At 56.6% G+C, this 115,343-nt stretch carries 107 protein-coding genes and 1 other RNA gene (2 of these 108 cut by a window edge); 52 read left to right on the forward strand and 56 right to left on the reverse strand.

Features of this window, described 5'->3' with window-relative positions:
• Positions 1-443: the 5' portion of a DUF3047 domain-containing protein gene (locus ACVBEJ_RS03440; protein WP_447128201.1), read on the reverse strand. 202 nt of this gene lie to the left of the window's left edge; 443 of the gene's 645 nt are visible here — the first part of the coding sequence; it begins with the start codon at positions 441-443; its stop codon lies beyond the left edge, outside the window.
• Between the two features lie 81 nt (positions 444-524).
• Here ACVBEJ_RS03440 and prmA point away from each other — a divergent pair, with 81 nt between their 5' ends.
• The 7 genes from prmA (at position 525) to ACVBEJ_RS03475 (ending at position 7,396) form a co-directional block, all read left to right on the forward strand.
• Complete coding sequence (gene prmA / locus ACVBEJ_RS03445) at positions 525-1,403, forward strand: 50S ribosomal protein L11 methyltransferase (protein WP_447128202.1); 879 nt, start codon at positions 525-527, stop codon at positions 1,401-1,403.
• Positions 1,404-1,412: 9 nt separating this feature from the next.
• Positions 1,413-2,444, forward strand: a complete 1,032-nt coding sequence (locus tag ACVBEJ_RS03450; protein ID WP_447128203.1) for a DUF3426 domain-containing protein — start codon at positions 1,413-1,415, stop codon at positions 2,442-2,444.
• A 166-nt stretch (positions 2,445-2,610) separates the two neighbouring features.
• Entirely contained in the window at positions 2,611-3,624 is a 1,014-nt protein-coding gene (gene dusB, locus ACVBEJ_RS03455) for a tRNA dihydrouridine synthase DusB (RefSeq protein WP_447128204.1), read from the forward strand.
• Complete coding sequence (gene fis / locus ACVBEJ_RS03460) at positions 3,621-3,917, forward strand: DNA-binding transcriptional regulator Fis (RefSeq protein ID WP_447128205.1); 297 nt, start codon at positions 3,621-3,623, stop codon at positions 3,915-3,917. Before dusB ends, fis begins: the two co-directional genes overlap by 4 nt.
• A gap of 146 nt (positions 3,918-4,063) precedes the next feature.
• Positions 4,064-5,638: a bifunctional phosphoribosylaminoimidazolecarboxamide formyltransferase/IMP cyclohydrolase gene (purH, locus tag ACVBEJ_RS03465; protein WP_447128206.1), complete on the forward strand. Its 1,575-nt coding sequence runs from the start codon at positions 4,064-4,066 to the stop codon at positions 5,636-5,638.
• Positions 5,639-5,808: 170 nt separating this feature from the next.
• Positions 5,809-7,092 carry a phosphoribosylamine--glycine ligase gene (gene purD / locus ACVBEJ_RS03470; RefSeq protein ID WP_447128207.1) on the forward strand — a complete coding sequence of 428 codons (1,284 nt, stop codon included), beginning with the start codon at positions 5,809-5,811 and terminating at the stop codon, positions 7,090-7,092.
• Positions 7,093-7,240: 148 nt separating this feature from the next.
• Positions 7,241-7,396 (forward strand): hypothetical protein, encoded by a 156-nt coding sequence (locus ACVBEJ_RS03475; protein ID WP_447128208.1) that lies wholly within the window; start codon positions 7,241-7,243, stop codon positions 7,394-7,396.
• Between the two features lie 74 nt (positions 7,397-7,470).
• Here the strand turns inward: ACVBEJ_RS03475 and ACVBEJ_RS03480 are convergent, their stop codons facing one another.
• From ACVBEJ_RS03480 to ACVBEJ_RS03490, 3 genes are all read right to left on the reverse strand, one after another.
• Entirely contained in the window at positions 7,471-8,664 is a 1,194-nt protein-coding gene (locus ACVBEJ_RS03480) for an amino acid aminotransferase (protein ID WP_447128209.1), read from the reverse strand.
• Between the two features lie 137 nt (positions 8,665-8,801).
• Positions 8,802-9,731: a phenylacetic acid degradation operon negative regulatory protein PaaX gene (gene paaX / locus ACVBEJ_RS03485; protein WP_447128210.1), complete on the reverse strand. Its 930-nt coding sequence runs from the start codon at positions 9,729-9,731 to the stop codon at positions 8,802-8,804.
• Positions 9,732-9,759: 28 nt separating this feature from the next.
• On the reverse strand, positions 9,760-10,221 hold the full coding sequence (locus tag ACVBEJ_RS03490; RefSeq protein ID WP_447128211.1) for an Lrp/AsnC family transcriptional regulator: 462 nt from the start codon (positions 10,219-10,221) through the stop codon (positions 9,760-9,762).
• A 215-nt stretch (positions 10,222-10,436) separates the two neighbouring features.
• Here ACVBEJ_RS03490 and ACVBEJ_RS03495 point away from each other — a divergent pair, with 215 nt between their 5' ends.
• The 13 genes from ACVBEJ_RS03495 (at position 10,437) to paaE (ending at position 26,213) form a co-directional block, all read left to right on the forward strand.
• Positions 10,437-12,533: an alpha-ketoacid dehydrogenase subunit alpha/beta gene (locus ACVBEJ_RS03495; RefSeq protein ID WP_447128212.1), complete on the forward strand. Its 2,097-nt coding sequence runs from the start codon at positions 10,437-10,439 to the stop codon at positions 12,531-12,533.
• A gap of 92 nt (positions 12,534-12,625) precedes the next feature.
• The gene (locus tag ACVBEJ_RS03500; protein ID WP_447128213.1) at positions 12,626-13,879 is read left to right on the forward strand and encodes a dihydrolipoamide acetyltransferase family protein; all 1,254 of its coding nucleotides are present in this window, start codon (positions 12,626-12,628) and stop codon (positions 13,877-13,879) included.
• A 223-nt stretch (positions 13,880-14,102) separates the two neighbouring features.
• Positions 14,103-16,148 carry a phenylacetic acid degradation bifunctional protein PaaZ gene (gene paaZ / locus ACVBEJ_RS03505; RefSeq protein WP_447128214.1) on the forward strand — a complete coding sequence of 682 codons (2,046 nt, stop codon included), beginning with the start codon at positions 14,103-14,105 and terminating at the stop codon, positions 16,146-16,148.
• 195 nt (positions 16,149-16,343) lie between these two features.
• Complete coding sequence (paaF, locus tag ACVBEJ_RS03510) at positions 16,344-17,123, forward strand: 2,3-dehydroadipyl-CoA hydratase PaaF (protein WP_447128215.1); 780 nt, start codon at positions 16,344-16,346, stop codon at positions 17,121-17,123.
• A 233-nt stretch (positions 17,124-17,356) separates the two neighbouring features.
• Positions 17,357-18,139, forward strand: coding sequence for a 2-(1,2-epoxy-1,2-dihydrophenyl)acetyl-CoA isomerase PaaG (gene paaG / locus ACVBEJ_RS03515; protein ID WP_447128216.1), 783 nt, complete (start codon positions 17,357-17,359; stop codon positions 18,137-18,139).
• Between the two features lie 239 nt (positions 18,140-18,378).
• Positions 18,379-19,905, forward strand: coding sequence for a 3-hydroxyacyl-CoA dehydrogenase PaaH (gene paaH / locus ACVBEJ_RS03520; protein ID WP_447128217.1), 1,527 nt, complete (start codon positions 18,379-18,381; stop codon positions 19,903-19,905).
• 188 nt (positions 19,906-20,093) lie between these two features.
• Complete coding sequence (gene paaI / locus ACVBEJ_RS03525) at positions 20,094-20,540, forward strand: hydroxyphenylacetyl-CoA thioesterase PaaI (protein ID WP_447128218.1); 447 nt, start codon at positions 20,094-20,096, stop codon at positions 20,538-20,540.
• A gap of 120 nt (positions 20,541-20,660) precedes the next feature.
• Positions 20,661-21,866 (forward strand): 3-oxoadipyl-CoA thiolase, encoded by a 1,206-nt coding sequence (gene pcaF / locus ACVBEJ_RS03530; RefSeq protein WP_447128219.1) that lies wholly within the window; start codon positions 20,661-20,663, stop codon positions 21,864-21,866.
• 161 nt (positions 21,867-22,027) lie between these two features.
• Positions 22,028-22,987, forward strand: a complete 960-nt coding sequence (paaA, locus tag ACVBEJ_RS03535; protein ID WP_447128220.1) for a 1,2-phenylacetyl-CoA epoxidase subunit PaaA — start codon at positions 22,028-22,030, stop codon at positions 22,985-22,987.
• Between the two features lie 231 nt (positions 22,988-23,218).
• Positions 23,219-23,491 (forward strand): 1,2-phenylacetyl-CoA epoxidase subunit PaaB, encoded by a 273-nt coding sequence (paaB, locus tag ACVBEJ_RS03540; protein WP_447128221.1) that lies wholly within the window; start codon positions 23,219-23,221, stop codon positions 23,489-23,491.
• Positions 23,492-23,583: 92 nt separating this feature from the next.
• Entirely contained in the window at positions 23,584-24,348 is a 765-nt protein-coding gene (gene paaC, locus ACVBEJ_RS03545) for a 1,2-phenylacetyl-CoA epoxidase subunit PaaC (RefSeq protein ID WP_447128222.1), read from the forward strand.
• A 122-nt stretch (positions 24,349-24,470) separates the two neighbouring features.
• Positions 24,471-25,016, forward strand: a complete 546-nt coding sequence (gene paaD, locus ACVBEJ_RS03550) for a 1,2-phenylacetyl-CoA epoxidase subunit PaaD (RefSeq protein ID WP_447128223.1) — start codon at positions 24,471-24,473, stop codon at positions 25,014-25,016.
• A gap of 102 nt (positions 25,017-25,118) precedes the next feature.
• Complete coding sequence (gene paaE, locus ACVBEJ_RS03555) at positions 25,119-26,213, forward strand: 1,2-phenylacetyl-CoA epoxidase subunit PaaE (RefSeq protein ID WP_447128224.1); 1,095 nt, start codon at positions 25,119-25,121, stop codon at positions 26,211-26,213.
• A gap of 239 nt (positions 26,214-26,452) precedes the next feature.
• Here paaE and ACVBEJ_RS03560 read toward each other — a convergent pair whose 3' ends face one another.
• The gene (locus ACVBEJ_RS03560; RefSeq protein ID WP_447128225.1) at positions 26,453-27,148 is read right to left on the reverse strand and encodes an SDR family oxidoreductase; all 696 of its coding nucleotides are present in this window, start codon (positions 27,146-27,148) and stop codon (positions 26,453-26,455) included.
• 121 nt (positions 27,149-27,269) lie between these two features.
• On the opposite strand from ACVBEJ_RS03560, the gene pyk reads away from it, so the two are divergent.
• Positions 27,270-28,703 carry a pyruvate kinase gene (gene pyk, locus ACVBEJ_RS03565; RefSeq protein ID WP_447128226.1) on the forward strand — a complete coding sequence of 478 codons (1,434 nt, stop codon included), beginning with the start codon at positions 27,270-27,272 and terminating at the stop codon, positions 28,701-28,703.
• A gap of 105 nt (positions 28,704-28,808) precedes the next feature.
• On the opposite strand, the gene paaY is transcribed toward pyk, so the two are convergent.
• From paaY to ACVBEJ_RS03585, 4 genes are all read right to left on the reverse strand, one after another.
• Entirely contained in the window at positions 28,809-29,420 is a 612-nt protein-coding gene (paaY, locus tag ACVBEJ_RS03570; protein WP_447128227.1) for a phenylacetic acid degradation protein PaaY, read from the reverse strand.
• A gap of 331 nt (positions 29,421-29,751) precedes the next feature.
• Positions 29,752-30,348 carry a protein-export chaperone SecB gene (secB, locus tag ACVBEJ_RS03575; protein WP_447128228.1) on the reverse strand — a complete coding sequence of 199 codons (597 nt, stop codon included), beginning with the start codon at positions 30,346-30,348 and terminating at the stop codon, positions 29,752-29,754.
• Between the two features lie 84 nt (positions 30,349-30,432).
• A complete protein-coding gene (gene grxC, locus ACVBEJ_RS03580; RefSeq protein ID WP_447128229.1) occupies positions 30,433-30,690 on the reverse strand; it encodes a glutaredoxin 3 in 258 nt (85 codons plus the stop codon).
• Positions 30,683-31,168, reverse strand: coding sequence for a rhodanese-like domain-containing protein (locus tag ACVBEJ_RS03585; protein ID WP_447128230.1), 486 nt, complete (start codon positions 31,166-31,168; stop codon positions 30,683-30,685). Before ACVBEJ_RS03585 ends, grxC begins: the two co-directional genes overlap by 8 nt.
• A 256-nt stretch (positions 31,169-31,424) precedes the next feature.
• Between ACVBEJ_RS03585 and gpmI the strand changes: the two genes are divergently transcribed.
• The 4 genes from gpmI (at position 31,425) to ACVBEJ_RS03605 (ending at position 35,938) form a co-directional block, all read left to right on the forward strand.
• Positions 31,425-32,957 carry a 2,3-bisphosphoglycerate-independent phosphoglycerate mutase gene (gene gpmI / locus ACVBEJ_RS03590; protein WP_447128231.1) on the forward strand — a complete coding sequence of 511 codons (1,533 nt, stop codon included), beginning with the start codon at positions 31,425-31,427 and terminating at the stop codon, positions 32,955-32,957.
• 12 nt (positions 32,958-32,969) lie between these two features.
• A complete protein-coding gene (locus ACVBEJ_RS03595) occupies positions 32,970-34,115 on the forward strand; it encodes a murein hydrolase activator EnvC family protein (protein ID WP_447128232.1) in 1,146 nt (381 codons plus the stop codon).
• 84 nt (positions 34,116-34,199) lie between these two features.
• The gene (locus ACVBEJ_RS03600; RefSeq protein WP_447128233.1) at positions 34,200-35,492 is read left to right on the forward strand and encodes a S41 family peptidase; all 1,293 of its coding nucleotides are present in this window, start codon (positions 34,200-34,202) and stop codon (positions 35,490-35,492) included.
• A 212-nt stretch (positions 35,493-35,704) separates the two neighbouring features.
• Positions 35,705-35,938, forward strand: a complete 234-nt coding sequence (locus tag ACVBEJ_RS03605; protein WP_447128234.1) for a DUF6316 family protein — start codon at positions 35,705-35,707, stop codon at positions 35,936-35,938.
• Positions 35,939-36,017: 79 nt separating this feature from the next.
• On the opposite strand, the gene ribA is transcribed toward ACVBEJ_RS03605, so the two are convergent.
• The 10 genes from ribA to glyA all read right to left on the reverse strand — a co-directional run bounded on the left by ribA (position 36,018) and on the right by glyA (position 44,271).
• On the reverse strand, positions 36,018-36,605 hold the full coding sequence (gene ribA / locus ACVBEJ_RS03610) for a GTP cyclohydrolase II (protein WP_447128235.1): 588 nt from the start codon (positions 36,603-36,605) through the stop codon (positions 36,018-36,020).
• A 303-nt stretch (positions 36,606-36,908) separates the two neighbouring features.
• Positions 36,909-37,382, reverse strand: a complete 474-nt coding sequence (locus ACVBEJ_RS03615; RefSeq protein WP_447128236.1) for a phosphatidylglycerophosphatase A family protein — start codon at positions 37,380-37,382, stop codon at positions 36,909-36,911.
• Positions 37,383-37,508: 126 nt separating this feature from the next.
• A complete protein-coding gene (thiL, locus tag ACVBEJ_RS03620; protein WP_447128237.1) occupies positions 37,509-38,465 on the reverse strand; it encodes a thiamine-phosphate kinase in 957 nt (318 codons plus the stop codon).
• Positions 38,466-38,474: 9 nt separating this feature from the next.
• Positions 38,475-38,912, reverse strand: coding sequence for a transcription antitermination factor NusB (gene nusB / locus ACVBEJ_RS03625; RefSeq protein ID WP_447128238.1), 438 nt, complete (start codon positions 38,910-38,912; stop codon positions 38,475-38,477).
• Positions 38,913-39,014: 102 nt separating this feature from the next.
• Positions 39,015-39,485, reverse strand: a complete 471-nt coding sequence (ribH, locus tag ACVBEJ_RS03630; protein WP_447128239.1) for a 6,7-dimethyl-8-ribityllumazine synthase — start codon at positions 39,483-39,485, stop codon at positions 39,015-39,017.
• 13 nt (positions 39,486-39,498) lie between these two features.
• Positions 39,499-40,614, reverse strand: coding sequence for a bifunctional 3,4-dihydroxy-2-butanone-4-phosphate synthase/GTP cyclohydrolase II (gene ribBA, locus ACVBEJ_RS03635; RefSeq protein ID WP_447128240.1), 1,116 nt, complete (start codon positions 40,612-40,614; stop codon positions 39,499-39,501).
• Between the two features lie 49 nt (positions 40,615-40,663).
• Positions 40,664-41,278: a riboflavin synthase gene (locus ACVBEJ_RS03640; protein WP_447128241.1), complete on the reverse strand. Its 615-nt coding sequence runs from the start codon at positions 41,276-41,278 to the stop codon at positions 40,664-40,666.
• 51 nt (positions 41,279-41,329) lie between these two features.
• Positions 41,330-42,412: a bifunctional diaminohydroxyphosphoribosylaminopyrimidine deaminase/5-amino-6-(5-phosphoribosylamino)uracil reductase RibD gene (gene ribD, locus ACVBEJ_RS03645; RefSeq protein ID WP_447128242.1), complete on the reverse strand. Its 1,083-nt coding sequence runs from the start codon at positions 42,410-42,412 to the stop codon at positions 41,330-41,332.
• Between the two features lie 5 nt (positions 42,413-42,417).
• On the reverse strand, positions 42,418-42,882 hold the full coding sequence (nrdR, locus tag ACVBEJ_RS03650; protein WP_447128243.1) for a transcriptional regulator NrdR: 465 nt from the start codon (positions 42,880-42,882) through the stop codon (positions 42,418-42,420).
• Positions 42,883-43,011: 129 nt separating this feature from the next.
• Positions 43,012-44,271 (reverse strand): serine hydroxymethyltransferase, encoded by a 1,260-nt coding sequence (gene glyA / locus ACVBEJ_RS03655; protein ID WP_447128244.1) that lies wholly within the window; start codon positions 44,269-44,271, stop codon positions 43,012-43,014.
• 158 nt (positions 44,272-44,429) lie between these two features.
• Between glyA and ACVBEJ_RS03660 the strand changes: the two genes are divergently transcribed.
• Positions 44,430-45,389, forward strand: coding sequence for a DUF3179 domain-containing (seleno)protein (locus ACVBEJ_RS03660; protein ID WP_447128245.1), 960 nt, complete (start codon positions 44,430-44,432; stop codon positions 45,387-45,389).
• Between the two features lie 47 nt (positions 45,390-45,436).
• Positions 45,437-46,468, forward strand: coding sequence for a nucleoid-associated protein (locus tag ACVBEJ_RS03665; RefSeq protein WP_447128246.1), 1,032 nt, complete (start codon positions 45,437-45,439; stop codon positions 46,466-46,468).
• 223 nt (positions 46,469-46,691) lie between these two features.
• On the opposite strand, the gene ACVBEJ_RS03670 is transcribed toward ACVBEJ_RS03665, so the two are convergent.
• The 9 genes from ACVBEJ_RS03670 to pilG form a co-directional block, all read right to left on the reverse strand.
• A complete protein-coding gene (locus ACVBEJ_RS03670) occupies positions 46,692-47,288 on the reverse strand; it encodes a nucleotidyltransferase family protein (RefSeq protein WP_447128247.1) in 597 nt (198 codons plus the stop codon).
• 102 nt (positions 47,289-47,390) lie between these two features.
• Positions 47,391-48,800, reverse strand: a complete 1,410-nt coding sequence (locus ACVBEJ_RS03675) for an L-serine ammonia-lyase (protein ID WP_447128248.1) — start codon at positions 48,798-48,800, stop codon at positions 47,391-47,393.
• 208 nt (positions 48,801-49,008) lie between these two features.
• On the reverse strand, positions 49,009-49,485 hold the full coding sequence (locus ACVBEJ_RS03680; RefSeq protein WP_447128249.1) for a chemotaxis protein CheW: 477 nt from the start codon (positions 49,483-49,485) through the stop codon (positions 49,009-49,011).
• Between the two features lie 39 nt (positions 49,486-49,524).
• Positions 49,525-55,614 carry an Hpt domain-containing protein gene (locus tag ACVBEJ_RS03685; protein WP_447128250.1) on the reverse strand — a complete coding sequence of 2,030 codons (6,090 nt, stop codon included), beginning with the start codon at positions 55,612-55,614 and terminating at the stop codon, positions 49,525-49,527.
• Positions 55,614-56,555: a CheR family methyltransferase gene (locus ACVBEJ_RS03690; RefSeq protein ID WP_447128251.1), complete on the reverse strand. Its 942-nt coding sequence runs from the start codon at positions 56,553-56,555 to the stop codon at positions 55,614-55,616. Before ACVBEJ_RS03690 ends, ACVBEJ_RS03685 begins: the two co-directional genes overlap by 1 nt.
• A 64-nt stretch (positions 56,556-56,619) precedes the next feature.
• Positions 56,620-59,055: a methyl-accepting chemotaxis protein gene (locus ACVBEJ_RS03695; RefSeq protein ID WP_447128252.1), complete on the reverse strand. Its 2,436-nt coding sequence runs from the start codon at positions 59,053-59,055 to the stop codon at positions 56,620-56,622.
• A gap of 111 nt (positions 59,056-59,166) precedes the next feature.
• Positions 59,167-59,706, reverse strand: a complete 540-nt coding sequence (locus tag ACVBEJ_RS03700; RefSeq protein ID WP_447128253.1) for a chemotaxis protein CheW — start codon at positions 59,704-59,706, stop codon at positions 59,167-59,169.
• Positions 59,707-59,708: 2 nt separating this feature from the next.
• Positions 59,709-60,071, reverse strand: coding sequence for a twitching motility response regulator PilH (pilH, locus tag ACVBEJ_RS03705; protein ID WP_447128254.1), 363 nt, complete (start codon positions 60,069-60,071; stop codon positions 59,709-59,711).
• Between the two features lie 55 nt (positions 60,072-60,126).
• Positions 60,127-60,519, reverse strand: coding sequence for a twitching motility response regulator PilG (gene pilG, locus ACVBEJ_RS03710; RefSeq protein WP_447128255.1), 393 nt, complete (start codon positions 60,517-60,519; stop codon positions 60,127-60,129).
• 352 nt (positions 60,520-60,871) lie between these two features.
• On the opposite strand from pilG, the gene gshB reads away from it, so the two are divergent.
• The 4 genes from gshB (at position 60,872) to ruvX (ending at position 63,987) form a co-directional block, all read left to right on the forward strand.
• Positions 60,872-61,828, forward strand: coding sequence for a glutathione synthase (gene gshB / locus ACVBEJ_RS03715; protein WP_447128256.1), 957 nt, complete (start codon positions 60,872-60,874; stop codon positions 61,826-61,828).
• A complete protein-coding gene (locus ACVBEJ_RS03720) occupies positions 61,825-62,733 on the forward strand; it encodes an energy transducer TonB (protein WP_447128257.1) in 909 nt (302 codons plus the stop codon). The genes gshB and ACVBEJ_RS03720 overlap by 4 nt, the downstream gene beginning before the upstream one ends.
• Before the next feature lie 108 nt (positions 62,734-62,841).
• Positions 62,842-63,447 (forward strand): YqgE/AlgH family protein, encoded by a 606-nt coding sequence (locus ACVBEJ_RS03725; protein ID WP_447128258.1) that lies wholly within the window; start codon positions 62,842-62,844, stop codon positions 63,445-63,447.
• 108 nt (positions 63,448-63,555) lie between these two features.
• Complete coding sequence (gene ruvX, locus ACVBEJ_RS03730; RefSeq protein WP_447128259.1) at positions 63,556-63,987, forward strand: Holliday junction resolvase RuvX; 432 nt, start codon at positions 63,556-63,558, stop codon at positions 63,985-63,987.
• Between the two features lie 133 nt (positions 63,988-64,120).
• Here the strand turns inward: ruvX and ACVBEJ_RS03735 are convergent, their stop codons facing one another.
• Positions 64,121-65,266 (reverse strand): PilT/PilU family type 4a pilus ATPase, encoded by a 1,146-nt coding sequence (locus ACVBEJ_RS03735; RefSeq protein WP_447128260.1) that lies wholly within the window; start codon positions 65,264-65,266, stop codon positions 64,121-64,123.
• 127 nt (positions 65,267-65,393) lie between these two features.
• Complete coding sequence (locus tag ACVBEJ_RS03740) at positions 65,394-66,428, reverse strand: type IV pilus twitching motility protein PilT (RefSeq protein ID WP_289154977.1); 1,035 nt, start codon at positions 66,426-66,428, stop codon at positions 65,394-65,396.
• Between the two features lie 251 nt (positions 66,429-66,679).
• On the opposite strand from ACVBEJ_RS03740, the gene ACVBEJ_RS03745 reads away from it, so the two are divergent.
• The 9 genes from ACVBEJ_RS03745 to ACVBEJ_RS03785 all read left to right on the forward strand — a co-directional run bounded on the left by ACVBEJ_RS03745 (position 66,680) and on the right by ACVBEJ_RS03785 (position 73,295).
• Positions 66,680-67,396 (forward strand): YggS family pyridoxal phosphate-dependent enzyme, encoded by a 717-nt coding sequence (locus tag ACVBEJ_RS03745; protein WP_447128261.1) that lies wholly within the window; start codon positions 66,680-66,682, stop codon positions 67,394-67,396.
• Entirely contained in the window at positions 67,393-68,226 is an 834-nt protein-coding gene (gene proC / locus ACVBEJ_RS03750; protein ID WP_447128262.1) for a pyrroline-5-carboxylate reductase, read from the forward strand. The genes ACVBEJ_RS03745 and proC overlap by 4 nt, the downstream gene beginning before the upstream one ends.
• Positions 68,227-68,301: 75 nt before the next feature.
• On the forward strand, positions 68,302-68,850 hold the full coding sequence (locus ACVBEJ_RS03755; RefSeq protein ID WP_447128263.1) for a YggT family protein: 549 nt from the start codon (positions 68,302-68,304) through the stop codon (positions 68,848-68,850).
• A 17-nt stretch (positions 68,851-68,867) separates the two neighbouring features.
• Positions 68,868-70,034 (forward strand): homoserine O-succinyltransferase MetX, encoded by a 1,167-nt coding sequence (metX, locus tag ACVBEJ_RS03760; RefSeq protein WP_447128264.1) that lies wholly within the window; start codon positions 68,868-68,870, stop codon positions 70,032-70,034.
• Position 70,035: 1 nt separating this feature from the next.
• A complete protein-coding gene (metW, locus tag ACVBEJ_RS03765) occupies positions 70,036-70,626 on the forward strand; it encodes a methionine biosynthesis protein MetW (RefSeq protein WP_447128265.1) in 591 nt (196 codons plus the stop codon).
• Positions 70,627-70,642: 16 nt separating this feature from the next.
• Positions 70,643-71,077 (forward strand): DUF4426 domain-containing protein, encoded by a 435-nt coding sequence (locus ACVBEJ_RS03770; protein WP_447128266.1) that lies wholly within the window; start codon positions 70,643-70,645, stop codon positions 71,075-71,077.
• Positions 71,078-71,082: 5 nt separating this feature from the next.
• Positions 71,083-71,688, forward strand: a complete 606-nt coding sequence (gene rdgB, locus ACVBEJ_RS03775) for an RdgB/HAM1 family non-canonical purine NTP pyrophosphatase (protein ID WP_447128267.1) — start codon at positions 71,083-71,085, stop codon at positions 71,686-71,688.
• Between the two features lie 93 nt (positions 71,689-71,781).
• On the forward strand, positions 71,782-72,921 hold the full coding sequence (gene hemW / locus ACVBEJ_RS03780) for a radical SAM family heme chaperone HemW (RefSeq protein ID WP_447128268.1): 1,140 nt from the start codon (positions 71,782-71,784) through the stop codon (positions 72,919-72,921).
• Positions 72,918-73,295 carry a YbaN family protein gene (locus tag ACVBEJ_RS03785; RefSeq protein WP_447128269.1) on the forward strand — a complete coding sequence of 126 codons (378 nt, stop codon included), beginning with the start codon at positions 72,918-72,920 and terminating at the stop codon, positions 73,293-73,295. Before hemW ends, ACVBEJ_RS03785 begins: the two co-directional genes overlap by 4 nt.
• Before the next feature lie 54 nt (positions 73,296-73,349).
• Here ACVBEJ_RS03785 and ACVBEJ_RS03790 read toward each other — a convergent pair whose 3' ends face one another.
• Genes ACVBEJ_RS03790 through ACVBEJ_RS03800 form a run of 3 tightly spaced genes read right to left on the reverse strand, consistent with a single transcriptional unit; the run spans position 73,350 to position 76,606 of the window.
• Positions 73,350-74,711, reverse strand: a complete 1,362-nt coding sequence (locus ACVBEJ_RS03790; protein WP_447128270.1) for a leucyl aminopeptidase family protein — start codon at positions 74,709-74,711, stop codon at positions 73,350-73,352.
• Between the two features lie 12 nt (positions 74,712-74,723).
• Positions 74,724-76,052, reverse strand: coding sequence for a Xaa-Pro aminopeptidase (gene pepP, locus ACVBEJ_RS03795; protein WP_447128271.1), 1,329 nt, complete (start codon positions 76,050-76,052; stop codon positions 74,724-74,726).
• On the reverse strand, positions 76,052-76,606 hold the full coding sequence (locus tag ACVBEJ_RS03800; RefSeq protein ID WP_447128272.1) for a UPF0149 family protein: 555 nt from the start codon (positions 76,604-76,606) through the stop codon (positions 76,052-76,054). The genes pepP and ACVBEJ_RS03800 overlap by 1 nt, the downstream gene beginning before the upstream one ends.
• A gap of 219 nt (positions 76,607-76,825) precedes the next feature.
• Between ACVBEJ_RS03800 and ACVBEJ_RS03805 the strand changes: the two genes are divergently transcribed.
• The 7 genes from ACVBEJ_RS03805 to ACVBEJ_RS03835 all read left to right on the forward strand — a co-directional run bounded on the left by ACVBEJ_RS03805 (position 76,826) and on the right by ACVBEJ_RS03835 (position 80,912).
• Positions 76,826-77,035: a TIGR02449 family protein gene (locus tag ACVBEJ_RS03805; RefSeq protein ID WP_447128273.1), complete on the forward strand. Its 210-nt coding sequence runs from the start codon at positions 76,826-76,828 to the stop codon at positions 77,033-77,035.
• A gap of 16 nt (positions 77,036-77,051) precedes the next feature.
• Positions 77,052-77,357, forward strand: a complete 306-nt coding sequence (locus ACVBEJ_RS03810; RefSeq protein WP_447128274.1) for a cell division protein ZapA — start codon at positions 77,052-77,054, stop codon at positions 77,355-77,357.
• A 25-nt stretch (positions 77,358-77,382) separates the two neighbouring features.
• A non-coding RNA gene (gene ssrS / locus ACVBEJ_RS03815) (6S RNA) lies at positions 77,383-77,561 on the forward strand.
• A 101-nt stretch (positions 77,562-77,662) separates the two neighbouring features.
• Positions 77,663-78,244 carry a 5-formyltetrahydrofolate cyclo-ligase gene (locus ACVBEJ_RS03820; RefSeq protein WP_447128275.1) on the forward strand — a complete coding sequence of 194 codons (582 nt, stop codon included), beginning with the start codon at positions 77,663-77,665 and terminating at the stop codon, positions 78,242-78,244.
• Positions 78,245-78,285: 41 nt separating this feature from the next.
• Entirely contained in the window at positions 78,286-78,957 is a 672-nt protein-coding gene (rpiA, locus tag ACVBEJ_RS03825; RefSeq protein ID WP_447128276.1) for a ribose-5-phosphate isomerase RpiA, read from the forward strand.
• 77 nt (positions 78,958-79,034) lie between these two features.
• Positions 79,035-79,757 carry an SIMPL domain-containing protein gene (locus tag ACVBEJ_RS03830; protein ID WP_447128277.1) on the forward strand — a complete coding sequence of 241 codons (723 nt, stop codon included), beginning with the start codon at positions 79,035-79,037 and terminating at the stop codon, positions 79,755-79,757.
• A gap of 45 nt (positions 79,758-79,802) precedes the next feature.
• On the forward strand, positions 79,803-80,912 hold the full coding sequence (locus ACVBEJ_RS03835) for a trypsin-like peptidase domain-containing protein (protein ID WP_447128278.1): 1,110 nt from the start codon (positions 79,803-79,805) through the stop codon (positions 80,910-80,912).
• A gap of 118 nt (positions 80,913-81,030) precedes the next feature.
• On the opposite strand, the gene ACVBEJ_RS03840 is transcribed toward ACVBEJ_RS03835, so the two are convergent.
• The 3 genes from ACVBEJ_RS03840 to ACVBEJ_RS03850 form a co-directional block, all read right to left on the reverse strand.
• Positions 81,031-82,434: a hypothetical protein gene (locus ACVBEJ_RS03840; protein WP_447128279.1), complete on the reverse strand. Its 1,404-nt coding sequence runs from the start codon at positions 82,432-82,434 to the stop codon at positions 81,031-81,033.
• 98 nt (positions 82,435-82,532) lie between these two features.
• Entirely contained in the window at positions 82,533-83,891 is a 1,359-nt protein-coding gene (locus ACVBEJ_RS03845; RefSeq protein ID WP_447128280.1) for an APC family permease, read from the reverse strand.
• 282 nt (positions 83,892-84,173) lie between these two features.
• Entirely contained in the window at positions 84,174-85,655 is a 1,482-nt protein-coding gene (locus tag ACVBEJ_RS03850; protein WP_447128281.1) for an AAA family ATPase, read from the reverse strand.
• A 118-nt stretch (positions 85,656-85,773) separates the two neighbouring features.
• Between ACVBEJ_RS03850 and coq7 the strand changes: the two genes are divergently transcribed.
• Entirely contained in the window at positions 85,774-86,418 is a 645-nt protein-coding gene (coq7, locus tag ACVBEJ_RS03855) for a 2-polyprenyl-3-methyl-6-methoxy-1,4-benzoquinone monooxygenase (protein ID WP_447128282.1), read from the forward strand.
• Positions 86,419-86,537: 119 nt separating this feature from the next.
• On the opposite strand, the gene ACVBEJ_RS03860 is transcribed toward coq7, so the two are convergent.
• From ACVBEJ_RS03860 to ACVBEJ_RS03870, 3 genes are all read right to left on the reverse strand, one after another.
• The gene (locus tag ACVBEJ_RS03860; protein WP_447128283.1) at positions 86,538-87,515 is read right to left on the reverse strand and encodes a LysR substrate-binding domain-containing protein; all 978 of its coding nucleotides are present in this window, start codon (positions 87,513-87,515) and stop codon (positions 86,538-86,540) included.
• A 998-nt stretch (positions 87,516-88,513) separates the two neighbouring features.
• Positions 88,514-89,593 (reverse strand): hypothetical protein, encoded by a 1,080-nt coding sequence (locus tag ACVBEJ_RS03865; RefSeq protein ID WP_447128284.1) that lies wholly within the window; start codon positions 89,591-89,593, stop codon positions 88,514-88,516.
• A 24-nt stretch (positions 89,594-89,617) separates the two neighbouring features.
• Positions 89,618-90,037 (reverse strand): OsmC family protein, encoded by a 420-nt coding sequence (locus ACVBEJ_RS03870; RefSeq protein WP_447128285.1) that lies wholly within the window; start codon positions 90,035-90,037, stop codon positions 89,618-89,620.
• A 190-nt stretch (positions 90,038-90,227) separates the two neighbouring features.
• On the opposite strand from ACVBEJ_RS03870, the gene crp reads away from it, so the two are divergent.
• Positions 90,228-90,914, forward strand: a complete 687-nt coding sequence (crp, locus tag ACVBEJ_RS03875) for a cAMP-activated global transcriptional regulator CRP (protein WP_447128286.1) — start codon at positions 90,228-90,230, stop codon at positions 90,912-90,914.
• 189 nt (positions 90,915-91,103) lie between these two features.
• Here crp and trpC read toward each other — a convergent pair whose 3' ends face one another.
• The 6 genes from trpC to rpe all read right to left on the reverse strand — a co-directional run bounded on the left by trpC (position 91,104) and on the right by rpe (position 97,066).
• Positions 91,104-91,907, reverse strand: coding sequence for an indole-3-glycerol phosphate synthase TrpC (gene trpC / locus ACVBEJ_RS03880; protein WP_447128287.1), 804 nt, complete (start codon positions 91,905-91,907; stop codon positions 91,104-91,106).
• A gap of 72 nt (positions 91,908-91,979) precedes the next feature.
• On the reverse strand, positions 91,980-92,996 hold the full coding sequence (trpD, locus tag ACVBEJ_RS03885) for an anthranilate phosphoribosyltransferase (RefSeq protein ID WP_447128288.1): 1,017 nt from the start codon (positions 92,994-92,996) through the stop codon (positions 91,980-91,982).
• 106 nt (positions 92,997-93,102) lie between these two features.
• Positions 93,103-93,681 carry an aminodeoxychorismate/anthranilate synthase component II gene (locus ACVBEJ_RS03890; protein WP_447128289.1) on the reverse strand — a complete coding sequence of 193 codons (579 nt, stop codon included), beginning with the start codon at positions 93,679-93,681 and terminating at the stop codon, positions 93,103-93,105.
• Positions 93,662-94,522 (reverse strand): ion transporter, encoded by an 861-nt coding sequence (locus ACVBEJ_RS03895; RefSeq protein ID WP_447128290.1) that lies wholly within the window; start codon positions 94,520-94,522, stop codon positions 93,662-93,664. The genes ACVBEJ_RS03890 and ACVBEJ_RS03895 overlap by 20 nt, the downstream gene beginning before the upstream one ends.
• Before the next feature lie 112 nt (positions 94,523-94,634).
• Positions 94,635-96,104, reverse strand: a complete 1,470-nt coding sequence (trpE, locus tag ACVBEJ_RS03900; protein ID WP_447128291.1) for an anthranilate synthase component I — start codon at positions 96,102-96,104, stop codon at positions 94,635-94,637.
• 278 nt (positions 96,105-96,382) lie between these two features.
• Positions 96,383-97,066, reverse strand: a complete 684-nt coding sequence (rpe, locus tag ACVBEJ_RS03905) for a ribulose-phosphate 3-epimerase (RefSeq protein ID WP_447128292.1) — start codon at positions 97,064-97,066, stop codon at positions 96,383-96,385.
• Positions 97,067-97,216: 150 nt separating this feature from the next.
• On the opposite strand from rpe, the gene hpf reads away from it, so the two are divergent.
• Positions 97,217-97,543 (forward strand): ribosome hibernation-promoting factor, HPF/YfiA family, encoded by a 327-nt coding sequence (gene hpf / locus ACVBEJ_RS03910; RefSeq protein WP_447128293.1) that lies wholly within the window; start codon positions 97,217-97,219, stop codon positions 97,541-97,543.
• Between the two features lie 78 nt (positions 97,544-97,621).
• Here hpf and rimK read toward each other — a convergent pair whose 3' ends face one another.
• From rimK to ACVBEJ_RS03935, 5 genes are all read right to left on the reverse strand, one after another.
• Positions 97,622-99,007, reverse strand: a complete 1,386-nt coding sequence (rimK, locus tag ACVBEJ_RS03915) for a 30S ribosomal protein S6--L-glutamate ligase (protein ID WP_447128294.1) — start codon at positions 99,005-99,007, stop codon at positions 97,622-97,624.
• A gap of 166 nt (positions 99,008-99,173) precedes the next feature.
• Positions 99,174-100,550: an aldehyde dehydrogenase family protein gene (locus ACVBEJ_RS03920; protein ID WP_447128295.1), complete on the reverse strand. Its 1,377-nt coding sequence runs from the start codon at positions 100,548-100,550 to the stop codon at positions 99,174-99,176.
• A 48-nt stretch (positions 100,551-100,598) separates the two neighbouring features.
• Positions 100,599-101,927: a 4-aminobutyrate--2-oxoglutarate transaminase gene (gene gabT, locus ACVBEJ_RS03925; RefSeq protein ID WP_447128296.1), complete on the reverse strand. Its 1,329-nt coding sequence runs from the start codon at positions 101,925-101,927 to the stop codon at positions 100,599-100,601.
• Positions 101,928-102,127: 200 nt separating this feature from the next.
• Entirely contained in the window at positions 102,128-103,591 is a 1,464-nt protein-coding gene (locus ACVBEJ_RS03930; RefSeq protein WP_447128297.1) for an NAD-dependent succinate-semialdehyde dehydrogenase, read from the reverse strand.
• Positions 103,592-103,779: 188 nt separating this feature from the next.
• A complete protein-coding gene (locus tag ACVBEJ_RS03935) occupies positions 103,780-105,408 on the reverse strand; it encodes a long-chain fatty acid--CoA ligase (protein WP_447128298.1) in 1,629 nt (542 codons plus the stop codon).
• A 210-nt stretch (positions 105,409-105,618) separates the two neighbouring features.
• On the opposite strand from ACVBEJ_RS03935, the gene speB reads away from it, so the two are divergent.
• Positions 105,619-106,578 (forward strand): agmatinase, encoded by a 960-nt coding sequence (gene speB / locus ACVBEJ_RS03940; protein WP_447128299.1) that lies wholly within the window; start codon positions 105,619-105,621, stop codon positions 106,576-106,578.
• Positions 106,579-106,882: 304 nt separating this feature from the next.
• Positions 106,883-107,713, forward strand: a complete 831-nt coding sequence (locus tag ACVBEJ_RS03945) for a patatin-like phospholipase family protein (protein WP_447128300.1) — start codon at positions 106,883-106,885, stop codon at positions 107,711-107,713.
• A gap of 130 nt (positions 107,714-107,843) precedes the next feature.
• On the opposite strand, the gene ACVBEJ_RS03950 is transcribed toward ACVBEJ_RS03945, so the two are convergent.
• The 6 genes from ACVBEJ_RS03950 to nrdA form a co-directional block, all read right to left on the reverse strand.
• Positions 107,844-109,169, reverse strand: a complete 1,326-nt coding sequence (locus tag ACVBEJ_RS03950) for a hypothetical protein (RefSeq protein ID WP_447128301.1) — start codon at positions 109,167-109,169, stop codon at positions 107,844-107,846.
• Complete coding sequence (locus tag ACVBEJ_RS03955) at positions 109,169-110,638, reverse strand: glycosyltransferase (RefSeq protein ID WP_447128302.1); 1,470 nt, start codon at positions 110,636-110,638, stop codon at positions 109,169-109,171. The genes ACVBEJ_RS03950 and ACVBEJ_RS03955 overlap by 1 nt, the downstream gene beginning before the upstream one ends.
• A gap of 25 nt (positions 110,639-110,663) precedes the next feature.
• A complete protein-coding gene (locus ACVBEJ_RS03960) occupies positions 110,664-111,503 on the reverse strand; it encodes a hypothetical protein (protein WP_447128303.1) in 840 nt (279 codons plus the stop codon).
• 140 nt (positions 111,504-111,643) lie between these two features.
• Positions 111,644-112,135: a class I ribonucleotide reductase maintenance protein YfaE gene (gene yfaE, locus ACVBEJ_RS03965; RefSeq protein WP_447128304.1), complete on the reverse strand. Its 492-nt coding sequence runs from the start codon at positions 112,133-112,135 to the stop codon at positions 111,644-111,646.
• Positions 112,136-112,246: 111 nt separating this feature from the next.
• Positions 112,247-113,377 carry a class Ia ribonucleoside-diphosphate reductase subunit beta gene (gene nrdB, locus ACVBEJ_RS03970; protein WP_447128305.1) on the reverse strand — a complete coding sequence of 377 codons (1,131 nt, stop codon included), beginning with the start codon at positions 113,375-113,377 and terminating at the stop codon, positions 112,247-112,249.
• 150 nt (positions 113,378-113,527) lie between these two features.
• Positions 113,528-115,343, reverse strand: the 3' portion of a protein-coding gene (gene nrdA / locus ACVBEJ_RS03975; RefSeq protein WP_447128306.1) for a class 1a ribonucleoside-diphosphate reductase subunit alpha. Its footprint extends 458 nt past the window's final position; only the last 1,816 of its 2,274 coding nucleotides appear in the window; the start codon falls outside the window, past its right edge; its stop codon occupies positions 113,528-113,530.

Consider the following 115,343-nt stretch of genomic DNA (forward strand, 5'->3'; position numbering starts at 1 on the left):
TTAGTGAACGGACTTTGCCAGGAATCCAGTTCCGTGGGTTTATTGCACCACACATAATTCAAAGCCTTGGTATCCCACGGGAATGGGCTTAACTTGACCACCACATACACCCGCGCCGGATAATCGTCGCCGACTTTTTGATGGGGGTTGTCGATGTCGTAAACATTGTCCACCCGCCATTGCCAGTTCAGATACGGGGTGTCATTCAGGTCGATCTCCCGCTCCCGAAACAGGGCCGATGCACTGCCCGATGTACTGGCCTGCAAAACCCGGCGGCCATCCAGCTCAACCACCTTGTAATCCGTCTGCCCCTGAAAAGACTGGCGCTGCCATTGGGACAGATCCCCCCAAAAACCCGCTGTATCGTCACCGGGCTGACGGCTGGCGCAAGCCGCCAGCAAAACCAACACCGCCATCGCCACAAAAACTCTGATGCACGTCACTCACTAATCTCCCATAATGCGAGTCAGACATTTCTGACCCTGAACCGGCAGCGCCGTTCCACCCTCCAACATTGAGAAACCATGAGCTGGCTACAACTGAAACTGGACACCCACCGCAACGCCGTGGAAGCCCTTGAAGACGCACTGCTGGACGCTGGTGCCGTATCGGTGACCCTGCAAGACCTGGAAGACAACCCCATCCTGGAACCCGGCGTGGGCGAAACGCCACTGTGGGACAATATTCGGCTGATGGGATTATTCAACGCCGACACCGACACCGCCCTGGCAACAGTGCAAGCCACTGCCCACTATGGCACCGACCTGCCCAAACACCGCTGGGAAATTCTCGAAGACAAAGACTGGGAACGCACCTGGATGGACAACTACCAACCCATCCAGTGCGGCCAGCGCCTGTGGATATGCCCAAGCTGGCTACAGCCACCGCAGCAAAGCGCCGTTAACCTGATGCTCGACCCCGGGCTGGCATTTGGCACCGGCACCCACCCCACCACCTACCTGTGCCTGAAGTGGCTGGACGGCCTCGACCTGGCGGGTAAAACCGTTGTGGATTACGGCTGTGGCTCCGGCATTCTCGGTATTGCTGCGCTGCTGTTGGGTGCTGAAAAGGTGATCGCCATCGACAACGACCCCCAGGCACTACTGGCCACCGCCGACAACGGCCAGCGCAACGGCATCGACCCCGCGCGACTGATTACTGCCCTGCCCGGCGAACAGCCGCAACTGCAAGCGGATGTGGTGGTAGCCAATATTCTCGCCGCCCCGCTGATTGAACTGGCCGAGATTATTTCCGGGCATACCCGCAGTGGCGGCCTGCTGTGCATGGCCGGGCTGATCGACAGCCAGCAACAGCAAGTGATGAACGCCTACGTGGACCAGTTCGACTTCCAACCCGGCGAAAGCCAGGATGAATGGGTTCGCCTCAGCGCCACAAAGGAATAGAATCGCCCCATGGATTACATCACCCGCTGCCCCGCCTGCGCCATCGCCTTTCAGGTGTGCGACGACCAACTGCAACTGGCAGCGGGCAAGGTGCGCTGCGGCGCCTGCCTGACCATCTTCGACGCCCGCAGCTATTTTGAGCTGCCCCTGGCAACGCCAGAATCCACCCCTGCCACAGAAGACGACCTGCTGATTCACGATCAGATGGACACGTCACTGCTTGATCTGGAGACAGACAGTACAAGCAAACCCGAACCCGAACAGCCTGCGGCAGAAGGCCCACAAATACCAGAACAACAACCGCCCCTGTCGCTGCCCCCCGCCGAGGAGCGCCCCAAACTCACCCACCAGCCCCAAGAGCAGCCAGAACAAGCGCCACAAGCCATTACCCCCCTGGGCTGCGACAGCGATGGCTCTGTGATTGAAATGGGTTGCGACCAGCAGGAGCCGGAACAGGAATATCAGGGCGAAATCAGCGAGCAGGCCAGTGACGAACCCGACCTCGCCACAGAGTCCATTCATACAGAATCCCTTGACGACTCCCCCTTCGGCACGCCAACCTCAAAACCCAAACGCAACCCGCTGTGGGCCATTGCCTGCCTGCTGGCCATAACACTGTTGCCACTGCAATACGCCCACTTCAACACCAACAGTCTGGCCAAAAACCCGCAATACCGGCCCTGGCTGGAAACCCTGTGCCAGATAACCGGCTGCAAGGTACCGGCGCAAACAGACCTCAGCAAAATCAAGCCCAGTCACCTGATGGTTAGCAGCCACCCCTCCCAAACCAATGCTCTGCTGGTGGAAGCGGTGATCGAAAATCACGCCGACTTCCCCCAGCCACTGCCACAGCTGCTGCTGACCTTCAGCAACCTCAACGGTCAGACCATGGCCCAGCGCCAGTTCAGGCCCGAGGAATACCTGCACGGGGAGATGCAATCCCGCACGTTGTTCCCCCCCAGGCGGCCAGTACGCATCCGCCTGGAACTGGCCGACCCCGGACCGGACGCCACCAGCTACCAACTGTTGGTCACCAAATAATTTCAACATCCTGTCATTCTGAGCGCAGCGAAGAATCCCGAACCTCAAGCATGCAGCGGTCGTCTAAAAAACAACCAATTTCCCTTTATTCCCGCCGACCATTGCGAGTATCATTACCGCCCCCTCCCGGGGCTGCTCAATAATTAAACAATTGACGCCAAACAACGTGCTCCAAATCGGCCCATACACAATTCCCAACCCCACCGTACTCGCGCCCATGGCGGGAGTGACCGACCTGCCATTCCGACAACTGTGTCGCGAACTCGGGGCGGGCCTGGTAGTGGCGGAAATGGTGACTTCCGACATCAGCCTGTGGAACAGCCGCAAGTCACAGCAGCGCTTGATTCACCGCCACGAACCAGAACCCCGCGCGGTGCAAATTGCCGGTGCGGAACCGAGCATGATGGCCGCAGCCGCCAAAGCCAACGTAGAGTTGGGTGCTCAAATCGTCGACATCAATATGGGCTGCCCGGCCAAAAAAGTGTGTAAAAAAGCCGCCGGCTCCGCGCTTTTGCAAGACCAACCCCTGGTGGAAGAAATACTCCGCGCGGTGGTTGCTGCCGTGAACGTGCCGGTGACCCTGAAAATCCGTACCGGCACCAACCCGCAACAGCGCAACGGCGTCGCCATTGCCCGGCTTGCAGAGCAGTGCGGCGTTGCCGCGCTGACAGTACACGGCCGCACTCGCGCCTGCCGATTTTTGGGCAACGCGGAATACGACACCATCGCCAGTATTGTCGATGCAGTGACTATTCCGGTCATTGCCAACGGCGATATCGACTCGCCCCAAAAGGCGCGCCAGGTGCTCGATCACACCGGTGCAGCCGCCGTGATGATTGGCCGCAGCGCTCAGGGGCGGCCGTGGATATTCCGCGAGATAAACCACTTCCTCGCCACCGGCCGCGAACTGGCAGGGCCACAGCCACAGGAAGTAAAAGACATTTTGTTGCGGCACATCAACGGCCTGTACGACCACTATGGCGACTATATGGGTGTGCGAATTGCGCGCAAACACCTGGGCTGGTATCTGGCCTCAAGCCAGTACGCCTCCGATCTGCAAAAATCGTTGCGCGCCCGCTTTAACGGGCTCACCGAAAGCCGACAACAGCTGGACTTTTTAAACCAACTCTTTATTCAACCGCTCTCTCCAATGGAACCGATGCAGGAACAAGTTGCATGACCCCCGACACCTTCACCATACAGGCCGACAGCGAAGCGGCCACCGATGGCCATCAGCCACACGAACACGAATCGCTGCGCTATTGCACGGAATATGCCCTGCAACATTTTTTTGAATGTCTTGACGGCCAGATGACCACCGGCCTGTACGACCTGGTGATCAGCGAGGTAGAGCAACCATTGCTGGAAACCGTGATGGCCTACACCCGCAACAATCAGAGCAAAGCGGCACAGATTTTGGGGCTGAATCGCGGCACTCTGCGCAAAAAACTCAAACAACACGATTTGTTGTAACAGCACCCCGTCATCGCGAGCGCAGCGCGGCGATCTCCGGAACTCGGAGTACCAGGCCTGAGATCGCCGCAGTCGCTACGCTCCTTCGCGATAACGGAAAATAAACACACAAATCTCCGCATACGCCTCTACAGGACCACCACCCAATGACCGACCTAACCACCATAAAACGCGCCCTGATCAGCGTTTCCGACAAAACCGGTATTGTTGAATTTGCCCAGGCGTTGACCGCCCAAGGGGTTGAAATACTGTCCACCGGCGGCACCTTTCGCCTGCTCACCGAAAACGGTGTAGCCGCCATCGAAGTATCGGACTACACCGACTTCCCGGAGATGATGGATGGCCGGGTAAAAACCCTGCACCCGAAGGTGCACGGCGGCATTCTCGGTCGTCGCGGCAAAGACGATGGCGTGATGGCCGAGCACGGCATTCAGCCAATCGACATGGTGGTAGTCAACCTGTACCCGTTCAAAGCAACCGTAGCCGACCCCAACTGCGACCTGCCCACCGCCATTGAAAACATCGACATTGGCGGCCCCACCATGGTGCGCTCCGCCGCCAAAAACCACAAAGACGTGGCCATCGTGGTCAACGCCAGCGACTACGCTTCCGTACTGGCGGAGATGCAAGAAAACCACGGCGCACTGGGCTACGAAACCCGCTATGGCCTGATGGTAAAAGCCTTTGAACACACCGCCATGTACGACGGCATGATCGCCAACCACTTTGGTGCTCGCAACACACAAAACCAAAAGCGCGACTTCCCCGACACCTACAACGTGCAATACCTGAAAGCCCAGGACATGCGCTACGGCGAAAACCCTCACCAGAAAGCCGCCTTCTTTAAAGAGGCAGAACCCGCCGAAGCCTCGGTATCCACCGCCACCCAGCTGCAAGGCAAAGAACTGTCGTTCAACAACGTGGCCGACACCGATGCCGCCCTGGAAACCGTCAAGCTGTTTGACGAACCCGCCTGTGTCATCGTCAAACACGCCAACCCCTGCGGCGTGGCCGTATCCGGCGACATCAAAACCGCCTACCAACTGGCCTTTGCCACCGACCCGGAATCCGCCTTTGGCGGCATTATCGCTTTTAACCGCGAACTGGATGCAGACACCGCAGCGGCCATTGTCGACAAACAATTTGTGGAAGTAATTATCGCACCGTCCGTTTCAGAAGGCGCCGTTGCAGCAGTCGCCGCCAAAAAGAATGTACGCCTGCTGGCCTGTGGAGAATGGCAGGGAGCCCGCCCAATCGCTTACGACTACAAACGCGTCAATGGCGGCCTGCTGATCCAGGAAAAAGACAACGGCATGGTGAGCAAAGACGATCTGAACGTGGTGACCAAAGTGGCCCCCACTGACGAGCAAATGGACGACCTGCTGTTCGCCTGGAAAGTGGCCAAAATGGTGAAATCCAACGCCATTATCTACGGCAAAGACGGCCAGACCATCGGCGTGGGTGCCGGCCAGATGAGCCGCGTCAACTCCGCCCGCATCGCCGCCATCAAAGCCGAACACGCGGGCCTGGAAGTAAAAGGCGCAGTGATGGCCTCCGACGCCTTCTTCCCGTTTCGCGACGGCATCGACAACGCCGCCAAGGTGGGCATCAGCGCGGTGATTCAACCGGGCGGCTCCATGCGCGATGACGAAGTAATTGCCGCAGCGGACGAACACGGCATGGCGATGGTGTTTACAGGAATGCGGCACTTTCGCCATTAATAAAGTAGGCATTAACCACCCCCGTCATCCTGAGGAGGCGCAGCCGACGTGAGGATCTCACAACTATCAACCTATGAGACCCTCACGTCGCTACGCTCCTCAGGGTGACAGTTGGGCCGTCATCCCCACGCAGCGGGATCCATATTGAACAAAGAGCAAAAGTTAAAACGATGAACATACTCGTAATCGGCAGCGGTGGCCGTGAACACGCCCTGGCGTGGAAAGCCGCACAATCAGCAGGCGTAGAAACCGTTTACGTGGCCCCTGGCAACGCCGGAACTGCGCTGGAAGCAAAGCTGGAAAACGTCGCTATCGACGTAATGGACTTTGACGCGCTGGCGCAATTTGCCGAAAGCAACAACTGTGGCCTGACCATTGTTGGCCCGGAAGCGCCTCTGGTGGATGGCATTGTGAATTTCTTCGCCGAGAAAAACCTGCGCTGTTTTGGCCCATCACAGGGCGCCGCCCAGCTGGAAGGCTCCAAGGCGTTCACCAAAGACTTTCTCGCTCGCCACAATATTCCCACCGCCGCTTACGGCAATTTCACCGACATGGACGAAGCCATCGCCTACCTGCACACAATGGGCGCGCCCATTGTGGTGAAAGCCGATGGTCTGGCCGCCGGCAAGGGCGTGATCGTTGCCGAAACTCTGGAACAAGCCGAAGAAGCAGTGCGCGACATGTTGTCCGGCAACGCCTTTGGCGATGCCGGTTGCCGGGTGGTGATTGAGGAATTTCTGGACGGCGAAGAAGCCAGCTTTATTGTTATGGTGGACGGCAACAACGTGCTGCCCATGGCCACCAGCCAGGATCACAAGCGCGCCTACAACGGCGACAAAGGCCCCAACACCGGCGGTATGGGCGCCTACTCACCAGCCCCGGTGGTAACTCCGGAAATTGACCAGCGTATTATGGACCAGGTCATCCTGCCCACCGTGCGCGGCATGGCGGCAGAGGGCAACAGCTACACCGGTTTTCTGTACGCCGGCCTGATGATCAATCCCCAGGGCCAACCCAAAGTGATCGAGTACAACTGTCGCTTTGGCGACCCGGAAACCCAGCCCATTATGATGCGCCTGCAATCGGACCTGGTGGAGCTGTGTCAGGCCGCTATCGACGGCCAGCTAAACAGTAAAACCACCCAATGGGACAGCCGCGCCGCCGTGGGTGTGGTACTGGCCGCAGGCGGTTACCCGGGCAGCTACGCCAAAGGCGACATCATCACCGGCCTGCCCGCTGAAAATACCGCAGACAGCAAAGTATTCCACGCCGGCACCAAAATGGACGGCGACAACGTGGTTACCAGCGGCGGTCGGGTACTTTGCGCCACTGCCCTCGGCAACAGTGTTTCCGACGCGCAGGCCAACGCCTACAACCTCACCAAACAAATCAATTGGAACGGCGTTGAATACCGCACCGATATTGCCTACCGCGCCATCGCCCGGGAACAATAGCACCGCAAACACGGCAAATGCACAACAGAGCCCTATGCACCTGGCGCATGGGGTTCTTTTATTTTTTCAGTAAAGAAATGCAAAAAAAGACCGCAAAATAGTGGGTGTAGCGTTTTCAGCAGTAACGCTGAAAAAACCAGAGATAGCCATGAGCATTTTCGAACTGACCGCCATTCTCGAACAATACAAAATCCCCCACCGCCTGGACCACGGCAAAGTCATGGCGAAAGACAAAAACAGCCACTGGATCGACGTAACCGACTGGGGTCGACTGCAGATGGCGAAGTGGCTGCAAGCGGCATAAATTCGGAAAACACCCAACCAAAAAAACCGCACTGCAAGCAGCGCGGCTTTTACCTGTAATCTGTCACCTGCCGACTACAAAACTTTGGAAACCGACTCCGCAAAATAATCCATATTGGCATCATTCAGCCCGGCCACGTTAATACGGCTGGAACCCACCATGTAAATGCTGAATTCGTCTTTCAGGCGCGCCACCTGCTCCGGTGTAATACCCAGGAACGAGAACATACCGAATTCTTTTTCGATAAAACCGAAGTCGGCGCCATTGCTGGCGGCGTTGAGTTTGGCCACCGCCTGGGCGCGCAGGCCGTTGATGCGGTTGCGCATTTCTGCCACTTCGCCCTGCCATTGTTGGGTCAGTTCAGTGGACGACAGAATGGCAGCCACGATAGCGGCGCCGTGTGCGGGCGGCATGGACCAGATGCCACGGGCAATGTTTATCAATTGGCTGCCTGCTGCTTCTGCGGCATGGGCAGTTTCGCCAATTACCAGCAGCATGCCGATACGCTCCCGGTACAGACCAAAGTTTTTCGAGCAGGATACCGACAGGAACATTTCCTTGACCCGCTCGCCCATCAGACGCAGGCCAGCGGCGTCTTCATCCAGGCCCACGCCGAAGCCCTGGTAAGCCATATCGACAAAGGGAATCAGCCCTTTTTCCACACACAGGTCGGCCACTTGTGCCCACTGCTCCAGATTCAGGTCGGCACCGCAGGGATTGTGGCAGCAGGCGTGCAGCAGCAATACATCACCGGGTTGGGCATCGCGCTCCAGGGTGGCAATCATGTCGGCGAACGCCACTGAGCAGGTGCTGCGGTCGTAATAGGGATATTCTTTGATGTTCAGGCCCGCCTCGCCAAACAGGGGCACATGATTGGCCCAGGTGGGGTTGCTCATCCAGATATTGGCACCGGGTCTGGCGCGGTTGATCAGTTCGCCACCCAAACGCAATGAACCGCAGCCGCCGGGAGCCTGAATGGAAGCCACGCGATTGGCCAGCAGCGCCGGGTGGCCTTCACCCAGTGCCAGCTTGCGCATTTCGCTATTGAATACCGCATCGCCTGGGCCACCGATATAGGATTTGGTGGTTTCACTTTGCAGGCGAATTTTTTCCGCCGCTTTGACGGAATCGAGAATCGGGGTTTGCCCCTGGGGGGTTTTATACACACCCACGCCCAAATCAACTTTGTTGGGGTTGTCGTCTTTCAGGAATTGACCCATCAGTCCGAGAATGGGGTCTTGGGGAAGTATTTGCAGTGCTTCAAACATGGTTGTGTCCAGGGTATGTACGGCGAATGCCAAAAAGTCAAAGAAACCGGAAACATATTGTAGTCGGGAATTTCAGCCGTGCAATGAGAAACCGCAACAGATTTTCACCGCCAGACGTATCCCTTTGATGACAGGGGTCACGGCGACCGGCAAAACCTCGCAAAGTAGTCGCTACTGGCGGAAGGCAGGGGGCCATCGGTGGTTTCCAGCTCTGCCACCACATAGCGTTCTGAGCCCCGTTGAATATGGCGATAAAGGTCTGCCACCAGGCTGTGCACCTGGCGCCCCACCCAGTTTTCTGGCAACAGGGATTCCGGCAACTCGGCGTCTTTTAACAACAGCCGCCGGTAATCGTGAATCAGCAGAGTACGTAGCTGAAATGCCGCTTCTGACAACAGGTTGTCGCCGTTTTCCAGGCGTTTCAACAGCGGAGAAAAAGCGTCATAGATGGCGCGATACTGCTGTTCCAACTGTTCCAGATTCCAACAGGCGTACACCCGGCTTTTCAACTGTTCAGCGGATGCCCCATCGTCGGGCTGGCTGCGCATTACCACCACCTGTTGCTGCAAGCCCAGTTCAGCCAGGGTTTCGTCCAGCGATAACCGGTCGGCGCCGGGCTTGGCCATCACACCGGGGAACAGGTTGCCAAAACCCAGCCAGTGCAGTTCTTTGCGTAACAAGTCACGCTGTTTTTCTGGCAGGTTATTGTGGTGAACAAACAACCAGTCACCGTGCTGGCTGTTGTGTTCGGGGGCATAGATGCGGCGCGCGGCTTTCTGGTAGTGGCGCAAACCGGATTCGGTAAAACGGTAAAAACTTTTGCGCCCCACCTGAACAGAGCACAGCCAGTCGTCCTGCACCAGCCGATACACCGCGGTGCGCACCAGGCGCTGGTTGAGACCAAAAGGCTCCAGCGCCCTGATTACACTGCCCAGCCACACGCTGTTGCCGTGCTGGGAAACGGTGTCGCCAAACAGAGTGACAATCAGCGAGCCCGCCCGCAAGGGGCGGCGCTGGCGAAAATCGCTCAGCAGGCGATTGAGTTGCGTGGCCGCGTTTGTGGTCATGGCGCTATTCCGTCCAGCTTCATCAGCATCAAACCTCGCCAACCGGCAATTCACTGGTGAGTTTATTCTGGCGCATGGAAATCAGTGTATTTACCGAGCGAATACCCTGCACCACCAACAGCCGCGACGACATAAACTGTTCGTAGGCCTCCATATCCCGGGCGACGATTTTCAGCAAATAGTCGCACTGCCCGGTGACCGAATGACACTCCAGAATTTCCTTGTTGCCACTGACCTGCTGCAAAAACTGCTCGATGGTTTCCGGGTGGTGATTTTCCAGCACCACTTCCGCAAAGGCGATAATTTGCAGCCCCAGTTTGCGGTGGTTAATACGGGCACTGTAGCTCTCGATATAACCTTCGTCCTGCAGTCGCTTGACCCGCCGCCAACAGGGTGCCGGCGACAGGGCAATACGCTCCGCCAGGTCACGGTTGGACAGCCTGCCATCCACCTGCAATTCGTGCAGTATTTGCGCGTCGTACTTATCCATAAACAATAGCCAAAGAAATAACTTTTCTCAAAAATTAATTTACAAGAAAGGTTATTGCCTATTGGTACTTTATTCAAGCAATAAGGAAAAACAATTTCCCGTTCGAATCGATACAGTAGCCACACTGGAATTAAAAAGACAAAGACACTGGATCGCCACGCTACGCTCGCGATGACGGTTGCAACACCACACCAAATAGAGATTGCCCGATACCCATGGTAGAGCTACCCGACACAAACGCCATCACCGCCTACGACTGGCAGCGCATCGCTTACTTGATCCTTGCTTCCCGCGCCATGGACGACGTGGAAGAACAAGAACTGGTACCGCAAAAACTGGTATTCAATCAGTTTTCCGCCCGCGGCCACGATATGGCCCAGGTGATGCTGGGCTCGCTGCTTACCCATCCCCACGACGGCGCCACCGGCTACTATCGCTCGCGCCCGTTTGTGCTCTCTTTGGGGGAAGATTTTGAAGCAGCCCTGGCGGGCCCCCTGGCCCGCAGTGGCGGCTACTCCGATGGCCGCGACATCGGCGTGGTGTGCAACTACCCCAACGAGAAGCGCACCGGTGCCATGCTGTTTCCCATGTGCGGCGGCGTGGGCTCCCAGTATTCACCCATTTCCGGCTGGGCCCAGTCCATCGTTTACAACCAGAATGAACTGAAAGACGATGCCTACCGCGGAGCGTTAGGCGTTTCCATGGGCGGCGATTCCTCCATGTCCACCAGCGGCTTTTGGGCGGCGCTGAATATCTCCACCACCAACAATCTGCCCCACCTGTTTTATATCGAAGACAACGGCTACGGCATCTCCGTACCGCAAGAAGTGCAAACCCCCGGCGGCGACCAGGTAGCCAATCTTGCCGCTTACAAGCAATTGAAAATTATTGACGGCGACGGCTCCGATCCACTGCAAGCGGCCACCAGAATTAAAGAAGCGGTTGATCACGTGCGCTCCGGCCAGGGCACCTGCCTGCTGCGCCTGAAAGTGCCGCGCTTGTGCGGCCACACCTTCCAGGACACCCAGACCTACAAACCGGAAGAATGTATCGCCCACGAACAGGCCAACGACCCGCTGCCCAAGCTAAAAGCTTTTATGCTGAGCCAGAACCTGATCGACGAAGACCAATGGAGCGCTCTGGAAACAAGAGCCACCGCCGAGGTAAAAGCGGCCGTAGAGAAGGCCCTGGAACGCCCTGAACCAGACACCGACAACCTCACCCGCTACGTGTACGAAGAAACAGACGCCAACGGCAATCCGGAACTGCAACTGCGCGGTGGCCTGGCCGCCAGCGGCCACCAACTCCCTGCAACCTCTGAAATAGCCGTACCAGAAGGCGCGCGCCTGAATATGCTCACCGCCATTCGCAAAACCCTGGATTACGAACTGGCCAGCAACCCCAAAGTGCTCGTATTCGGTGAAGACGTTGGCCCCAAAGGTGGTGTGCATGCCGCCACTTTGGGGCTGAATGACAAGTACGGTGACAACAGGGTATTTGACACCAGCCTGTCGGAGGAAGGCATTATCGGCCGCTCCGTGGGCATGGCCCTGTCCGGCCTGATGCCGGTTCCGGAAATTCAGTTCCGCAAATACGCCGAGCCCGCCGCCGAACAACTCACCGACACCGGCATTATGCGCTGGCGCACCGCCAACCAATTTGCCGCGCCTATGGTAGTGCGCGTACCCGGCGGCTTTGCCCGCCGCGGCGACCCCTGGCACAGCATGTGTGACGAAGTGGAATGGGCGCACAAAGTGGGCTGGCAGCTGGCCATGCCCAGCAACGCCGAAGACGCCGTGGGGCTGTTGCGTTCTGCGCTGAGGAGCAACAACCCCACCATTTTCTTTGAACACCGCAACCTGCTGGACGACAGCTGGGCGCGCCGCCCCTATCCCGGCGACAAGTTTGTGATTCCATTTGGCAAAGCCAAAACCCTACTGGCGGGTGACAAACTCACCGTGGTGACCTGGGGGGCCATGGTGCAGCGTTGCGAAGCCGCCGCCAGGCAATTCGACGGCAAAGTCGAGGTGATCGACCTGCGTTCTATCCAGCCATGGGACAAAGACTGCATTCTCGAATCAGTGAAAAAGACCGCTCGCTGCCTGATCGTCCACGAAGATAACAAAACCGCCGGCTTCGGCGCTGAAATTGCGGCTACCCTTACCGATGAACTGTTCTTCGACCTGGACGCCCCGGTGCGCCGTCTGACCATGCCCGACATTCCCAACCCGCACAATATTCACCTGCTGAACGCGGCGGTGCCGAGTGTGAAGAAGATTGCGGCGGGGATGAGCGAGCTGTTGGAGATTTAATTTTGGGTCGCACGTCTGACGTGCGACGTGCGGCCACTCACTAAATACTCAGAAGTAACGCCGCACCACCGAACACAAACTACGGAACACTCATGACAGACAAAATAAACATCACCCTCCCCGCCGAACAATTGGAAGGCACCGAGGCCACTCTCAGCCAGTGGTTGGTGGCGGTGGGCGACAGCGTGACCAAAGATCAACCGGTGGCGGAGCTGGAAACGGACAAGGTATCCATCGAAATTGTCGCTCCCACAGATGGTACCATGGCGGAATTGATTGCCACTGTGGGCGACAATATAGAGCCGGATGCGCTGATGGCGACCCTTGTCAGCGGCCAGCCATCAGCCATTGCCACTGAGGTCGTGGCAGCAACAGCGGCTGACCCGGCGTTGCAAGCTGTCGCCGAAACACCGGCACCAGCGCTAGAAAACGGCTCCTCGCGCCATTTAATCGGCCCGGCGGTACGCAAACTGGTGGCGCAGCACCAACTCAACTTTGACAGCGTTCCCGGTACCGGTCGCGGCGGCCGGGTAACCCGCGACGATGTAGTGCGCTACCTGGCCAGCGGCAAAGCAGAGCAAGACGGCAAAACCGCTGCCCCGGCAGCGTCTGCTCACCCTGCACCCAAACCCGGCAGCCAGGGCATACCAAGCCGCCTGGTGCCCCACAGCCAGATGCGTAAATCCATCGCCAACCACATGGTAGAAAGCCTGCTGCACAAAGCACCCCATGTGACCTCCGTGTTCGAGATGGATATGAGCAATATCATCGAACACCGCAAGTGGCACAAAAAGGAATACGCCGACAAAGGCGTCAAACTCACCTTTACCGCCTACTTCCTGGCCGCCTGTGTGGAGGCCATGAATGCGGTGCCAGATATGAACGCCCAATTCCACGACGATGCCCTGGAAATTTTTGACGATATCAATATCGGCGTTGGCACCGCCCTGGGCGAAGCTGGCCTGGTGGTTCCCGTAGTCAAACGGGTTCAAAATATGGATCTGTTTGAAATCGCTCGCGCCCTGGACGATCAAACCCAACGCGCCCGCAGCGGTAAACTGACCCCGGCGGATATGAAAGGCGGTACCTTTACCATTTCCAACCACGGCGTCAGCGGCAGCCTGTTTGCCGCACCCATTATTATCAACCAGCCCCAGGTGGCCATTCTCGGCATCGGCAAACTGGAAAAGCGCGTGGAAGTGGTGGATGTCAACGGTAACGATGACATCCGCATTCGCCCGAAATGTTATGTTTCCCTGAGCATCGACCACCGGGCAGTGGACGCCTTCCAGACCAATGCTTGGTTGGCAAAGTTTGTGGAAGTGGTTGTGAATTGGGGGCAGTAAGAGCCGCGTAGCAGCTCTGGTCGCACGCTAAAACCAACGTAATATTGTCATCCTGAGCACAGCGAAGGATCTCGAACTCCGAACTGCCAAAAAGATTCTTCGCTACGCTCAGAATGACGGGCTGTTGCTTTTAGCGTGCGACGTCAGACGTGCGACGTGCGACCCCACAAAAAGAACTCCGATATTAGAATTTGGCAACTCTCTGCCTTATGGGAAGCAACTTATGAAATACCAAAGCTACATCTGCGGCAACTGGCACACCGGCACCGAACCGGGCCAGGAAGTATTTAACGCCATCAGCGGCGAATCCCTGGGTCATGTTTCCAGTTCCGGTATCGACTTTAAAGCGGTGGCAGAATACGCCCGCAACGTGGGCGGCCCGGCGTTGCGGGCGATGACCACCCACCAGCGCGCTACGGCCATGAAAAAACTCGGCCTGCACCTACTGGGTATCAAAAGGAAGTTCTACGAAGTGTCTGCCGCCACCGGCGCCACCAAAGCCGACAGCTGGATCGATATCGAAGGCGGCATTGGCACCATGTTGAGCATCAGCTCTATCGTGCGCCGGGAAATGCCCAACGAAACCTTTGCGGTGGAAGGGGACACCGAACGCCTGTCTGCCAATGGCTCCTTTGTGGGCCGCCATATTCTGGTGCCCAAGGAAGGCCTGTCCCTGCACATCAACGCCTTTAACTTTCCCATCTGGGGCATGCTGGAAAAAATCGCGCCGTCACTGGCCGCCGGTGTTCCGGTCATCGTCAAACCGGCCACCGTGTCCGCCTACCTGACCGAATTTATGGTGCGGGAGATTATTGATACCGGCCTCTTGCCAGAGGGCTCCATTCAATTGATTTGCGGCTCCACCGGTGACCTGCTGGATCACCTCAACGAGCAGGACAGCGTTACCTTCACCGGCTCTGCCAAGACCGGCAAGATGCTCAAAACCCACCCCAACATTATCGATAATTCCATTCCCTTTAATATGGAAGCGGATTCGCTGAACTGCACCATCCTCGGTGAAACGGTTGCACAAGACAGCGACGAATTTACGCTATTTATCAAGGAAGTGGTGCGCGAGATGACCACCAAAGCGGGGCAAAAATGCACTGCCATCCGCCGTATTCTGGTACCGCGCAACATGGTTGATGCGGTTGCCGCTGCCCTGAAAAATCGCCTGGCCAAAAACCTGATCGGCGACCCATCCAGCGAAGGCGTGCGTATGGGCGCACTGGTGGGTCGGGACCAGGTCAACGACACCTGGGAAGCGGTGAAAACCCTGCAAAAAAGTTGCGACACCTTATTCGGCGGCGACGACAATTTCCACGTAACCGCTGCCGACAAAACCAAAGGGGCGTTTTTCCCCACCACCCTGCTCTACTGCGACCAACCATTGACCACCCCCACCCCTCACGAAGTGGAAGCCTTTGGCCCGGTGAGCACACTGATGCCCTACGACAACCTGAAGCAAGCCATTCAGATTTCCAAGCTGGGCAAGGGCTCGCTGGTAAGCTCCATTTTTACCCACGACAACAAAGAAGCCTGCGAAGCGGTATTGGGCACCGCCGCCTACCACGGCCGCATGGTGATCATTAACCGCGACTGCGCCGGCGAATCTACCGGCCACGGCTCGCCGCTGGCGCAACTGGTTCACGGCGGCCCGGGCCGCGCCGGTGGCGGCGAAGAACTGGGCGGCATTCGCTCGGTAAAACACTATATGCAGCGTACCGCCCTGCAAGGCTCGCCCACCACCCTGGCGGCCATCACCAACGAATATATACCCGGCGCAAAAATCAATCTGACCGAAGCCCACCCGTTCACCAAATACTTCGAAGAAATTCAGCCCGGTGACAGCCTGATCACCCACCGTCGCACCGTCACCGAAGCGGACATCGTCAACTTCGGCTGTCTGTCCGGCGACCATTTTTACGCCCACTTCGACGAAACCGCCGCTGCCGACTCCCTGTTCGGCAAACGGGTGGCCCACGGCTACTTTGTGCTGTCCGCCGCCGCCGGCTTGTTTGTCTATCCAGGGGTGGGCCCGGTACTGGCCAACTACGGCTTGAACAACCTGCGCTTTATCGAGCCGGTGGGCATCGGCGACACCATCCAGGCGCGACTCACCTGCAAGCAGAAAATCAAAAAAGACAAGCGCCCTGATGATGTAAAAGCCACCGGCGTTGTAGAGTGGGACGTTGAAGTGACTAACCAGGAAGGCGTGGCCGTTGCCATCTACAGCATTCTCACTTTGGTTGAACAGAAAGACGCGTAATTGACTGGTCGCACGCTTCACGTCGCACGTCGCACGCTAAAAACACCAACACCGTCATTCTGAGCGAAGCGAAGAATCTCTTTGTCTTTTCGAAGTTCAAGACCCTTCGCTACGCTCAGGATGACAAACAAGGTGCTTGGCCTTAGCGTGCGACATCAGACGTGCGACGTGCGGCCTCCACAAAGAGTCCACGATATGCCCAATTACGATTACATAATTGCGGAACCCCAAGACAACGGCGTTCTACTCATCAAACTCAACCGCCCGGAAGCCCGCAACGCGCTTACCACCGCCCTGCTCACCGAGCTGGCAACGGAGTTGGAAGCGGCGCAGGACAATGAGCAAATTCGCGCCGTGGTACTTTATGGCAACGACACGGTATTTGCCGCCGGAGCGGATTTAAAAGAAATGGCCAAGCTGGATGCAGTGGGAGTTTTGCAGGATGTGCGACCAAAAATCTGGAAGCGCATCTACGATTTTAAAAAACCCCTTATCGCCGCTGTTAACGGCTATTGTCTGGGCGGCGGCTGTGAACTGGCCATGCACGCGGATATTATAATCGCAGGCGAAAGCGCCGAGTTCGGTCAGCCCGAAATCAACCTGGGCATTATCCCCGGTGCCGGCGGCACCCAGCGCTTGATTCGCACCGTGGGCAAATCCCTGGCCATGAAAATGTGCCTGTCCGGTGAGTTTATCGGCGCCGACATAGCGGTTGCCAGCGGCCTTGCCGCGGAAAAAACCGCCGACGATCAAACCCTGGCCCGCGCCCTGAAACTGGCTGGTCGCATTACCAAACAAGCACCCTTGGCGGTTCAGCAAGCTAAAGAGGTACTATTGAAAGCCTTCGAAACCGATCTGGAAGCGGGCCTGCACTACGAGCGCAAAGCGTTCACCGTATTGGCCGCTACCGAAGATCGCAACGAAGGGATTACGGCGTTTTTAGAGAAACGCAAGCCGGAGTACAAGGGGCGCTGAACGCGCCCGCTTGTGGTCGCACGTCTGACGTCGCACGCTAAAACCAAGCACGCTGTTTGTCATCCTGAGCGAAGCGAAGGATCTCGAACTTCGAACAAGCAAAGAGATTCTTCGCTGCGCTCAGAATGACGCGGTACCGATGGTTTTAGCGTGCGACATACGACGTCAGACGTGCGACCGCCCGAACAGAGCTATTGACTAGCAAAACGCAACGACAGCGAAAAGGAAACAACATGACCTTCACCACCATCACCTACACCGCTGAAGACGGCGTTGCAGTTATCACTCTCAACCGTCCCGACCGCCTCAACAGTTTTAATCAGGATATGCACAGCGAATTGCGCGAGGCATTGAAGTGTGCGGAAAACGACCCACTTGTGCGCTGCCTGGTGTTGACCGGCGCCGGGCGCGGTTTTTGCGCCGGGCAGGATTTGAGTGACCGCAACGATACTGAAATGCTCGACCTTGGTGACTCCATCGACAAAAACTACAACCCGTTGATTCGCAAACTGCTGGGCATGCCCAAGCCGGTGGTCTGCGCAGTGAACGGTGTGGCTGCCGGCGCCGGTGCCAGTCTCGCTCTGGCCTGCGATATCGTGGTAGCCGCCGAAAGTGCTTACTTTGTACAGGCATTTTGCAATATCGGTCTGATCCCCGATTCCGGCAGCACCTGGCACCTGCCCCGCGCCGTGGGGCTGCCCCGCGCCAAAGGTTTGGCTCTGCTGGGAGAAAAACTCCCGGCCCCGCAAGCGGAGCAATGGGGCATGATCTGGAAATGCGTGGCAGACGACAACCTGATGGACGACGTGATGGCCATGGCCCGCAACCTGGCCACCAAACCCACCAAAGCCCTGGCCATGATCAAATCCGCCCTGCACCAATCCACCGCCAACAGCCATCACTTGCAACTGGAAGTGGAAAAGGAATATATGCGCAAGGCGGGCCAAACCAAAGATTTTCGCGAGGGTGTGGCGGCGTTTATGGAGAAGCGCAAGCCTTCGTTTAAGGGGGAATAGTGAATTTAAAGCACATTACTTTGTAGAGAGTGGTCGCACGTCTGACGTCGCACGCTAAAACCAAGCACGTTGTTTGTCATTCTGAGCGCAGCGAAGAATCTCGAATTTCGAACTGGTCAAGAGATTCTTCGCTACGCTCAGAATGACGGACTTGGCATTTTTCGCGTGCGACCTCAGACGTGCGGCCCTCAAAAAACATCGAATTAGCAAGATCACACCAAACTGGAACAGAACAAAGCATGACCGCACTACCCACCACCTCCATCATCGCCGTAATCGGCGCCGGCACCATGGGCGCTGGCATTGCCCAGGTCGCCGCCGCAGCGGGGCACCCGGTTTTGCTGTTTGACGCCGCCGAGGGCGCTGCCCAGGCGGGCATTGAGAAAACCCGCGCGGGCCTGGAGCGCGTTATCGCCAAGGGCAAAATAACCGCCGAACAAGCGGATGAACTCACTGGCCGCATAACCGCCTGCGGCTCCCTGCAGGAACTGGACGCCGCCAAACTGGTGGTAGAAGCCATTGTCGAAAAGCTGGATGTCAAACAGAGCGTATTCAGCCAACTGGAAGATATTTGCGGCGACGATGCCATTTTCGCCACCAACACCTCATCCATTTCCGTTACCGCCATCGCCGCCGGCTTGAAGCGCCCGGAGCGCTTGGCAGGCATGCACTTCTTTAACCCCGCCCCGGTGATGCAACTGGTGGAAGTGATCAGCGGCCTGGCGACCGACAGCCATGTCGCGCAAACCCTGTACAGCACCGCCGCCAACTGGGGCAAGCACCCGGTAATGGCCAAATCCACCCCCGGTTTTATCGTCAACCGTGTGGCCCGGCCTTTCTATGCCGAGGCACTGCGGGTATTGCAGGAAGGGGGCAGCGATGTGGCCACCATCGACGCGGTAATGCGTGAAGCCGGCGGTTTTCGCATGGGGCCATTCCAGCTGATGGACTTGATCGGTCAGGATGTCAACTACGCGGTTACCAACTCCGTCTACAACGCCTACTTTCAGGATCAGCGCTTCCTGCCATCGCTGGTGCAACAGGAGCTGGTGCAGGCCGGGCGCCTGGGCCGTAAAGCTGGCCGAGGCTTCTACAATTATGCCGAAGGCGCAGAGCAGCCCGCTCCACATACTGCTGAACAAGGCCCAAAACCTGAGCGCGTTATTATCGGCGGTCATTTGGGAGTCGCTGAGTCGCTAATTGAACAACTCCAGAATGCCGGAATTGCGGTGGAGCGCAGCGAACAGTCAGACCATAACTTTCTTTGGGTCGATGGCATTGAACTGCGCCTCACCGAAGGCACCATGGCCACCGAATTGGCCGCCGAAGAAGAACTCAACGAACTGGTGCTGTTCGACCTGACACTGGACTACAACAACGCCACCCGCATCGCCATCACCAAAGCAGATCAAGCCAGCGACGAAGCCCTGCAAAAAGCAGCCGGGTTGTTTCAGGCCATAGGCAAACAGGTGTCCGTAATCGATGACATCCCCGGCATGATTGTGATGCGCACCGTCTGCATGCTGGCCAACGAAGGTGCCGATGCGGTCAACCAGGGCGTGTGCACTGCGAAAGCGGTAGACCTCGCCATGAAAGGCGGCGTCAACTACCCGCAGGGGCCGCTGGCCTGGGCTGACCAACTGGGCGTACCGATAGTGGCCACCGTACTGGAAAACCTGGCTCTGCTGTACGGCGAAAACCGCTACCGCATCTCGCCGCTGATACGGCGCAAGTGTTTTGCGGAGCAGAGTTTTTTCAGCAACTAACTATTACGTCATCCCGATACAGTTCACCGTCATCCTGAGCACTGTACTCCCGCATCCTGAGCGCAGCGAAGACAAATTGACAGGAAAGTCAATTTGGGCGCCATAGGCGGCCGAAGGCCGAGTGCCATGGAAGGCACGAGTCAATCTCGACCACCTTCGCTACACTCAGAATGACAGCAGAGAAAACAATGGCATTAACCGACCAACAACTCGCCGAAGCCTGCGTTGCGGAGCTCTACAACCGAGACCCAGCCAGCAAAACACTGGGCATGACCGTAGCCGAGGTAAAGCCGGACTTTGCCAAAGTCACCATGACCGTGCGCGGAGATATGCTTAACGGCCACGCCACCTGCCACGGCGGTTTTGTGTTTGCCCTGGCGGACTCCGCATTTGCCTTTGCCTGCAACAGCACCAACCAGGCGACCGTTGCCTCTGGCTGCTCCATTGAATACGTAGCGCCGGCACGGGAAGAGGATGTACTCACCGCCACCGCCGAGAAAAAACACCGGGCGGGGCGACTGGGCGTCTATGACATCACCGTAACCAACCAGAACAACGATGTAGTCGCGTATTTTCGCGGCAAGTCGTATCAGATTAAACAGAATGTATTACCTGAAACTACTTCAGTACTCTGATTTAAACTGTTAAACATGATTTGAGAAGTCGCACGTCGCATGTCTGACGTCGCACGCTAACTGCACCAAGCCCGTCATTCCCGCGTAGGCGGGGATGACGACACGTTAAGGAGACTGAAAATGGCTGACGCCTATATCTGCGACGCAATCCGCACCCCCATTGGCCGCTACGGTGGCAGCCTGTCACCGGTGCGCGCCGACGACCTGGGCGCAGTGCCTATGAAGGCGCTGATGGAGCGCAACCCCTCCGTGGACTGGACGCAGGTGGACGACATCTTTTATGGCTGCGCCAACCAAGCCGGCGAGGATAACCGCAACGTGGCCAAGATGAGCGCACTGCTGGCCGGTGTACCCATCGACGTACCGGCCAGCACCACCAACCGCCTGTGCGGTTCCGGCATGGATGCGGTGGGCATGGCCGCCCGCGCCATCAAATCCGGCGAAGCCGACCTGATCATCGCTGGCGGTGTCGAGCAAATGTCTCGCGCACCTTTTGTTATGGGCAAAGCCAACAGCGCCTTTGGCCGCGACCAGAAAATGTACGACACCACCATGGGCTGGCGCTTTGTCAACAAACTGATGAAAAGCCAGTTCGGTGCAGACTCCATGCCGGAGACTGCAGAAAACGTGGCGGCAGACTTTACTGTGTCGCGGGCAGACCAAGACGCCTTTGCCCTGCGCAGCCAACAGCGCACCGCCGCTGCCCAGACCAATGGAATTTTTAAAGACGAGATTGTGCCGGTTACCATTCCTCGTCGTAAGCAAGACGATTTGATCTTCGACAGCGACGAACACCCCCGCGCCAACACCACCGCCGAGGCGCTGGCAAAACTGCCAACCCCGTTTCGCGATGGCGGCACGGTAACCGCCGGTAACGCATCGGGCATTAACGACGGTGCCTGCGCGCTGTTGATTGCCTCCAAAGAAGCGGTGCACAAATACAACCTGACCCCCAAAGCCAAAATCGTCGCCATGGCCACCGCCGGTGTGGAACCGCGCATTATGGGTATCGGCCCGGTGCCCGCCACCCGCAAAGTGCTGGCCAAAGCCGGGCTGACTCTGGATCAAATGGACGTCATCGAACTCAACGAAGCCTTCGCCGCCCAGGGGCTGGCCTGCATGCGCGAACTGGGCCTGGCGGACAATGCCGAACACGTCAACCGCAACGGCGGCGCCATCGCCCTGGGCCACCCACTGGGCATGAGCGGCGCGCGGCTGGTAACCACTGCCATGTACCAGCTACAGCGGGACGGTGGGCAATATGCGCTCTGCACCATGTGTATTGGGGTTGGGCAGGGGATTGCACTGGTGATTGAAAGAATTTAACGAATTGTCATCCTCAGCGTAACGAAAGATCTCGGACTCCGAATTGGTAAAGAGATTCTTCGCTACGCTCAGAATGACAGCACCAAAAACGATACATAATTTTATATTTCCAAAATATTTATGTATCATTAATTGCTTAAGCCATCTCCTCGGAGCAAGCCATGACCGCAGAACAAAAGAGCATCGAGCAATTGGAAGCCGATTTCCAGGCCCGCATCGACGCCGAAGAGCGCATCGAGCCGAAGGACTGGATGCCGGAAAAATACCGCAAGACCGTATTACGCCAGATGTCTCAGCACGCCCACTCTGAAGTCATCGGCATGCAACCGGAGGGCAACTGGATTACCCGCGCCCCCAGCCTGCACCGCAAGATCGTACTGCTGGCCAAGGTACAGGACGAAGCGGGTCACGGCCTGTATCTGTACAGCGCCGCCGAAACGCTCGGCGCCACGCGGGAGGAGTTGGTGCAACTGATGCATGAAGGCAAGGCCAAGTACTCCTCCATTTTTAATTACCCTACACTTACCTGGGCAGATATCGGCGCCATTGGCTGGCTGGTGGACGGCGCCGCCATCGTCAATCAGGTGGCGCTGCAGCGCACCTCTTACGGTCCCTACTCCCGCTCCATGATCCGCATTTGTAAGGAGGAGAGCTTTCATCAGCGCCAGGGCTACGAAATTATGCTGAAGTTGGCCAACGGCTCACCGGAGCAGAAGGCCATGGCGCAGGATGCATTGAACCGCTTTTGGGAACCATCGCTGATGATGTTCGGCCCCACCGATGCGGATTCCCCCAACTCCGCCCAATCCATGAAGTGGAAGATCAAACGCAAATCCAACGACGAACTGCGCCAGGCGTTTGTGGACCAGACCATCAAGCAAATTGAAGTGCTGGGCCTGGAACTGCCCGGTAAAGACATTAAATGGAACGAGCAACGTGGCCACTACGATTTTGGCGAGCTGAACTGGGACGAATTTTTTGCCGTGATCAAAGGCAACGGCCCCTGTAACCGCCAGCGCCTGGCGCACCACAAAAAAGCCCACGACGAAGGCCAGTGGGTACGGGAAGCGACGCGGGCGTATGAAGCCAAGCAGAAGGCTCGGAAAGCACGGGCTGCGTAGCGAACGGTCGCACGACGCACGTCTGACGTCGCACGCCAAATGCAAAAAGCCCGTCATTCTGAGCGCAGCGAAGAATCCCTAGACCAGTTCGAAGTTCGAGATTCTTCGCTACGCTCAGAATGACAAGCAACGTGCTTGGTTTTAGCGTGCGATGTACATCGTCAGACGTGAAGCCGCCAGAAAAGAACGCCAGACTCGAACCAAGAGAGATTCCAGCTTATGAAAAACAACATGCCCCTATTCGAAGTATTCGTGCGCTCCAAGCGCGGCCTTGACCACACCCACTGCGGCAGCCTGCACGCGGAGAGCGCGGAGCAGGCGTTGGAATACGCCCGCGATGTGTACACTCGCCGCTCCGAAGGCGTCAGTATTTGGGTGGTTAAAGCCAGTGATGTGACCGCTTCGCAAGAAAGCGACCGGGACAGTTTCTACGACCCGATGGACGACAAACCTTACCGGCACGCCACCCATTATCAGCTGCCGGAAGAAGTGAACAATATGTGACGTCGCCATCCTGAGCACAGCGAAGGATCTCTTTGCTTGATTGAACAATGAGATCCTTCGCTGTGCTCAGAATGACAGTGTGGAGTGAAAAAATGACTGAAGCCAACAACCAAGCTATCGTCGACTACGCCATCCGCCTGGCGGACGACTCACTGACCCTGGGCCATCGCCTTTCCGAGTGGTGCAGCAATGGTCCGTTTCTGGAAGAAGACATCGCCCTGATCAACGTATCACTGGATTACGTGGGCCGCGCCAAGATGTTTTACGAGTACGCAGGCAAAGCCGAAGGCAAGGGCCGCAGCGAAGACGATATTTGCTACCTGCGGGACGCCCGCGAATACCGCAACCTGCTGATCAACGAGCTACCCAAAGGCGATTTCGCCTTTACCATCGTGCGCCAGTTTTTTGTGGACGTCTTTAACCTGCTGTTTTACACAGAACTGCAAAAAAGCACCGACAGCACTCTGGCCGCCATCGCTGGCAAATCGATCAAGGAAACCACATACCACCTGCGCCGCAGCAAAGACTGGATGGTGCGCCTGGGTGACGGCAGTGAAGACAGCCACAACCGCTGCCAGACTGCCATCGACGAGCTCTGGGACTACGTGACCGAAATGTTCGATATGGACGAACTGGAAACCGCGCTGGTTGCTCAGGGCGTGGCCGTGAACCGCACACAACTGCGCGAGCAGTGGCAGCAAATGATTCAGGACGTGACCAACGAAGCCACCCTGACCCTGCCGGATCACGACATCGCCATTCGCGGCGGTCGCACCGGTATTCACACCGAACACCTGGGTTATCTGCTGGCGGAATTGCAGTATGTGCAACGGGCGTATCCGGGGAATAGTTGGTAAACACATCATCATTGCCGCCACTGTCATCCTGAGCATAGCGAAGGATCTCAATGGTAGAGCTAACCTGCGAGATCCTTCGCTATGCTCAGGATGACAAGTGGGGATGATGAAAAGAGACAAACATGGTCACACTAATCCCAATCGTCAGCGCCGAACAGGTTGAACGTAATCAGCACCGCGCCAACCCGGACACCGCCGCCATCTGGGATTTACTGGATACCGTCCACGACCCGGAAGTGCCCGTGCTGTCACTGTGGGACCTGGGCGTATTGCGCAATGTGGAAAAGCAGGGTGACAAAATTACCATTACCCTCACCCCCACCTACAGCGGCTGCCCCGCCATTAATACCATGGCGGAGGATGTGGAAGTGGCACTGAAAAATGCCGGTTACAGCAACGTTGACATTCGCAGCCAACTGGCACCGGCCTGGACCACCGACTGGCTCAGCCCGGAAGGTCGGCGCAAACTGAAAGACTACGGCATTGCACCGCCGCAGGAAACCTCCACAAACAAAGAAAGCCTGTTTGGAGAGGAGCCACAAATCCCCTGCCCCCAGTGCGATTCAGTGAACACGGTAAAAGTGAGCGAATTCGGTTCCACCGCTTGCAAGGCGCTGTACAAATGCCAGGACTGCCACGAGCCGTTTGATTATTTCAAGTGCCTGTGAATACGACCCCGTCATCCTGAGCGCAGCGAAGGATCTCATACTGCGCTGTAACATAGAGATCCGTCACTGCGCTCAGGATGACAATTGGACAGAGTAAAGAATATGAACGATACCAACTTCTACAGCCTCAACGTCGCCGCTGTTGCTGCCGAGACCGACTCCGCCGTGCAGGTGACTTTTGACGTTCCTGCGGAATTAAAAGAAAAATACCAGTTTATCCAGGGCCAGTACCTGACCCTGAAGGCCGATATCAACGGCGAAGTTGTGCGCCGTTCCTACTCCATCTGCTCCGCCGTTGGCGATGAGCAACTGCGGGTGGGTATTAAAAAAATCGACGGCGGGGTATTTTCCACTTTTGCCAACGAGCAATTGAAAGCCGGCGACTGTCTGGAAGTGATGCCCCCCCAGGGCAAGTTCTACACCGAACTGAATCCCGCCAACACAAAAAACTATATGTGCATTGCCGCCGGTTCCGGCATTACCCCCATGCTGTCGATCATCAAAACCGTACTGGCCACTGAACCGGGCAGCGCAGTTACCCTGATTTATGGCAACCAACGCACCAAAAGCGTGATGTTCCGTGAAGAATTATCAGACGTTAAAAACGCCCATATGGAGCGCTTTCAATGGATCAATATTCTCAGCCGGGAAGAACACGAAGCCGAGGTGCTGCACGGCCGTATCAACAACCGCAAAGGCGCCGAGTTGCAAGCCAAAAAGCTGATCAAGATTAATGCCTTTGACGAAGTGTTTCTGTGCGGCCCGGAATCGATGATCTCCGAAGTCTCCCGCGGCCTGCGCAGCGAGGGCATTGCAGAAGCCAACATTCACTACGAACTGTTTGGCTCATCGGCCGAAGCCGCTGCCGAAGCGGTGCAGAAACACCACGAGCGGGCAGAAAAATACGGCGAACTGGTGAGTAACGTCACCCTGATGTCCGGTGGCCGCCGTATCAACTTCGACCTCAGCGCCGATGGCGAAAACCTGCTGGACGCGGGCATCGACAATGGCGTCGACCTGCCTTTCTCCTGCAAGGGCGGCGTGTGCGCCACCTGCAAAGCCAAACTGATCGAAGGCGAAGTGGAAATGGACCGCACCCACGGCCTGGAGCAGTACGAAATCGACAAAGGCTTTATTCTCACCTGCCAGGCGCACCCGGTGAGTGAAAAAGTGGTGGTGGATTTTGATCAGCATTAATGTGAGAAATGTGAGACGAGAGATGGAAGACAGGGCGCACTGAACGAGCCGTCTTAGGTCTTCGTCATTCTGAGCGCAGCGAAGAATCCAGTGTCTTTCAAGGTATTGATCGACAATTAAAGCCTCTGGATCGCCGCGCTGCGGTGACTCGCAACATCCGTGTTGCTTGGTCTGCGACCGCCTACTGCGCCCAAATCGGCTCTCCTGCCGATTTGTCGCGATGACGAAAGGAAGCAGACTTACCACGGAATCTCACTACCATCGTAGTTAAAAAACCGCCCGGACTTTTCCGGCGTCAAATTATCCAATACCACCTTTAACCCTGTTGCGCTTTCTTCGGTAGTGATCAACGCATTGGGGCCGCCCATATCCGTTTGCACCCAGCCGGGGTGCAACACCACCGATGTGACCCCCAAATACCCAGTATCGATAGACAGGCTTTTCATGGCCTGATTCAAGGCGGTTTTTGACGAGCGATACATATAATTACTGCCGCCGCGATTGTCGGCAATACTCCCCACTTTGCTGCTTATCGAGGCAATGGTTTTTCTCTCGCTGGCGGCTACGTTGTCGAGAAATACCTGCGCCATCAGCAGCGGAGCGACAGTGTTGACACGCATCACCTGCAACCACTCGTCCACGTCCAGGCTGCCGAGGCGGTTGCCCGCCCCGCCATACACTCCGGCGTTGTTCAGCAACAGATCAATGGGCTCGCTGCCCAAAGCGCTTTTCAGCCGCGCAATGCTGCACTCACTGGATACATCCAGTTCATGCACCACCACTGAATCCGGGTAACGGTCCGCAAGGCACTGCAACTCGGCGGCTTGCTGTGGCTGGCGGCAACAGGCATGAACCCGCCAACCGCTGTTCAGATATTGGCGCGTCAGTTCCAGGCCGATTCCGCGGTTGCTTCCGGTAATCAACAGGGTTTTCATAATTTTCTCCACAACTTGTCATAATTTATTCATTAAAATTGACGGCCGTAAGCTCAAGCATCTGATTTTTACGCCGAATTATCATACAATTCTGCCACCCCACCCCATAGCGGCCTTTATTATGTACAAACGCACCAAAATTATCGCCACCCTCGGCCCCGCCAGCTCCGATGCGGAAACCATCAGCGGACTGATTCAGGCCGGAGCCAACGTCTTCCGCATTAACTTTTCCCATGGCGAACCACAAGAGCACATGGAGCGCGCCCGCCTGGTGCGCCAGGAAGCGGACAAACTGTCCGCCAATGTCGCCCTGCTGGGGGATTTGCAGGGCCCGAAAATCCGCATCGCCGGCTTTCGCACTGGCAGCGCGCAACTGGCAGAAGGCGCCAGCTTTGCTCTTGATACCCAACACCCGGCCGATGAAGGCGACGAACAAGTCGTGGGTTGCAGCTACCAATCCCTGTCGACGGATTGCCAACCCGGGCAAACCCTGCTGCTGGACGATGGTCGCCTGCAACTGCAAATCGACAGTATCGACGGCACCCGCATCAACACCACAGTGATTGTTGGCGGCGTACTCTACCCCAAGAAAGGCATCAACCTGCTGGGTGGCGGTCTGTCGGCCCCGGCATTGACGGAAAAAGACCTGGAAGATTTAAAAGTCGCCACCGAAATGGAAATCGACTACCTGGCGATATCCTTTCCGCGTACCGCCGAAGATATGCACTACGCTCGCGAATGCGCCCAAAAAGCCGGCTGCAAAGCTCGCCTGGTATCGAAAATCGAGCGCGCCGAAACCGTGGCCGACGACAAAACCCTGGACGACATGATCATCGCCTCTGACGCGGTGATGGTAGCCCGCGGTGACCTGGGTGTGGAAATTGGTGACGCCGGCCTGATTGGTGTGCAAAAGAAAATCATTCTCCGCGCCCGCCAGTTAAACCGGGCAGTGATCACCGCCACCCAGATGATGGAAACCATGATCGACAACGCCATCCCCACCCGCGCGGAAGTGTTCGACGTGGCCAACGCGGTACTGGACGGCACCGACGCGGTGATGCTGTCGGCAGAAACCGCCACCGGCAAACACCCCATTACCGTGGTGGAAGCCATGAGCCGCATCGCTCTGGGGGCGGAAAAGCAACGCAGCACCCAAATATCCGGCCACCGCATGGATCGTCAATTTCAGCAAACCGAAGACGCCATCGCCATGGCCGCCATGTACGCCGCTAACCATATGCCCGATGTGAAAGCGATTATCTGCCTCACAGAATCCGGTAACACGCCACTACTGATGTCGCGCATCCGCTCCGGCATCCCGGTATTCGCCATGTCCGAACACCAGAGCACCCTCAATCGCATGGCCCTGTTCCGCGGCGTTATCCCCCGCTACTACAACATCTCCGGCAACAACCGCAACAGCCTGCTGAGTGACGCAGTGGAAAAACTCAAAAGCAACGGCTTTCTCAACAAAGGCGATATGGTGCTCGGCACCCGCGGCGATCAGGTGGGCGAAGGGGGAATGACGAATACGTTGAAGATTTTTGAGGTTTAGATTCGGCTGCGGGTTGCGGGCTACGAGCCCCGGGCAGCCCGGAGGAAAATCGCTATCAAATCTGTCATTGCGAGGAGCGAAGCGACATGGCAATCTCGTCATCATTCAACATTCATCTTCGCACCCCTGCTCAAACAACGGCTTGATCTCCCCCGCTGTCAGTCGGCGGCGATCCGGCTCTGCTTCTGCCAGAGGTTCCACCAAGTGCAATGATTGTTGGCAGCGCACCGTCAGTTGCTGGTACTCCGCTGTGCCCCGGGTTTTCCATTGAATCTGTTCGTCGCTCACTTGCTTGATCACTTTCGCCGGGCTGCCCACTACCATGCTGCGGGGGGCGCATTTGAAGGCCGCTTTTACAAAAGCACCGGCGGCAACGATGGATTCTTCACCAATGTCGGCACCATCCATGACCACTGCATTCATGCCCACTAATGCATTGCGACCGATGCGGCAGCCGTGCAGCACCGCGCCGTGGCCGATGTGCCCATTTTGTTCCACCACGGAATCTTTATCGGGAAAGCTGTGCATCACACAGGTGTCCTGCACATTGGCGCCCTGCTCGACGATGATGCGACCAAAGTCACCGCGCAGGCAGGCACAGGGGCCGATGTAGCAATGAGGGCCGATAATGACATCACCGATCAGTTCGGCAGAAGGGTGGACAAATGCGGTGGGGTGAACAACGGGAGTCAGGCCGTCGATGGAATAGCAGGGCATGGCTGGCTCCGTTTGACGTTTGACGTTTGACGTTTGACGTTTGACGTTTGACGTTTGACGTTTGACGTTTGACGTTTGACGTTTGACGTTTGACGTTTGACGTTGATTTTGTAGGTCGGCCTTCAGGCTGTCAACGTATTTGCTACGTAGCGCCAACTTTGTCGGCCTGAAGGCCAACCTACAGAGCTAAGAGCCCACATCGTCCAACGTCGAACTCCAAACGTCAAACAACACAGGCGCAAAAAAGCCCACCTTTATTCTATAGATAAAGGCGGGCTTTGGTACCGTCATTCCCGCGTAGGCGGGAATGACGATGTATTTTGTTAGGCACTCAGTGAGTGGTTTCGCCAGCGCCTTCCTGCTGCTGTTCCGCTTGGGCCTTGGCTTGTGCCAGGGCCTGAACAAACAGGGCATCGAAGTTGATGGGGGGCAGCATCAGGGCCGGGAAGGAGCCTTTGGTCACCACGTTATCAATCACTTCACGGGCGTAGGGGAACAGCATATTGGGGCAAGCGGTGTTGAGCACTTGCGCCAGTTGCTGACCTTCCAGGCCGGTTACGGTAAACAGGCCTGCCTGCTGCACCTCTACCAGGTAGAGGGCTTCTTCTTCGCTCTTTACGGTGATGGTAAGCTGCAGGGTGACTTCGTACAGGCCATCTTCCACCTTTTTGGTTTTGGTGGTCATTTCCTGATTGACGTTGGGCTTCCACTGTTTGCGGAACGCTTCGACACCTTGTGGGGTTTCAAAAGACAGGTCTTTCAGGTACATGCGCTGCATAGCGAATTGAACCTGGGGCTGTTGCTGTTCCTGACCGGCGGCTGCGGCTTCTGCGCCTTCGGCACCACCTTCGGTTTCTGTGGTTTGCTCGGCTTCGGTTGTTTCAGCTGTAGTTTCTTCAGTGTTTTCGTTGCTGGTTTCGTCAGTCATGGAACTCGCCTTATACTTTTAACATGTTTGCTTTGGTATTTGAAAATTCAGGTTTTCATCTATATGGAGACAGCTGACGGCTTTTCAAGCACCGGCCAGCAATTTATCCAGTTTGCCGTTGCTTTCCAACCGCTGCAGGTCGTCAAAGCCTCCCACATGGGTGCTGCCCACCCATATCTGCGGCACCGTGCGCTGACCGCTGCGCTGCATAACTTCGGTGCGGAGCTTGCGGTTGCTGTCTACGGAAATATCCTTGAAGTCAACGCCTTTGCGCTTTAGCAAACGCCGGGCGGCAATGCAGTAAGGGCAGAAACGGGTGCCGTACAGTACTACGTCAGACATTGGCCTTGCCCTTCTGGTTCTTGGTTTTCTTTTTGCTCTTGCCCTTTTCCTTGTCTTTGATTTTTTCTCTGCCTTTCACCAGTGGCAGGTTCTGGTTCTGCCACTCGGCAACACCGCCGCGGATACGGCGCACCTCAAAACCCTGTTTGCGCAGGACTTTGCCAGCAGCTCCCGCATGTTGGCCCATCTTGTCGGCCACCACCAAGGTTTTTCCCTTGTAGTTGTCCAGTTCTGACAGGCGCGCTGCCAGCTTGTCGTGAGGAATGTTCAGCGCATCGGTAATGTGGCCAACATCGAATTCTTTGTGGGGGCGCACATCCACCAACACGCCATTGCCGCTGTTCAGCAGTACCACCACCTCACTGGTAGACAACAGCTTGCCACCCTTATTGCCCTCGGTAATGGCCAGCAGGTAGATCAACACCAGGCCAATGCTCACCAGCAGCCACTGCTCGCTGATAAATACGAAAAAATCCACGGTTCAGTTCCCGTCCGGTTACATCAAAGGGCGGGAGTATAAACGAGCTGCGGGCGACTAGCTACGGGGAGGGGCGGGAACACCACAGCTTGTCATCCTGAGCGCAGCGAAGGATCTCGTACTTCGGCCACACATGGAGACCCTTCGCTACGCTCAGGATGACATATTGGCCTGATCTGCTCGCGGCCCGTAGCAGTTCCGTTCGCCTCATCAAACCGTTACTATCTGCACTACTTTTACACACCTACGCATTCCCATGACAAAGAAACCCTTGGTACTTTTGATCCTCGACGGCTGGGGCCACAGCGACTCCAGCGAACACAACGCCATCTTCAGCGCCAACACCCCGGTGTGGGACAAACTCTGGGCGCAGGCACCACGCACCCTGATTCAAACGTCGGGCATGGCGGTGGGACTGCCGAAAGGCCAAATGGGTAACAGCGAAGTGGGCCATATGACCCTGGGAGCTGGCCGGGTGGTATACCAGAATTTCACCCGCATCAACAAAGCCATTGAAGACGGCGACTTTTTTAACAATGCCACTTACCTGGCGGCCATCGACAAAGCCGTTAACGCAGACAAGGCCGTGCATGTGCTCGGTCTACTGTCACCTGGGGGCGTGCACAGCCACCAAGACCATATCCTCGCCGCCTGCGAGCTGGCGGCCCAACGCGGCGCCAGCAAAGTGTATGTTCACGCCTTTCTGGATGGCCGCGACTGCCCACCGCGCAGCGCCCTGTCATCGCTGGAAAAAACCGCTGCCAAACTGACCGCGCTGGGCGTTGGCCAAATTGCCAGCCTGTGCGGACGCTACTATGCCATGGACCGCGACTCCCGCTGGGACCGAGTACAAACCGCCTATGATCTGCTCACCCAGGGCAAAGCGGAATTCAGCGCCGACAGTGCCACCGCCGGGCTGCAAGCCGCTTACCAGCGGGAAGAAAACGACGAATTTGTTCAGGCCACCGCCATTGACGGTGGTGCCGCCATAGGCGATGGCGATGCGGTGCTGTTTATGAACTTCCGCCCGGATCGCGCCCGCCAGATCACCCGCGCCTTTGTGGATGCGGACTTCAGCGGCTTTGAGCGCGCCGCCACCCCAGCGCTGGCAGCTTTTGTGATGACCACCGAATACGCCGCCGACATCCACACACCCTGTGCCTTCCCGCCGGAAAAACTGGTGAACTCCATGGGCGAGTACCTGGCTGGGCTGGGCAAAACCCAGTTGCGCATTGCCGAAACGGAAAAATACGCCCACGTGACCTTTTTTTATTCCGGCGGACGAGAAGAACTGTACGAGGGCGAAGACCGCATTCTGGTGCCCAGCCCCCAGGTGGCCACCTACGACCTGCAGCCGGAAATGAGCGCTGAAGAAGTTACCGACAAACTGGTTGCCGCCATCGAATCCGGCAAATACGACGCAATTATCTGCAACTACGCCAACGGCGACATGGTGGGCCACACCGGAGTATTCGACGCAGCGGTGCAGGCCGCCGAATTTGTCGACCAGTGCGTGCAGCGCATTACCGACGCGGTACAGGTGGCAGGCGGCGAATGCCTGATCACCGCCGACCACGGCAACCTGGAAGAAATGTTCGACTCCGAATCCGGCCAGATCAGCACTCAGCACAGCACCCTGCCAGTGCCCTTTGTGTATGTGGGCGAACGCAACCTGGCATTGGTGGATGGCGGCTCGCTGGCGGATGTAGCCCCCACCATGCTGGCACTGATGGGCCTGCAACAACCTGCCGAAATGGGCGGCCGCTCGCTGGCGGTTTTACAGGGCTAGACTGCTTTGGCAGTGGGCAACAGCACCCTGTTTCGCACCGCCTGCCTGCTGGCGGGCCTGTTACTGTGGGCCCCGCTGCAGGCAGACAAAGCCAGCGAGCAAAAAAAGCTCGACGCCCTGAAAAGCCGCATTGCCAACCTGCAAAAAAACCTGCAAGCCAGTACCCGGGATCACGACCAGCAAAACACTGCGCTGCGCAAGACAGAGGTGGCAGAAGGCAAGCTGCGCCGGCAAATTGCCGACAGCCAGGCCGCCCTGCAACAACTCAAAGTCGAACTCACCCGGCTGGATCGCGAACGCCAGCAATTGCTCAGTGCCCGCAAGCAGCAACAACAGTTGATTGTGCAACACATCAACGCCGCCTACCGCATGGGCCGCGAGGAACATATCAAACTGTTGCTCAACGAGCAGGATCCGGCGCGCTTCAATCGCCTGCTTAAATATCACGACTACTTCCTGCAAGCGCGCAACGACAAGATCCAAGGCTACCTGAATACCATCGCCAGGCTCGAACAGGTACAGAGCGACATCACCGAAAAACAACAACAACAACTGGCCCAACAGCAACAGCTGAAGCAACAGCGAATGGGCCTGCAAGAGCGCATTGCCGAGCGCAAAGTGGCGTTGCTGGCGCTGGCCAAAACCATCGACAGCGACAAAAAACAGCTGAACAAATTGCAGCGCGAACGCGCGGCCCTGGAACAAGTACTTGCCGAACTGGAACTGGCCATTGCCGAACTGGACCTGCCGGGCAACAGCGAACCCTTTGCCAAACGCCAGGGCAAGTTGCAGTGGCCGGTGAAAGGCCAGCTGCGCAAGCGTTTTGGCAACCGCCGCCAGGCGGATATTCGCTGGAACGGCTGGCTACTCGGCGCCAGCGCCGGAACGCCGGTGAGTGCCATCCATCACGGTCGGGTGGTATTTTCCGACTACCTGAGAGGCCACGGCCTGCTGATTATTATCGACCATGGCGACGGCTATATGAGCCTGTACGCCCACAACCAGGTACTGCTGAAAGAGACCGGCGAGTGGGTACAAAGTGGCGAAGCCATTTCCCGGGTAGGCAGCTCCGGCGGCCTGGACAGCAGCGCCCTGTACTTTGAAATTCGCAAAAACAGTCAGCCGCGCAACCCGGCCAAGTGGTTGACAAGGGGCTAAAAACGCCCTCCGGCAAGAAACTCTTTTCCTTTTCCGTCCTCCAAACCTACACTATCCAAACCGATACCCGAATAAGGCAACCCCATGCACTGCATCCGCCATTTTCGCCAACTGGCACTGCCCCTAGCCCTCCTGCTGGGCGGTTCGCTGAATGCGGCCGAAAGCCAGCCCGAACCCGCGCCCAAGGCACAATTGCCCCTTGAGGAATTGCGCGCTTTTACCCAGATTTTCGACCATATACGCAAGTCCTACGTGGAAGAAGTGGACGACCGCATTCTGCTGCAAAACGCCATTAACGGTTTGCTGGGCAATCTCGACCCCCACTCCACCTATCTGGATGAAGACGCCTTTACCCAACTGCAGAAAAGCAGCAATGGCGAGGAATTCAGCGGCATCGGCATTGAAGTGGATATGGAAGACAACGCGGTACTGGTGGTTGCCCCCATCGACGACTCACCGGCCACCAAAGCCGGCATACGCGCCGGTGACCGCATTATCAAGATCGGCGACAAATTGGTAAAAGGGCTCAACCAGGACGAGGCCATCGCCCTGATGCGCGGTCCCAGCGGCACCCCGGTATCCCTGACCATTGTTCGTAAAGGCCAGGGGCGGCCCATCACGCTGGAAGTCATCCGCGATACCATCAAATCCCTGAGTGTGCGCAGCCGTATTCTGGAACCGGGCTACGGCTACATTCGCATCGCCCAATTCCAGGTGGAAACCGGCGAGCAGTTTCGCAACAGCCTGCTCAAATTGATGGGTTCAGAAAGCCCTTTTAAGGGTTTGATTCTCGACCTGCGCAACAACCCCGGTGGCGTACTGCCCGCGGCAGTGGAAGTGGCCGACACCTTATTGGATGGCGGCATGGTGACCTATACCAAAGGCCGCCTGCCCAGCTCCAACACCGAGTACGAGGCCGGTTCCGACGACATTACCGGCAATATCCCGGTGGTGGTACTGATTGACGGCGGCTCTGCGTCTGCCTCTGAAATCGTCGCCGGTGCGTTACAGGATCACCGCCGCGCCATCGTGGTGGGCACCCGCAGTTTCGGTAAAGGTTCGGTGCAAAGCGTGGTGCAGATTTCCGAAACCGAAGGGGTCAAACTTACCACCGCGCGCTACTTCACCCCCAGTGGGCGCTCCATCCAGGCCACAGGCATACAACCGGATATTGTCATCAAACGCGCCGATATTGTGCCCGTGGAAGGGGCGGATTACGTGGTCAGTGAATCGAGCCTGCGGGGTCACCTGTCGAACCCCGGTAAAGATTCACCGCAAGGTGACGATAAACCACTGAGCGAAGACATAATGGACAACCAGCTGATAGAAGGGCTAAACGTGTTAAAAGGCGTTTATATCCTCAGCCGCAAAGATTAATATCCGCTCAACAGAGCATTTGACCACCTGTAACAATTAAGTCACAATTTGTCTGGATTCCAATGCAAAAAAAGGTGAAATTAAGCGTTGGAATTCTATATTAGGGAAGGACTTCTAGTATTTGCTTGAAACGTTTGTGATGTTTGTTTGTCATAACGTTGGCTGAAGCGAAAGCGGTATTCAACAGCATAAACCCGTGGGAGGGTATAGAAGTGGTACCAGAGTATAGAGAAGGCGATGCTGCCAAACCGGTTCCGGTTCGCAGCGAACGTTTTTTTAATTTGCACAATTTCTGGTTTTTTGCCACCAGAGAAGGTGCTGCAGTGGGTCCCTACGACTCCAAACCCCAGGCCCAGGCCGGGGTAGGTGATTACATTGAGTTCGTAACCCGTGCTGACCCATCGTCACTGCAGTTCTTTACCACAGGCACCAAATTCGGCACCTGAGGCAAACCGCCAGAAAAACCGAAAAGCCCGGCTTCGAGCCGGGCTTTTGCGCTTTGAAAAAATCACTTTCAACCACGTATCAATCAAACAAATGTCCCAGCTTGCCCGCTTTGGTGGCCAGGTATTTGGCATTGTGAGGGTTGCAACCGGATTGCAGTGGCACTCGTTCCACCACTTCCACACCATGATCTGAAATGGCCTTCACTTTGCGGGGATTGTTGGTCATCAGCTTGACTTTACTGATCTTCAAATGCTCCAGCATCGGCTGGCAAATACTGTAATCGCGCATATCGGCGCCAAAGCCCAGTTTTTCATTGGCTTCCACCGTATCGTGGCCAGCATCCTGAAGATTGTAGGCTTTGATTTTGTTCAGCAGGCCGATGCCGCGCCCCTCCTGGCGCAAGTACAAAATCACCCCGCGCCCCTCGGCGGCAATTCTTTCCATGGCAGTTTGCAACTGCGAGCCGCAATCACAGCGCTGGGAAAACAGGGCATCGCCGGTTAAACACTCAGAGTGCACTCGCATCAGCACCGGCTCACCCCCGCTCAGATCGCCCATGGACAATGCAATGTGCTCTTTGTTGTTGGCACGGTCGTCAAAGCCATGAATGGCAAATACACCATATTGGGTGGGGAGTTGCGAAGAATCCACGTAATGCAGGGTCACAAAAAGCTCCGGAACATCATAAGGGCGGTTATTGTAGGGTCTGTTGGCGCTTCATATCCACCTCTGCTGAGAGCGATTTTTGTGCTCAACAAGGCGTAAAGAGTGCCGTGTAGTCGTTCTACATAAGCGATTTACAACGCAGTGGAGCGCACTTTCCGTATTTAAGAAAGGAGCCTCAGCCCTTCGGGTTGGGGCTGAAAAGGCGCCCCTCGTTGTTGCTCGTCGTTCATTTAGAATGACTAAACTACTCTCCTCGCGCCTAGATGGACGCCTTTTCAGCCGCCAACAGACCCTACCGCTTGCTCAAAAAAATTGGTAGGCCGCAAACAGAATTATCCAGCTATAAATGCCAGCCAGCAGGTCGTCCAGCATAATACCCGTGCCACCGTGCACACGCCTGTCGCACCAGCCAATAGGCCATGGCTTGGCGATATCGAATACCCGGAACAGAACAAAACCGGCAACAACCCAGTACCAGGTGGCCGGCAGTGCCGCCATGGTCAGCCAAAAACCAACAAATTCGTCCCAGACGATACCAGGGTGGTCGTGCACCTCCAGGTCGCGAGCGCTTTTGCCACACAGATAAATGCCCAACACAGCTGCCAGCACCACCGCCAGCAGATACCAGGGCAGCGCCAGCTGGGACAGGGGCAGATAAAGCAGTACAGCCACCAGAGTACCCACCGTGCCGGGGGCTTTGGGCGACAAACCGGAGCCAAAGCCGAAAGCCAGCAGATGAACCGGGTTTTTAAGCAGTTGTGAGAAAGAAAGCCTCATTATCAAATACCGTTAAGTCGTCATTGCGAGGAGCCGCAGGCGACGCGGCAATCTGATAATTTCGCAGTACCCGGCTGGAGATCGCCGCGTCGCCTGTGGCTCCTCGCGATGACGCAGTTCAATTGCTTAAAAGTGTTTGTATCCGCTGGCGCTGAGTCCCGTACACTGGCCATTGCCATCAACGGCCCACAACCCTTCGCCTTCGACAATCTCACCAATGGCGGTAATGGCCGGCTCTGATTGTAGCGCGTACAGTGCATCGAGCTTGCTCTCTGGCACCACAAAGCAGAGTTCGTAGTCATCGCCACCCGCCAGCGTCCACTGCAACAACTGCCCGTCAGCGGGCAGCGCTGCTGGCCATGGCAAAGTTTGCAAGGCTTTTATATCCAGCTGCGCCCCCACACCACTGCGCTGGCAAATATGCCCCAGGTCCGCCAGCAGGCCGTCGGAAATATCAATGGAGGCACTGGCAATAGCGCGCAGCTGCAAACCCAGTTGCAGGCGCGGTTCGGGGCTGAGAAAACGGTTGAGCAGCTGGTGGCGGACGTCACCGTCGTCCGCTGCAAAATCCCCCTGCAAGCAGGCCAGCCCTGCTGCCCCCATGCCCGGCACACCACTGACAAAAATACGATCGCCGGGGCGGGCACCGCAGCGCGTAAGGGCACTGCCCCGAGGCACTGTGCCCTGAGCCGTAATGGTGACCGACAGCGGCCCGCGCGTGGTGTCACCACCGATCAGTGCACAACCATAAGCCTTTGCCAGTTGCGCCAAACCTTCACTGAACCCCGCCAGCCAGGTGTTATCCACATTTGGCAGGGTCAGCGCCAGGGAGAACCAGCGAGGCTGCGCGCCCATGGCGGCAAGGTCACTGAGGTTGCTGCCCAGGGCGCGACAAGCAATTTGTTCAGCGCTGATATCGCCAGGAAAGTGCACCCCTTCCACCAGGGTGTCGGTGGTCACCACCAACTGCTCGCCGGGAGGAATGTCGAGCACAGCGGCATCGTCACCAATGCCCAATACCACTCCGTCAGCCAGTTGTTGCAGGCCGCTGAAATAGCGTTGAATCAGCTGGAATTCATTCATCTGGCGGAGCTAACCCCGCGCCGCCTGCACTTCCGCGGCCCGCTTATCCGCGGCCACTTTGTCCATTACGCCATTGATGTATTTGTAGGAGTCGGTGGCGCCAAACTTTTTCGCCAGAGACACCGCTTCGTTAATCACCACTTTGTAGGGCACGTCGATGCGGTAGAGCATCTCGTAGCAGCTCAACTGCAGCACTGCACGGGCGATGGGATCGAGTTCATTTTCCGCGCGATCCAGATGGGGATTGTAGGTGGCTTCGATGGTGTCTGCTTGTTTGGCGACGCCGTGAAGAATTTCGCGAAAATAGTCGCCGTCCAGCTTTTTCATATCGTGGTCGGCGTGAAACTCCGCCTCGATATCCACCAGCGAGCTGCCGCTCATATGCCACTGGTAAAGCGCCTGCACCAGCAAGTGACGGGCTTTTTTGCGTTGGGATGGTGTGCTCACTTTTCTGTTACTCTCAATTTGTCATCCTGAGCGCAGCGAAGGATCTCAAGCGGTTAATTAGCATAGAGATCCTTCGCTGCGCTCAGGATGACGTCACTAAATTTACAACGCTCTAAACAAGCTCAGCATTTCCAGTGCGGTCAGGGCCGCTTCTTCGCCTTTGTTTTCTTCGTTGTCCGCAGAGCGCAGCTGCGCCTGCTCCAAGGTATCGGTAGTCAGCAGGCCAAACGCGACCACATTGCCAGTATTGAGGGAAACTTCACCAAGACCGCGAGTGGTTTCGGCGCACACATAATCAAAGTGCGGTGTGTCGCCGCGAATCACGCAGCCCAAAGCCAGCACTGCGTCAAAGCGCCCTGTTTGCAGCACCTTTTGCGTGGCCAGCGGCAGCTCAAAGGCGCCGGGCACCCGAAATACTTCCAGGTTGTGTTCGTCGAAACCGTGGCGAGCCAGAGCGCGGCGGGCGCCGCTCAGCAAACCTTCGGTAATCTCGCCATTCCAGCGCGCCACCGCAATGGCAATGCGCGCCTCACCAACATCAAAACTGCCTTCGTCCGGGCGGTATTCGCTCATTGGGCTTCCTCAGCTATTCAGTATCGATCATTTCCACCACTTCCAGATCGAAACCGGAAAGTGCCGGGAATTTAAACGGCGCGCTCAGCAGACGCATTTTGGTGACCCCCAGCTCGCGCAGAATTTGCGAGCCGGTGCCCACTTGCTGATACACCATGGGGGCTTTGCTGGCGCTGACCGGGGCTTCGTCGAACAGGTGTTGTAACTGCTCCTCCACGTCGTCGGCACTCTCCTCATGACACAGCAATACCACCACCCCACGGCCCTCGCTGGCCACCATTTTCATGGCCTTCGGGAATGTCCAGCTGGGGTGCTCGCTGTTGGGCTTATGCAGCGCAAATACATCTTTAAGGGTGTTGCCAACGTGTACCCGCACCAATGGCGGCTCGCCGGACAGGTCGCCAGCCACAAAAGCGAAGTGTTTTTCGCCCCGCGCCACATCCAGGTAGGTGTGCAACTGGAAAACACCGTAATCGGTATTGATGTCGCGGCTGGCCACACACTCCACGGTTTTTTCAGTGGCGATGCGGTAGTGGATCAAGTCGGCGATGGTGCCGATCTTCAGGTTGTGTTTTGCGGCGAATTTTTCCAGGTCCGGACGGCGCGCCATGGTGCCGTCCTCATTCATAATCTCCACGATCACCGCCGCCGATTCGTAACCGGCGAGGCGGGACAAATCACAGCTGGCTTCGGTATGCCCGGCGCGGCTCAGCACACCACCGGGTTGCGCCATGATGGGGAAAATGTGCCCCGGCTGAACAATATCCCCGGGGGCGGCATTGGGGGCCACCGCCGCCTGAATGGTACGGGCACGGTCTGCGGCGGAAATACCCGTGGTCACCCCTTCCGCCGCTTCAATGGAAAGGGTGAAATTGGTGCCAAAACGACCACCAGCGGCACCTACCATCAAGGGCAGGTTGAGCTGTTCGCAGCGCTCCCGGCTCATGGGCATACACACCAGGCCGCGCCCTTCAGTGGCCATAAAATTGATGTCTTCCGGGCGCACCTGGGAGGCGGCCATCACCAGGTCGCCTTCGTTTTCCCGATCTTCGTCGTCCATCAGGACAACCATTTTGCCCTGGCGAATATCGTCGATCAGTTCTTCCGTGGTGTTCAAGTTTGCTGTCATGTTGTTTTGCCTATAAAAAATGTTGCCAGCCTGAGACCCTTCGCTGCACTCAGGATGACGGAGAAGCTGCCTTGTCGCCCAGCAGCAAGCGCTCCAGATAGCGGGCAATCAAATCCACTTCCAGATTGATTGTTGTGCCCGGCTGGTAAGTACCCATCACGGTTTTTTCAAGCGTGTGGGGCACAATATTCAAATCAAAGTCGCAGCCGTTCACCGCGTTTACCGTCAGACTGGTGCCATCCACGGTGATAGAGCCCTTGTGGGCAATATACTTGGCCAGTTCTGCGGGTGCGCGCAATACAAAACGCTCGGAGCGAGCATCCGGGTGGCGACTGACTACTTCGCCCACCCCATCCACATGGCCGCTGACCATGTGACCACCAAGGCGGGCCTGGGGAGTCAACGCCTTTTCCAGGTTAACCGCTGTGCCCACGGCCCAGTTGCCCACGGTAGTCAGGCTCAGGGTTTCCACCGACACATCCGCCACATAGCCATCGCCGGGCAGTTCGATCACCGTCAAGCACACGCCGTTGGTGGCAATGCTGTCGCCAAGATCAACGTCGCTTAGATCCAGCTCGTTGGTTTTTACCCGCAGGCGCACATCGCCACCGCGTTGCTCCAGCTCGGCGATTTCACCAACGGCTTCGATAATTCCGGTAAACATAGTAAAACCCTGAGTCGCACGTCTGACGTCGGACGTCGCACGCTTAAAGACTTATTTTTCTGGAACCGCAGTAATGCGTATATCGCTGCCTACGGTTCGGGTATCGATAATGGTTAATGTCATTTGCTGTGCCATTTTTTCAAAGGGCAGGTTTAACAAGGGCCGGGCACTGCTGCCCAGCAATATCGGGGCTTGGTAGATCACCAATCGATCCACCAGTCCGGCTTCTACAAAGGCCCCGGCCAGTTCCGCGCCCGCTTCCACCAATACCTCGTTGCACTGGCGTCTGCCCAGCTCTCGCAACAGCGCTTGCAGGTCTACCCTGTTGCTATCGGTAAGTGACAGGCTGTTTACACCACTGACTTCAGCTCCGGCAGTAACCACCAGCAAATCGCCGGGTTGTTGGCGAATGTTGGCCTTGGCTGGCAATTGGCCACGGCTGTCGACCACCACTTTCAGAGGTTGGCGAATAACCGGTTTGTCATTCCGTTCAGCAGCCAGGCAGTTATCGCGCACGGTCATGGCGGGGTCGTCATGCAATACGGTGCCAATGCCGGTGACAACAGCGCAGCTGGCAGCGCGCAATTTCTGCACATCGGCGCGGGCTGCCGGGCCGGTAATCCATTGGCTTTCACCACTGGCCATAGCGGTGCGACCGTCCAGACTCATGGCCAGTTTGATCGTGACTCTCGGCAAGCCGGAAGTCATGCGTTTGCAAAAGCCTGGATTAAGCTGTTGGCACTGGGCTTGCAGCAGCGGGCCCTCAACGGTTATGCCCGCATCTCGCAATAGCTGTAAGCCACGACCCGCCACTTTTGGGTTGGGATCCTCCATGCCATAAACGACTGTCGCAACCTTGGCGTCAATCAGCGCCTGAGCACAAGGCCCGGTGAGCCCACGATGGCTGCAGGGCTCCAATGTGACATACACAGTAGCACCAGAGGCATCCCCCGCTGCCGCCAGAGCATTGACTTCTGCGTGCCCCTCGCCAGCCCATTGATGCCAGCCTTCGCCAATCACCACGCCGTCGCGTTCTATCACACAACCCACCTGTGGGTTGGGGGTGGTGGTGTAGCGACCGCGGCGTGCCAGTTGAACGGCGCGGGCCATGTGTGTGTGAGCAGCGGCATTCATAGAAACTATTCTGTACGGCCGTTGCTTTCCAGCTTGTCCAGCTCAGCGCGAAATTCGTTGAGGTCCTGAAAGCTGCGATACACCGAGGCAAAACGCACATAGGCTACTTCGTCGAGCTGACGCAGCTGCTCCATAACTTTTTCACCCACTACCCGGCTGGGTACTTCCCGCTCTCCAGCCGCCTGCAATACGTGCATGATATGAGATAACGCCGCTTCAATCTGCTCCGTACTCACTGGCCGCTTTTCCAGCGCCCGCTGCAAGCCCGCCCGGAGTTTGTCCTCGTTAAACGGCTCGCGACTGTCGTCACTTTTGATCACCCGCGGCATCAACAGCTCGGCCATCTCGTAGGTGGTAAAGCGCTCCCTGCACGACAGACACTCACGCCGACGACGCACCTGGCCACCTTCGGCAACCAGGCGGGAGTCGATCACTTTGGTGTCGTCTTTACCGCAGAACGGGCAGTGCATTGAGGCTCCTGTAGGGTGGATTAGCCTCAGGTGTAATCCACCAGAAATGAAGTTACTGGCTGGCAATGGTGGATTACGGCTACGCCTAATCCACCCTGCGAGCTATCGCTTTAACCAACGTATACCGGACTATCCATACACAGGGAAAGCTGCACAAAGCGCCAACACCTGCTCTTTTACCTTCGGCACTACCTGCTCCGAGGTGCCGTTTTCCAGGGATTCGAGGATGTCACAGATCCAGCCGGTCATCTTCTCGGTTTCCGCCCCACCAAAGCCGCGAGTGGTGATAGCGGGAGTGCCAACGCGCAGGCCACTGGTGATAAAGGGTGAACGCGGGTCGTTGGGTACGGCGTTTTTGTTCACGGTAATGTACGCTGCGCCCAGCGCTTCTTCGGCGTCTTTGCCGGTGTATTCCTTGCCGATCAAACTCACCAGCAACAGGTGGTTGTCGGTGCCACCGGAAACAATGTCAATACCGCGCTCCAGGAACACTTTGGCCATCACTCGGGCATTGCCAACCACTTGCTGTTGGTAGGTTTTGAACTCGTCAGACAACGCCTCTTTAAACGCCACCGCCTTGGCAGCAATAACGTGACACAGGGGGCCGCCCTGACCACCGGGGAATACGGCGGAGTTGATTTTCTTGGCCACTTCTTCGCTGTTGCTGAGGATAATGCCACCGCGCGGACCACGCAGGGTTTTGTGGGTGGTGGACGTCACCACATCGGCGTAGGGCATGGGGTTGGGGTACACACCAGCGGCAATCAAGCCGGCCACGTGTGCCATATCCACCATCAGCCAGGCGCCCACTTTGTCCGCCACCGCGCGAAAGCGCGCCCAATCCACTACCCGGGAGTAGGCGGAGAAACCGGCCACAATCATCTTCGGTTTGTGCTCCAGCGCCAGCGCTTCCATCTGCTCGTAATCCAGCTCACCGGTGTCGGCGTTCAAACCGTACTGCACCGCGTTATACATTTTGCCGGAAAAGTTGGGCTTGGCACCGTGGGTGAGGTGGCCACCTTCCGCCAGGCTCATGCCCAGCACGGTATCGCCGGGCACGCAAAGCGCCTGGTAAACCGCAGAGTTGGCCTGGGAACCGGAGTGGGGCTGCACATTGGCGTACTCGGCACCGTAGAGTTGCTTGAGGCGCTGTATGGCCAGATCTTCGGTGATGTCCACATACTCACAGCCACCGTAGTAGCGCTTGTGAGGGTAACCCTCGGCGTATTTGTTGGTCAGCTTGGTGCCCTGGGCAGCCATCACTGCAGGGCTGGCGTAGTTTTCAGAAGCAATCAGCTCAATGTGTTCTTCCTGGCGCGTTTCTTCTTTCTGAATAGCGGCGAACACTTCGGGGTCAAATTGGGCAAGGGTCAAGTCTTGGTCGAACATCTCGGCTCCACAGGGGTTTCAGGATAGCAGGTGGAAAAATTGAGCGCAGATTGTACACGAGACAACCAGCAGGAACCATTGCCCAGCGGCGAACAATACTCTGCAATACCGGTCACAGACGGTTATGTATAAACAGCGAATATGGCAACATGCTTATTATGAAAAAAACTGCTCTGACGACCATCTTGTTCAGCACTCTCAGCGCTTGGGCCCACAGTGCGCAGCACACTGCGCCCCAACTGCCCATAGTGCTTACCGACACCTTTCAGTACGGCTTTGATACCCCCAGCATTATCGACCTCACCGAACTGATAGAAGCCTGTCCCAAGCGGGATTGCATTCCCTCTATCGACGCCCCCAAATTCGCCAACATTCTCAGCACTGACTATCTGCAAGACGACGACCTGCTGCTGATTGTGGAGCACAACAATATCGTGCGCGCTTACCCCCACAAAATTCTCAACTTCCGGCAAGTGGTCAACGACCAGTTTGGCGACACTCCCATTGCTGTCACTTACTGTCCGCTGTGTGCCTCCGGTGTGGCTTTTGTGGCCCAGGTAAACGGCCTGGTGAGCGAGTTCGGCGTTTCCGGGCTGCTGCACAACAGCGACCTGGTGCTCTACGACCGCCGCACCAAGCACCTGTGGGGGCAGATTACCGGCGAAGCCATTGTCGGCCCCCGCTCCGGGGAAACACTGCAACGGGTAATAACCCGCACCCTGCGCTGGCGCGACCTGAAAGTCAGTTTGCCTCGCGCGCAAATACTGCAACCGGACAGCTTCGACAAAATCCGCCTGGGCAACAGCAACCACTACGACAGTTACGCCAACAGCGGCCAGTTACACTTTCCGGTTTCCCAGAAAGATGCCCGCCGCAAACCCAAACAACTGGTGTACGGTGTGGAAATCGAAAGCTATTCCGTCGCCATCACCGAAGACTACCTGAACAAAAACACCGCATTCGACCAGGCTGTCGGCGGCTACATCGTGCGCTTCCTGCGGCGCAAAGACGGCTCCGTGGTGGCCTACAACAAAGACACCCGGCGCACCATTCCCGTCACCCGGCTGTACTGGTTTGCCTGGTATGCATTTCATCCGCGCACAGAGCTTGTGGAATAACGTTTCTGTATAATCGCGCTCATTGCCACTACCGACAATCCATCACCATGCCCATCAGCCATGTCATTGCCCACCGCCTGCAGCGCATCCCCGGTGGCGACACCCAGTTCCAACCGCGCCAGGACGAACTGCCCCTGGACGGAAAAGTGGAAGAACTGCTGCGAGAACTGAAACGCACCTTCTGCAACCGCACCGGCAAAAACTGGGGGCTGTTCAGCAACGACAGTGGCAGTTTCCCCCTCCCCGGCCTGCTGAAAAGCTACTGTGAAGACAAGCTGGGCTTTGCCAGCTTCTCCCGCAAAGCCGCCGAGCTTTTTGCCGAACAACTGGGCAAAAATGACGCCGCCGTGGAAGCACACCTGCTGCTCTGCCGGGAGAACCTCGCCGACGCCGACTACCTGTACCTGTTTATGGTGGACCACGACGAAGCCCTGTTTATCGACAACGACCTGTCTATCCAGAGCACCTGGAATATCGGCAGCCTGATGCTGGGCGCGCGAGTCAACCTGGGGGAATGGCAAGGGGGCGGCAGCAATTATCTATCCCTGTTGCGATTGCGGGGCGACAAGCCCCTTACCGATGCCTTTTTCAACACCCTGGGCTTTGACGACCCGCAGATTGACCTGTACGCCGACACCAGTCAGTTTTTGGACGCAGTAGACAGCTACAGCAAAACCCTGCCGGAAGAACAGGCCCAGGAAACCCGCCACAAGGTGGTGGATTACTGCATAGAGCAAGACCGCAACGCCGAACCGGTGGTGTTTGAAAAACTGTCGAAGGAACTCAACCAAGACAAGCCCCAGGAATTTGCCCAATACATTGAACAGAGCTACGAAGACCAGAAAGGCTTCGCGGAGCGAGCCGAACAACAGGCCCCAAAAAAAGAACTGATCCCCCACCGTGGCCGCCTGAAACAGTATATCCGTCTCAGCGGCCGCGACCCGGAAATGAGCATCAGCTTTAACGCCGACTGCATTGGCAACAGCGTGGAATACGACCACGAAAATGATGTACTGACACTGAAAAAACTGCCCAAGGCGCTGCGCTCAAAACTGTTGGAACACCTGCGCGCCGGCTAGGGTCTGCGCACTTATCCATTGGGGCCGTTTACCCTGGGGGCGCTGAACTGCTGGGAAAACTGGATGCCACTGCCGCGAGCGGCACTCTATGCCCAGGGGGAAAATCTCCACGTGGCTATCTGGCCCGGCGGGCCACTATTCGCGACCGGATGTCACGCAACTAACCGTCAATCGTCAACGGCAGTGCACGGTATTTTTTAACGACTCAAAAATGACTCATAAATCAGCAGCTATCGTCCAAGACAGCCGTAAGCCGCTGCAAATCTGCAAGCGTATCAACATCCATGGCCGCCCCTGGCATGGGGACTGACAGCACAGCTTCGGCATTGGCGCGCAACAATTGGCGGGCACCACGGTCGCCGGTGAACGTTTGCAGTTCGGCAAAAAAACGCCTTGGGAAAACCGCAGGCACCCCTGAGGTATTATTATAGCTGGCGGCGACAATTTGTTGCGGCGCACCTTCTGCGGCTGCCAACAATAACGACAAGTCGCCGTGGGTCAGAGCCCCTTGATCCGCCAACACCACCATGGTGTGAGTCACGCTATCGGGCAACTGTTTTACAGCATAGGCCAGACTGTGCCCCATACCCTGTTGCCACTCTGGTACCGGCAGAGGGATTACATCGGGGGGCAGCACCTCCGCCACCTGCTCCGCCCGATACCCCACCGCAACAACGACCGGGTGCGCAGCACACCCCAGGCAGGCATCCACAACACACCGCACCAGTGGCCGGCCATCAACCAGCGCCAGTTGCTTGGTACCATTAAAACGGCTGCCGGCACCGGCAGCCAGTACAATGGCGGCGATATTTATATCCACAGGCAAATACTCAGAAGGCAATTAAACAAACGAGTCAATCAGGGGGAAGGGTGACATCATCAGCAGGCTGTATTTGTCTTCTCTGTTACCAATACAAACCCATCAGCACTCAATAATATTCACCGGCACTTCAATCACATTGACCGCCAGCCCCCCCCGTGCGGTTTCTTTGTATTTATCCTGCATATCGCGGCCGGTGTCGCGCATGGTTTTGATGACTTTATCCAGGGACACAAAGTGATTGCCGTCGCCGCGCAGGGCCATGCGTGAGGCGCTGATGGCTTTGATGGCGGCCATGGCGTTGCGTTCGATGCAGGGCACCTGCACCAGGCCACCGATGGGATCGCAAGTGAGGCCCAGGTTGTGCTCCATGGCGATTTCGGCGGCATTTTCCACTTGCTGAGGAGTGCCGCCCAACACTTCGGTGAGCGCCCCGGCAGCCATTGAGCAGGCGGAGCCCACTTCTCCCTGGCAACCTACTTCGGCACCGCTGATGGAGGCGTTTTCTTTGTACAGGATGCCGATAGCGGCGGCGGTGAGCAAAAACTTCACGATCAAATCGTCACTTTTGCTGCTGTCGCAGAAGCGGTGAAAGTATCGCAACACCGCAGGGATAATGCCGGCAGCACCATTAGTGGGAGCGGTCACTACCCGGCCACCGCCGGCGTTTTCTTCATTCACCGCCAGGGCATACACGCTGACCCAGTCCAGGCTGACCATGGCGTCGTTATTCAAATCGTTGCTGCTGCTGGAAAGCTGGCGGTACAGTTGTGGCGCGCGGCGCTTTACTTTTAAACCCCCTGGCAGCATACCTTCGGTTTGAAAACCGCGACCAATGCAACTGTCCATCACCTGCCAGATATTGAGCAGCTGCTCCCGTATCTGCTGTTCACTGCGCCAGGCTTTTTCGTTTTCCAGCATCAGTTTGCTGATGGAAAAACCACTGTCAGCGGTCATTTGCAAAAGCTGTTCGCCGGTTTTGAACGGGAATGGCTGTGCAGTGCTGTCTTCAATAATGCGCCCCTCGCCCTGTTCGGCCGCCTCTTCATCCACCACAAAGCCGCCGCCCACTGAATAGTAGACACGGGTATCCAGCACCTGTTGATCTCTGCCGTAGGCGGTAAATTTCATACCATTGGCGTGATAGGGAAGGGATTCTCGGCGGTGCAGCAACAGGTCGTTTTCATCCGCAAAAGCCACTGCGTGCTTGCCCAGCAAGCGCAGACTCTGTTGTTCGCGGATGTCTGCCACTCGGCTGGCAATGCTGTCTACATCCACGGTTTCCGGGTCTTCCCCTTCCAGCCCCAGCAATACGGCCTTATGGGAGCCGTGACCTTTGCCGGTTGCACCCAGCGAGCCATACAATTCGGATTTCACCCGGGCCACCTGACTGAGCAGGCCACCGTCTTCCAGGGCCGCGGCAAAAGCCGCGGCAGCGCGCATAGGGCCGACGGTGTGTGAGCTGGATGGACCGATGCCAATTTTAAAAATATCAAATACACTGGTGGCCATAGTGTGCAGCCTTTTAATGGGAAATTGTCATCCTGAGCGCAGCGAAGGACCTCGTATTGTTTCTCGACAAGAGGTCCTTCGCTGCGCTCAGGATGACAGAAAGAACAGTTATAAAACAGAGAAGCTGTCTACAGTTGATACGACGATGGCAAATATGAAAATCACGGCACACCTCTGATCGCCGCCACTGGCAAGCAAAAGCGCAACACTACAATTGCTGCAACCGCTGTTCCATTTCCGCCAGGTCCGGCATAATCACCGCTTGATCGTCCAGGGTGGCATACATCAGTACACCCTGTTCATCCGGCTCATTGCCCTGGGCACGAAAATCGCTGGTGGGCGTTACCCGGGCACTGCGCGGATAGCCTTGGGTCACCAGGCCATAAAACTCAAATTCGCTGTTTTCGTCCGCCGCTTTCAGCACCGCCAAACGACTCTGTTCGGTAATGGCAGGCTTCTCGGCACCCACCAATGCCTCGTAGCAGATCACCTGCAATGAATGTTCCCGCCACTGCACGGTGCCGTACAACCAGGCAGGCAAGTCGTCGGCTCTTTGCAAAGGAATATCATCCAGCACTTCTGACACCGCCGACACCGGCAACAACAGGGTAGTGGCGGCGATGGGGAGTAACAGGCTGTCCACAAAAGAGGCCAGCTGTTGAGGAGTATGGACTAATTGGTTCATGCTCATTGTCTCTTTCCGATCTCGTCCTGTTCAGCCAACCTAGTCAACTTCTGCAGTCAGCAGTTCGTCGATGGCATCGCGCAGTTCTTCTTCGCGATAGGGTTTACCCAGGTAGTGATTAACGCCCAGAGACAACGCTCGTTCCCGGTGCTTGTCACCGGTGCGCGAGGTAATCATAACAATGGGCAGGTTTTTAAAACGACCCATGGAGCGCACCCGGCTGGCCACTTCAAAGCCGTCCATGCGCGGCATTTCGATATCCAGCAGCATCACGTCCGGGTCGTGTTCACGCAGCAACAACATGGCATCGGCGCCATCTTTGGCGGTGAGCACCTGGAAGCCTTCGCGCTCCAGGAAGCGACTGGTTACCTTGCGTACGGTTACCGAGTCGTCCACCACCATCACCATGGGCACACTGGATTTGGCGGCAGCGGCCTCTGCGTCTTCCACCCACTGCACGCTGGCGATGGCAGAGGTTTTTTGCGTGCGCAACAATGCCAGCAAGTCGAGAATCACCACCACCCGGCCATCCCCCAGCACGGTGGCACCGGAAAGTCCGGGCACGGTACTGAATTGGGCGCCCAGGGTCTTCACCACAATTTCGCTACTGCCCACCAGACGATCCACCTGTACCGCGTAGCTCTGTTGCTCTGAGCGCACCAGCACCAGTGGTATGGCCTGTTCTTCGGCACTGATACGCGGCGCGGCTCCCTCATGCAGCAGTGAACCCAAATGGCGCACGCTGTATTCAGAGCCACCGTATTCGTAGCGCAGTTGCGGGTTGCTGTAAAAGTTTTCCAGCTGTTGTGGCGACAAACGCACCACACCGTCGATGGAGGTCAGCGGCAACGCGTAGCTGTCGTCGCCAACTTCAATCATCAGGGCGCGGTTGATGGACACGGTAAAAGGCAGGCGTACCTGGAATTCGGTGCCCTGGCCCTGTTGCGAGCGAATGGCGATGGCGCCGCCCAGCTGCCGCACTTCGGCGTTGACCACATCCAGGCCGACACCGCGACCGGAAATGTGCGACACGGTTTCCGAAGTGGAGAAACCCGGTTCGAGAATAAACTGCACCACCTCGTGGTCGCTGAGGTTGGATTCGTGAGCCATCAAGCCCTGCACAATGGCCTGCTTGCGAATGGCATCGATATTCAGGCCGCGACCGTCGTCCGCCAGTTTGATAATAATATCGCCGCCCTCGCGGGCCAGGTCGATGCTGATGGTGCCGCGCTCCGGCTTGCCTGCGCCGCTGCGGTCTCCGCCACTCTCAATACCGTGGTCGATGGCGTTGCGCAGCATATGGTCGAGAGCTGGCAGCATTTTTTCCAGCACCGAGCGATCCATTTCCCCTTCCACATTGAGCAACTGCAGTTCTACCTGCTTGTCCAGCTCGGAGCTCACCTGACGAACAATACGGCGCAAACGCGGCACCAGGCGACCGAACGGCACCATCCGCGAGCGCATCAGCCCTTCCTGTAAATCCGTATTGATACGGCCCTGCTGCACCAGCAGGTTTTCCGTTTCCTTGGCGTTCTGGCCCAGGGTGCTTTTCAAATCCTGCAAATCGGAAGCGGATTCCATCAGCGAGCGCGACAACTGCTGCAGTTTGGAGTAGCGATCCATTTCCAGAGGGTCAAACTCCTCGTCGCTGCCCGCAGATTCAATTTGCTCGCGGCGGAAGATAATCTGGGCTTCGGTTTCGATACCCAGGCGGCGCACCTGATCCTGCAGGCGGCGAATGGTGGTGTTCATTTCCTCCAGGGCGAAGCCAAAAGAGCTGATCTGCTGCTCGACCCGGCCACGGGAGATACTGGTTTCCCCCGCCATATTCACCAGGTTGTCCAGCAAGGTGGCGCTCACCTTGACCATTTCTTCCGGGGCCTTGATGTCGCTGTCTGCCAACAGCTGTGGCAGTGGCACTTTGCCCAGATCCGCCGCCACCGGCGTTGTTTGCCCGGTATTTTCTGCGCCATCGCTGGGCGCTACCTGGCCGATGCCGGAAATCGACTCCGCCAACTGACGCACTCCGGCGTGCAGTTGATCCAGGTGTTGCTGCAATTCCTCGAAGAAGCTGCCGTCGTTGCTGGCGCGGTGTTCCGATTCAATCAGCCAGCTTTCGAAGTTGTGGCTCAGGTCGCCCAACTCATCCTGGGCCGCCATGCGAGCACCGCCCTTAAAGGTGTGCAGGGCACGTTTGATTTCGTCCGGCCAGGTGTTGACCTGTGGTTCTTCTCGCCAGCTGTACACGGAGTTATCAATGGTCTCCAACAGCTCGCCGGTTTCCTCCATAAAGATGGCCAACACTTCCAGGTCGAATTCATCTTCATCTCTGCTTTCGCTGGCAGCCACCGGAGGAATAAAGGGCATGGCCGCTGGCGCAGCCGACTCGCTGTGTGTTGGTTCCGTTTCTTCTGCGGCAGCTTCATCCGGCTGGGCTTCTTCAGCCTCGTCTTCAGGCTCGTCGACCTGTTCGTTTTGCCGCTGCGCTTCAGCGGGCTCAAGCTCCTCACTGTCTTGCGGTCGCAGCTCGTGCTGTTGTTCCGCAGGCTCAATCGCGTCTTCAGCAACTGCCTCCACGGGAAGCTCAGCCTCATCATCCTGGGAGCTGCCTTGTTGAGAACTGACTTCTTCCGGAACAGCTTCTTCGGAAACAGCTTCTTCGGAAATATCTTCCTGAACGATATCTTCGGCGGCTTCCGCCTGGTGATGGAGGTCATTAGCCAGCAGTTCCAGACTGATGACGTCGTCATCCACTTCCGGCATCTGTTGGCCAGCGGCGAGGGCGTCAATCATCACCAGCAGTTTGTCGTGGGCTCCCGCCAGTGTGGTGACCACCGCCTGCGGGTCAGCCACCGGCGTCATATCCACCACCTGCAAGGTATCTGCTACTTTGGCGGACAGTTGTGACAGTGCAGGTTCTTCCGCCTTGGTCGCGGCGTGGCTGAGCTGATCGTACTCCTCCACCAAGGCATCCAGAGACGGCTGCTGGCCGCTGTCGCGCCAGTTGGCAAACAGGGATTCGGCGTCCATCAACTGATGCAAGCCATCGGTCATCAGGGCAATCAGCGGGCGCAGATGTTCGGCAAATTCCTGTTGCGCCTGTTCGCTGACAGAGCCTTCAGCACCAACCAAGGAGCCTTCCGCGCTACTTAAAGAGCCTTCCGCGTTATCTAAATAGCCTTCAGCGCTGGCTAAAATATCTTCATCCGACTTATCTTCAAGACCTTGCTGCGGCTCGTGTTCAGCCAGTGCCTCGGCAAAACTGTCGTTATCGGCATAATCTTCCGGCTGCTCACTGGCAACCATCGGCAGCAGTCGTTGGCGGGATTCATCGATACGGGCCAGCAGCTCGTCGCTGCCTTCGATGGCGCTGTGCTGATCGCCCGCTTCCAACACCGGCAGGGCGTTTTGCAGGGCAGCAACGCTGTCGGTGAGCAGTTGCACCAGGGGCCAGTCCACCGCTTGCTGGAAGTTATAGAGGTCTTTGACCAGGCCTTCCAGGGGCTGCATCAGTTGTGAAACCGGCGTCACTTCCGCCATCAGAGCACTGCCCTTGAGGGTGTGCAGGGCGCGCAGCAAGCCGGGTGTGGGCAAGCCGTAGTGCGGTGCAAGCTGCTGGATTTCGATAAGGAACAGGGATACGTCTTCCAGGTGACGACGTGTTTCGTTCACAAAAATCGACAGCAGCTCGCCACTTTCGTCCCCGGCTCCTTCACTGGCACCCGTATCGCCAACCAGATCCAGTTCCTCTGCTTCTTCTACTTCTGCTTCGACATCGCCCGTCTCAACGGCATCGGCCTCGATTGCCAGTTCTTCGGCAACGGATAGCGTTGGTTGATCATCGACACTGTCAATCTCAATGCCGGACAAATCCACCGCCTGACAGTGAGCCACCGCATTGGCATTGGCGATTAACTGATCAATCGCCGCGCTGTTGTCTTCCGGCTGGCGCTGTTGAAAATTGCTCACCATGGTGGGCAACAGTTTTACCGCTTGCCCCACCAGCACCGGAACATCGGAGCTCAGCGGTATCAGGTTGTCGATTACCCGGTTGAGCATGTATTCCACCGCCCAGGCCAATTCGCCAATACGCATGGCTTCCACCATGCGGCCACTGCCCTTGAGGGTGTGGAAACCGCGACGAATATCGCCGAGCTCATCTCCGGCAGTGGGGTTGGCTTGCCAGGCTGGTAACTGCTCGTTCAGTACCTCCAGCACTTCGCCCGCTTCTTCCACAAAGATGTCGATGATTTCTTCGTCGATGTCGCTGCTGTCGTCTTCGCCAGCGGCATCCGCTGCCATCATGTCCAGCGCCGCCTGTTCGTCGCTGCTGTCGTTATCTGCCGGCTCAATGTCACCGAGCAGTTGAGCGCCGTTGTCCACCAGTGTCAGTTCGTCTTCTGGCGGTTTTTCGCTGGCGGCATCAACCTGCTGCATATCCCCGGCCTGTTCGCCGTTCAGCAGGGCGGCGCTGTTTTCCGCCATGGTCAGTATGGATATGGCTTCGGCACTTTCCTCACCGGACACACCCACACAGCCGTCCAGGTAATATTCAATGCTGGTAATGGCGTCCGCCAGGCTGTCGAGAGTTTTCCAATCCGGAATGGCCGCATCAGACAGCAGCTTTTCCTGAATGTAACGGCAGGAGGTGTCCAGCACCTTGGCCGGGCGCTCCAGAGACATCATTTCCAAAGCGCCGCGCACCTCGGTGAGCAGTTGTGGAGCGTGTTCCAGAAAGTGCTTGTCCCACTGGGAGGAGATGTACTCGACTATATTGTCTTTGACTTTTTCCAGGCCGTTGCGGGTTTCCCGTAACAGGGCTTCGCGAGCCCGATGCAGTTCCATATTGGCCTGATTTTCTGCGGAGTCTATCTGGCCACCGGAGCTGCCCCAGGCCACCAGAGCGGATTCGATATCCACCAGGTGGTTGGCGATATCACCCAGCAGCACCACATTCATGGTTTCGGAGCGATCACTCACTTCCTGCATGCGTTGCTGCAGTTCATCCAGTGGTTCAGAGAAACGGGTCTGGCCAACAAATGCCAGGGAATCGGACATGCGCGTAAAGATGTCGCACAACTGGCCGATCATGCCGCCGTCCAACCCACCTTCCAGCTGATAGCGAGTCACCATTTCCTTGGCGTTGTTCACTTCTTCCAGCAACGCGGTGGCAATGGCACGCACCGCATCGGCGTCGAAAGAGGGCGTCAGCGAGCCATCGCCGCCAAAGGAGCCCGCTGGCAGCGCTTCGCGCAGGCGGAATGCTTCGGTAACTTCAAGGATACGCTCAGTATTGGCACTGCTGAACGCCACATAATAAAGCAGGTTCTTCAATAACCCCGGGGGTATTTCTCGCTGTAAAGCCTCTACCCCTTGTTGCTGCAATTGGCGAATTTCGCGATCCAACCCGCGCAACAGGGATGTCACCGCTGACGACATAGCGATGCTGTGGTGACCAAGCCCTTCCTGTACTGCCAGGGACACCCGCCACAACGAGTGTTGAGCGGTACCTTTACTGAGCTCGCTGAGGCGACTGAAGACACGGTTGATGTAACCCAGATTTTTATCCCTGTCGGCGCCACGAATCAGACCCAGCAGCGCCACCTGGTACATCTGGCGCAGCTTTTTAACCAGTTCTATAAAGGCATCATTGTCCGGCAGCGTAATACTGCCACCGGAACCAATCTCACTGATATCCATATGAGGAGAAAACAGCGAACCCTCGGATAACAGCGGCTTGCCGCGCACTGCGCGCAGGTCGTTAATCAGGGAAATCAGCGTGGCGGGCTGGTCGCTGCCGGTGCTGCTCACCTGGCGAATGTACTGGGGCAGCTTCAGGGAGGCCTGCACCAGTACTTCACTGGCTTCCGTCACATTGCTGATATTATTTTCCAGCAAGCCGCTGACCAGTTCTTCCATTTCTTCGGCCAACAGAATCGCACCGTGGCATTCGGTAATTTTCAGGGTGCCGTGCACCTGATGAATGCTGCTCTGGCAAAAGCGGATTTGCGGCTCATCACTGGGGTCTTTGAGGTAGGCATCCAGAGACTCGTAAGCCTGTTTCAGCGATGCTTCAATTTCGTCGACCAACCAATCCAGGCTGTGCAGACTGCCGTTTTCTCTGTTCACTAACGAATCCTCGTTGGCGCCGGGCGTAAAACCCCTGCGCTTGCGCTGATACTGGTATTGCGCCGATACATTTGTACGGATGGCTGCGCCACACGCTCTACCTGCGGCGGTTGCCAGTTGGCCAGTTCTCCGGGGCCAACCAACAGGTGGCCACCGGGTTTCAGGCTGGCCACCAGACTGGTCACCAATTGCTGACGTTGCCAGCGACGAAAATAGGGCAGCATATTCTGGCAGTAAATCAGGTCTGCACCCTGTAATTGGGGAACCTGTTGCGAGCTATCTGCCACTTGCAGGGCGTTGCCACGAATAAAGCAGGTGCGGCGACGCAGTTGTTCGCCCACCTGGTAAAAGCCATTCGGGTAGTAGCCAGTGTTGCGGCACTGAAAATAGTGGTCTCTCTGACGCTGACTCAGGGCCGACAACTGTGTTGGGGAATAGATGCCGTTGCGGGCAGTAGCGATGGCCTGAGCGCTGATATCCATACCGATCACACCATAGCTTACCCGCTGGTCGAGACAGTGATCGGCCAGAACCAACGCCAGGGAGTAGGTTTCTTCACCGCTGGAGCAACCCACGCTCCAGGCGGTAAAGCTGCTGCCGGTGATATTATCCTGGCGCTGTTGGTACGCCTGCCAAATGCGGCCCACCGCATCCATGGATTCGCGGTGGCGCAGAAAACGGGTATCACGCACCAGAACTCGATCCAGCAGCTGTGTCCATTGCGGGTGATTGTCTTCGCCAGCGGCCAGTTGTCGGTAGAAATCCATGGTGTCGACAAAACCCAACTCGTCGGCTAATGCGCCGATACCCGCCGCCAACCGGTCGAGGTTGAGGCTGTCTGCGCGCACGCCAGTACGACGCTCCAGCAGTTGTTGCCACAGCTGCGCCTGGCGGTGGTCAAAACCGCTGCGGGTGCGCTGCACACTGCTGGTCGACATCATTGAATTCACCGCCATGGAAGTGGCCAGTACCAATGTTCCAGTACCCCCAATACCCAATTAATAGTTAGTAACGATCTTTGTCGTCTTCCAAGTCGCCATCCAGCTCGACCATAAAGTCCTGGTCGTCCGTCGCTGGCTCCGCGTCCAGGTCCAGATCACTGTCGCCACTGGCCAGATAATCCGCATCGGCGGCGATATCCAGGCCATCCAGGTCGTTTGCTTCCACGGTTTCTGGCTCACTGGTTTCGTCTTCTGCCAAGGTGTCGGCGATATCTTCTGCCATGGCAACCAGTTCTTCGGTAGCTTGCGGCTCGTCGCTTTCAGGCTGATCAGCATCCTCGGCAAAGCGCGGCTTAAAGCTGGCGAATTCTTCCGGGTGACGGTCAAAATCCTCGTTGCCCAGTGGCACATCCTGCTCCGTCAGGTCTTCCTGATCGGGTTCTTCCTGCTGCACAGCGTCCACAGGGCCAGCAGCGGGTACCGATGCAACGGACTGTTGCCCTGGCAGTTTGAAGCCACTCACCGACTCGCGCATATCAACGGCCATTTCCGCCAACTCACCAACCGACGATGCAGTGGTGGTGGTACCGGACAGCGTTTGCGAGGAAATTTCCTGAATCACGTTCATGGTGCCGGACACATGGCTGGCGGTCTTCGCCTGCTGCCGCGCCGCCGAGGAGATATCCTGAATCAGTTCCGCCAGGTCAGCGGATACGTTTTCGATTTCTTCCAGAGCAACACCGGCGTTGTGAGCGAGGTCGGCCCCTTTCACCACTTCGGTGGTGGTGGACTCCATGGAGCTCACCGCTTCGTTGGTGTCGGTCTGAATGGTTTTCACCAGTGAGGCAATCTGCTTGGTAGCCGCCGCCGAGCGTTCCGCCAGGCCCTGTACCTCATCCGCAACCACCGCAAAACCGCGCCCTGCTTCACCGGCCATGGACGCCTGAATAGCGGCGTTCAAGGCGAGGATATTGGTCTGGTCGGCAATTTCGTTAATCAGGCTTACGATGTCGCCAATCTCCTGGGAGGATTCACCCAGGCGCTTGATTCGTTTGGAGGTATCCTGAATCTGTTCGCGAATGGTGTCCATGCCGGCAATGGTGTCCCGCACCACCTCACCGCCGTTTTTGGCGATGGATACCGAGCGCTCCGCCACCACCGCCGATTCCGAGGCGTTGGTGGATACCTGGTCGATGGTGACCGCCATTTCATTAATGGCTGCGGAGGCGCCGATGATTTCCTGGGCCTGGTGTTCGGAGGCTTCCGACAGTTGCAATGCGGTGGCGCGAGTTTCACTGGCGGAGGCGTTTACGTTTTCCGCTGAATCCTGGATACGAGCCACCAGAGCGCGCAGTTGGCCGATGGCGTAGTTGATGGAGTCAGCGATTGCACCGGTAAAGTCTTCGGTTACCGTGGCTTCGGCAGTCAAGTCACCTTCACCCAGGTCACCGATTTCATCCAGCAACCGAATCAGAGCATTCTGGTTGCGGTCGTTTTCTTCCGCCGCTTCCAGTGAACGACGACGTGTCGCCACCAGGGACTGCACAATAATCATGATCACCAGGACAATGGCCAAACCACCACCCAGCAAAGCCGTTTGCTGATTGAGCTGACGCTCCCCCTGCAGGCCGTCAATGGCCTCACCCAGAGAGGTAATCTCATTCACCAGGCCGCTGGATTCGTTGAGCACCGCTTCGCTGGCTTTGCGGGCAGCGAACAGTTTCGGCGTGGCGTTGTAGATTTCTTCCACCTGACCGCTGACAAATTCAAACTGCTGGTTCACCTCGTCCAGACTGGCGCGCGCCCGGCGATTGGCCACCCGGCTGATGCCCATGGCTGTATCGCCTTTGAGCAGGCCATTGAGCACCACACCAAATGTGCGGGCATCCTGGTTAAACTGGTCCGCAGCCGCTTCCGAGGCAACACCGCCTGCAAGCATTTTGTCGATATTACGACCAATACGCTCCGCCAGCCACGCCTGGCCCTGAGCCGTGGCAATCTGATCGCGAGGGGAGCCGCCGCTGATCAGCAGGTCTACCACTTCTACGTGCTTTTCCTGCAGTGCGGGCAGAGTGTCATTGAGGTTGGCGGCCACTTCATTGAGCAGCAGGATGGTGTCTTTGTCGTTGAGGATTACCTCGGCATTGCTTTTTACCGCCCCCCAGCTGCGCTCCATATTGGCAAGGGCAGTACCCGCCATTTGCGCTTCGCCAGACAATTCCGCTTTCAGCTGTGACCATGTGCTGTCGATGCTGGCCACCTGGCCCGACAGGGTGTCAAATGCCTCGCGGTTACCGCTGGTGGCTTCCCGCAATGGCCCCGCCAATGCCGAAGACAACGAGCGCAGTTCGCCCACTTTCTCACGGTTATCACTGTCCCGTGCGGAATCCTGAATCACTATCCACACGTTGTAGGCGACGAATCCCAGCACCGCTACCAGCAAGATCGCCAGTAACAGTTGCAGGCCGCTGAATTTTGCCTTTTTGGCACCGCTAATCATGGTATTTCTCCGTGAACTCAATCTGATGTTCTGTTTAGAGCACTTCCAAAAATATCACTATTTTTAGAGACACCCTTTTATTATTGTGTCGTTACTTTGTTTATATATGTGTCAGGCGGTAACGCTTAAAAAGCGCACATCGCTCACCAACCGCAGGGGTCGGAATACGCCCCACACCTTGTCGCCATCACGGTAACCACCTTCCAGGTAAGCGGAGATGGCGCCGCAGTCTTCCACTTCCTCGACAAAGGTATCCACCGGGAAGTGGCGCATACCCAGCACTTCATCCACCTGCAAACCGGCGAACACTCCGTGCATATCCATCACCAACACCCGCTGTTGCTTGGGAGCGGTGGTCAGCCGGGAACCGGCAAATTCCGCGAGATTGACAATGGGCAGCAGGCGGCCACGAACATTAGCCACCCCACGTACCCAGCTTTGCACCCGTGGCAGGCGGGTACAGGCAGGCACTTCCAGCAGCTCAACAATATCGCTGAACGGCACCGCAAATTGCTGCCCCTGCAGGGCAAAGCAAACCACCGATACGGTGGGCACCACCTGTTCTTCGCTGGGCAGGCGGCGATCGCTCTGGCGGCAGTAGGTATCCAGCGCCACCAGGGTTTGAAATGCGGAAGAAGCGCGCAATCCCACGGTCAGGCCACCACGTCATTAATGGCCTGAATCAGGCTCTTTTCGTTGACGGGTTTGGCCAGGTAAGCGCGAGCGCCCTGGCGAGCGCCCCACACCCGGTCGGTCTGCTGGTCTTTGGTGGTGACAATAATCACCGGGATATGACTGGTTTCCTCACCGCGAGTCAATTGACGGGTGGCCTGAAAACCATTGAGCCCCGGCATTACAATATCCATCAGCACCACATCCGGCTGCTCCTGGCGGGCCATTTCAATGCCCAGCTCGCCAGACTCGGCAGACAAGACATTGTGGCCACCCCTGGACAACATGGTGGTGAGTTTGTGAGTCTCGGTGGGAGAGTCGTCTACGATTAACACTTTTGCCATAACGGAAATAACCCCTTAGTTATTATTTTTTGAGGGCAGGGTAGCAGGTGCGCAATTACGCGGTTTGCGGTTGCGCGTAGCGATCCAACGCCTCAAATAATTCGTTTTTGCTGAATGGCTTGGTGAGGTAATCGTCGGCACCGACAATTCGCCCCTTGGCCTTGTCAAACAGCCCGTCCTTGCTGGACAGCATAATCACCGGCGTGTGACGAAACTGGCTGTTGTTTTTGATGAGCGCACAGGTCTGGTAACCGTCCAGCCTGGGCATCATGATGTCCACAAAAATAACGTCGGGTTGGCTGTCGGCAATTTTTGACAAAGAGTCAAAACCATCCACGGCGGTAATCACATCGCAACCGGTTTTGGACAGCAGCGTCTCCGCCGTACGACGAATGGTGTTACTGTCGTCAATCACCATCACTTTGAGATCTTTGCGGCTCTCTTCCATAACTTACAACACCACTGTTTTTAGTATTAAATTCGTTATTATTCTGTGCGCTGCCAAGGGTTAGCCCACGGAGCTTTTGTAACACATTCTATCGGCACATACTATCGCGGACTTAACCCGCAGGCTTAACACCAAACTGGCCAGGAAAAACCGCTTTCTGCCTCGGGCCACAAAAACACCAATTGCTGTTGCCAGAGGAGCGCCAACCACTTACCTTTAGCCTATTGCCTTTAACACTGAGTTTTAGGCCCGGCCTTGCCGACATTTTCGGCACGCCGTCACACTAACGGCGGTGCGCAAACACCGTTATCATACGAACTTCCTACTGCCAAAACGTGATACAGGTATCAGTATGACCATACAGCTCGGCGTGATCATGGATCCGATCCACACTATCAACTACCGCAAAGACACTACCCTGGCCATGATGCTGGCCGCCAGCCGCAAGGGTTGGGGCCTCTGGTACATGGAACAGGGGGATCTGGCGCTGGACAATGGCACGGCCACCGCCCGTATGCGTCCGCTCCAGGTTGTTGCCGACCCGGATAATTTTTACCAACTGGGAGAGCCGCAAATTCGGCCACTGGCAGAGCTGGATACGGTGCTGATGCGCAAAGACCCGCCCTTTAACAGCGAATACATCTATTCCAGTTATATTCTGGAAGCCGCCGAGCGCGACGGCGTACTGGTGGTCAACAAGCCGCAAAGCCTGCGGGACTGCAATGAAAAAGTATTCGCCACCCTGTTCCCGGAATGCACCCCGCCGCTGTTGGTAAGCAGCGATGAACAACAGCTGAAAGCCTTTCACCGGGAGCACGGCGACACCATTTACAAACCCCTGGATGGCATGGGCGGCTCCGCCATTTTTCGCGTCAAGGGCGACGATTCCAACCTCAGCGTTATTATCGAAACCCTCACCAATTACGGTCAGCAAACCATCATGGCGCAACGCTATATTCCGGAAATCAAAGCCGGTGACAAACGCATTCTGATGGTGGACGGCGAACCCATATCGCACTGCCTGGCGCGCATCCCCAGCCAGGGGGAATTGCGCGGCAACCTGGCGGCCGGAGGTTCTGGTGTTGTGCAGCCACTCAGTGACCGGGACCGCTGGATTGCCGAACAAGTGGGCCCGGAACTGAAAAAACGCGGCCTGCTGTTTGTGGGCCTGGACGTGATTGGCGACTACCTCACCGAAATCAACGTCACCAGCCCTACCTGCATTCAGGAAATTGACCGCGACAGTGGTTCTGACATCGCCGGTCAGCTGATGGATGTAATCGAACAAAAGTTGAGTACAGCCAGTTGAGCCAACCCGCAACTGACAAAAACAGCTTTCACAACGCCGAGCAAGCACAGATACCCATCGACAGCGGCGGCGACCAGTTGGGCTTTGCCCTGTTCCTGGCCATTGCGGTACACGCGCTGATTATCTTTGGCATCGGCTTTACCATCGCCCTGTCGAACCCGCCAGCCCCTACACTGGAAGTGACACTGGCACAGCACAACAGCCAGCAGGCACCGGAAGACGCCGACTACCTGGCGCAACACAACCAACAGGGCAGTGGCGACCAGGCAGAAAAAGCCCAGATCACCACCGACCGGCAATCGCCCCTGCCCGCACCGGCGGTGCAGGAAACCGAGCCAGTGGCCGCCACCCCACAACAGCGTCGCCGTGCCGAGGCCGCCGCCCTGCTGACCACCACTGCCGCCAGCGAACGCCGTACTCCCAGCGCCGAGCGAGCAGAGCAAGACAGCGGCGAACAACAAGAAAATTTTGATCAGGCAACACGGCAGGAGCTGGCCAGCCTTCAGGCCCGGCTGGATCAACAACGGCAGGAATACAGCCGCATGCCGCGCATCAACCGGCTCACCGCCGCCAGCACCCGCTCCGCCGACGAAGCCGCCTATATGCACTACTGGGTGCAGCGCATCGAACAAACCGGCAACAGCCACTACCCGGAAGAAGCCCGCCGTCGGGGGCTCTACGGCAACCTGCGGCTGGCAGTTACCCTGTTGCCCGACGGCGATGTGGAAAGTATTGAGATTATTCAAAGCTCCGGTCAGGCCATACTGGATCAGGCCGCCATCCGCATCGTACGCCAGGCCGGACCTTTTGAGCCTTTCCCGAGTGAACTAAGTGAGTGGGACAAGTTCGAAATCATTCGCACCTGGCAATTTATCGCCGGCAATCAGTTAAAGACTGACAGTTAGACGTTGAATGTTTGACGTTCACTCCGAACTCACTTCGTCGAACATCTAACTTCAAACGTCTAACCACTGACTATTGAAATCCCACCTTCCGAGCCCAATACTTACCCCATGAAAACCCAACGCACCTCCAGCCTGATCCCCCCCAGCGAAGAAGCTCGCAGCGGCAGTCTGCGCGACCACTTTCTGATCGCCATGCCCGCCATGGCGGACGGTAATTTTTCCGAAGCGCTGGTATACATTTGCGACCACAGCAAGGAAGGCGCCATGGGGCTGGTGGTCAATCGCCCCATGGACGTTCCCCTGGGCACCGTGTTTGAGCAGATGCAATTGGACAGCAACAGCCCTCTGGATAGCCAGCCGCTGCTTTCCGGCGGCCCGGTTAGTGTCGAGCGCGGCTTTGTGCTGCACAGCGGTGATGACCAATGCTGGGAATCCACCATGAAGGTTTCCCCCCAGGTAAGCCTGACTGCGTCCAGGGACATCATCACCGATATGGCCGCGGGTAATGGCCCCAGCGATGCCCTGGTGGTGCTGGGCTATGCGGGCTGGGGCGCAGGCCAACTGGAACAGGAAATCGCCGACAATGCCTGGCTCACCGTGCCCGCCGATTCCGACATCATTTTTCACACCCCTTTCGCCGAGCGCAATCGGGCGGCAGCGGCAACCATAGGCGTTAACCTGCAACACCTGAGTTACGGCTTTGGTCGCGCCTAGCTCCCATTTCCCCGTCATTGCGAGGAGCGCAGCGCGGCAATCTTCCGAACTACGCAGCCAGCCCAAAAAGATCGCCGCGCTGCGCTCGCGATGACGGCGCATTCAACCATGGCCCTTCCGGTTAAAACCCTGCTTGCCTTCGACTACGGCACCCGTTCCATCGGCGTCGCCGTGGGGCAAACCATTACTTGCAGCGCCCGCCCCCTCACCGAGCTGCGCGCCAAAGACGGCACCCCCAACTGGGACGATCTCAAAAAGCTGCTGCGCGAATGGCAACCAGAACTGGTACTGGTGGGCCTGCCGTTAAATATGGACGGCAGCGAAAGTGATTTCGCCACCCGCGCCCGCAAATTCGCCCGCCGTATTCATGGCCGCTTTGGGGTTAGAGTGTTGATGGTGGATGAGCGATTGACTACCCAGGAAGCCAAATCCATGGCAGACCACAGAGAGAACTACCGCGACAACCCGGTGGACGCGATTGCAGCACAGTTGATTATGGAAAGTTGGTTATCCGAGCCCGAATCCGGTCGCGAACCGTAAACGGCTGCGGGCGGCGAGCAGACTGGGTCATCCTGTCATTCTGAGCGCAGCGAAGAATCTCGCAGCCTGCATCAAAGAGAGATCCTTCACTGCGCTCAGAATGACCAGTTAAGCACAATCAGCTGGTGGCTGATTAAAAATTTCGAAACGGATCCATTTCCTGTTCCTCCTCCACCTGCAAGTCATCGGCGGCATTGGACAGGTAGTTGGCATCGGTTTCCGATTGCAGTTTGATCATCAGGCGCAGGTCGTTTTTCGAGTCGGCGTGAGACAGGGCATCTTCGTAGGAGATAATTCCCTGGTCGTACAAACGGTACAGGGCCTGGTCGAAAGTCTGCATGCCCTGCTCGGTGGAATTGGTCATCACTTCCTTGATTTTGTGCACATCGCCCTTGCGAATCAAATCGCTCACCAGGGGGGTGTTGATCAGAATTTCAATAGCGGCGCGGCGACCACTGCCGTCGGCGACAGGGATCAGTTGTTGTGCCACCATCGCCTTCATGTTCAGGGACAAGTCCATCCACAATTGCTGGTGACGTTCTTCCGGGAAGAAGTGAAGAATGCGGTCAAGCGCCTGGTTTGCGTTGTTGGCGTGCAGTGTGGCCATCACCAGGTGGCCGGTTTCAGCGAAAGTTACCGCATGCTCCATGGTTTCCCGGGAGCGAATCTCACCAATCAGAATCACATCCGGCGCCTGCCGCAGAGTATTCTTCAGGGCCACTTCAAAAGATTCGGTATCCACCCCCACTTCCCGCTGGGTGACAATACAACCTTTGTGCTGGTGCACGAATTCGATGGGGTCTTCGATGGTGATGATATGGCCTTTGCTGTTGTTGTTGCGATGGCCAATCATGGATGCCAGAGAGGTGGACTTACCGGTGCCGGTAGCACCCACAAAGATGATGATACCGCGCTTGGTGCCGGCCAAATCTGCCAGAATCGGCGGCAGGTGCAAATCGTCAAAGGAGGGGATTTTGGTCTCGATACGGCGCAGCACCATGCCCACGTGGTTGCGCTGGTAAAAGGCACTCACCCGAAAGCGCCCGAGGCCGGTGGAGCTGATGGCAAAGTTCAGTTCCTTGGTGCGCATAAATTCCTTGCGCTGGTCGTTATCCATCACCGACAACACCGCTTCGCGGGCTTTCTCCGGGCTCATGGGGCCGGAGTTGACCGGCATCAGCTGGCCGTTGACCTTCACACAGGGGGGCACACCGGCGGTTATAAACAAGTCCGATGCCTTTTTTTCCACCATCAGTTTGAGCAGTTTGTCGAAGTCCATGATTGTTACCTTGCCCTATTGTTATTTTATTAATGTCGTCATTGCGAGGAAGCGAAGCGACCGCGGCAATCTTTTGAGACTTGTCAGAGGCTCCAAAAGATCGCCGCGCTGCGCTCAGGATGACATGTTAAAAGTCATCCGGAATTTTGGCCTTCTCTCTCGCCTGCTCTTTGGTAATCACCTTCTGAGCGATCAATTTGTGCAGGCACTGATCCATGGTCTGCATACCCAGAGCACCGCCGGTCTGAATCGCCGAGTACATCTGCGCCACTTTGTCTTCGCGAATCAGGTTGCGAATGGCGGGGGTGCCCACCATGATTTCGTGAGCCGCCACCCGGCCACCGCCGATCTTCTTCATCAATGTCTGGGCGATAACCGCCTGCAGGGATTCCGACAACATGGCGCGCACCATGGATTTTTCCGCCGCCGGGAACACGTCGATAATACGGTCGATGGTCTTGGCCGCGGAGTTGGTGTGCAGGGTACCGAATACCAGGTGGCCGGTTTCCGCTGCGGTCAGGGCCAGGCGAATGGTTTCCAGGTCACGGAGCTCACCCACCAGAATCACATCCGGGTCTTCCCGCAGGGCAGAGCGCAGAGCCTCGTTAAAGCCGTGAGTGTCTTTGTGCACCTCGCGCTGGTTCACCAGGCACTTTTTACTCTCATGGACAAATTCAATGGGATCTTCCACCGTAAGAATGTGCTGGTAACGGTTTTCATTGACGTAATCCACCATCGCCGCCAGGGTGGTACTTTTACCGGAACCAGTGGGGCCGGTCACCAGTACCAGGCCGCGTGGCAACATGGACAGGTCGCGGAATATCTGGCCAAAGCCCAGGTCTTCCATGGTCAAGACACGGGAAGGAATGGTACGGAACACCGCACCGGCACCGCGATTCTGGTTAAAGGCGTTCACCCGGAAGCGCGCCACACCGGGCACTTCAAACGAGAAATCCGTTTCCAGAAACTCCTCGAAATCCCGGCGTTGCTTGTCGTTCATAATCTCGTAGACAAGCGCGTGTACCTGGCGGTGATCCATGGGGGGCAAGTTGATGCGGCGAATATCGCCGTCAATACGAATCATCGGTGGCAGCCCTGCGGAAATGTGCAGGTCAGAAGCACCCTGTTTTACGCTGAACGCCAGCAGCTCGGTAATATCCATCCATACGTCCCAGTAGTTTAGTTATTTATATGTATTTAGTAACTATTCAACATGCACTGTAGCTGTTCAGATTGCGTGTCAAAACGTGCAGGGCAAGGCGACTTTTTTGATCAAGTAAGTGTGAGTTTACACGTGTAAATGATCAATTTTTAACACAGCCATGTGCGTTTTGACACGTGAGCTGAACAGTTACTGTATTTATTGCTTTAAAATGGAAGCCCTTCAGCCCCCAACAGCCAGGCTCTAAGTATATGCCTCAAAACCCGTCTAATGTAACCTCAATTAGCGCCAATCTGGACAGCGTGCGCCAGCGTATTGCTGACTCTGCGTCGGCCGCCAGTCGCGCTCCCCAAGACATCACCCTGCTCGCCGTCAGCAAGACCAAACCGGTGTCAGCCATTGAGCAGGCGTGGCTGGCAGGGCAACGCTGTTTTGGTGAAAACTACCTGCAGGAAGCCGTGGAAAAAATTCAGCAACTGCAAGGTAAAGGCATCCAGTGGCATTTTATCGGCCCATTGCAGAGCAATAAAACCCGTCCGGCGGCGGAAAACTTTGATTGGGTTCACACTATCGACCGAATCAAGGTGGCGCGGCGCCTCAACGACCAGCGCCCGGCAGCGCTGGCGCCTCTGAATATCTGCCTGCAGGTCAATATTGACGGCGAGGCCAGCAAGTCCGGCGTCTCCCCGCAGGAGCTACCCCAACTGGCGGCGGCCATCGCCCCACTGAAGAATCTGCAACTGCGCGGCCTGATGGCCATTCCCGCCCCCGGCCGCAATTCACAGCAACAGCACCAAACCTTTGCCTCTGTTGCACAACTGCTGGATAATCTGCGCCGACAACTCCCCGACCAACACCACCTGGATACTCTTTCCATGGGCATGTCCGCAGATATGGACGCCGCCATCCAGACCGGCTCCACCATGGTGCGTATTGGCACAGACATCTTTGGCAAGAGAACCCTATGACAGACAACCACAATGCACCGCGCATCGCCTTTATCGGCGCCGGCAATATGGCGGGCAGTCTGATCGGTGGCCTGTTGGCCTCCGGCCACCCCGCTGACCGGGTGCGCGCCAGCACCCGCTCCGAAGCCAGTGCCGCTCAGGTAGCGCAGCAATACGGCATCGACTGCGGCACCGACAACAGCACCCTGGCAGCCTGGGCGGATGTACTGGTACTGGCGGTAAAGCCGCACATGATGCAAGCCACCTGCGAACCTCTGGCGAAGGCACTGAATCACCACACACTGGTCATTTCCGTGGCAGCGGGCATTCCCACCGGGCTGATCGACCAATGGCTTGGCGGCAACCGCGCCCTGGTGCGCTGCATGCCCAACACACCATCACTGCTGCACAGCGGCGCTTCCGGTCTGTACGCCAACGCCAACGTCAGCGCAAACCAACAACAGCAAGCGCAACAACTGCTGCAGGCAGTCGGCACAGCCGAATGGGTAGCGGACGAACAGCTGATGGACGCGGTCACCGCCATTTCCGGCAGCGGCCCCGCCTATTACTTTCTGTTGATGGAATTGATGGAAAAAACCGGCGCCGAACTGGGCCTGGACAGGAAAACTGCCCGCCGCCTGACCATTCAGACCGCATTGGGTGCCGCTCGCATGGCCGCTGAAGGCGAACACGACCCCGCAGAACTGCGCCGCCGGGTCACCTCCAAAAATGGCACCACCGATCGGGCCATAACCACCTTCCTAAATGAAGGGCTGGAAGATACCATTCGCAAGGGCATGGTCGGCGCCCGGGATCGGGGCCGGGAAATGGCGGCTGAGAATAAGGGTTAACCGTCATCGCGATAACTCACCTTTCCTGTCGATTTGGCACGACGACAATAAAGTAAACATAACGGATAACAACCAATGGCTTTTGTAACTGACGTAATCAGCTTTATCGGCGGTTTTTATTGCTACCTGCTAGCCGCTCGACTGCTGCTACAGCTGGCCCAGGCGGACTTTTACAACCCCATATCCCAGATGGTCGTGCGCTTTACAACACCATTGGTGAATCCACTGCAAAAGGTGATTCCCGCCATCGGGCGATTCAACAGCGCCACCTTTGTGATTCTGCTGGCCATTCAAACCCTGATCGCAGCCCTCAAATTTGGTGGCGGCAGCGCACTCGGGTTGCTGATCGTCGCCGGTTACTACACCATCAACACATTGCTCAATCTCTACCTGTTCAGCTTTTTTATTATTTTTATTGCCAGCTGGGTGGCTCCGGGATCGCACCATCCGGGATTGCGGCTGGTGCATCAGATTGCCGAACCACTGATCCGCCCGATCCGCAATCTGATCCCCCCTGTTGGCGGCCTGGACTTTAGCCTGATGATCACCATGTTCGCCCTGTGGATGCTGGACAGGCATCTGATCAGCCCGCTGTTTTCCACGCTGCTTAATGCAGTGCAATAATTTATTAGTTTCTGACCATGACAGACAACAGCCAACCCCAATGGCCCAGCAACTCCGTCGGCATCATCGAGCCCCAGCGCTTTCATTTTGACGAGCCGCTGGAGCTGGCCTGTGGCCGCAGCCTGGGGTCATACGAACTGGTGGTGGAAACCTACGGCACGCTCAACAGCGAGCGCAGCAACGGGGTGTTGATCTGCCACGCCCTGTCCGGCCACCACCACGCCGCCGGCACCCACCACAAGGGCGACAGACCCGGCTGGTGGGACAACTACATCGGCCCCGGCAAGCCCATCGACACTGACAAATTCTTTGTGGTCTCCCTGAACAATATCGGCGGCTGCCACGGCAGCACCGGGCCCAGCTCCACCAACCCGGCCACCGACAAACCCTGGGGGCCCAGCTTCCCGCCGCTGCGGGTGCGCGACTGGGTGCACAGCCAGGCGCGCCTGGCAGACCGCCTGGGCATCGACCAGTGGGCTGCGGTTATCGGCGGCAGTCTGGGAGGTATGCAGGCCATGCGCTGGGCGCTGTTGTACCCGCAGCGGGTGCGTCACTGCGTGGTGATCGCGTCATCCATGAAGCTGAGCGCCCAGAATATTGCCTTTAACGAAACCGCACGCCGCGCCATCACCTCCGACCGCGACTACCACGATGGCGACTACCTGAGCCACCAGACCGCCCCCAAACGCGGCCTGGCCCTGGCACGCATGATCGGCCATATCACCTATTTGTCGGACGAGTTGATGGGCAGCCGCTTTGGGCGCGAACTGCGCAGCGGCGACCTGCTGGGGCAAAACAATGCCCCCATCGAGTTTCAGGTGGAAAGCTATCTGCGCCATCAGGGAGACAAGTTTTCCGGCCTGTTCGACGCCAACACCTACCTGCTGATGACCAAGGCACTGGATTACTTCGACCTCGCCCGGGAATACGACAACGACCCGGTGGCCGCCTTCAGCCAGGCCCAGTGCGACTTTCTGATTCTGTCGTTCAGCAGCGACTGGCGCTTTTCTCCGGAGCGCTCCAAAGAATTGGTTGACGCGCTGGTGGCCGCTGGCCGCAACGTCAGCTACGCCAATATTAAATCCGCGCACGGTCACGACGCCTTTTTGCTACAGGATCAGCGCTACCGCACGGTATTTGGCAACTACATGAACAACATCGCTACCGATATTGAGGGGCCGTAACGTGCGGGTAGATTTCGATATTTTGCAGCACTGGGTCAGCCCTCGCAGCCGGGTTCTGGATTTGGGCTGTGGTGACGGCAGCTTGCTGAAAGCCCTGAAAGAGAACCAACAGGTGGAAGGTTATGGCCTGGAAATCGACCCGCATCAGATCAGCGCCTGTGTCGGCAACGGCGTTAATGTGATCGAGAAAAATCTCGACAACGGCCTGGCCAACTTTGCCGACAAGAGCTTTGATACGGTGATTATGACCCAGGCACTGCAGGTAATGCGCGAGCCACACAAAGTGCTGGAGGAAATGCTGCGGGTGGGCAAAACCTGCATTGTCACCTTCCCCAACTTTGGCAACTGGCGCGCCCGCTGCCACCTGATGTTCCGCGGCGGCATGCCGGTCACCAGGCAGCTGAGCTACCAGTGGTACAACACCCCCAACATTCACTTTTGCACCGTCAGTGATTTTGAGGCACTGTGCGACCACATGGGCATCCACATTCTCGACCGCCAAATGGCGGCCACGCAAAGCCCCGACCAACAACTGAAAGGCGTGTGGCCCAACCTGTTTGCCGAAACTGCCATCTACCATCTCAGCCGTTGAACTCAGGGACACCGCCATGAAAAAACTTGCCTTTGCTTTTACCATCTTGCTGCTGGCATTTACCGCCCAAGCGGACAACGGCACCTACAAAGTGCACGACGGTTATCAAATCTTCTACAGCGCCTTTAACAGCAGCTTTATTCCCGCTGAGGTTGCCGCCGCCAACAGCATTGTGCGCGGCAAAAATCGCGGCTTGGTAAACATTGCCGTGGTGCCCGCTGACAAAGCATTTGGCGGCCAGCAAGCCTTGGTTAAGGGCGGCGTCGCCAATCTTTTGGGGCAGCAGCAAACACTGGATTTTATTGAGATCCGAGAAGGTGACGTTGTGTACTATCTGGCATCTTTCAAGTTTGATAACAAAGACGCCCTCACCTTTAATATCGATGTGAAAGCGGACCCCAACAAGCCCGATTACACCTTTAAATTCCAGAAAACCATGTACAGAGATTAATGGCAATGACTGACAAAGTGGTACTTGCCAGCGGCAACCCCGGCAAACTCAACGAGTTCCAGCAACTGCTGGCGGACTGTGATATGGAAGTACTGCCGCAGTCGGACTTCTCCGTTCCCGACGTGGAAGAAACCGGCCGCACCTTTGTGGAAAACGCCATTCTCAAAGCCCGCTGCGCGTCCCACTACGCCGGCTTGCCCGCCATTGCCGACGACTCCGGCCTGGAAGTGGACCACCTGAAAGGCGCGCCGGGGATTTACTCCGCACGCTTCTCTGCATATGGAGAGTCAGGAGAAGGCGCCAGCGACACCCGCAACAACCAGAAATTGCTGGAACTGATGCAAGACGTGCCGGAAGAACAGCGCACTGCCCGCTTCCAATGCCTGCTGGTGTACCTGCGTCACCCGGACGACCCCACCCCGCTGATCTGCCAGGGCACCTGGGAAGGCCGCATCCTGTTTGAACCCCAGGGGGAAAACGGCTTTGGTTACGACCCGCTGTTTCTGGTGCCGGAACACAACTGCGCCAGTGCCGCACTGCCAAAGGCGGTGAAAAATCAGATCAGCCATCGGGGGAAAGCGATGTCAGAGCTTCTGACGAAGCTCAGGTGACAGATTACAGGACGCGCTGCGCGCTACAGGTGACAGAGCGCCCCTGTAACCTGTAAGGGCGAAGCCCGCCCTGTAACCTGTATACTGTCAATCATGCTATTCCTGCCCCCGCTCTCCCTGTACATCCACATCCCCTGGTGCGTACGCAAATGCCCCTACTGCGACTTTAATTCCCACGCCGCCGGGGGCGATATTCCCGAAAATGAATATGTGGCGGCACTGCTGCAAGACCTGCAAAACGACCTGCCCTATACACAGGGCCGCAAGATCCATTCGATTTTTTTTGGCGGCGGCACCCCGAGCCTGTTTTCTGCATCGGCCATTGGGGAGATTCTGCACGGAGTGGAGCAGCTCATAGGCTTTGACAGCGATATTGAGATCACCCTGGAAGCCAACCCCGGCACCTTTGAACAGGAAAAATTCGCCGCCTTCCGCACCACTGGCATCAACCGGCTGTCCATTGGCATCCAGAGCTTTGACGACCTGCACCTGCAACAGCTGGGTCGCATTCACAGCGCCCGCGAAGCGCACACCGTGGCGAGTATGGCTCGCGCCGCCGGATTTGACAATTTCAACCTGGACCTGATGCACGGCCTGCCGGGGCAAACCCTGGACGACGCCCTCAACGACCTGCGCCGCGCTATTGCCATCGAACCCAACCACATATCCTGGTACCAACTCACCATCGAGCCCAATACCGCCTTCTACCGCCAGCCACCGCAACTGCCGAAAGATTCGCTACTGGAAGCCATTTTCGACAGCGGTCAACAGCTGTTGGCAGGCAGCGGATTTCAACAATACGAAGTGTCTGCCTACGCCAGAGATGAGCAGGCATCCCGACACAACCTCAACTACTGGCAATTTGGCGATTATCTGGGCATCGGCGCTGGCGCCCATGGCAAAGTGACCCTGAAAAAAGAACAGCGAGTGATTCGAACCCGAAAAACCCGAACGCCAAAAGATTACTTATCCAGAGTCGACAGTTACTGCGCCTCGGTCGAACAAATTCAACCCGAGCAACTGCCCGTGGAATTTTTAATGAACGCACTGCGCCTGAATAACGGCGTTACCACAGAGCTTTTCCAGCAACGCACCGGCCTGCCACTGAACAACATTCAAGCCAACCGACAACAACTGCAACAGCGCAAATTGATGATTGCCGATCAACAGCGTTTGCAAACCACCGCTCACGGCCACCGCTTTCTCGACAGCGTACTGGAAGCGTTTCTGTGAAGCGCCAGCTGTTGATCTCCTGCGGCTGGCTGGCACTGTTACTGGGCGCCATCGGCGCGGTATTGCCACTGCTGCCCACCACTCCATTCATACTGCTGGCCGCCGCCTGCTTCGCCCGCTCCTCGCCGCGCTTTCACCACTGGCTGCTGTCCCACAAAACCATGGGGCCTATTATCGCCCGCTATCAACGGGGAGAAGGTATTTCAAAGGCCGTGCGCAACCGGGCGCTGGCGGCGCTGTGGCTGGGTATGGGAATTTCCATGTGGGTTGTGGGGCAATGGTGGAGTTTTTTATTGCTGGGCGGGATTGGTTTGTGTACCAGTATTTATCTCTGCCGGCTGGCCAGACATTCCCGCGAAAGCGGGAGCCCATAAGGTCAAAAACATCGACTCCCGCCGTCGCGGGAGTGACATCGTTCGGTATTACGGTTAGCCGTAACGCTGCTTTAACACTTCAAACACCGCCCGCATTCCAAACGCCTCGCCACCCACCGGGCGACCGGGTTGTTTGCGGTTGTTCCAGGCCATGATATCGAAGTGCACCCAGGGGATATCTTGTTCGACAAATTCCTGCAAATACAGGGCAGCGGTAATAGCACCACCGAAGGGGCCGTTGGCGCAATTGGTCATATCAGCGATTTCGCTTTTCAACATTTGTTTGTAAGGCTTGTGCAGGGGTAGCTGCCACACCGAGTCGCCGACCTGCTCGCCGCTGTCCATCAGGTCAGACGCCAGGGTTTTGTCGTCGCTAAAAAATCCCGGCAATTCCGTGCCCAGCGCAACTCGACAAGCACCGGTAAGGGTGGCGAAGTCGACAATCATTTCTGGACTTTCGGTGCAGGCTTCGGTGAGTGCGTCGCACAACACCAGGCGACCTTCCGCATCTGTATTGTCGATTTCTACGGTTAATCCCTGGCGGGTGGTAATCACATCACCGGGGCGGAAGGCGTTGCCGGATACGGCGTTTTCCACTGCCGGAATCAACAGCCGCAAACGCACGGGCAGGTTATGGGACATGATCAGTCGCGCCAGGCCCGCCACATGAGCGGCACCACCCATGTCTTTTTTCATAAAGCGCATACCGGCAGCAGGCTTTAAATCCAGGCCGCCGCTATCAAAGCACACGCCTTTACCCACCAGGGTAATTTTGGGATGGTTTTCATCGCCCCAGCGCAAATCAATCAATCGCGGTGGGTGCACACTGGCACGGCCCACAGCGTGAATGGTGGGGTAATTCTCGGCCAGCAAATCGTCTCCCACTATCTGCGTTACTTCGGCACCAAATTCTGCGCCCAACGCTGCGACGGTTTCCGCCATATGCTCAGGCATCATGTCACCGGCCGGGGTATTGACCATATCCCGCACCAGCGCCACCGCCTGCACCAGTTTGTCGGCCTCGTCCACCAGCTCCTGTGTGGGCAGCACCAACTGCGGGCGTTCTTTTTCTTCGCTGTTTTTATAGCGGTCGAAACGATAAGCCCCCAACCCCCAGCTGAATGCCGCCAGCTTTTGCCGGGCTTCGTCTGCTTCCAGGCGATAGTCGCCAGCGGGCAAACGGGCGGGCAAATCGCCGCACAAAAAATAGCTGTTGGCGTCTTTCACGCCAAGCACAACCCGGTTCAAAACACCATCCTCGCCGGGCACCAGGCTAATGCCTTTGCCTTTGTATTCGGTACTGGCCAGCCAGTTTTGCAGGGGCTCTGGCTGCTGTTCAAACCAGGTTTCGTAGTTGGCGGTTTCCAGCAACGTGATTGGGGTGCCGTGGTTTCCAGCGATTAAAAGAGGGTTCATGGGTTGTCTGCCTTATGTATTTTGCTGGCCATTGGCCATCAGTCGTTCAATATCATCCGCTGCCTTGGGCACATCAGCTGTCAGGTTTTCATGGCCATCGGCGGTAACCGCCAGGTTGTCTTCGATGCGAATACCAATGCCACGCCATTTTTTTTCCACATTAAGATTGTCCGGCGCGATATAGATACCTGGTTCCACCGTGAGCACCATGCCCGGCTCCAATACACGGGAGTGGTCGTCTACCCGGTAGTCGCCCACATCGTGTACGTCCAGGCCGATCCAGTGACCGGTTTTGTGCATATAGAATTCTTTGTAGGCACCGTCTTCGATCAGCTGTTCCGGGTCGCCGCGCAGCAAACCCAACTCCACCAGGCCGGCAACGATCACTTTAACAGCGGCATCGTGGCCTGCGCTCCAGGTATTGCCCGGCTTTACCTGCTCAAACGCCGCCTGCTGCGCCGCCAGCACAATATCGTAAAGGGCGCGCTGTTCTGCACTAAAGCGCCCATTCACTGGGAAGGTGCGAGTAATATCAGAGGCGTAGCCTTGCAGTTCGCAACCGGCGTCAATCAGCACCAGGTCGCCATCTTTGAGGCGGTCTTGATTTTCAACGTAGTGCAGAATGCAGCCGTTGGCGCCACCACCAACAATAGAGCTGTAGGCTGGGGAGCGGGCACCGTCCAGGGTGAATTGATGGTGCAGCTCCGCTTCCAACTGGTATTCGTACAGCCCCGGCTTGCACACTTCCATGGCGCGGCGGTGAGCAGCGGCGCTGATTTGTCCGGCACGGCGCATCACCTTGAGTTCAGCACCGCTTTTGAACAGCCGCAGGTCGTGGAGAAAATGATCCAGGTCGCTGAATTCGTTGGGGGGCACGGCGCCGGTTTTCACCTGGCCGCGGATGTGGTTTATCCAGCCCATCAGCTGATTGTCAAACTCCGGGTGACGCCCCATGGAGTAGTACACCCGGTCGCGCCCTTCCAGCAGGCCCGGCAGAATATCGTCGATATCGCCAATGGGGAAAGCATCATTCGCAGCGTAATTTTGACAAGCCCCTTCCGGGCCCTGGCGGTAACCGTCCCAGATTTCCCGCTGACGATTTCGCTCCCGGCAGAACAGTACAAACTCCCCTTGCTCGCGACCGGGCAGCAACACCAGCACGGCCTCCGGCTCCGGGAAGCCACACAGGTAGTGGAAGTCGCTGTCCTGGCGGTACGGGTATTCGGTATCGCGGCTGCGCACCCGCACCGGTGCAGCGGGCAACACAGCAATGCTGTTGTCGCCCATCAGGTTCATCAGGGTGCGACGGCGGCGAGCAAACTCGGCGTTGGATATGGCCATCAATGAATGGTGGGCTGTTGTGCGCTGGCAAGGGTGTTAACTTCAGAGTGCACCATCAGTGCCGCCATGCGAACGTATTCTGTCACTTCAAAAAGGTTGGTTTCGCTTTCTTCACTTTCCAGCTCGGCGGGGTCGATTTGGGCAATCTGCGCCAGATCCTTGAGCGCATCAGCGGCATCGGCGGAAAATTGAGTATCACTGGAAAGCCCCGACAGCCCCAGGCCCACTAAAAACCCCTGGCACCACTGGCCGAGGCTGTCGAGCCGCTGGGCCAATTCGTAATCATCGTCTGGCAGCAACAATTCAAAGCCAAAGCCGGTATCGCGCAATTTTTCACCGGCCAGTTTGCCAAGGGCGAGCAATTGTTCGGAGATGGCAGAGAATTTATCGGCATCTTCCGGGTAGTGCTCGGCAATGGCAGCCATGCAAGTATCGTCTGTGAGCTTTTGCCCCCCGGCGATACGGCCACACAACATGCCGTGCAGTTCCGAGGGACTCTCGTTAATACCCGCATTAAAAAAGGCATCGGCAACGGTTTCAAAATCAACGTTCATGGCATTTACAAGCTGTTCTCGCACAAAATAAATGCAAATGCTAACACACAACCCAAGCCCCGGCTCTGCTATAAAAAATGTCACAGAAAGTGCCGATAATCACAGAGGCTAGCGCCATATTCTAGAAACCACTTTAAATCGTTGACCCTTGCTATGGCTCACAATATAGTTAGCGGTTAATACGTAGCCACTCGGCTCCCCTGAGGTAAACACGCGCCCATGCAGCAAGACCAACTTCAACAGATTGAGCAGAAAGTGGATCGCCTGATCGCGCTCTGTACCCAGCTGCACCAGGAAAACAAAGCCCTGAAAGAGCGGGAGGCCGGCCTGTTGCGAGAGCGCGGCAAACTGATCGAGAAAAACGAGCAGGCCCGCAACCGGGTGGAGGGCATGATCACCCGCCTGAAAAGCCTGAACAGCGAAGCCTGAGCGCAAGGAGCCCACCGTGAGCGACACCACCAATATTCGTATTCTCGACAAGGAATACCAGGTCAGCTGCCCGCCGGATGAACGCGTGGCCCTGCTGGATTCAGCCCGCGCCCTGGATCAGCGCATGCGCAATATCAAAAACAGCGGCAACGTGCTGGGGCTGGAGCGCATTGCGGTGATGGCCGGGCTCAACCTGACTTACGACCTGATGAAAGTCGAACAGGAAGGCGCGATGGGCAAAGAAATGGAACAGCGCCTGGTCAACCTGAACAACAACCTGGACGACGCTCTTTTAGAGTTTGAGAACGCGCAACTGTTTTAACCCGCACTTCAGACGCTATAATGGCCTCACCCTGGGGTGTTCGCCAGTCAACGAATGTCCTGAGCCGATAGCGTTACACCCGGAAGTTCCTTGCTGCCACTGTTGTGCAAGTCCGTGCGGCGGAAAGCCTGATGTGGCACTGGAGCCTCCACCTTGAATCGTACGGTTCAAGGCTAACGTTGGCAGCGGCATTCTGGGGCACTCAGTTGGACGTTGGACGTTGAACGGTAAGATGCCCGGCACCACTGCCGAGTCAAAGCTCTTCGTCAAACGTCGAACACCCAACGTCAAACAAAGCCTCATCAATGAACAAAAACCAAATCCGTGCTGAAATTCGCCACCGCCGTCGCAGCCTGTCACGGCAACAACAGCGCCATGCCGCCGAGGGCTTATCGAGGCAAATCTCCCGCCTCACTGCCTTTCGTCATGCCCGGCGCGTGGCATTGTATCTGGGCAACGACGGTGAAATAGACCCCCTGCCCACCCTGTTGCTGGCAGAAGCAGCGGCTAAACGCTGCTATTTGCCGGTACTGCACCCGCTGAAACAAAACCGCATCCACTTTGCGCCCTACCGCAGCGGCGACCGCCTGGCGGTCAGCTATTTTGGCTACCCGGAACCCCCCCTTGGCGGCAGCCGCATTGTGCCAGCCTGGGCCATGGATTTGATCTTGATGCCACTGGTGGCTTTTGACGCCAAAGGCAACCGCATCGGCATGGGGGGCGGTTTTTACGACCGCACCCTGGCCTTCGCCAAAACCGCCCGGCGACGGCCCATATTGATCGGCCTGGCCCACAGTTGTCAGCAGCTGGACGAAGTTACCACCAACCCCTGGGATATTCCTCTGGACGCCATTGCCACGGAATCAGCCGTGATTCGCTGCCGATAACGGCTATAATGCCGCTTTTATCAGCCATGCCGAGCCCCCCAATGACCCAAGACGAACTCAAGCAAGCGGTTGCCCAAGCCGCCGTGGACTACACCCTGACCCGCATCGACGACAACAGCGTTATTGGCATTGGCACCGGCTCCACCGCCAACTGTTTTATCGATGCACTGGCGCAACACAAGGCCAGATTTCACGCCGCCGTAGCCAGCTCCGAAGCCTCCGCCGAGCGCCTGCGCAGCCACGGTATTGAGGTGGTAGACCTCAACAGCGCCGGCACCCTGGATATCTACATCGACGGTGCCGACGAAACCAACCCGGCGCTGGAGTTGATCAAGGGCGGTGGCGCCGCCCTTACCCGGGAAAAGATCGTCGCCGCCGCCAGCAAAGAGTTTGTCTGTATCGCCGACGGCAGCAAGTGGGTAGACACCCTGGGAGGCTTCCCCCTGCCGGTTGAAGTGATCCCCATGGCCCGCAGTTACGTGGCCCGGGAGCTGACCAAACTGGGCTGTGACCCGGTGTACAGGGAAGGGGTTGTGACCGATAACGGCAATGTCATACTCGACCTGTACAATTTCAGCATACCCAACCCAAAAGACACCGAAGTGCACATCAACAACATAGTTGGTGTAGTCACCAACGGCCTGTTCGCCCAGCGACCGGCGAATGTGTTGCTGCTGGGCAACGAGGACGGCGTGCAGAAAATAGAGAAGTAAACTCCAGCGAATTTCCACTGTTTTCATGTGAGGCTTATTGCACAACAGGAACCGATAAAAAACGCAGGGACACACCCATGAGCACACCAAAAACCAACCACTTTCTCACCGCCCTGCTGATCGCTGCCGGGCTTGCTACGGGCGGCTACTTTATCGGCCAGACCATGTACAACGCCAAAGTAGCGCTCAATACCGCCGAGGCCAAAGGGCTGGCGGAACGCCGGGTGCGATCCGACCAGGCAAACTGGCAAATCCAGTTTACCGTTGACGGCAAATCCAAAGCCGAAATCCCCGCGCTCTACCAACAGGCCGAAAAGCACCAGCAAACCATTATTGCCCTGTTGCAGGAAAACGGTTTTGCCGCAGACGAACTGGATATTGGCGTGGTGGATTACCGCTATCAGGAATACCGGGATGAAGACCAAAATCTGGTGGACCAATCCCACCAGCTGATTGGCTCCATCAGTGTGGAAACCGGCAAAGTGGACCTGGTGGCGGAAGTACGCACCAAAGTGAACAAACTGATTGCCACCGGCATGAACATCAGCAACCGCGCGCCCTCCTATCGCTTTACCCAACTCAATGACATCAAGCCGGAAATGCTGAGAGAGGCCACCACCAACGCCCGTATCGCCGCCAGTGAATTTGCCGAAAACGCCGGTGTCAAAGTGGGCGGTATACGCGATGCCCGGCAAGGCAGCTTTTATGTGCGGGATGCCGGCAAAAATTACGGTGACACCGAAAAAATTGAAAAAGATGTTCGCGTGGTGACCACAATCACTTTTTATTTAACGGATTAGCGCTATACCTGAAACCTGACATTTACGGACGACAGTGACGGAATTATGAACAAGCAACCAACCTTGGCACTGGCAGCCCTGCTTGCCACCTGCTTACTGTTACCCGCAACAGCGAGCGCGCAGATATACAAATACAAAGACAAAAATGGCCGCTGGGTGTACACCGACAAAAAGCCCGGAACAGACAAAAATGCCGCCACCATTGACGAGAAGAAAACATCGAGCGGCAATACCGACAGCGGCCCCAAAGTCGACCTTAAACAACAGTTGGAATCCAAATACTCCACCAGCTCGCCGGAATTAAAAGCCTCTCTTGCGGTGGTAACGGTGCGCACCAATAGCGGTACCGGTTCCGGCTTTTTTATCAGCGACAACGGCTATCTGATTACTAACAAACATGTGGTGCGGCCCAAGGCTCACTCTGGCTGGCAGCGCCAGGAACAAGAGTTAGAAAACGAAAAACGACAAATTGAGCGCAAATTTTCTTATTTAAAAGAGGAGAAATCCCGTATCGCCACCAATGAACAACGGCTGCGGGAAATGAAAAAATCCGTGGAATCTCCAGGACTGTATCGCAACCCGGTAACGCGGGAGGAGTACGAAACCCATATGGCCAACCACAAACAGCGCCAAAAAGATTACAAAAAACAGTTGGCAGAAGCCCGGGAGCAGCAGCGGGATTTTAACAAGCGCCGCAAAGAATTTGCCTTTAGCACCTCTACCGGGTCGATCGCCAAACGCTTTTCCATCTTCCTGAAAGACGCCACCGAATTAAAAGTTCAACTGGTTAAAATTTCCAAAAAACACGATCTGGCACTACTCAAACTCAATGGCTATCACACGCCCTATTTAATCTCCGCTGACTACCCATGGCCCCGGCAATCTCAAGCGGTCTTCGCCATTGGCAGCCCTTTGAGCCAGAGCAATTCCATTACCGCTGGTAAAGTCACTACCGTAAAACAAGACCGTATTCTGGTAGACGCAACCGTACTCCCCGGCAGCAGCGGCGGCCCGCTGATTGATGCCAGTGGCGACCTGTTGGGCATCAACACTCAGCGCATAATCGACAACCGCTTTAATGGCGCCAATGGCTTTGGGGTGGCGATTCCGATTGATGTGGCGATGGAGGAGTTTGGAAACCTGATTGGCAACTGACAAAAACACACCGGACTTACAGGGAAAGCGACTCTAAGCCGCAACCGGACAAGCTCTGCACAAACAACCACAAAAAAACCGGCGTCAAATTCGCCGGTTTTTTTATCGCCACAAGTAATCAATCCCGATACCCGTGCAGCTTTTTGCGTTTCACCAGCTCCACTACCCTTGGGTCTACGGCCTGCTCCCAGGCACCGGCGCCGTTGCTGATGGTGGGGATCAGCTCCCTCGCAGAGATGCTCAGCAGATTGGGGTCGTAGCCTTCGGCAGCGATCAGTTTGTTGTTGTGAACCACCTGCTTGGCCACGTATTGCAGGTTGTCGGCAAATTCAATGTCTGCCAACCCTGCCACGGCACCGTCTTTGATCACCGGGTAAACGATAACGTTGGTGTTGTCGGCAAACAGTTTGCCCAACCCTTCCAGCGCGCCGCCTTCCAGGTCGCTGTATAAATCCAGCGCGAACAGGTATTTTTGCACGTCGCTCTTTTTCATCAAAATGGCGATGGCCTCCTGGGTGTGGCGGCGGAACCAGGAGCGCAGGCTGAAGTAGCGCACGTAGTCCGACAGCAACACTGGCAGACCCATGGCGTTGGCCAATTCCACCCGCAGCAGAAAATCGCTGTCGTCCAGCTTGTCGTCGCTCATTACCTGTGACATGGACACTTCCGCCAGGCAGACGATGCGTTCCGGGTCTACCCCGGCTTTTTCTGCCAATTGCCGGGTGCCGGATTGCTCCATATCCGTGTGCACCAGTGTAGGCAAGCGGAAGGAACTGCGCATGACCGCCACCGGCTTTTTGTAGAGGAAGTCTCTGGGCACCACCGGGTTGCCCTGTTCGTCGAACAACACCGCCCGGGTCAGCCAGGCATTCACCAAATAGAGGTTGGTGAGGCGGTTGTCGATGTAGGAAAAACCGGGGCCGGAGAAGTCGATCAAATCCACCTCAATGCGATCGTGGCCCAGGCCATCTGCCAGGGATTCGATCAACCAGCGGGGTTTTTGGTTGTAGTTGTAGGCACCGTAAATCAGGTTCACACCAAGAATCCCCAGCGCCTCCGCCTGTAATTCGTTGGTGTTGTCCAGCATGCGCACGTGGCAAACAATTTCGCAGGGTTCTTCTTTGGGGCGCAGCTGCAAGCGCACGCCAATCCAGCCGTGGCATTCATTGCCGCCCTTAAAGCTGCGCGCGGTCACTGTGGCCGCGTAGGAAAAGAAGGTAGACATGGGTGGGCGGACTTCTGCTAGGCGGTCGACGCAAAGCTCAAACTCCTTTTCCAGCATTTGGTGCAACCGCTCGCGACTCACATAACGGCCCGCCTTGCCGTAGATGGCGTCGCTCACCGTCATATCGTAGGCGGAACTGGTTTTGGCAATGGTGCCCGCTGCCGCGCCCGCTTTAAAGAACTGGCGCGCCACCTCCTGACCAGCACCGATCTCCACAATGGTGCCGTATTTATGATCATCCAGGTTGATGGACAGGGCTTTTTGTTCGGTGGAAATATTCTTATCCCGTTCAAGCATGGTCTTGTTTCCGATGGTTGTTATGGGGTAGGCAGCGCTATAAATATACGCAAGATTATCACCATCCCTGGCCTCACAACACTACCCTTTATTTTTGCTTACGATTTTTGCTGGCCGCGAGACAGCGCCGCCAATACCACACCGAGCAGCGCCCAACCTGTAATCATCGCCCACTCCTGCGGCCACACCAGTGCCGATGGGCTGCCGGGCAGATACAGTACCAACAAAGCCAGCGAAGCCAACAGCGCCAGCCAGCCGGCGAATGTGCTGCGCCCGGCCCTGAATGGTCGCTCCATTTGCGGCTCGCGCCGACGCAGCACCAAAAAGCACACCGCCACAAAGCCGTATGCCAGCACAATGCCAAGGCCACCGGCATTCACCAGCCAGACCAATGCCTTGCGACCCAGCAAAGGAGCCAGAGCCGACAGCGTTCCGATCAGCACTATGGCGTTTACCGGCGTGTGGTAACGGGGGTGAAGGCGCCCCAAAAACGCAGGCAGCTGACCGCTGTGGGCCATGGCGTAAATGGCGCGGCTACCGCCGATGACAAAGGCATTCCAACTGGTGATGATGCCACCGATGCCCGCCACCACCAGCAACGTACCGGCCCAGCTGCCACTCCACAGGCCGCTGGCCGCTTCTGCCACCACCAGGTCGGCATTACCTCGCTGATCGGCATTCAATGCCAGACCCGCGCCAATAATAATCAGCACATACCAGGCCACCGCCATCACCACAGAAACCACCAAAACCGTGCCGATGCGCTTGCGTGGCAGGTTTATTTCCTCTGCCGCCTGGGGGATTACATCAAAGCCCACCAACATAAAGGGCACCATCATCACCACCGCCGCAATTCCCGGCAGGCCGTTATCAAACAGCGGTTGCAGGTTGTCGCCAGAGCCATTGCCAAAAGCGCCAACAATCAGCAACAAGCCACCCACAAACAGCAGCAGCAACATGACCTGCTGCACCCGCGCCGCGGGCTGCACACCAAGTATGTTGACCACAGTAATCACCACGGCCCCCAGAGAGCCGATCAACACCCAGCTGAGATACACATCCCAGCCCGCCACCGTCCACAGGTAGCCATGCTGGAAGCCCGGCGCCAGATAGTCCATCACCGTCGGCAGCGCCACTGCCTCAAACGCCGACACCGATACATAACCCAGTACGATGGCCCAGGTACATATAAAAGAACCGGCTTTTCCCAGGGCGCGCTGGCTGTAAACATGTTCGCCACCAGCCTGGGGCATGGCCGAAGCCAGCTCTGCGTAGGTAAAGCCAATAACCGTCACCAGGGCTCCACCAATCAGGAAGGCGCTGATGGCTCCGATGGCTCCTGCCTCAGCAATCCAGTCACCCGCCAGCACTACCCAACCCCAACCAATCATGGCGCCAAAAGCCAAGGCGATGGTTTCGCGGTTACCGAGAACTCGGGAGAATTGGGTTTTTGACATGGAAAGTTCTCAATTGGCCAATTGCGCACTATTGTATTGCCATTCTGAGCGCAGCGAAGAATCTAGGAGCCTGTCGGGTTTAGGTGATCGTCACGAGGGAAAGACCGGTTTGAGTCAGATTTTTCGATTATTTGAGGCGAATAGCCCGCTATTTAACGAGAATAATCGGAAAATATGGCCAAATCCGGCTTTTCCACAGTAGATTAATCCTAAATCCGACAGGCTCCTAGAACCTTGACCCAGCAAAGAGATCCTTCGCTACGCTCAGGATGACAGCGAAACCTAAACCGCCACCACACCGCGCTCGCTGGCCCAGGCGCGCAGTGCGGCTATGCGCTCTGCCATAACTTGCGACAATGGCGCGGTGTTGTGAATTTCGTTGAGCACGGCGGCAGTGGTGGGCTCGCTGTTACCCGCTTTGGCGGAATAGAGCGTCGCCACCACCACCTGTTCGATTTCCGCACCGGAAAAGCCTTCGCTGGCCTGGGCCAACTGCTGCAAATCAAAGTCGCTGCTGCTCAGCGAACGCTTGTCCAGATGAATGCGGAAAATATCACAGCGGGTCGCCAGGTCGGGCAGGTCGACAAAAAACAGTTCGTCAAAACGCCCCTTGCGCACCAGCTCCGGTGGCAGCTTGGAAATGTCATTGGCGGTGGCCACCATAAACACCGGCTGACTGCGTTCCGCCATCCAGGTGAGCAAGGTTCCCAGCACCCGTTGCGACAAAGCACTGTCGCTGCCATCGGTGGCCAGGCCCTTTTCAATTTCGTCGATCCACAGCACACAGGGGGACATGCGTTCCGCCATGGCCAGGGATTCCCGCAGGTTGCGTTCTGTCTCGCCGTGGTACTTGTTGTACAGAGCTGCCATATCCAGGCGCAACAGGGGCACACCCCACACCCCGGCCACCGCCTTGGCAGACAGACTTTTACCGCCACCCTGCACACCAGTGAGCAAAATACCCCGGGGCGGATCGACATCGCCATGATCCCCCAGGAACACCTCCCGGCGCTTGTTGAGCCACTCCTTGAGGGTGTTCATGCCCGCCACATCGCTGAATTTTTCGGTGCGGTACTCGTAACTGAGCACCCCGTCCATATCCATCAGCTGAAATTTGGCTTTGTTGATTTCCGGCAAATCATCTTCGGTGATGGCGCCGTCATCAACAATGGCTCCGCGCACCAGGCGGCGCACTTCGGAATGGGTCAACCCTTTCAAATTCGCCACCAGCTGCTTGAGGGTGGCGTTATCGGTTTTCACCTTGCGGGCGTTATTGCGCTTCGACCAGTTAGCGGCCTCCTCGCGCACCAACGTGGAAATCTGTTCCTCGCTGGGCAAACTCATGGAGAAACGCGCCGACAGCCGCGACAATTCGCCGGGCAGTGTCAGGCGATGACTGAGCAGTACAACCGCGCTTTTCAGGCCACTGTGCCGATAGCAATAATCTTTCAGCAAGCGGATATTTTTGGGGTGATCATCCAGCCAGGGATGAAAATCACACAGGCAATAAATCCCCGGTTCGGCGCGGCTTTTCAAATATTCCAGCACCTGCTCCGGCTCCGCGTACTGGGCGCTTTGCTGCACTTGCAAACCAAAGCCCGCATTGTTCAAGCCATCGGTCACTGTCCAACTGTGCAGCGGCAAATCCCGCTGCCGGGCCACCCGCTGCAACAGGTCGATAGCGCGCCGCTCGTCGTGAGTTTCCAGCACCACCAGGGAAATATGTGCATCGATAACCAGACCAAGGTCGTTGGCGTCCTGCATCTCGCTCTCCGTTGTTTTTATTGTGAATCATAATTGCTGGAGATCAATTCTACCGGGCTTTTGCCCGTTAGCCAGCCCCGTATTTGCTACAATGCCGCTTCAATCATCAGGACACACCATGAGCCAGCGCACACTCACTGTTTTCGACAAACTGTTGACCGAATTTGATGCCGGATTGCGAACCGTGGCCGCTCGTGCGCCCACGCCAACACGTCCATCGCCTGCACAGGGTCGCGATGAGGGCGAGCTGAGCGAGCAACAACGCCGCCATGCCGCCGGACTGATGCGGGTAAACCACTCCGGAGAGGTGTGTGCTCAAGCGCTGTATCGCGGCCAGGCACTCACCGCCAAACTGCCGGAAGTGCGCGCCGAAATGGAGCACGCTGCGGATGAAGAAATTGACCATCTGGCCTGGTGCGAGCAGCGTTTGCAGCAGTTGGACAGCCACACCAGTGTGATCAACCCGCTGTGGTACGGCATGTCATTTGCCATCGGTGCCGGCGCCGGTTTGATCAGCGACCGTCTTAGCCTGGGGTTTGTCGCCGCCACGGAAGATCAGGTGTGCAAGCACCTGGAAAGCCACTTGCAGGAGCTGCCAGAGGAAGACGGCAAAAGCCGCGCAGTGGTGTCGCAGATGCTGGAAGACGAAGCCCGCCACTCCCATGCGGCGCTGGAAGCGGGAGGCATTGCTTTTCCGGGGCCGGTGAAAACACTGATGTCAGCCGTTTCGAAGGCGATGACCAAGACCAGCTATCGAGTTTAGTAATCAGGGCGCGCTGCGCGTTTACAGGACGGGCTGCGCCCTACAGGTTACAGAAAGCTCAGCGGCAAATGGATACCTGTAAGCGAGCCTGCTCGCGTCCTGTCACCTGCAGCCTTCTCTTAAAGCACCAACTCCTGCTGCTCATCCGGGACCCGCTCCTTGCGCATCTCCTCAATCACTTGCACGGTTTTGCTGACGATCCAGCGGTGCATGGGAGAGGTGGCCGTGCGGCGGTGGCTGACGATGCCCAGCGGAAAGAACGGCTCTACCTGCAAGCTCTCTGGCAGGGGCTTGCGAACAATGTCGTAAAACTCCCCCTCCACTTCCAGGTCCTGCAAGCTGCCAATCATCAGGCAATCGGTATTGAACACGGTATCCAGGGCGGTCATCAGCTGGGTGGTCACCAGCAGTTTTTCCCGGCTATAGCCCTGGCGCGCCAGCCACTGATCGAACAGGGTGGAGGAACGGGATGAAATGGATTCCGTATTCAGCATGTAATAGTGCACCCACTTGTAACGCAACATGCGCTCTACGGTGAGTTCGTCGTCTGCCAGCGGGTGCCCGCGGCGCATCCAGCAGGCCAGAGTAAAGCCGCCCAGTGGCGCTGAATCAAAATCGGGGGGCAACTCCTCCTCCCGTTCGACGGCAAAATCTACCGTGCCATCTTCCAGCTCCTGCACGTAGGAGCCCAGTTCACTGGCCACCGCCAGTGTCAGGTTGGGCGCTTCCTGGTTGAGAATCTTCACCAGCCGGGGGACGATCAGCACAGCGAGAAATTCCGGCATCGCCATACGCACTTCACCGGTGAACTTCATCGGGCTGATTTCCTTGTTGCGCACCAGGTCAGAAACTCTCGCCAATACATCTGGCAACTGGCGCTGCAACTCCTGGGCTTTGGGTGTGGGCGCCAGGCCGCGACCACTGCGCACCAGCAGAGGGTCGCGATACAGGTCGCGCAAGCGCTGCAGGGTTTTACTCATTGCCGGCTGGGTAATAAACAGGCGGGCAGCGGCGCGGGTGACATTGCGCTCCTCCAGCAATACCTGTAAGGAAACCAGCAAATTGAGGTCTACCCGGGAAAGAGTAACCGGATCCATAAATAACCTTTAGTTATCCAAAAAATAAGAACAATATATTTTCATTATCCTTAACTGCTCAGGATAATGCCAGCCATTCAACGGCCACAGAACGCGACAGGAGTCCGAAAATGATTGCCATTTACCTGATCAAAAGCACAACACAACTTTTGCAGCAAGCCATCCGTACAGGCAAAGCCCAAGCAAACGACAGCAGCGACTGACCCCAACCCGCAAAAGCCCCAATCACGAACTTGGCGAGAAGCACCAGCTTCTCGCCTTTTTTTGTATCACATCAATAGAAGTCACATTCCCTTGAGTTATACAAAATATAAAATCAATACATTTTATTTATTTTTATAAACTCCCTATATTGCCTGCCATCGAACAACCCAACGGACACAAGGAGCCACAACATGTTGATCATGACCATAATGTTCGCCATTTCAGGAATACTCGGCTCAGCCATTGCCTGGGATGACCTGAAGCACAACCAGGAAAGCAACCCAAAAAACGAAGCCTGACCACCTTTGAGTCAGTTAGAACAGGAATAAAGCCATGCTAGTAATGACCACAATGCTGTCAATTGCCGCCCTGCTGGGCACCGCCATCGCCGTCGACGACCTGCAGGCCGCATTAAAGAAACCAACAAATAACTGCAAACAATAACCAGCAGTTATTTGAAACATAAAATCAATACATTTTTGTTATTTTGATGAAATCTGTATTGTTACACCCATACATCGGCCAACCAAACCCACGGAGGTAATCGCCATGTTTGTTATGACTGTAATGTTTGCCATTTCCGCACTATTGGGTTCGGCAATTGCAATTGATGATTTAAAGCCTGCTATCGAACAAAAAGCCTCTTAAGCAAGAGCAGGCCAACCCGTTTACCTACCCTCCTATCCAAACTAATTTTGGATTTTTGCCGGAAACACCTTGTTTCCGGCTTTTTTTTGCCTGCTATTTGGGCATTGGCGGCCACATGGCGCAACCACTCCGCACCCAACCGCCCGTTATTCCGCCTTTTTGAACTGCATTCGCTTGGGCTCAGGATTGAAATTGACACTGTAGTTGAGCTTTGGTGTGGTGTACTGCTTTTGCGCCTTTGCAATGTTATTACGAACTTCATACCACACCTTCATAACCACCCAACCCTTCTTTTTGCTGGCATCACCGCTGCCAGCCGCCGATGACAGCGTTTTGCCGGGGTCTTGCTGACGAACATAGTGGCTAAAGCGCATCTGCTGAGAACCCGCCTTATCAAAAATAAAGGTACGCACAGGGCTTTCAAAACCGCCACTGCCCACCAGCTGCGCCTTTATGGTGCCGGCTCCGGCAGCAGTAATATTACCCACCAGCTGCAAGCGCTGGGGACTTTTGCCAACCAGCGTGGTATCTACCGCTGTCAGCGTGGCCGATTTAAAAATATGCCTGGTTTCACCAACGTCCGGTTTGCCGGGCCTGGTCGATGTACCGGGTTTGGGGCGATCCACATTGGGGTTTGCCGCACAGTAAACCCAAACGCCCAGCTTGGCACTGTCGCCGTCCACCGCACCTTTCAATATATTGTGAGAGCAAAAAACCGTGCCCTGGGCCTCGGCCACATCGGGCATGTAGAGCGTAAAGCCTTTCTTGACGATGTCTTTCTTGGATCGATTGTGTTCCAGGCTCAGGGTTTTGAGGTGGTGATTACACCAACTGGCGGGCGCCAGGCCAGCAATGCCACCGTAGGGCACCTTAATCTGCGCATAACCGGTTTCAAAACCTCCGCCCTTGTCGCTGCCACTGGCGGTTTCACCCGCCAATTTGACACTGACACCACTGACCTTGCGCTTGCCGCTGCAGGACGCGGTGTATTTGGTAAGAAACGTCAGCTTTTTATGGGTATTGGCCACGTGGCTGTAGGTGGTGCCGGATTCGACGTACACCTTGATAACCGGGCCATTGATCGGCACCCGGGGCCCGTAGGCCGGGTCTTTGGCTGCCATCTTGTAAACCCCCTGATCCAGTTTCAGGTTGGCATTCTTTCCCGCTTGCACAGGCGTGGCTGCCAACGCCAGTGCACAGGTAGCTACCGCCGATAGTGTTTTCATGGTTTCCCCCAAAGGCTGACTGCTTTATTCCCCCACTATTTCATGGCTGTGGGATATGGTGACTCCCCCCTCCTGTAACATTATAGACGCCGAGCAATACTTCTCTGCGGACAGTTTGACCGCCTGCTCCACTGCCTTTTCCGACAAGTTGTCGCCACTGACTACAAAGTGCAGGTTTATGGCAGTAAACACCGCAGGCACCGCATCCGCACGCTGGGCCTGCACCTGGCAAACGCAGCCGCTGACCGCCTGGCGACGCTTTTTGAGAATACTCATCACGTCGAATGACGAACAGCCGCCCACCCCCAGCAGCAACATTTCCATGGGCCGCGGCCCTTTGTTTTCGCCACCATGATCCGGCGGCCCGTCCATAACTACCTGGTGGCCACTGCCTGTTTGCCCCACAAAACTGGCGTTGCCGCCCCAGGAAACTGTCACTTGCATTACTTTTGCCCCCTTGAATTTCTACGTAAAAAGTATGAACACTCTGATAATTGCCGATTATTCTGTTTTATTTTTCATAACGAGCTACAGTTCACAGAACAAACGTGCTTTACTTAACCGTCAGTGTGTCAGCCAGTTTGTGATGATAGCCAATGGCTATATTCCAATAAAAACTACTGGCGGCACGCTTATGACGACATTCAAATTCGCACTCGACGTAAAAGAAGAAAGGAGCGAAGACGACGTGAGCCCCGCCCCCATCACTCCCCATATCCCCAATGTTGAGCAGTTTCTTATTCACTGCCACCGCCGCCGCTATCCCGCCAAGAGTACCATTATTTACGCTGGCGACGAGAGCGACACCCTGTACTACATCACCAAAGGGTCTGTAACCGTTCTGATTGAAGACGACGACGGTCGCGAGATGATTGTCGCCTACCTCAATGAAGGCGACTTCTTCGGCGAAATGGGCATATTCGGCCAGAACGACCGCAGCGCCTGGATTCGCGCCAAAGTGGAATGCGAAGTGGGGGAAATCAGCTACTCCAAATTTCACGAAGTGGCCAAAAACCACCCGGAATTTATGCACGCCATCGGCTGCCAGATCGCCAAGCGGCTGCGCAACACCACCCGCAAAGTGGGCGACCTGGCGTTTATGGACGTGACCGGCCGTGTAGCCCGCACCCTGCTGGACCTGAGCAAAGAACCGGACGCCATGACCCACCCGGACGGCATGCAAATCAAAATCACCCGCCAGGAAATCGGCCGTATTGTCGGTTGTTCACGAGAGATGGTGGGCCGGGTTTTGAAAAACCTCGAAGACGAGGGGCTGGTGCATGTGAAGGGCAAGACGATGGTGATCTTTGGCACACGCTGACGGGTTACGGGCTGATCGAGCGTAATTGATCTTCAAACCAAACCGTAGAAGGCGACCAATGTGTCGCCTTTTGTCATTCTGAGCGCAGCGAAGAATCTCAACAGTTGCGGTAGACTATGAGATCCTTCGCTGCCCTCAGGATGACACGTACGCCGGGGCTGCCCGTTGCCCGCAGCCCTTTGCTCGCAGCTAAAAAAACAACTCCGCCAGCCTCTCCCCCGGTTCATCCGCGCGCATAAACGCCTCTCCCACCAAAAACGCATTGATGTTGTGCTCGCGCATGATGGCCACGTCTTCGGCGGTGTGAATGCCGCTTTCGGTGACCACCACCTTGTCATCGGGGATCATGGATAGCAGGTCGACGGTGGTATTGAGGGAGGTATCGAAGGTGTGCAGGTCGCGGTTATTGATGCCCAACAAACGGTTATCCAGCCCCAGCGCGCGCGCGCACTCTTCCGCATTGTGCACTTCCACCAGTACATCCAGCCCCACTTCACGGGCCAGGCCATTGAGGTCGGCCATTTGCTGGTCCGACAGGCAGGCGGCGATCAGCAAAATGCAATCGGCGCCCAGGGCGCGGGCTTCGACAACCTGAAACGGATCGATGGTGAAATCCTTGCGCAACACCGGCAGCTCTACCCCGTTCCGCGCCGCTACCAGGTACTCGTCTGCGCCCTGGAAAAAATCGATGTCAGTAAGCACTGACAAACAGGCTGCGCCATATTTCTCATAGCTTTTGGCAATCTGAACCGGCTCGAAGTGCTCGCGAATAACGCCCTTGCTGGGGGAGGCTTTTTTTACTTCGGCAATCACCGCAGATTGGTTATTGGTCAGCTTTCCTTCCAGTGCCGCCACAAAGCCACGGGCGGGAGCTTGACCCACCGCCCTGGCACGCATTTCGGCCAGTGGTGTTTTCGTCAAACGAGCGTCTACTTCCTCGCGTTTGCGAGCAACGATTTTTTTCAGGACGGTTGGGGTGTCTATTGTGGTCATCAGGTTTTATCTACTTTACAAACATCATCGTCGAACGCAGGATTGCCGCGCTGCGCTCGCAATGACAGGGTTTTACAAAGAGCTGGATAAATCGGCCAGTTCATTCAGCTTTCCCAAAGCCGCACCGGAGCTGATAGCGCTCAGCGCCCGCTCAACCCCCTGCTGCAAACTGCCCATTACGCCAGCGGCATACAGCGCCGCCCCCGCATTAAGGGCAACAATATGAGCTGCGCCGTGGTCTGCATTACTCAGTGCGGTGTTCACCATGGCCAGGCTTTCCTCCGCATTGCCCACCTTTAGCGGCGCCAGGCTGGAACGCGGCAGGCCAAAGTCCTCAGGGGCGATTTGATATTCTGTCACTTCGCCGTCTTTCAACTCCGCCACCCAGGTTTCTGCGGCGATGCTGATTTCGTCCAGACCGTCGGCGGAGTGCACCACCAACACATGCTGAGCGCCCAATTCCCGCACCACTTCAGCCACCGGACGCAGCCAGTCGCGGCTGAACACGCCCAGCAGCAAATTGGGCACCGACGCCGGGTTGGTGAGCGGCCCCAGCAGGTTAAATACCGTGCGCGCACCCAGCTCCCGGCGCGGGCCTATGGCGTACTTCATGGCGGCGTGATGGTTGACGGCAAACATAAAGCCCACGCCCACTTGCTCTATGCACTGTTTGACCTGATCCGCACTGAGATTGAGATTAACCCCGGCGGCCTCCAGCAAGTCAGCACTGCCAGACTTGCTACTCACCGAGCGGTTGCCGTGTTTGGCCACGGTAGCGCCCGCTGCGGCAGCCACAAATGTAGACGCGGTAGACACATTAAAGGTACCGGCACTGTCGCCGCCGGTGCCGACAATATCCACCAGATGATCGGCGTTGACCGCCACCGGCGTTGCCAGTTGGCGCATTACAGCAGCGGCACCGGCAATTTCATCCACGGTTTCGCCTTTGGCGCGCAACCCCACCAGAAAGCCTCCGATCTGGGCATCACTGCACTGGCCGGTCATGATTTGCTGCATCACATCCTGCATGTCGGTGCGGGTGAGGTCGGTGTTGTTGAGTACCGCATTGATGGCGGTTTTGATTTCCATAGTGCCTCCTCTCACCCGTCATTGCGAGGAGCGTAGCGACGCGGCAATCTCCTTGTGTGCGGCAGCAAGCTGATGGAGATTGCCGCGCTGCGTTCGCAATGACGGGTTATATGTTTAAAAAATTCCGCAACAAATCGTGGCCGTGCTCGGTGAGTATGGACTCCGGGTGAAACTGCACCCCTTCTATAGCCAGTTCCCGATGGCGCACGCCCATGATTTCGTCGATGCTGCCATCGTCGTTTTGCGTCCAGGCGGTAACCTCCAGACAGTCCGGCAGGGTTGCCTGGTCGATCACCAACGAATGATAGCGTGTCACCGTAAACGGGTTACTGAGGCCGGCAAACACACCGCTGTTGTTGTGATGCAGCAGCGAGGTTTTACCGTGCATTACCTGTTTGGCGCGCACAATTTTTCCGCCGAATGCCTGGCCGATGCTCTGGTGCCCCAAACAAATGCCCAGCAGCGGTATTTTGCCCGCAAAGTGCTCGATGGCAGCGACGGAAATCCCCGCCTCGTTGGGCGTACAGGGCCCGGGGGAGATAACGATGCGCTCCGGTGCCAGTTGTTCAATGTCGGCAACGCTCAACTCGTCGTTGCGCACCACTTTCACCTCGGTATCCAGCTCAGCCAGGTACTGCACGACGTTGTAAGTGAAGGAGTCGTAGTTATCGATCATTAGCAGCATTGGCCAACTCCTCGGTTTGTTCGGTTGCATGCAGGACACTGACCTCCAGACGAACGTGTAAACGCGCCAGGGCATCCTGGGTGTCGCGCAGCTCTTTCAGAATTTCGTCGTGGGTGGGCGCGGTGCGCAGTTGGCGCAGCTTTTCCGCCTTGGCCTCATCCAGGTTGTTGAGCACCACAGCGATAAACAGATTGATCATCACAAAGGTACCCAGCACCACAAAGCTGACAAAGTACACCCAGGCCCAGGGCTTGACGGCCATGGCGGTGTACATGATGTCTGTCCAGTCTTCCAGGGTGACGATGCGGAACAGGCTCAACAGGGCGATGGGCAGGTCTTGCCAATGGGTCGGGTCCACATCGTGAAACAGGTAAAAACCCGCCACCGCGTAAATATAAAACAGCACGCACAGCAAAATCGCCACGTGGCCCATACTGGGCAGTGAGCGCAGCAGGGTATCCACAATCAGCCGCAATTCCGGAAAGGCCGACACCAGGCGCAACACCCGGAACAGCCGGGCGAGGCGCGCCAGCATTGCCAGTTCGCCGGAGTCCGGCGCAAGGCTCAGCAGGATGATGGCAAAATCAAAGCAGTTCCAGCCACTCCTGAAATAATCAAACGGCCTCGGCCAAGCGGCGGCCATTTTCAGCAACGCTTCGGCAATAAACGCCAGCAACACCGCCTGGTACAACACCGCAAACCCGTTGTGGTAACTGGCCGCTATGGAATCCCAGGTTTCCATACCCACGGCAATACCGTTGAGTACAATCAGGCCGATGATTAGTCCTTGAAAACGCCTGGATTCCGTGAGGCGCTGAGAGAATGTTACTAAACCAGTCATGTATCTTTGTATTTCCAGTTACGGGTTAGGCGTTGGATGTTCGACGTTTGACGAATCTGGCTCGGTGCCAAAATGTACCGTCGTCTAACGTCCAACATCGAACGTCAAACCACTACCCTTTCACCATAGCCACAGCGCGCATCATGGCCCGCGCCTTGTTCATGGTTTCTTTCCATTCCAGCGCAGGCACCGAGTCTGCCACCACACCGGCACCGGCCTGTACATAGAGTTTGCCGTCTTTGATCACTGCGGTGCGAATGGCAATGGCGGTGTCCATATTGCCATTCCAGGACAGGTAGCCCACCGCACCACCGTAGACGCCCCGCTTCACCGGCTCCACCTCGTCAATAATTTCCATGGCGCGAATTTTTGGCGCACCGCTCAAGGTACCCGCCGGGTGTGCCGCACGCAGCACATCAATGGCGCCAATGCCGGGCTTTACCTGCCCGGTAACATTGGAGGTAATGTGCATCACGTGCGAGTAGCGCTCCACCACCATTTTCTCGGTCAGTTGTACCGTACCCGTTTGCGATATCCGGCCAGCGTCATTACGGCCCAGATCAATCAACATCAGGTGCTCGGCAATTTCTTTGGGGTCGTTGAGCATATCCTGCTCCATGGCCATATCGTCTGCCTCAGTACGACCCCGGCGGCGGGTACCGGCAATAGGGCGCACGGTTACCTGGCCATCTTCCAGGCGAGCGAGAATTTCCGGCGAGGAACCGGCTATCTGGAAATCACCCATATCCAGAAAGTACATATAAGGGGACGGATTCAAGCAGCGCAGCGCCCGGTACAGGTTCAGCGGTTCGGCATGAAAGTCCGTGGTCAGACGCTGGGAAGGCACCACTTGCATGCAATCACCGGCAAAAATGTACTGGCGGATTTTTTCCACCACCGCCTCAAATTCCTGCTGTCCAAAACCGGAGGTAAAGGCTTGCTCGCAGGCCTCCTCACCATCCAGAGAAATAGCGCCCAAATCCGGCAGCGGATTGTGCAGCTGCTGCTCCAGTTGATTGATACGGCCCTGGGCACGGGCTTCGGCATGCGCTTCTGTTGGGTCCGCATGAACAATCAAAATCAGCTTGCCCGCCAGGTTGTCAAATACCAGAACTTCGTCGGACACCATCAACAGAATATCCGGCGTACCCAGCTCGTCCGGCGGGCAGCCCGGTGCCAGGCGGGGCTCCACATAGCGCACGCAGTCATAACCGAAATAACCCACCAGGCCGCCGTTCATGCGCGGTAGCTGGGGCAAGTCCGGGGCGTGAAAACGCTGCTGGAACTGCTCCACAAAGGCCAGCGGATCGGCCGCCTCGCACTGCTCAACGACTTCGCCATCGGTTTCTACCGCAATCTGGTTGCCATGCACTTTCAGCACCGTGCGCGCAGGCAGGCCGATAATGGAGTAGCGCCCCCAGCGCTCCCCGCCCTGCACCGATTCAAACAAGTAGGTGTATTGCCCCCGGGCCAGTTTCAGATAGCTGGAAAGCGGCGTTTCCAGATCGGCAAGCACCTCACGCACCACCGGAATGCGGTTGTAGCCCTGGGCAGCCAGTTCAGAAAATTCAGGTATGTTCATGGTCTTTTAAAGGCGATAAGTCACAGAAAGCCGATCAGTGTCTGATCGAGGGCCATGCGCGCAGACACGGCAGGGAATTACCAGGGTTGCCATCGCCCGGCGGAAGGGAACACCGTGTTACATGCGGTGAAGCGCATTGAGAGTCTCCGTAAATTGGAGGGGGATTGTAGCTGAGCTGCGGGTTACTGGCTACAACCGGTGAGATTCTTCGCTGCGCTCAGAATGACAATTTTGCTCGATTCACCCGAAGCCCGAAGCCCGCCGCTCGCAGCCAGAATTCACACCTTGGCCAACTCTTCCCGCATCCGCGCAATCTTCTCCGCGTACACCGTTTCCCCAGCCCCGCCCTTGCCAAAAATCGCAGACCCGGCCACAAAGGTATCGGCACCGGCGGCGGCGATGTCGCGGATATTGTCAGCGGTAACGCCACCGTCGATTTCAAGGCGGATGTCGTAACCGCTGGCGTCAATCAGGGCACGGGCCTGGCGCAACTTGTCCAAAGTGCCGGGGATAAACTTCTGACCGCCAAAACCCGGGTTTACCGACATCAGCAACAGCATATCCATCTTGTCCAGCACGTGCTTGACCGGTTCTAAAGAGGTGGCCGGGTTGAGTACCAAACCGGTCTTGCAACCCAGGCTGCGGGCCAGTTGCAGGGAGCGGTCCACATGGCGGGAGGCCTCCGGATGGAAAGTGATATAAGTGGCCCCGGCATCGGCAAACATGCGGATCAGGTCGTCCACCGGCTCCACCATCAAATGCACGTCAATGGGTGCGTCAATGCCGTAGTTGCGCAAGGCCTGGCACACCATGGGGCCGATGGTGAGATTGGGCACGTAATGGTTGTCCATGACATCGAAATGAACAATGTCGGCACCGGCGCGAAGCACGGCTTCCACCTCGTCACCCAGGCGAGCAAAGTCAGCGGAAAGAATGGATGGCGCGATTTTGTAGTCTGGCATTGGCTTATCCGGAGCGTGGCTGAGAGGTCGCCATTATCACCGTGACTCAGATCAAACTCCATTGTTTTTCAATAAACAGCACTTGAAAGTTGCCCGGATTGCCCTAAAGTTAATCATGCACATTAATAGAAAAGAAGAAGGAAACAACCTATGAAATTGGATCTGTCTGGACACCATGTAGAAATCACCGATGGCCTGCGCGAAGCCGCCGATAGCAAATTTGCCAACATCAAGTCTCACTACCCCGACCTTACCAACCTCTCCCTGATTCTTACCGTCGAACGCCACGAACACAAAGTGGAAGCCAACACCAGCTACAAAGGCGCTCCCGTGGCCGTACACGCCTCCAACGACGACATGTACGCTGCCCTGGCCAACGCATCCAGCAAACTCAGCGCTGCCCTGGCCCACCGCAAGGGCGCCGCCAGTGCCGGGCGCCACAAAAAACCCGACTACCAAATCAGTGCCGCTGAATAGCCGCACCTGACAGCTCAACAAACCCCGCTGTCAGCGGGGTTTGTTGGCAGGGGTTTGTTGGCAGAGATTACCCAAAAATCAAAGCGCCTTTTTCACCCACCCCAGCGCCTTTTCGATTGACCCGATCATGGCCCCCGCCACATCAATCTGAGTGGCCGATTCAATACCTTCCAGACCCGGCGATGAATTTACTTCCAGTAACAGCGGCCCCTTGCTGGAACGGATAATATCCACCCCGGCCACTTTCAGACCCATGGTTTTGGCGGCTTTGATCGCCAGCTTTTTCTCCGCCGTTGTGACTTTCACGATCGAGGCGCTGCCGCCCTGATGGATATTGGCGCGAAACTCGCCGGGAGCGGCTGTGCGTTCGATGGAGGCCACCACTTTGCCGTCAATCACAAAACAGCGCAGGTCCTTGCCGCTGGCTTCCTTGATAAACTCCTGCACCAACAGGTTGGCCTTCAGGGATTTGATGGCGTTAATCACACTCTCCGCCGCTTTTTTGGTCTCCGCCAGCACCACACCGCGTCCCTGGGTGCCTTCCAGCAACTTCACAATCAACGGAGCTCCGCCCACCATTTCAATCAGATCGTTGGTGTCCATGGGAGAGCTGGCAAAGCCGGTGGTGGGAATATCCAGCCCGCTTTTTTGCAGCAATTGCAGAGAGTAGAGCTTGTCCCGGGACGAGGTCACCGCCGCGGAAGAGTTGAGGGCAAATACCCCCAGGCTCTCAAAGTGACGGGTCAAGGCGCAACCGTAAAAGGTGAGACTGGGACGAATCCGGGGAATCACCGCATCCAGATCATTGAGTACCCGTCCCCCGCGGTAGTAAATCTCGGGCTCCTCAGCATCCAGCTTCATGTAGCACTGTTTGATGTTGAGAAAGATCATTTCATGGCCACGTTCGGCACCAGCCTCCATAATCCGCCGATTGCTATACAACTCCGGATTGCTGGCCAGCACACCAATTTTCAGACCGTCGGCGGCACGCTCGACAATACCGTATAGTTGGGTGATTTCTTTATTGGACAATTCCCCCAGGCAAAAACTTGCGGCGGGATCCACCAACATGCGGCCGCCCATGGCCTCCCGCCCCAGCAACATGCGGTAGCCCATGGAATCGCGATTGCTGAGGGTCAACTCGATCTCCCAAATATCGCCACCGATCTGCACCGGCGCCATAATCACATAGCGCTTCTCACGGGTGCCGTTGGAGCTTTTGATATAACGGCGATCCACCACCGGGGATTCGCAGTGCACAGTGGTACTGCGATCCCCCTGCAACGGGTGTATATCAAAACTCACCCAGGCTTGGGAGTTGCGGGTAAAAGACTGAATATTAAAGGCGTGCAGGGACGAGGTTTTGGCCCCGGAATCCACTCGCGCCTTGATAGCGGGCATCCCCAAACTCGGGAAAGAACACCACTCCTCACTGCCAACGATCAGTTTTTGTTCTTGTTGCATGGGCCACTCCCGCAAATATTTCGTCGCCTTATGGAAAGCCATGGGAGGTTATCTGGAAAACCCTTACCAGTAAATACGGCAACCAATGAGCAGAGCCATCCCGAATGGCCACCCACAAAAAAGGCCTCTTGCGAGGCCCTTTTGTACAACAGCAGTTACTGAACCATCAGGCCCAGATAACTTCGTCGTCTGGCTGCACCGCATCGACAATGGGCAGGCCCACACGGGAGATGTTCACCATGTGTTTCCAGTCCAGGTTTTCCGAGATGCTGTTATTGCCCCAAGAGCCACAACCCAGGGTGGTGGTGGGCGCAAAGCCGTTGAAGAAGGAACCGCCGGCACTCAGTGAGGAAGGCTGGTTCACCACCAGGCGGCTGACGGTCAGCTCCAGGCCCGCCTGCTTGATGTGGTCTTCGTTATTGGAATGGATGCTGCAGGAATGCCCTTTGCCCTCGTAGTTGAGGTTGGACTGGGCAATGTGCAGCGCTTGGTCAAAGCTGCTGTACTTGAAAGTAGACAGCACCGAACACAGTTTTTCCTTGCACAGTACGTCTTCGCGGCCGATGCCTTCCGCCTTGAGCAGAATCACCCGCACGCCATCGGCAATCTCCACACCGGCGCGCTGGCCGATGATCTGGGAAGACTGGCCAATCACTTCCCGGTGCATTACACCGTCTTCGTTGTAGAGGGCTTTGCGGAATTGCTCAACGGTTTGCGGATCATCGAAGTAAGCCACTTTTCCGGTAGCCAGTAGCGCTTCCATCACCCTGTCGTAATCGTCTTCGTGGGCGATCACCGATTGCTCGGAAGAACAGATAATGCCGTTGTCGAAGGCGGCACCGGCAACCACTTTTTCAGCGGCAGCGTTGAAGTCGATGTCGCGGTCAAAGATGCATTGCACGTTGCCCGCACCCACACCGAAGGAGGGTTTACCACTGGAGTAGGCAGCTTTCACCATGGCCATGCCACCGGTGGCAACCACCACATCGGCCAGCTTCATCAGCTCGTTGGTCTTCTCGATAGAGCCCTGCTTGACCACTTGAATCAGGTTTCTGGGGGCGCCCAGCTTGTCGAATTCCCCGTGCCACAGTGACACCAGGTATTCGGACATTTTTTGCACGCTGGGGTGTGCCGCTACCACAATGGCGTTGCCGCCTTTAAGGGCGAACATGGCGTTACACATGGGTGTTACCACCGGGTTGGTGCACGGCGTTACCGCGCCCACCACACCGATGGGCTTGGCCACCAGATGCAGGTTTTTTTCTTCGTCGTGGCCGATAATGCCGATGGATTTAACGCCTTTCAGGTTGTTCCAGATGGTTCTGGACTTGCCCTTGTTTTTGAGGATTTTGTCTTCGTAAACACCCAGGCCGCTCTCGTCCACTGCCATGCGCGCCAGCTCCTCGGCGTTGTCAAAAACCACCTTGCCGACGGCCTTTACCAGAGCGTCAACCTGCTCCTGGCTGTAACCTGCAATTACCGCTTGAGCCTCTCTGGACTGGGCCACCAGCTCGGCAACTGTTTCTACCGCTATATCTGTCATGTCATTTACCTCAACCGTTTGTTTAGCCTGGCTTTTTAGCTCAAGTTATTAATTCAATTCTGCAAAACACTGTTCCAGAATATCCAGCCCTTCGTTGGCCACATCGTCGCCAATGGTCAGCGCTGGCAGGAAGCGAATCACGTTACTGCGAAAACCGCAGGACAGCAGTATTAACCCCTTCTCCTGCCCCTTGGCCACCAATGCTTTGGTGAGCTCCGGGTTGGGCTGCTCGCTGTCGCCATTTTCAATCAGCTCCATGGCGATCATGGCACCGCGCTCGCTACGGATTTCACCAATCAGGTTCGGATATTGAGATTGCAAAGCACCGAGGCGCTGGCCAAACAGCGCACCGATGTGGTTGGCGCGTTCTACCAGGCCTTCTTCTTCAATCACCTCCAGCACCGCCAGCGCTGCGGCACAACCGACGGGGGAACCGCCGTAAGTACCACCCAAACCGCCGGGGTTGGGAGCGTCCATTACCTCTGCCTTGCCAATAACCGCTGCGATGGGGAAGCCACCGGCAATGCCCTTGGCGGCGGTCATCAGGTCGGGCTCGATACCGGCGTATTCACTGCAGAAGAATTTGCCGGTGCGGGCAAAACCGGTTTGAATTTCGTCGGCGATCAGCATGATGCCGTGCTCGTCACAGAGCTTGCGCAGCGCCTGCATAAAGCTGGGAGGCGCCGGGTAAAAACCGCCCTCACCCTGCACTGGCTCAATAATGATGGCGGCCACATCGCTGGGCTCGATATCGACTTTGAACAGGTTGTTGAGCGCCTTCAGGGAATCTTCTTCGCTGACACCGTGGTAGGGAATGGGGTACGGCGCATGGAAAATTTCGCCGGGGAACGGGCCAAACAGGTTTTTGTAGGGCGTTACTTTACCGGTGAGGCCCATGGCCATCATAGTACGGCCGTGGAAACCACCGTTAAAGGCGATGACACCGCGGCGGCCGGTGTGAGCGCGGGCGATCTTGATACAGTTTTCCACCGCTTCGGCACCGGTGGTGACAAAGATGGTTTTCTTGGGGGTATCGCCGGGGGCCAGCTGATTGAGCTGCTCGGCCAGTTCAACAGCGCTGTCGTAGGGCGTCACCATCACGCAGGTGTGGCTGAATTTTTCCAGTTGCGCCTGAACCGCTGCCTTTACCTTGGGGTGATTGTGGCCGGTGTTGACCACCGCAATACCACTGCCAAAATCGACGTAGCGGTTGCCTTCCACGTCCCACAATTCGGCGTTGTCGGCGCGGTCGATGTAAAACGGCGCCAGGTTGCCCTGGCCACGGGCGATGGCCTGCTCTTTGCGGGCCTGAAGTTCTGCGTTGGTTGTCATATTGTTACCTTCTTTCTCGGGTAAACCCTGCGCTTGCATATTCATGGTTTAGTTCCTGTCTGAAAAAGCTCTTATCTTCGAGCCAATCGTACTTGGTTAAGGGTCGCACGCTTTTTGGGAGGAGTTTCGCTTTGTTCCTTCCCTTACCCCAATTATTTCGCGTTACTTTAAAACTGCGTCCAACTCGTTCCGAAGCCGCGCTTTTAGCGTGCGACCTCAGACGTGCGACGTGCGGCCAGGTTTTTTTACTTATCTATGCCGCCTATGCACATGTATTTAATTTCCAGATAATCATCGAGGCCGTACTTGGAGCCTTCGCGACCATCACCGGATTCTTTAATGCCACCAAAGGGCGCCATTTCGTTGGAAATAGCGCCATCATTAATACCGACAATGCCATATTCCAGCTCCTCGGAAACACGCCAGATACGGCCAATATCCCGGGAATAAAAATAAGACGCCAGGCCAAATTCGCTGTCGTTGGCCATGTCGATGGCCTGCTGTTCGTCACTGAATTTGATCAGCGGCGCCACCGGGCCAAAAATTTCTTCGCGGAATACCCGCATGCCATCGCACACGTTGGTGAGCACAGTGGGCTCCACAAAGGCACCGCCCAACCGGGAGCGACCGCCAGTGGCCAGGGTTGCCCCTCGCTCCACCGCGTCGTCGATTAATTCGCACACGCCGTTGGCGGCGCCTTCGTCGATCAGCGGGCCAAAGTTCACCCCGTCATCAACACCGTTGCCCACGATAAAGCCATCTTTCACCGCCTGCACCAGTTTGTCGGCGAACTCGTCGTAAATGCCTTCCTGCACCAGAATACGGTTGGAGCACACGCAGGTTTGCCCAGCGTTGCGGTATTTGGAAATCAGTACGCCCTGTACGGCGGCATCCAGGTCGGCATCGTCAAACACAATAAAAGGTGCGTTGCCCCCCAGCTCCATGGAGGTGCGTTTCACCGTGGCGGCGCACTGCGCCATCAGGTGCTTGCCCACCGGGGTAGAGCCGGTAAAGGTGACTTTGCGAACGATGTCGTTGCCGGTAATTTCGTCGCCAATGTCGCGGGTTTTGCCGGTCACCATATTGATAACACCGGCGGGGATACCGGCGCGGTGGGCCAGTTCAACCAGTGCATAGGCGGACAGCGGCGTGGCATTGGCGGGCTTGCACACCACGGCACAGCCAGCGGCCAGCGCCGGGGCAATTTTGCGGGTGAGCATGGCGTTGGGGAAGTTCCACGGGGTGATGCAACCCACCACACCCACCGGCTGCTTGATGCACACCAGGCGCTTGTCGTTGCTGGGGTGGGGAATGGTATCGCCGTATACGCGCTTGGCTTCTTCCGCGAACCATTCCACGTAGCTGGCGCCGTATAGGATTTCGCTTTTGGCTTCCGCCAGGGGCTTGCCTTGTTCCGCTGTAAGAATAGCCGCCAGGTCATCCTGGTGCTGAATGATCAGGTTGTACCAGCTGCGCAGAAAGGCAGCGCGCTCTTTGGCTGGGCGGTGCTTCCAGGCGTCTTGCGCTGCGGCGGCGGCTTCGATGGCGCGGCGGGTTTCAGCGCTGCCACATTTCACCACGTCGGCCAACAGTTCACCACTGGCCGGGTTGGTGACCGCCAGGGTTTCGCCGCTGTCTGCCGCCACCCACTCACCGTTGATGTAGGCCGAGGTTTTCAGCAGTGCATTGTCGTTTAAGGCCAGCGCCATGGTGCGACTCCGTAGAGAGAATAAGTAATACCCCGGTCAATCGGGGGCGCGAAATTATCAGGGTTTTTGCCGCCAATCTCTACCCTTGGGGGGTAGGAATAGAACGCCTCTTGTGACCGCCCCAAGCGGGGCGTTCAAGCGGTTGATTTGCCTTGCTTTTTGGCAGCTCTGGCGGACACAGTCGCTATTCAAAGTTTTGCCGGGGTATAACCGGCAAACTGCTCCCGCAGGGTTTTCTTGCTGACTTTGCCGGTGGCGGTGTGGGGCAACTCATCCACAAACTCGCAGGCCTGGGGTATCCACCAGTCGGCAACCTGGCCGCGCAGCGACGCAAGCACAGATTCGGCATCCGCTTCTGCCCCCGGATGCAGTACCACGATCAGCAGTGGCCGCTCCGTCCACTTGGGGTCGGGAATGCCAATCACCGCCGCTTCTGCCACCGCCGGGTGGCTCATGGCGGCATTTTCCACATCGATGGAGCTGATCCACTCGCCGCCGGATTTGATCACGTCTTTCACCCGGTCGGTAATGGTCATATAGCCATCGGAATCAATGGTGGCCACATCGCCGGTGGCAAACCAGCCATTATCAAAGCGGTCGTCGGCACCTTCCAGCTTGTAGTAGCCGTTTGCCACCCAAGGGCCACGCACTTTTAACTCTCCGGCACTGTCGCCATCCCAGGGCAGCTCGTTGCCCCGGGCATCTTCAATTTTCATTTCCAGACCAAACACTGCGCGTCCGGCACTCTGGCGATATTTGCCCTGCTGCTCGGCGGGCAGGTTCTCCAATCCCGGTGGGGGCATATAGTAAGCACCCAGTGGACTGGTTTCGGTCATACCCCAACCAGGGCGAACGCTGACGCCGAGACTTTCAAGGGCTTGCTTCAGGGACTCCGGGCAGGCGGCGCCGCCCACCACCACTTTTTGCAGCGAGGTAACCGACTCGCCAGTACGTTGCAGGTAGTCCACCAGTGCCAGCCAGATAGTCGGCACCCCCAGGGAATAATCTACCTGGTAACGGTTAATCAGCCCGGCGATCACCTCGCCGTCAAGCATTTTCGGCCCCGGCAATATCAGGCTGGCGCCAGTCATGGCGGCCGCATGCACGACTCCCCAGGCATTGACATGGAACATGGGCACCAGGGGCATTACCACACTGCGACTGCTCACAGCCATCACATCTGGCAGTGCGATCATCACTGTGTGCAGCACGGTGCTGCGGTGGCTGTAGAGCACGCCTTTGGGGTCGCCGGTGGTACCAGAGGTATAGCAAAGTCCGGCGGCGCTGTTCTCGTCCAGTTCCGGCCAGTCGAAGACTTCCGGCTCTGCGGACAACAGCTCCTCGTAGCAGAGTGCATTGGGCAGAGTCGTGTCGGGCATATGGGCACGATCGCAGAGCAACACAACCCCTTTTACACCGGGCAGATTGGCATGCAATTTTTCCACCAGGGGGGCGATAAGAGGGTCCACAAACAGCCACTGGTCTTCGGCGTGGTTGATGATGTAGGCCACCTGCTCCGGAAACAGGCGCGGGTTGATGGTGTGGCACACCGCGCCCAGGCAGGCGATGCCAAAGTACAGTTCCACATGACGGTGATCATTCCAGGCCAGAGTAGCAATGCGGTCGCCGGGCTTCACACCCAGGCGATGCAGTGCGTTGCCCAACTGATCGACGCGCCGGAAGGCATCGCCCCAGGTATATGCCTGATTGGGGTTATCCACTGTCACTGATGCCACAGTTGTGCGACCATGCACCTGCCGGGCGTGGCGCATAATTGACGTGACCGTCAGTGGGTAATCCATCATCTGTGCGCGCATACGCTAACCTCATATAAATGGTAACTATTCAGCATGTCCTGTAACTGTTCAGGTTGCGTGCCAAAACGTGCAGGGCAAGGCGACTCAATTGAGAAAATACGTGCTGAGTTTACACGTGTAAATGATCAATTTTTAACACAGCTATGCGCGTTTTGGCGCGTGAGCTGAATAGTTACATATAAATTACGTGATATTCAGAGCCACAATGCCATGAATAACGAATATAACCAACCGCTGGGCGGCAACCAAATGCCCCGTTTTGGCGGCATCGCCTCACTGTTTCGCCTGCCGCTACAACAAACCGCCGAAGGGCTGGATATCGCCCTGATTGGCGTACCGCTGGATATTGGTACCAGCAACCGCACCGGCACCCGCTACGGGCCCAGGCAAATTCGCACCGAATCGGTACTGGTGCGCCCCTACGGTATGTACACCCGCGCCGCGCCTTTTGACAGTTTTCAGGTAGCGGACATCGGCGATGTGCCTGTTAACCCGTTCAGCCTGGAAAAATCCATCGACATCATCGAGAGCTACTACGACGGCGTTATGGCCACAGGCGCAAAAACCGTTTCCTTCGGTGGCGACCACACCATCGCCCTGCCGATTTTGCGGGCACTGCACAAAAAGCACGGCACCATGGCGCTGATTCACGTAGACGCCCACGCGGATATCAATGACACCATGTTCGGAGAAAAAGTTGCCCACGGCACCATTTTTCGCCGCGCCATCGAAGAAGGCCTGGTAGACCCCAACAAAATGACCCAGATTGGCCTGCGCGCCACCGGCTATTCCGCCGAGGATTTCGACTGGGCACGCCATCGCGGTGTGCAGGTGGTACAGGCGGAGGAGTGTTGGCACAAATCCCTGGAGCCACTGATGGCAGAGGTTCGCGAACGCATCGGCCCGGACACCCCCTGCTACCTGAGTTTTGATATCGACGGTTTGGACCCCTCCGTGGCCCCCGGCACCGGAACCCCGGAACCCGGTGGCCTCACCACCGCTCAGGGACTGGAAATTATTCGCGGCTGCTGGGGGCTGAATATGGTGGGTGCGGATTTGGTGGAAGTGTCACCGCCCTACGACACCAGTGGCAACACCGCGCTGCTGGCGGCCAATCTGATTTTTGAAATGCTGTGCAGCTTTCCGGGGTGTGAGAGAAGGGATTATTAAACCGGCAACCTTATAGGTTGCGTTTAATAATGCGGCACAGGGATGTGCCGCCGCTGGCGTAGCCAGCGCGAGCTCAATAAAATCAAGCACTTCCGCGCAAGTGCGTCAGGTTTTATTGAGCGCGCAATAGAAAAGGCAGGGCGCCTTTTCTATTGCCGGGTTAATAGTCGCTACGCCAGGAGGGGCAATGCTTCCAGGCACGCCGTAAATACATCCATGTAGGCTCTTTTGCGGCACCCCTGCCGCAGACGGCCTGAAGCATTGCCCCCTCCCCCAGTCCAACTGACCACCTGGAAATTGACCTATGACAAAAATCGGGATTGCATTAGGCGGTGGCGGCGTGCGCGGCCTGGCACATATTCTGGCGCTGGAAACTCTGGACGAGTGCGGCATCAAGCCCGCCGCCATTGCCGGTACCAGTATGGGGGCCATTGTTGGTGCGCTCTATGCGTCTGGCTTATCCGGCACCGACATTCACGCCGGCATCAACCGCCATATCATCCGCAAGGGTGATGACCTGAAAAATATTCTTGCGAAAAAATCCGACTTATTGAAGTGGCTGAAACTGGCCACTCCCACTTTGCGCCGGGGCGGTTTTCTCAGTGCTGATAACGCCTTGCAATACCTTCTGGAGTTGATTGAAGTACGCACCTTCGAGGAATTAAAAACACCGCTGCGCGTAGTGGCCACAGATTTTTGGAGTGGTGACACGGTGACGTTTGACTCCGGCGAATTGTTGCCCGCGTTAAAGGCTAGCATGGCCATACCCGGCGTATTCCCACCGGTGGAAATTGATCGCCGCGTGCTGGTAGACGGCGGCATAGCCAACAACCTGCCCTACGACCTGCTGCCACCAGAGTGCGACCAAACCATCGCCGTTGACGTGGCACCCACTCGGGTTCCACAGAAAAAAGAAGCCGTTCCAGGACTGCTGGATGCAGTACTGGGCACCTTTGACATTCTGCTGGAAAATGCTGACCGGCAGCGACTGAAAACAACACCACCGACGATTTATCTAAAACCGGAAATTACCGGAGTGCGCACCCTGGATTTCGATATGATCGAAGAAGTATTTGAACAGGCAACTCCGGCAATGTCCGGGTTTCACCAAAGGCTGCTATCCCACCAAACGTGAAGACGTGAACCTGGAGTGCCTTGCTGTGACCGTGGCCAGCAAGGATGCTGGCCTCGAGCTTACATGGATGTACTTGCAGCGCGTCACAGCAAGGCGCTCCAGGTTTATGTCCCACACCAATACTATGCAGTTAAATACCAACCTTCTTTGGACTTGGTTTAAATGGCGAAAACCTCACCAGCCAGTAAGCGATGGCCGACAGCCACCCTGCCAAAATTACCATCAATACCCATGTTGCCGGCCGCCATACGCCCTCGCTCAGCCAACCGCCCAATACTTCGTAGCTCAGTGGCAACAATAACAACCAGGCCGCCAGAAACAGCCCGGGTCTGAGAGCGCTAAAAATTACCAATACCGATAAATACCAGGGGAACACCACCGGGCTGAGTAACAGCGGAACCATTAGCGCCAAGCCAAAACCTCTGACCGCGTCCCGGCGGCCAACAGATACCGCCAGCCACATGCCCAAGGCCACCAGCCCTGCGATCACCAACGGGCGAATTGTTTCCGACATCAACACACCAATCAGCACGAACAGTGGTGAGCCAAAACGCCATTTGTCAAAGAATTCCAACAGGATTCCAGCCGGCTGCCAACCCAACGCAAAGGCAACGCCGTATCCGACCAGCAGTGTCAACAAGCAACCCGCAAGCAACCGCCAGCGAGCAGGCCACTGGTGCAGCAAAAACCACATGACCGGCAACAGTACAATGGGCAACAACTTCACCAATACACCCAGACCAACAGCAACCCCAACAAACGTGTAGCGGCGCTGCAGCCAGCAGACAATAGCAACCACAATGGCCAGTGCACTGAAAATATCCAGGTGTGCAGCGATGCCGCCCTCCAATACCAGGATGGGCGACAGTGCCAACAATGCCGTATGACGCTGCTGCCCCAGCTGTTTCAGCAGCTTGCACCCCACCAACAACAATCCGGCACCGGCCAAAAAAACCACTATTTTCCACACCCAGAATGCTCCCTGTGGGCCAGCCGTGGCCGCCAGGGAAAACATGCCCATGGCCAACGGTGGGTACAACGAAGGGTAGGCATTGTGCTCGGGGGGTGGCGCCCATTGTTCGTGCAGTGATGGCGGCAGCGAGGCCGGTGCTGTGCGATAGGGGTCGTAACCGCTGAGTGCCACCTTGCCGTCCCACAGGTAGCGTTTGATGTCGTTGGAGGTATAACTATCCACGGGTATCAGCAACAGGCGCAACAGCAATGCCAGCCCTATCAGCCAGCGAAATTGTTGCGTGGTCCAGTGTACTGAGGAACGCCAGACGCCAAACATGCCCAAAGCCATCGCGGTGTATTGCAGGCAAACCCAAAAGCCAATATCCGCTGCCGGGAATACACCATCGCCACCCACTGACCCCGCAATTGGGAACGCCAGCAACACTGAAGCAACAACCAGAAAAAGGCTACTCACCAACAGCCGCGGTTTTTGCAGTAACATCAATTGGCCTGCTGTGCCGCCCGAATACTGCTGATGGCGGTACTGAGAAAACCGATATTCAGCAGCAGCAGAAAAGGCAATGCCAGCCACAGTTGTTGCCACAGGGCCCACACCAACACAACGCCGTACACACAGCCCAGCAGCAATTCAATAATGGTGCCCTTGGGGAACACCGCCCGGTAGCGCTGTTTTGTCGCTTTGCTGGCAGCGGTTTTTTGATCGCCTTCTTTGGGTGTGCGGATAAAGGGGCTGCGCTGCCCGAGCAGGGCTTCCGCCGCAGCGCGAGCGTTATTGAAGGACAGCTGTATACCCAGCAGTAACATGGCCGGAGCTTTGGAAATGGCAAACCAGGCTGAGCGCCCCAGCACTACCTGGCCAAACAAAAAATACGCCAGGTGGCCGCCGGTGGACATCAACAACATGGGCATATCCAGCCAGTAGGTATAGCCGATATCCAGGTGCTCACGAATCAGCAAACTGGGCACCAGCAGAAACACCGTGTCGATCATCATAATCAGATAGGCCATGTTATTGGCCAGATGAAAAGTTGATTCCAGTTTGGTACCCAGACTCAACGGCGCCCGCCACACCGAGCGCAGCAGTTTACGCATTACTTCAATGCCACCTTTTGCCCAGCGATGTTGCTGGCTTTTAAAGGCATTCATATCCGCAGGCAGTTCCCCGGGGCATTCAACGGACGGCATGTAACGCAACTGCCAGCCGCGAAGCTGGGCGCGGTAGCTCAAATCCAGGTCTTCTGTGAGGGTGTCGGCACTCCAGTTGCCCGCATCAATAATCGCCGCTTTGCGCCAGATGCCAGCGGTGCCATTAAAATTGTAGAGCGCACCGGTTGCGCCCCGCACCCACTGCTCCAAACCAAAATGCGCATCCAGGGCAACACCTTGTATGCGAGTGAGGTGGGAATCGTTCAGATTCAGGTGCCCCCAGCGCAGCTGAACCATGGCAACTTTGGGGTCGGTAAACTGGTGAATGGCGTCGTGGATCACCGACGCATTGGGCACAAAGTCGGCATCAAAAATGGCAATGTATTCGCCGCTGGCAAATTCCATGGCATCCGCCAAGGCACCGGCTTTAAACCCGTGCCTGAGCTCTCGCTGTACGTGATCGATATTTACACCATTGCGGCGATGATAAGCGACTCGCTCGGCAATAATATCGCTGGTGTCGTCGTCGGAGTCGTCAACAATTTGTATTTGCAATAACTCCGGCGGGTAATCCACCGCTGCCATGGCATCCACCACCCGGCGGGCCACAAAGCGTTCGTTGTACAGCGGAATCTGTATGGTGACTTTAGGCAGAAGCCGAAATTTTTCGCTGGCTGCCGGCAGGTTTTTTCGGTACTTCAGCCAGCGAAAAATCAATGACAAACGGTGTATGCCAGTCAAACTTAAAAATAACAGCAATAAAAAATGCACACCCAGCAAAACCAGGAAAACGGACGTAAACATAAAGGTTACTTTCGGTGATTTTTAATCAGTGCGAGTAGGTAAAGCCAACCTGGAAGGTGTCGCCGTCCAAGGTATTATCGCCGTAAACATCCTGGGTGTAGGTAAATTCGATGCCGTACTTGCCTTTTCCATAACGGCCTTTTTCACCAAAATTCCAACCGGCCGTAAGCTCCCATTTACCCAAATCAAATTCTTGCGGAGTTGACAAATTGCCGGTGCTGTTCAAAAACACACTGGCATTATTGGCGCTTTCTGTGCCATCCAGTTTGGTGCGAAAGTACACATTCTCTGTAATGTTAAAACCGTATTCCAACAGGTAACGAATTTCATCGGAAGGTGTACCGCTGCGCAAACGGTAGCCCAGTTCTGCACCAAAATACCCGTAGCGATTCAGGCTTTTTCCAAACAGCAGCCGGCCTTCATAATCTTCCTGTCCATTGCCGCGGGGCAAGGCGTCGTCTTCGTCGTACAGGTAAGGGGCTTTAAAGGTAAATGCCGCAGACAACACGTAAGCGGAACTGTCCACCAGGCTGTAACGCAGGCCCAACTCCAGATCACTTAAACCGGAAGATGAGGTTTCCTGACCGGAGATAGTTTGCTCCAAATCCTGAAAAGACAGGGAACCAAACAGTGCCAGTTTGTTGCCCAAACCGGTTTCAAAATAATAGGAAATGGAATCGTTCTGGAAATTTTCAAAGCCGTCGTTGTCGCCAAAAAAATCGTCCGCATCAAAACTGTTGTAGGCCAACTTGTGGTAACCAGAACCTTTTTCGCCAACCCAGGCGCCAGCCTGTGCCATTTGGCTGCCAGCGATTAAAAAAGATGCCAACACTGGCATCCCTAAAGTTTTGATGGAATTTTTCATGGATATTTCTCCGAGCTAACGAGTAGTTGTATCGCCTGTCTGACGTTACGAGTTAGCTTTGAGAAAGTGCGAAAGGGGAAAAGTTCCGGATGGGAATTAACGGCGGGGCAGTGTGAAAAATTATTGAGGAATGTCTAACATCAACCTTTTAACTTCAACTGCAAATCCGTTTTCGGCACGCAACAGCAGGGCAGGATTTCGTCGTCGTTAACCCAGGCCATGGGCGCTTGCAGGTATGCCACTTCACCGCTGACCAGTTGGGTGCGACAACTGCCGCAGTAACCTTCGCGGCACTGGTAAGGCACGTACACATCCTGCGCTTCCAGGGATTCCAGCAAGTTGTTGGCATGCTGAAATTGCACCACTGCCCGGGCTGTTTCGTCACCGTTGATATTGACCACCGCCACCCCATAAGCGGGCTTGGCCATGCCATCCAGCTCAATTTGCGGGGTTTCTTCCGGCTGCTCCGCATTGCCCAGGGGAATAAAGAATTCCTGCTGCTCAAAGGCGGCGCTGTCGTATGACAACAGGTCCACGGGGTCGGGCTCCAGTTCAAAGATGGGTTGGGCAGCGGAAGTGCTGTCCAATTGGAAGTCGTTCTTTTCGTTGGTGTCGGCTTTATGGGTGGGCATGACAACTAATCTCGTCATCAGGGAAGAGCGCAGTAAAAGTCACGGGATTGCCGCGTCGCTACGCTCCTCGCAATGACGGGTTACGTTACTGCGACTCTTACAAAGACTCCCTTACAAAGAAAATTCGCCAAATTCTTCCGTGTCCACTTCCGCATCGATGGCCCCTACCAGATAAGAGCTGATTTCCGATTCCTGGGGCGCCACCTGCACGTTGTCACTCACCAACCAAGCGTCCATCCAGGGCAGCGGGTTGCTTTTTACGTTGAACGGCGCGGGCAGGTTTACCGCCTGCATGCGCTGGTTGGTGATGTATTCCACGTACTGACAAAGGATTTCTTTGTTCAGGCCGATCATGGAGCCTTCTTTAAACAGGTAATCCGCCCAGTCTTTTTCCTGTTGGGCGGCGTCGGTGAACATGGTGATCACTTCCTGCTCGCACTCGCGGGCAATGTCTGCCATTTCCGGGTCGTCTTTGCCCTGGGCAAAAATCTGCATCATGTGCTGGGTGGAGGTAAGGTGCAGGGCCTCGTCGCGGGCGATCAGTTTGATCACCTTGGCGTTGCCTTCCATTTTGGCGCGCTCGGCAAAGGCGAAGGAGCAGGCAAAGCTGACGTAGAAGCGAATCGCCTCCAGAATATTCACCGAGGCCACGGTAAGGTAGAGCTTTTTCTTCAGATCACGCAGGTCAACCACCACTTCTTCGCCGTTGATATTGTGAGTGCCAACACCAAAGTTGTTGTAGTTGTTCACACCCTCAATCAAGTCGTCGTAGTACTGGGTGACGCTGATAGCACGCTGGATAATGTGCTCGTTTTGCATAATATCGTCGAAAATTTCTCCGGGATTGGGGACGATATTGCGAATAATATGGGTGTAGGAGCGGGAGTGGATGGTCTCGCTGAATGACCAGGTCTCGATCCAGGTTTCCAGCTCCGGCAGCGACACGATGGGCAGCAGCGCCACATTGGGAGAGCGGCCTTGCACCGAGTCCAGCAAGGTCTGGTATTTCAGGTTGGATACGAAAATGTGCTTTTCGTGCTCTGGCAGGTTGGCAAAGTCGCTGCGGTCGTTGGACAGGTCCACTTCTTCCGGACGCCAGAAAAACGACAATTGCTTTTCGATCAGCTGCTCAAAAATGGCGTATTTCTGCACATCGTAACGAGACACGTTGACGTTCTCGCCAAAGAACATGGGCTGTTCCAGAGCGTTGAATTCGTTGCGGTTAAAAGTTTGGTAGGTCATCTATAACTACTCTCGATATTCCGTTTTTACAGCCCGTCATTGCGAGGAGCCTTTCTTGTAAAGAAAGGCGACGCGGCAATCTCGTGAAGCTGGCAGCGCACTGATGGAGATTGCCGCGGTCGCTGCGCTCCCTCGCAATGACGGGAATTTTTAAATCTTGCACGCGCCCCCTGCGCAACCGTCGTCTTCTTCCATATGGCTGTCGGACGCGCCGTCGCGGGTGTTGTGGTAGTACAGGGTTTTCAGGCCCAGCTTGTAGCAGGTCAGCAGGTCTTTGAGCAGCAGTTTCATGGGCACTTTTTTGTCCGGGAAGCGCGCCGGGTCGTAGTTGGTGTTGGCAGAAATCGCCTGGTCCACAAACTTCTGCATAATGCCCACCAACTGCATGTAGCCATCGTTGCCGGGCATGTTCCACAACAACTCGTAGTTATCCCGGTATTTTTCCAGCTCCGGCACCACCTGTTTGAGAATGCCGTCTTTGGAGGCCTTCACCGACACAAACCCGCGGGGCGGCTCAATACCGTTGGTGGCGTTGCTGATCTGGCTGGAGGTTTCCGAGGGCATCAGCGCCGTCAGGGTGGAGTTGCGCAGACCGTCGCGAACGATGTCTTCGCGCAAACCTTCCCAATCCAGGTGCAACGGCTCGTCGCAAATGCTGTCCAGGTCGCTCTTGTAGTTATCGATGGGCATAACGCCCCGGGCGTAGCGGGTGTCTTCAAACTTGCGGCAGGTGCCAAATTCCCGCGCCAGTTGGTTGGATGCTTTCAACAGGTAGTACTGAATGGCCTCGAAGGTGCGGTGAGTGAGGCCGTTGGCGGAACCATCGGAGTATTTGGCGCCATTTTTGGCCAGGTAGTAGGCGTAGTTGATCACCCCCACACCCAGAGTGCGGCGATCCATGGAGCCTTTTTCGGCAGCGGCCACCGGGTAGTCCTGGTAGGACAGCAGGCTGTCCAGGGCGCGCACCAGCAAGTCCGCCAGTTCTTCCAGGTCGTCGAGGGAATCCAGTGCCCCCAGGTTAAAGGCCGCCAGAGTACAGAGGGCGATTTCGCCATCGGTATCGTTGATGTCTTCCAGCGGCGCGGTGGGCAGGGCAATTTCCAGGCACAGGTTGGACTGGCGTACCGGCGCTTTGGCCGGGTCGAAGGGACCGTTGTTGTTGCAGTGGTCCACGTTCTGCAAATAAATGCGCCCGGTGGAGGCGCGCTCCTGCATAAACTGGCCAAACAGGTCTACGGCCTTGAGGGTTTTCTTGCGAATGCTGTCGTCCTGCTCGTACTGACGGTACAGCTGCTCAAACTTTTCCTGGTCTTCAAAAAAGGCATCGTACAGGCCGGGCACATCGGAGGGGCTGAACAGGGTAATGTTGCCGCCTTTAATCAGGCGCTCGTACATCAGCTTGTTGAACTGCACGCCGTAATCCAGGTGGCGAACCCGGTTTTCTTCCACCCCGCGGTTATTCTTTAACACCAGCAGGGATTCCACCTCCAGGTGCCAGATGGGGTAGAACAAGGTAGCGGCACCGCCGCGCACACCGCCCTGGGAACAGCTTTTAACCGCTGTCTGGAAGTGTTTGTAAAAGGGAATACAGCCGGTGTGAAAGGCTTCGCCGCCGCGAATTTCGCTGCCCAAAGCGCGGATTTTGCCCGCGTTGACGCCGATGCCGGCGCGGTGGCTGACGTAGCGCACAATGGCCGCCGAGGTCGCGCTGATGGAATCCAGGGAATCGCCGCACTCAATCAACACACAAGAGCTGAACTGGCGGGTGGGAGTGCGCACGCCGGACATGATGGGCGTGGGCAGGGACACTTTAAACAGGGACACCGCGTCGTAAAAACGGCGAATGTAGTCCATGCGGGTTTCTTTGGGGTAACTGGCGAACAGGCAGGCGCCAATCAACACATAGAGAAACTGCGGGCTTTCAAAAATTTCGCCGGTGACCCGGTTTTGCACCAGATATTTGCCT

Source organism: Porticoccus sp. GXU_MW_L64, from assembly GCF_052983295.1.

What these genes read in the sequence shown, in the direction of transcription:
- prmA (WP_447128202.1), top strand. Translation starts at nt 525, where the DNA reads ATGAGCTGGCTACAACTGAAACTGGACACCCACCGCAACGCCGTGGAA.
- ACVBEJ_RS03450 (WP_447128203.1), top strand. Translation starts at nt 1,413, where the DNA reads ATGGATTACATCACCCGCTGCCCCGCCTGCGCCATCGCCTTTCAGGTG.
- fis (WP_447128205.1), top strand. Translation starts at nt 3,621, where the DNA reads ATGACCCCCGACACCTTCACCATACAGGCCGACAGCGAAGCGGCCACC.
- purH (WP_447128206.1), top strand. Translation starts at nt 4,064, where the DNA reads ATGACCGACCTAACCACCATAAAACGCGCCCTGATCAGCGTTTCCGAC.
- purD (WP_447128207.1), top strand. Translation starts at nt 5,809, where the DNA reads ATGAACATACTCGTAATCGGCAGCGGTGGCCGTGAACACGCCCTGGCG.
- ACVBEJ_RS03475 (WP_447128208.1), top strand. Translation starts at nt 7,241, where the DNA reads ATGAGCATTTTCGAACTGACCGCCATTCTCGAACAATACAAAATCCCC.
- ACVBEJ_RS03480 (WP_447128209.1), bottom strand. Translation starts at nt 8,664, where the DNA reads ATGTTTGAAGCACTGCAAATACTTCCCCAAGACCCCATTCTCGGACTG.
- paaX (WP_447128210.1), bottom strand. Translation starts at nt 9,731, where the DNA reads ATGACCACAAACGCGGCCACGCAACTCAATCGCCTGCTGAGCGATTTT.
- ACVBEJ_RS03490 (WP_447128211.1), bottom strand. Translation starts at nt 10,221, where the DNA reads ATGGATAAGTACGACGCGCAAATACTGCACGAATTGCAGGTGGATGGC.
- ACVBEJ_RS03495 (WP_447128212.1), top strand. Translation starts at nt 10,437, where the DNA reads ATGGTAGAGCTACCCGACACAAACGCCATCACCGCCTACGACTGGCAG.
- ACVBEJ_RS03500 (WP_447128213.1), top strand. Translation starts at nt 12,626, where the DNA reads ATGACAGACAAAATAAACATCACCCTCCCCGCCGAACAATTGGAAGGC.
- paaZ (WP_447128214.1), top strand. Translation starts at nt 14,103, where the DNA reads ATGAAATACCAAAGCTACATCTGCGGCAACTGGCACACCGGCACCGAA.
- paaF (WP_447128215.1), top strand. Translation starts at nt 16,344, where the DNA reads ATGCCCAATTACGATTACATAATTGCGGAACCCCAAGACAACGGCGTT.
- paaG (WP_447128216.1), top strand. Translation starts at nt 17,357, where the DNA reads ATGACCTTCACCACCATCACCTACACCGCTGAAGACGGCGTTGCAGTT.
- paaH (WP_447128217.1), top strand. Translation starts at nt 18,379, where the DNA reads ATGACCGCACTACCCACCACCTCCATCATCGCCGTAATCGGCGCCGGC.
- paaI (WP_447128218.1), top strand. Translation starts at nt 20,094, where the DNA reads ATGGCATTAACCGACCAACAACTCGCCGAAGCCTGCGTTGCGGAGCTC.
- pcaF (WP_447128219.1), top strand. Translation starts at nt 20,661, where the DNA reads ATGGCTGACGCCTATATCTGCGACGCAATCCGCACCCCCATTGGCCGC.
- paaA (WP_447128220.1), top strand. Translation starts at nt 22,028, where the DNA reads ATGACCGCAGAACAAAAGAGCATCGAGCAATTGGAAGCCGATTTCCAG.
- paaB (WP_447128221.1), top strand. Translation starts at nt 23,219, where the DNA reads ATGCCCCTATTCGAAGTATTCGTGCGCTCCAAGCGCGGCCTTGACCAC.
- paaC (WP_447128222.1), top strand. Translation starts at nt 23,584, where the DNA reads ATGACTGAAGCCAACAACCAAGCTATCGTCGACTACGCCATCCGCCTG.
- paaD (WP_447128223.1), top strand. Translation starts at nt 24,471, where the DNA reads ATGGTCACACTAATCCCAATCGTCAGCGCCGAACAGGTTGAACGTAAT.
- paaE (WP_447128224.1), top strand. Translation starts at nt 25,119, where the DNA reads ATGAACGATACCAACTTCTACAGCCTCAACGTCGCCGCTGTTGCTGCC.
- ACVBEJ_RS03560 (WP_447128225.1), bottom strand. Translation starts at nt 27,148, where the DNA reads ATGAAAACCCTGTTGATTACCGGAAGCAACCGCGGAATCGGCCTGGAA.
- pyk (WP_447128226.1), top strand. Translation starts at nt 27,270, where the DNA reads ATGTACAAACGCACCAAAATTATCGCCACCCTCGGCCCCGCCAGCTCC.
- paaY (WP_447128227.1), bottom strand. Translation starts at nt 29,420, where the DNA reads ATGCCCTGCTATTCCATCGACGGCCTGACTCCCGTTGTTCACCCCACC.
- secB (WP_447128228.1), bottom strand. Translation starts at nt 30,348, where the DNA reads ATGACTGACGAAACCAGCAACGAAAACACTGAAGAAACTACAGCTGAA.
- grxC (WP_447128229.1), bottom strand. Translation starts at nt 30,690, where the DNA reads ATGTCTGACGTAGTACTGTACGGCACCCGTTTCTGCCCTTACTGCATT.
- gpmI (WP_447128231.1), top strand. Translation starts at nt 31,425, where the DNA reads ATGACAAAGAAACCCTTGGTACTTTTGATCCTCGACGGCTGGGGCCAC.
- ACVBEJ_RS03600 (WP_447128233.1), top strand. Translation starts at nt 34,200, where the DNA reads ATGCACTGCATCCGCCATTTTCGCCAACTGGCACTGCCCCTAGCCCTC.
- ACVBEJ_RS03615 (WP_447128236.1), bottom strand. Translation starts at nt 37,382, where the DNA reads ATGAGGCTTTCTTTCTCACAACTGCTTAAAAACCCGGTTCATCTGCTG.
- thiL (WP_447128237.1), bottom strand. Translation starts at nt 38,465, where the DNA reads ATGAATGAATTCCAGCTGATTCAACGCTATTTCAGCGGCCTGCAACAA.
- ribH (WP_447128239.1), bottom strand. Translation starts at nt 39,485, where the DNA reads ATGAGCGAATACCGCCCGGACGAAGGCAGTTTTGATGTTGGTGAGGCG.
- ribBA (WP_447128240.1), bottom strand. Translation starts at nt 40,614, where the DNA reads ATGACAGCAAACTTGAACACCACGGAAGAACTGATCGACGATATTCGC.
- ACVBEJ_RS03640 (WP_447128241.1), bottom strand. Translation starts at nt 41,278, where the DNA reads ATGTTTACCGGAATTATCGAAGCCGTTGGTGAAATCGCCGAGCTGGAG.
- ribD (WP_447128242.1), bottom strand. Translation starts at nt 42,412, where the DNA reads ATGAATGCCGCTGCTCACACACACATGGCCCGCGCCGTTCAACTGGCA.
- nrdR (WP_447128243.1), bottom strand. Translation starts at nt 42,882, where the DNA reads ATGCACTGCCCGTTCTGCGGTAAAGACGACACCAAAGTGATCGACTCC.
- glyA (WP_447128244.1), bottom strand. Translation starts at nt 44,271, where the DNA reads ATGTTCGACCAAGACTTGACCCTTGCCCAATTTGACCCCGAAGTGTTC.
- ACVBEJ_RS03660 (WP_447128245.1), top strand. Translation starts at nt 44,430, where the DNA reads ATGAAAAAAACTGCTCTGACGACCATCTTGTTCAGCACTCTCAGCGCT.
- ACVBEJ_RS03665 (WP_447128246.1), top strand. Translation starts at nt 45,437, where the DNA reads ATGCCCATCAGCCATGTCATTGCCCACCGCCTGCAGCGCATCCCCGGT.
- ACVBEJ_RS03675 (WP_447128248.1), bottom strand. Translation starts at nt 48,800, where the DNA reads ATGGCCACCAGTGTATTTGATATTTTTAAAATTGGCATCGGTCCATCC.
- ACVBEJ_RS03680 (WP_447128249.1), bottom strand. Translation starts at nt 49,485, where the DNA reads ATGAACCAATTAGTCCATACTCCTCAACAGCTGGCCTCTTTTGTGGAC.
- ACVBEJ_RS03690 (WP_447128251.1), bottom strand. Translation starts at nt 56,555, where the DNA reads ATGATGTCGACCAGCAGTGTGCAGCGCACCCGCAGCGGTTTTGACCAC.
- ACVBEJ_RS03695 (WP_447128252.1), bottom strand. Translation starts at nt 59,055, where the DNA reads ATGATTAGCGGTGCCAAAAAGGCAAAATTCAGCGGCCTGCAACTGTTA.
- pilH (WP_447128254.1), bottom strand. Translation starts at nt 60,071, where the DNA reads ATGGCAAAAGTGTTAATCGTAGACGACTCTCCCACCGAGACTCACAAA.
- pilG (WP_447128255.1), bottom strand. Translation starts at nt 60,519, where the DNA reads ATGGAAGAGAGCCGCAAAGATCTCAAAGTGATGGTGATTGACGACAGT.
- gshB (WP_447128256.1), top strand. Translation starts at nt 60,872, where the DNA reads ATGACCATACAGCTCGGCGTGATCATGGATCCGATCCACACTATCAAC.
- ACVBEJ_RS03725 (WP_447128258.1), top strand. Translation starts at nt 62,842, where the DNA reads ATGAAAACCCAACGCACCTCCAGCCTGATCCCCCCCAGCGAAGAAGCT.
- ruvX (WP_447128259.1), top strand. Translation starts at nt 63,556, where the DNA reads ATGGCCCTTCCGGTTAAAACCCTGCTTGCCTTCGACTACGGCACCCGT.
- ACVBEJ_RS03735 (WP_447128260.1), bottom strand. Translation starts at nt 65,266, where the DNA reads ATGGACTTCGACAAACTGCTCAAACTGATGGTGGAAAAAAAGGCATCG.
- ACVBEJ_RS03740 (WP_289154977.1), bottom strand. Translation starts at nt 66,428, where the DNA reads ATGGATATTACCGAGCTGCTGGCGTTCAGCGTAAAACAGGGTGCTTCT.
- ACVBEJ_RS03745 (WP_447128261.1), top strand. Translation starts at nt 66,680, where the DNA reads ATGCCTCAAAACCCGTCTAATGTAACCTCAATTAGCGCCAATCTGGAC.
- proC (WP_447128262.1), top strand. Translation starts at nt 67,393, where the DNA reads ATGACAGACAACCACAATGCACCGCGCATCGCCTTTATCGGCGCCGGC.
- ACVBEJ_RS03755 (WP_447128263.1), top strand. Translation starts at nt 68,302, where the DNA reads ATGGCTTTTGTAACTGACGTAATCAGCTTTATCGGCGGTTTTTATTGC.
- metX (WP_447128264.1), top strand. Translation starts at nt 68,868, where the DNA reads ATGACAGACAACAGCCAACCCCAATGGCCCAGCAACTCCGTCGGCATC.
- ACVBEJ_RS03770 (WP_447128266.1), top strand. Translation starts at nt 70,643, where the DNA reads ATGAAAAAACTTGCCTTTGCTTTTACCATCTTGCTGCTGGCATTTACC.
- rdgB (WP_447128267.1), top strand. Translation starts at nt 71,083, where the DNA reads ATGACTGACAAAGTGGTACTTGCCAGCGGCAACCCCGGCAAACTCAAC.
- hemW (WP_447128268.1), top strand. Translation starts at nt 71,782, where the DNA reads ATGCTATTCCTGCCCCCGCTCTCCCTGTACATCCACATCCCCTGGTGC.
- ACVBEJ_RS03790 (WP_447128270.1), bottom strand. Translation starts at nt 74,711, where the DNA reads ATGAACCCTCTTTTAATCGCTGGAAACCACGGCACCCCAATCACGTTG.
- pepP (WP_447128271.1), bottom strand. Translation starts at nt 76,052, where the DNA reads ATGGCCATATCCAACGCCGAGTTTGCTCGCCGCCGTCGCACCCTGATG.
- ACVBEJ_RS03800 (WP_447128272.1), bottom strand. Translation starts at nt 76,606, where the DNA reads ATGAACGTTGATTTTGAAACCGTTGCCGATGCCTTTTTTAATGCGGGT.
- ACVBEJ_RS03805 (WP_447128273.1), top strand. Translation starts at nt 76,826, where the DNA reads ATGCAGCAAGACCAACTTCAACAGATTGAGCAGAAAGTGGATCGCCTG.
- ACVBEJ_RS03820 (WP_447128275.1), top strand. Translation starts at nt 77,663, where the DNA reads ATGAACAAAAACCAAATCCGTGCTGAAATTCGCCACCGCCGTCGCAGC.
- rpiA (WP_447128276.1), top strand. Translation starts at nt 78,286, where the DNA reads ATGACCCAAGACGAACTCAAGCAAGCGGTTGCCCAAGCCGCCGTGGAC.
- ACVBEJ_RS03830 (WP_447128277.1), top strand. Translation starts at nt 79,035, where the DNA reads ATGAGCACACCAAAAACCAACCACTTTCTCACCGCCCTGCTGATCGCT.
- ACVBEJ_RS03835 (WP_447128278.1), top strand. Translation starts at nt 79,803, where the DNA reads ATGAACAAGCAACCAACCTTGGCACTGGCAGCCCTGCTTGCCACCTGC.
- ACVBEJ_RS03840 (WP_447128279.1), bottom strand. Translation starts at nt 82,434, where the DNA reads ATGCTTGAACGGGATAAGAATATTTCCACCGAACAAAAAGCCCTGTCC.
- ACVBEJ_RS03845 (WP_447128280.1), bottom strand. Translation starts at nt 83,891, where the DNA reads ATGTCAAAAACCCAATTCTCCCGAGTTCTCGGTAACCGCGAAACCATC.
- ACVBEJ_RS03850 (WP_447128281.1), bottom strand. Translation starts at nt 85,655, where the DNA reads ATGCAGGACGCCAACGACCTTGGTCTGGTTATCGATGCACATATTTCC.
- coq7 (WP_447128282.1), top strand. Translation starts at nt 85,774, where the DNA reads ATGAGCCAGCGCACACTCACTGTTTTCGACAAACTGTTGACCGAATTT.
- ACVBEJ_RS03860 (WP_447128283.1), bottom strand. Translation starts at nt 87,515, where the DNA reads ATGGATCCGGTTACTCTTTCCCGGGTAGACCTCAATTTGCTGGTTTCC.
- ACVBEJ_RS03865 (WP_447128284.1), bottom strand. Translation starts at nt 89,593, where the DNA reads ATGAAAACACTATCGGCGGTAGCTACCTGTGCACTGGCGTTGGCAGCC.
- ACVBEJ_RS03870 (WP_447128285.1), bottom strand. Translation starts at nt 90,037, where the DNA reads ATGCAAGTGACAGTTTCCTGGGGCGGCAACGCCAGTTTTGTGGGGCAA.
- crp (WP_447128286.1), top strand. Translation starts at nt 90,228, where the DNA reads ATGACGACATTCAAATTCGCACTCGACGTAAAAGAAGAAAGGAGCGAA.
- trpC (WP_447128287.1), bottom strand. Translation starts at nt 91,907, where the DNA reads ATGACCACAATAGACACCCCAACCGTCCTGAAAAAAATCGTTGCTCGC.
- trpD (WP_447128288.1), bottom strand. Translation starts at nt 92,996, where the DNA reads ATGGAAATCAAAACCGCCATCAATGCGGTACTCAACAACACCGACCTC.
- ACVBEJ_RS03890 (WP_447128289.1), bottom strand. Translation starts at nt 93,681, where the DNA reads ATGCTGCTAATGATCGATAACTACGACTCCTTCACTTACAACGTCGTG.
- ACVBEJ_RS03895 (WP_447128290.1), bottom strand. Translation starts at nt 94,522, where the DNA reads ATGACTGGTTTAGTAACATTCTCTCAGCGCCTCACGGAATCCAGGCGT.
- trpE (WP_447128291.1), bottom strand. Translation starts at nt 96,104, where the DNA reads ATGAACATACCTGAATTTTCTGAACTGGCTGCCCAGGGCTACAACCGC.
- rpe (WP_447128292.1), bottom strand. Translation starts at nt 97,066, where the DNA reads ATGCCAGACTACAAAATCGCGCCATCCATTCTTTCCGCTGACTTTGCT.
- hpf (WP_447128293.1), top strand. Translation starts at nt 97,217, where the DNA reads ATGAAATTGGATCTGTCTGGACACCATGTAGAAATCACCGATGGCCTG.
- rimK (WP_447128294.1), bottom strand. Translation starts at nt 99,007, where the DNA reads ATGCAACAAGAACAAAAACTGATCGTTGGCAGTGAGGAGTGGTGTTCT.
- ACVBEJ_RS03920 (WP_447128295.1), bottom strand. Translation starts at nt 100,550, where the DNA reads ATGACAGATATAGCGGTAGAAACAGTTGCCGAGCTGGTGGCCCAGTCC.
- gabT (WP_447128296.1), bottom strand. Translation starts at nt 101,927, where the DNA reads ATGAATATGCAAGCGCAGGGTTTACCCGAGAAAGAAGGTAACAATATG.
- ACVBEJ_RS03930 (WP_447128297.1), bottom strand. Translation starts at nt 103,591, where the DNA reads ATGGCGCTGGCCTTAAACGACAATGCACTGCTGAAAACCTCGGCCTAC.
- ACVBEJ_RS03935 (WP_447128298.1), bottom strand. Translation starts at nt 105,408, where the DNA reads ATGCGCGCACAGATGATGGATTACCCACTGACGGTCACGTCAATTATG.
- speB (WP_447128299.1), top strand. Translation starts at nt 105,619, where the DNA reads ATGAATAACGAATATAACCAACCGCTGGGCGGCAACCAAATGCCCCGT.
- ACVBEJ_RS03945 (WP_447128300.1), top strand. Translation starts at nt 106,883, where the DNA reads ATGACAAAAATCGGGATTGCATTAGGCGGTGGCGGCGTGCGCGGCCTG.
- ACVBEJ_RS03950 (WP_447128301.1), bottom strand. Translation starts at nt 109,169, where the DNA reads ATGTTACTGCAAAAACCGCGGCTGTTGGTGAGTAGCCTTTTTCTGGTT.
- ACVBEJ_RS03955 (WP_447128302.1), bottom strand. Translation starts at nt 110,638, where the DNA reads ATGTTTACGTCCGTTTTCCTGGTTTTGCTGGGTGTGCATTTTTTATTG.
- ACVBEJ_RS03960 (WP_447128303.1), bottom strand. Translation starts at nt 111,503, where the DNA reads ATGAAAAATTCCATCAAAACTTTAGGGATGCCAGTGTTGGCATCTTTT.
- yfaE (WP_447128304.1), bottom strand. Translation starts at nt 112,135, where the DNA reads ATGCCCACCCATAAAGCCGACACCAACGAAAAGAACGACTTCCAATTG.
- nrdB (WP_447128305.1), bottom strand. Translation starts at nt 113,377, where the DNA reads ATGACCTACCAAACTTTTAACCGCAACGAATTCAACGCTCTGGAACAG.